This window comes from Flavobacterium aciduliphilum (assembly GCF_003268855.1).
GTDB lineage: Bacteria > Bacteroidota > Bacteroidia > Flavobacteriales > Flavobacteriaceae > Flavobacterium > Flavobacterium aciduliphilum.
Genome location: NZ_QLSZ01000001.1, coordinates 126,711 through 242,053, shown reverse-complemented (window position 1 = coordinate 242,053; position 115,343 = coordinate 126,711). Strand labels below are relative to the sequence as shown.

The following is a 115,343-nucleotide window of genomic DNA, read 5'->3' as shown; positions in this document are numbered from 1 at the left end:
ATCGCTTTTTCTCCCAGGGTTTTATAATAAAGAAATTGCTTCTTTACGCTTTCTAGATAGTAGTTATTGCTCTCCATCAAACAAAGCTTTGACTATGAAATTCAATCCTTTAAAAGCAAGTCCAACAGAGGCTATACACAACCCACATCCAATAATTAATACCAAATAGTACCAAGAAGATTGTTTATTCATAAAAGCATTATAGATGACACTTGGGCCTAAAAACATTAGGGGTAAGGCTCCAAACAAATATTTTATTCCTTTTGCTAAAAGTTCTTTGTCGGTTGCCATCTTAGAAACGTATTTGAAGGCCATAGCCTCTTTGATTCCCAATAAACGACACTTCAACATCGGAATTTATAGTGCTGTTTGATTTCAATCCGTTGTTATATAAATCAATGGCATTCTTTATTTTTTTGTTTTTTCCTGATAGAACAGGAATCGAAATCAATAAGGAACCCGCACCTATATAGGTAGCAGCTGTTGGATAATGCACATCAGAAACCAAGCCTACTACCAAGTCAGTTACGATTAATGCTCCTCCAAAACCCAATAGAAATCCTCCTGTTGATTCTTTACTAATTCCCGATTGCAACATTCGGAATGCTTTGTAATTGGATTGGAGCATTTTTTTTGTATCCCGAGTTGAAATTTGGGCACCATCGACATAAAATTTGCCTTTTGTTAAGGTAATTTCTTGTGCATTTGCATAGGTTCCTAAAACCAGCAGAGCAAGCATAATTAATCTTTTCATACGTTATTATTATTTATGTTGTTTCCAATTCTCGACAGCCTTACGAACGCTGCCGTATTCTTTTAATAAAAGCCCTGCTTTTTCATAAGCGACAGGGATTTCATCCATAATCATTCGGATGCCACGATCGACCAATTTATCATTGCTCAATTGCATATCGACCATTTTGTTGCCTTTTACACGTCCCAATTGAATCATGGTTGTTGTAGAAATCATGTTTAGAACCAATTTCTGAGCCGTACCCGCTTTCATTCGGGAGCTTCCTGTGACGAATTCGGGACCTACGACTACTACAATAGGAAAATCAGCGGTTAATGCTAACGGACTTCCTTCATTGCACGTAATGCAACCCGTAACGATATTATTCTCTTTGCATTTTTTTAAACCTGAAATGACATAAGGAGTGGTGCCAGATGCAGCAATTCCGATGACAACATCATTTTCTCCAATGTTCTGTTCTTGTAAGTCTACCCAAGCTTGAGTCGTACTGTCTTCGGCATTTTCTACCGCACGGCGAATGGCTTTGTCACCACCTGCAATGATTCCGTTTACTAAATCGAAAGGCACTCCAAAAGTTGGAGGACATTCCGAAGCATCTACAATTCCTAAACGTCCTGAAGTTCCTGCACCAATGTAGAAAAGCCTTCCACCAAGTTTCATTTTTTCTACCACTTTAGTAACCAACGCTTCGATTTGTGGCAATGCTTTTTCCACCGCTAAAGGAACGGTTTTGTCTTCGTTATTGATGTTCGTCAACAAAGCGACAACCGACATGTGTTCTAAATGTTCGTATTTGGACGATTGTTCGGTAGTTTTAGTAAAGGTCATGATTTCTATTTTAAAACATGATGTGCCAAAACACTTTGAACATCATAAACATTTACAGATTTATTAAATTGCTTGATAATGCTCGGATTTGTCTCACTCGATACCCAGATTTTAAGTTCTGCATCAAGGTCAAAAGTTCCTGCTGTTTCTACACTAAATCGAGTAATACTTTTATATAAGATAGATTTATATTCCACTTTACTACCAGTGATTCCTTGCTTTTCAATCAAAATCAATCGTTTGTTGGTGAAAATAAAAGTGTCTCTTATTAATTTAAACCCCAATTCAATAGCTTCACCCTCAATTAACAGTTTTCCATAGTCTTTAAGTAAAGTCTCTTGATTAACAGCGCCTGCATTTCCCAATAAGGCAGAAAATAATCCCATGATAATTTATTTTTAATTTGTTTGTCAAATGTAAAAAGAAAACTTCGGAATTACACAAAACAAGCCAGTACAATTCCTAAAATAATCATTGAAATCTTAGCAATATTAAATTTATGTCCTTCGCTACTTTCAAAAATAATAGTGGAAGAGATGTGAAATAAAATTCCAATGACAACAGCTGTTATTTCAGTGTAATAATTATTTAAAAAGGGCAAATAATCTGAAATCAAAGTTCCTAGTGGCGTCATGATGGCAAACGAAAACATAAATAGAAACAAAGCGGTTTTATTCAATTCGGCGTGAATGAAAAAGGTAGTCAGAATAATTGCAATTGGCAAGTGATGAATCGCAATTCCGATTGCTAAATCATGATGATGACCCACAGGAAAACCTTCCAATAACGCATGAATACACAAACTGATAAACAACAACCAAGGCATTTGTGTCAGTTTATCGTGCCCATGTACGTGTCCGTGTTCGGCACCTTTAGAGAAAAATTCTAGGATGATTTGGAACAAAATCCCAACCATAATATAAATTCCGACTTTGGCATTGCCACTTTCATACACCTCTGGCAACAAATGCATCACGGTGAGTGAAAGCAAAAACGAACCACTAAATGCCAATAATAATTTTAGATTCTTTTTGCCTTTAGGTTGGAACCAAAGGGCAGCAGAAAATCCAAGTAACACGGAAAGTAGTGGTAATAAATAATTCATTTGGTAAAGTCTATATTCTATTTTCTCCCCCTATTTAAAAATCATAATCAATCGTTCACTGGTCTTTTTGTAGTATTTTTTTAACTTATAATCGCCAAAAATATCCAATAAATAAATTCCTGCTTCATCCATCATTTTGGTGAAATCCTCTAGGGTTAAGGCTCTTACTTTTTCTTCATAATGAAATTTCTTGCCGTTGTCCTCAAAATCAATTTCTTTGATGATAAAACCGTCTTTTACATAGCGTTTCAAATGAAAATCAATTGCCTCAACCGTTTTCGTTTCTTCGGCGACTAAATTGTCTAATACAAACGGTACGTTCATAAAATCAATCACAGCAAACCCATATTCTGAAAGACTTTCTTTAATGGCTAGTAATGTTTTTAAATTGTCTTCGTCATGATCAAAGTACCCAAAGCTCGTAAATAAATTGAAAATAGCATCAAACTTTTCTTCCAAGGGTTCGCGCATGTCGTGCACTTTGAAATGCAGTTTATCGTTAGCATTTTTAGAAGCAATTTCAATACTGTTTTCAGACAAATCAACGCCCAAAACATTAAATCCTAATTGGTTTAAGTAAATGGAATGACGTCCTTTTCCACAAGCTAAATCCAATACTTTGGCCTCTTCTGGTAAGTTGAGGTAATGCGTCAAATTGTCCATGAAGATTTGTGCTTCACGGTAGTTGCGGTCTTTATATAAGATGTGATAATACGACGTATCAAACCACGACGCGAACCAAGAAGATTGCATATTGTCGTTTGAGGTATGTTGATTTGAGATTTCTGACATGAATTCTTGTACATAAAATTCTTAACGTGCAAATTTAATGTATTTTTGCAGAAGTTATTCCAAGTTTGAAGTTTGATATTTTAGGATTTTAGATTTATTTGGAATTTGTTATTTGAATAGTGGAGTTTATACAGATGGAAAATTTTAAAATGATTGCCAAAACCTTTTTTGGTTTTGAAGAGATATTGGCCAAGGAATTACAACTTTTAGGGGCTCAAGACGTTGAAATAGGGACGAGAATGGTAAGTTTTAAAGGCGATAAAGGATTTATGTATAAAGCCAATTTGTCCTTGCGAACCGCTTTGAAAATCTTGAAACCTATTTATTATTTCAGAGCGACCAATGAAGTGCAGTTGTACAAAAACATTCAAGGTGTGGATTGGAGCACCTATTTGAATGCTAATCAAACTTTTGTCATTGACACGACCATTCATTCGGATCACTTTAAACATTCGCAGTTTGTTTCTCAAAAAGCGAAAGATGCTATTGTCGATCAGTTTCGTGAAAAAACAGGCATGCGTCCGAGTATAGATAAAGATTTTCCCGATTTGCGAATTAACATTCACATAGATAGAGATCAAGTTTCGGTAGCTTTAGATACTTCTGGGGCTTCGTTGCACCATCGTGGGTATCGAACAGCTACGAATATGGCTCCGATTAATGAGGTGTTGGCAGCGGGTATGCTTTTGCTTTCGGGTTGGGAAGGGAAATCCGATTTTCTAGATCCTATGTGTGGTTCGGGAACTATTTTGGTGGAAGCTGCGATGATTGCGTGTAATATTCCAGCGAATATCAATCGCAAGGAGTTTGCTTTTGAGAAATGGAACGATTGGGATAACGATTTGTTTGACCAAATTATTGACGCCTTACTGAAAAGAACACGCGAATTTCATTATACGATTAAAGGCTATGACAAAGCACCAAGTGCGGTAAACAAAGCCAAAGACAATATAAGAAATGCCAATGTAGACGAATTCATTACAGTGGAGCAACACAACTTTTTTGATACTAAAAAAGAAACCGTTGGACCGTTACACATGGTGTTTAATCCACCTTATGGAGAACGTTTGGATATTGACTTAGAGCGTTTTTACAGAGAGATGGGCGATACCATGAAACAGAACTATCCAGGAACTCATGCGTGGTTTATTACAGCCAATTTAGAAGCCTTGAAGTTTGTAGGATTAAAACCTTCAAGAAAAATCAAATTATTCAACGGAAGCTTGGAGGCGAGACTTGTGAAATACGAAATGTATGAAGGAAGTAAACGAACGAAATTTCAGAATAGAGATTAGTTAATATATAGTTTTCAGTCACAGTTTTCAGTCACAGTTTTCAGTCGCACTTTTCCGTTTAATTTAATAAAAGTAATCATGTCTAAAACAACCAAATCATTTTTATATAACTTTTTAAGTTTTGCCGCGTTCTTTTTACCGGCGCAACTTTTATTAAGCAGCTTTACAAGTTTGAAAGGCTTTGCCATGATGGGTGTAGCTTTTGTAATCAGTACCATCTTGGCTCCAAAATTTCAAGCGATTCGCACCAAAGACGGGGAGAAAATTTTTATGAAAATTATTTTTATAAAAGGCGTGAAAGAAATAAATTAATTCAGGTTTAAAATAGTTAGCCACAGATTAACAGATTAATTTAAATAAATCAGTGAATCTGTGGCTGAAAATTATAGTTTATTTATTTTTAGCTTCTTTCTCTTTTGGTTTTAACGTAGTTTTAAAAATAGGAACAAAATACGAAATTGTGTAATTGAAGCCTGCGCCAAACTTTCCCCCATACGTTCTGTTGAATCCAGGGATGTAGAGGTTGTCTAAGTTGTCGGGAGTTTTATTAGTAAGCAGGTTGTTCAATCGTATGCTAAACCCAACATAGAGATTTTGTACAATTTCAGCTTTAAGTCCTGCCACAACTTCGATCCATTGTGCCGATAAGCCATCGAATTTTTCTCCAGAAATAAGTGTAGGCGTCTCCTCAAAATAAGGATGGGTATTGTAGATAGAATAGCTGTTAAGCGTTTGACTAAAAGTACTCACTCCATAACGCAATCCTACATAAATCATGTTGTGCATGCCCCACCAATTGTCGTAAGAGTTGTAATCGAAACCCACTTTAATATAGGTGCCTTTGGTGGTAAAGTTCAATCGGTCGTCATCAACAGTTTTATTTTCATTGCCCAGCTCAGCCGCAAGGTAATGTCTTCGGGTCACTTTAAAATCGCCTACAAGTTCTAATCCTTTGTAGTCTTTTTCGTAAAAAGAACGGGATAGTTTGGCTAAATCAATTCCCACACGCAATCCATAGCGTTCGGTTTTGGGTTTGATGCTGTCCGTTTTTTTTGTTTCTTTAGCCTCTTGTGCTCGCCCTAAAACTGTAGTTAGCAGCACTAAAAAACTAAAACTTAATTTTAATGTGTACTTCATTTTCCGATTCAAGGTTTGCTTTGTAAATAGAAATATCTTTAATCCAATTATCACTGTCTGGAGTGAGAATGTTCGAATTAGTATTGGTCAAATCAAATAAGGTTTTGTAGCCACAAGCTCGAGATACATATACATTATGCTTGTTGTATGTGAAGGTCACATAATCGGTATTTTCACTTCCTACAACACCCGAATTTAGGGTTAAAGCATACGTCGTACTGTTGTCTGTTTCACCCATTCGAAGAGGTAGAAATATTTTTTTATCGTTTGACAAATACCGTGAGGGGTCAGAAGTAGCTAGTGTGCTATTGAAAACCACTCCATCCGTCATGCCATTGGCAACCGCTTTTAGATTTGTTACGGCCTTGGTAGTGGGCAATAGTAAGGCATTGTCGTAAAATTCCACCACGAGTCTAGGGGTTGTAGACGTACTGGCATCACAAATATCGTCTTTCTCACAACCTGAGAAGGAGAACACAAGGACTAATAACAAAACTATTTTTTTCATAAATTTTTTAGTGATTAGTGATTAGCAAATACTATTTACTTTATCTAAGCTCCAAAAGTACAACATTTTCTACATGATGCGTTTGCGGAAACATATCCACAGGTCGCACCCGCGTCACTTTGTATTTTTCATCCATCAAAGACAAATCTCTTGCTTGAGTAGCCGAGTTACAGCTTACATAGACAATCTTAGGAGCGCCTGTTTTCAATACCATTTCTACTACGTCTTTATGCATGCCGTCTCTTGGTGGGTCGGTGATGATCACATCGGGTTTTCCGTGTTGGTTGATGAACTCATCGTTAAAGACATTTTTCATATCCCCTACATAAAACTCACAGTTGGTGATTGCATTGCGTTTGGCGTTTTCTTTAGCATCGGCAATGGCTTCTGGAACGGCTTCTACACCAATTACTTTCTTCGCTTGTTTCGAAACAAATTGCGCAATGGTTCCGGTACCGGTATACAAATCAAACACGACTTCATTACCAGTTAATCCTGCAAACTCACGTGTTATTTTGTACAATTCATACGCTTGGTCGGAATTGGTCTGGTAGAACGATTTGGCATTGATGCTAAAATGCAATCCTTCCATTTCTTCCAATATATAATCTCTTCCTTTATATAATTTAATGTCTTGGTCATACAACGTGTCGTTGGCTTTGCTGTTAATCACATATTGCAACGACGTAATTTGTGGAAATTGTTCATAGATATAATCCAACAACAATTCGCGGTTGGCTTTATCGTCTTCAAAAAATTGAATCAAGACCATGATTTCGCCAGTAGATGCGGTGCGAATCATCAAGGTACGTAACAATCCTTCGTGGTTTCGTGCATTGAAGAAGGTCATTCCGTTTTTATCGGCAAATTCTTTTATTGAATTTCTAATAGCGTTAGAGGGGTCTTCTTGCAACCAACATTTATTGATGTCTAGGATTTTGTCCCACATTTTAGGAACGTGAAAGCCTAGAGCGTTTTTCTTGCTTAGGTTTTCTTCGTTCGATTGAATTTGGGTGTCGGTCAACCAACGCGTATCGGAAAACCCAAATTCCATTTTGTTTCTGTAAAACAATTGTTTTTCTGAGCCTAGGATGGGTTCGAACTCGGGTAACTCAATTTTACCAATGCGTTTTAGGTTATTGAACACTTCATTGTTTTTGTAAAACAACTGTTGTTCGTACTTCATGTTTTGCCATTTGCACCCGCCACAAGCACCGAAATGCTCACATACAGGTTCGATGCGATTTTCGGAATAGCTGTGAAATTTGATGGCTTTTCCTTCAAAATAGGATTTACGCTTTTTAAAGGTTTGTACATCTACAACATCACCAGGTACTACATTAGGTATAAAAAGGACTTGTCCTTCAGGCGCTTTGGCCACAGAAACGCCTTTGGCACCTGCATCGAGCACAGTCACGTTTTCAAATATAATTCGGTCGGTTTTTCTTTTTCCCATGAGGCAAAAATAAGGTTTTGAAATGTTTTTTGAATTGGGTTTGGGAAAAAATTATTGTTTTTTTGCTCCTAATAACGCTGTCGATACTACTACCGTCACTTCGAGTGATTTTCTGATTTAAAAATGCTAGTTTTTGAATTAGAAAATAGTATCGAGAACTACTGAAATAACAGTGTTAATGCAACCATTCCACAACAGAAAAACTCTTTACATGTGTTTAATGTCTTTTTTCATTCCGACAAAAGAGGAATCGTATTAGTAACTCAAAGTATCTTTTACTTTCTTTATAGAACCGCGAAAGGAATAGCGTGGTTAGGGGTATTGTTGCCTCAATGAAAGGGAAAGTACAAACGAGTCTAAAAACCACTTTTTATCTTTTAAAAAGAGCCTTTCTAACCCCTGTAAAATTCACCATTTACAACTTGAACTAAAAAATAAGCCTCTCTAAAATCGCTTCTAAAGAGGTCTTTTTCTGTTAAGATTGATGTTTTTTGCTTTTTAAAAGAGGTTGTGCAACAGTTACCGCTGTTAGCGGTAGTATTTAATCGTCAGTAAACCATTTTTTACTATTAGAAACATAAACTTTTGTGTTCCAAAATCCATCAAAATATTTTATTATGTATCCACTTTGTTCAACTTCAGGAATATAATATTCAAATTCTTCAACATATAATCCATTTCTTGATTTTGGAAATTTTATTTCTGTTTCGTCTTTAGGTAACCTTTTATTAAGTTTTTTGAATTCTTCTATTTCAGTAATAAATTTTTCAGCTTTTTTTGAATTTAGTTTCTCTTGTATTGGAAAAGTTAAGATTCCGCAACCAATTCCCACAAAGCTTACAATCAAAAGTAATAAAGATATTTTGTTAAATTTACTTTCAAGCTTTTTGTCAGTGTAAAAAGAAATGAAATAAATAAGAAATAATGTAATTATATAAACAGTTAATCCGCTAATTACTTCCATTGTATTTGTACAAGCAATTAAAAAAACTATAATAAAAATTGGAACAAATAGAATTAAGTTATTCTTTATTTTTAGGTTTTCAATTTTCATAAAAATGTTCTTTTTTGCAGAGTTTTTCTAATATTACCGCTAACGCCAGACTGTGAAAAAACCTACAATCTTCATAACAAATATAGAAAAAAGTTTGTATACCTCCTTATTTTTTCATATATTTATACATGCAACATATTCAAGGAATTTTCCGCCATCAGCTCCAAATGCGGAGTTTAGAAGAACCATCACTCCAGAGAATCCAGCTCGCAAAGTGTTCTTTTAGCACTCTGCTGCGCAAATGTCTTCTGACATTGCGCTAAATTATTCCTTCAAATATATAAAATTTCTGCTATCCGAAATTTCGTTTTATATTTTTAATATGTGCTTCTTTAATAGCTTCATTGTCTCCATTTAATGAAGCGGATTGTAAAAGATTTACAATTTCTCTTTTACTTTTATATTTAGCGGAATCATTTTGTTCTATAATTTCATTCACTACTTCAATTGCATTATAAGATTTTACCAAAAAAGTTCTATTCGGAACATAATCAAGATTTCTAAAACTACAGTCACCAAAAAACACAATCATAGAATAGAAAGGAATATTTTCAAATTGAGGTAATTGTTTTTTCAAATCTTGTACATGCTTTTTGTTTTGAAGTATTGGATTGTAAAAGCGATATCTCTGTTTACCATAATCTAAAACTTGTGTCCATTGAGTTTGATTCGCCAACCCAAAAATCCAGCCATTGTATTTCTTTATTTCAAAAACAATTATCCCAACTTTAGTAGCAACAACTAAATCGATTTGACAATAATGATTACCAGGTTTTTCTAAATACAGATCATGAAAAATAGTTTCGGGAGGAAATCCAGATTTCAAAAGTTTTAAAACCATTTCTCGCTCTGTTCGAGTACCACGATGTTTTTTTGTAACAGTCTCTAGTAATTTTTGGTCTTGAATATTCCGATATATAATCACAATCAGAATTAAGAACAATAAAATCAATATAAATAATGCGTTGTAACTCATTAATGCTTTTAAAACTATAGTTATGATATACTTACCACCAAACAGCTCATTCTATGAAAAAAACAAATCTAATAAAAAATCCATGTTACTGCGCAAATTCTTTAGTGTGGTTTTCTATATCTTTACCCCATGAAACACCTAGCCCTTCTCCGTGGCATCAACGTCTCGGGACACAACATGATTAAGATGGAAACGCTCAAAAGCCTCTTGGAGGGCATTGGGTTTACCCATGTGGTGACTTATATTCAATCGGGGAATGTGTTTGTAGAGACCGATGAGGAGAGTACGTTTGGGGTGGGTTTCAAAATAAAACAAGAAATCTTCAAGCAATTGGGCTTTGAGGTGCCCACTATTGTGATTGGTAAAAATGATTTGGAGTTGTGTCTGAAAAACAATCCCTTTTTGAACGAAAAAGACCTCGATACCAAAAAATTGTATGTAGCATTTCTCTCTAAAGAGTTGCCTAGTTCGGCTATCCACGAATTAAAGATTAGCCAATTCAAACCTGATGAAGCCGTGATTGATGGAAACAGAATTTTTATCAAGTATCATGTGGGAGCAGGTAAGACCCGTTTGGACCAAAAATACATTGAGAAAAAACTCAACGTAGTAGCCACCATGCGCAATTGGAATACCGTGAATAAACTTTTGGAACTTTATGATGAGCAAGTTTAAGGGTTTACATGTTTAAGTTGTTTAATTTGGTTTAACTTTGTGATTAGTTTTCTTGGTAAACCTTGAAACAATAAATACTTAAACTCATAAAATGAACTCAAAACTCACTTTTAAATCGGCACTATCTGGATTGGAATATCCCATTAATGAACGGGTTTATGGAAAGACAATTCGTATTCCTATTTTAAATTTAATTCAACAAGAGCATCCCGAATTTGATGATCATCAATGTCTTTCGAAAGCAGAATTAAATGTGTATCGAGAGCAATACATTTCTCAATTTTTGCAAAAAGAAGTAGGGGAACTTTCGGATATGCACAAAGAAGTTGTCAAATCTATAGTTCACGATACCTCCTTTGTGTCGCAAGTGGAAGAGGAATCTGACAATCGAACAATTGGGCAATTGGTAGCTGATAAAGTAGCAGCGTTTGGCGGCAGTTGGACGTTTATTATTTCGTTTTTTGTTTTTATATCCATTTGGATTGGTTCCAATGTTTTTATCTACTTGAACAAAGGGTTTGATCCCTATCCGTTTATTTTATTAAATTTAATTTTATCGTGTGTAGCTGCTTTGCAAGCGCCTGTCATCATGATGAGTCAAAACCGTCAAGAAGAAAAAGATCGGGAACGTGCCAAAAAAGATTATATGATTAATCTGAAATCGGAACTTGAAATTAGAATGCTGAACGAAAAGATAGATCACTTAATCATGCACCAACAACAAGAATTGATAGAGATTCAGAACGTGCAAATCGAAATGATGAATGATATTTTAGATCGGATTGGGAAGTAGTTTGTTAAGTTGAGGTACTGAGGTGCTGAGGTACTAAGATAATAAAAACATCAAAAGATAAGAGAGAGGCTCTAAGAGCATAAGAATCTAAAAAGACTCAGTGTCTCAGTACCTTTGAACCTTTGCCCCTTAGAAATAAGAATCTTTTTTATACATTTGCTGCATGATGGATGATTTCTCTCCACAAGAAGGAATTGCGATTTAAAAAATCAATAACAAAAATTTTATGTCAGTTTTAGAAAAAATGAGTTCTGCAGAAGCGATTGCTTTAGAAGATCAATATGGAGCTCACAATTATCATCCGCTACCTGTAGTGTTGAGTAGAGGAGAGGGAGTGTATGTTTGGGATGTTGAAGGGAAAAAGTATTACGATTTTCTTTCCGCATATTCCGCAGTCAATCAAGGACATTGCCATCCCAAGATTGTAGGCGCTATGGTCAACCAAGCGCAAACCTTAACCCTAACATCTCGTGCGTTTTACAATGATAAATTAGGGGTTTATGAAGAATATGTAACTAAGTATTTTGGTTTTGATAAAGTATTGCCCATGAATACGGGGGCTGAAGCGGTAGAAACAGCTTTGAAAATCTGTAGAAAATGGGCGTATGAGAAAAAAGGAATTCATGAAAACGAAGCGCAAATTATTGTTTGTGACGGAAACTTCCATGGAAGAACAACGACCATCATTTCGTTCTCAAACGATGAAAATGCTAGAAAGAATTTCGGACCCTATACGGCTGGATTTATTAAAATTCCTTATAATGACACCGAGGCGTTAGAAAAAGCGCTTCAATCGTCTAAAAACATTGCTGGATTTCTTGTAGAACCTATTCAAGGTGAAGCTGGAGTTTACAAACCCGCAGAAGATTATTTAGCTAAAGCTAAAGCACTTTGTGACGCTCACAATGTCTTGTTTATTGCCGATGAAGTGCAAACGGGTATTGCGCGAACAGGTTCTATTTTGGCCGTATGCGGAAACTGTACCTGTGAAAAGGCTTGTGAAAAGCAAGCCACCTATGTTACCCCAGACATATTAATTCTAGGGAAGGCTTTATCTGGTGGGGCTTATCCCGTTTCAGCGGTTTTAGCCAATGATGCAATTATGAATGTCATCAAACCAGGGCAACACGGTTCTACTTTTGGAGGAAATCCGGTGGCAGCTGCGGTAGCTATTGCTGCTTTGGAAGTAGTTCAAGAAGAACAATTATCTCAAAATGCACGTCGTTTAGGAAACCTCTTTAGAGAAAAAATAGGCGAGTATATTAAGACTTCTACTATAGCCACTTTAGTACGTGGTAAAGGATTGCTAAATGCTATCGTAATCAACGACACGGAAGAAAGCGATACGGCTTGGAATATTTGTATGAAATTGGCTGAAAACGGATTGTTGGCAAAACCTACACACGGAAATATTATTCGTTTCGCTCCGCCTTTAGTGATGAATGAACCCCAATTATTGGATTGTATAGGGATTATTACTCGTACCCTACAAGCCTTTGAAAAGTAACCAAATACATTAAATATGGAAAATCAATCGAAGTTAGAATTAAACGAACAAGCTATAGAAGCTTTAGAGAGTAGTGCCAAATGGTGTACATTTTTAGCGGTTATGGGATTTATTGGTATTGGATTTATGCTGTTGGCTGGACTCATGATGGGTTCTGTGATGTCAGCCTTGCCCATGGGTGATGGTCCTTTTGCCAATATCAAACAATTTATCACTTTTTTCTACGTCATCATGGCTGGAATTTATTTTCCTCCAGTGTACTATTTGTATCGCTATGCGTCAGATATGAAACATGCCTTGCTTAATTCGAGTTCGGATATGGTTTCCACCGCATTACAGTATTTAAAATCACATCATAAATACCTCGGAATTTCAATTATTGTTATTTTGTCTTTGTACATCATCTTAATCATTGGTATTGTAGCCACAGCGGCTTCTCACATTCCGAAGATGTAATGTAACAGAAATATACAAAAAAGGGCTTTCGTGATTATAGAAAGCCCTTTTTGTATTTAAAGTTGGGCGTTTATTTCCCTAGATAATCCTGCATACGCTCACGCATAAGATCTTCGTTTCCTAAAGCGTCCATCCCCACCACATTAATCATCCAAATGATCATAAGAATCATTAATGCACTTAAAACAATACCGATGATGGATAGAATTCTACCCACGTTTAAATTGTTGTAATTGTGAAATCTTTCTGGAGCGTTGCGATATAATTTCAAATCACTCGCGGCTAGAAAAAGGGCAATAACCCCAAAAACGAGGCCTATACCATAACAACAACAAGTTAAAATTGAAAAAATACCTAACACCAAAACGGCAGTCGCATTCGGAAGTTTGTTTTGTTCCATAGTTTATTGTAAATTAAAATAAAAACGCATTTTGTAAATATAAGAAACGAGCATGACCACACTGTTGAGAATCGCTAATGCAACTACCCATTTGTGGGTGTTTCTTTTTTTGGTAAATATAAAGACTCCCAAGGATAAAAAAAATAGTAGCGAGGTAAAAATAGGTGGGTATGTCAGAAAAGCTTTTTGGACGTCACCATGGATTAGAAAATTTAAAGCACGTTGAAAACCACAGCCAATACAATCAAAGCCAAATAGTTTTTTAAACAAACAAGGAAGCATGTATTTTTCCATTCCTAAAATCTTTGGACAATTTTACAAATAAAAAAATAAAGAACGACTATGTACTATAAGTTTTATATTTTTGATTTCTAAAAAATAGACGATGAAAAAGTTTAGAATTCCTATCATGTTGGTGGCACTGTTTGTCGCTTTTTACCAACAAAAAAGTGAACATCCCAACGTTATTGTAACAGTACTATGTGTGGCTGTCTTTATGTTTGGTATGATGAAATTGTCTTCGAAAATACCGCCTAAAAATAATGATGATGACCACGAAGAAATTTGAAATAGGGGATAAGGTATCGGTGTTAGATGATGCTATTGATGGTGTTGTGATTGCTGTCAAAAATAATGAAATAACTATAGAAACTACAGATAAATTTGTGATGACATATTTTGTCAATGAATTAATTAAAATAAACAATACCAATGATTTAAAATCAATTATAGGAAGTAAAACTTTGAATTACAAAACGATTGATGTTTTGCCTCCAAAAAAACAAAACGCACCTGCTTTTAAGTCAGATAAAACAGAAAGAGGGATACCAGAATTTGATTTGCATATTGAAAAATTGGTAAAAAATTACAAAGGCCTTTCTAATTTTGATATCCTTTCAATACAGACAGATACAGCCAAAAGACATATCGAATTTGCTATAAAAAATCGCATCCCAAAAATTGTTTTTATCCATGGTGTGGGTGAAGGGGTTTTGAAGGCTGAATTGGATTTTATGTTGAAGCGGTATGATACTATTTCATTTCAAGATGCCAATTATCAAAAATATGGATTAGGAGCCACCGAAGTATATTTCAAACAAAATGTAAAATAAAAACAGCTTAAAGTTGTAATTTTGTCGTTCAAAAAAGGCTATGAAAAAAATCTATTTAGATAACGCAGCAACTACCCAACTTCGACCAGAAGTTATTTCCGAAATGGTGAATGTTCTTCAAAATGACTTTGGGAATCCTTCGTCAACCCATAGTTTTGGAAGAAGCGCTAAAACCATTTTGGAAACCTCTAGGAAAACCATAGCTAAATGTATGGGGTGTGCTGCACAAGAGCTTATATTTACTTCAAATGCTACCGAGGCAAGCAATTGGATTCTTAAAAACGCGGTAAAGGACCTTAAAATAGAAAGAATCATTACAAGTAAAATCGAACATCATGCTACGTTATATACTGTAAATCATCTTCAACGAGTATATGGGGTTGCGGTTGATTTTGTTACTATTTTGCCAAACGGGACGATAGATTTAGCTCAACTAGAAGCACTGCTTCAAAAAGAAGGAAAGACATTGGTTACTTTAATGCATGTAAATAACGAAATAGGAACGGTTCTAGATATTGAAAAAGTGGGGCGTCTTTGTCATCAATATAATGCGTTATTTCATTGTGATACGGTTCAATCAGTGGGTAAAACAGAATTCAATTTACATGAGCTTTCAGTTGATTTTGTGGTGGCGAGTGCCCACAAATTTCATGGACCAAAAGGTGTGGGTTTTGTATATGTAAGAAAAGGTATTGTTTTACAACCCTTTCTTTTTGGTGGCGAACAAGAAAAAGGGCTTCGTGCTGGAACCGAAGCGGTGCATCAAGTCGCCGGAATGGCAAAGGCTTTAGCGTTGGCCTACGAGCATTTGGATTCTGATCGTGCTTTTATCTCTGAATTAAAGAATTATTGCGAATCTCAGTTAAAGTTGAACTTCCCTGGTTTAAAAGTAAACGGTGGCGATACTTTTTACAATATTTTGAATGTGGTATTGCCTTTTTCAGAAGAAAAAACGGCTATGATTTTGTTTAATCTTGATATGAAAGGAATTGCAGTGTCACGGGGCAGTGCTTGTCAGAGTGGGAGTGTTAAACCCTCACACGTTTTAGCAGAAATTCTTTTGGAAGAGGATTTGAAAAAACCGAGTTTGCGTATTTCTTTCAGTCACTACAACACTAAAGAGGATATTGAGGCATTAATTGAAGGGTTAAGAGGGGTTTAATAGTAGTGTGTCAAATTCGAGATTAACTCGCAAACTTCTAAAAACTCTTTAAGATTTCTTAAGTTAGTTCTAGATTGTGGACTATAAGCTTCTAATGAAACTTTATAATTTTCACTAGAAAAACTCAAGTAATAACTTGAACCGTCAAAGGTATTGAAATCATCAGGTTGCATTTTATTTATCTTAATGGTATTGAGTTTTTTAACAATGGAATCAAAAATTTTAGTATTGAATAAAACGATTTTTTCTTTATCGAGACTCAAAGTGTCAGATGCAACTTCTGAATAGTTGAAATAGTAATAACTTTCTTTATTGTTTTTTCTACAAAGAGTGACACTTATTGGTGTTGTAGTGATTTTAACTTTACCTTCGTTATCAAGAGATGGTTTTGTGTAAATAGCAGAGTGATGTATCTCCAAGACTATTGAGGTTACGACTATTTTTTGATTAATGTTATATTGATTGGCTGTGATATTTTCTTGAGAATGTAAATTCCAACATGTACAACAGCAAAGTATTAAAAATAAAATATTTTTCCTCATTTAGTTTGAATTTAGAAACTCTAAATTTACGTATTTCTTTCAGTCACCACAACACTAAAGAAGATATTGAGGCATTAATTGAAGAGTTAAGAAAGGTTTAGTTATAATTGATGTTGTTTATTGTGTTAGGGGTATAGAATTGTAATCCAGATTTTTAAATCATTTTAATTAGAGTAAAAATTAAAAAGGCTCTTTCTAAATAAAAATTCTATCAATACACCAATATAAAACGATCACGCAGATACCCCAAGAGGCTGGAAAGACAATTTTAGCATGGTAAGTATCCTTTTTTTCCATTTATGAACCAGAAACTGGGCAAGAAAAAGGAGGCTAATTTGTGCCAATTCAACCCAATATTAAAAGAGAATAAGGCAGCAAAGAAATGTTCTTTTGGAAGTCCAATGGTTTGTAGTGCATTGGCAAATCCTAACCCATGAACCAGACCAAAGAAAAATATGATACCAAAATCGAAGGGATGTGGTTTTAGGCTTATTATATTTTCTATTGAAACCGCAACTATTGAAAGTACGATTAGGGGTTCAATGATTGTGCTGTTTGAAATTGTAAAAAAGGCTGCCAGTCCCATAGAAATACTATGCGCTATTGTAAAAAAAAGGCATTGGATTCCAAGTGATTTATAGTTCGAATTTCTTAAAAATAAGGAAAGAATAAAAAGAATATGATCATAGCCCCAAGGCATGGCATGAAGCCAACCCATTGAACTATACTGCCATACAAGCCCTTCCATGTTTAGTTTTTCAATAATTTAAAAACGTCCCTCGTCTCACGATTTTTTAGATAGTAAACTCCTTCTGGAAGCGATGAAAAATCTTGCTCTGTTAGGTTAGTTCCTTCATAAATCAGGACACCATTTGGAGAAATTAATTGAAAATCAGTATTCTTTATATTGTTTTCTAGAACTATTTTGGAATGGAATGGATTAAGTATTGTATTTGAAAAGTTTGTTCCAATTTCATGACTTGACAATGTAGTAGGAATCCCTCGAACGCAAAGAGCATAGTTGGTATTGCTTTTTACATCATAAGTAGTGATGCCATATTGTGTGTTCCAATACCAAGCACTAGATGGGTTGGTAGGATTCGGTTTTAATGTTGTGGAGGACCAATAATTTTTTACACCAATGGAAGGGAAAAAAAAGGTGTTTGTTGAAGGGGCTGTGCGCGATTCATCGTTTAAAGATTGCAATTCTTTTATGTTGGGAAGCCTCCAATCAGTATTGTTGGCGAGTACTAAATTTTCAGCATACGTTAAAGCCTCTTCCCATGTTAAAGCATTTGTATTGGGTGTTTTTTGCCAAATAAGTTGTGTTATTTGATCTGTAACAGTGCCATCAGCATTGTCAATAAAGCGACTGGAAAGTTGTGTGCTTGGGGAACTATTTCGAACCGCTCTCACATGAAAATGATGTGTACCTCCTGCGCTAATGGTCTCTGATTTGGGGTGATTGCCAATTCCTCCACCAGAATTAGTCACCCAAACTTTAGTATTATCTCCGGCTTGATAAGTATTTGTCCACCAGTATTCCGCAGCTGTTGTCGTAAAAAAACTTGTATTTAAAGCGGGGTTGTTATTTTGTAATATCATTAAAGTGTAGGCTTCCATTGGGGTTGGCAGACGCCAATCGTCAAATCCGCCTAGTACTAAATTATCGCAATAAGTAAAGGCATTTTCAATAGTCATTTCTCCACCATCGGTTTGTTGCCACATCAACCCTGTGACTAAATCGGTCACTGTTCCATTGCCATTGTTGGTATAGGCAGGAGGATTAATGGAGTAATCATTGTCTTCTCCAAAAGTGGTTGTATAGCTTGTGGTCTGTCCTGTATCAGGAAGCAAAGCAATCGATTTTGTTACTTGAGCCCAACAAAACGAGCTTAATAAGCATAGCATAAAGGTTTTCATAAGAATAAACTAGCGGACAATTATTTTTTTAGTTACTTCAACATCAGAAAACTGGAATTTGATAAAATACGTTCCTGAAGCTAGTGACCTAACCTCTAGTTCTGTTTTTGCTGAAAGGCTTTTATAGACTAAAGCTCCTTTTATGTTGTAAATGGATATAGTTTGAACGTTTTGAGCCATGTCTTTATCTTGGTAAGCAATAAATATAGTGTCATGAGCCGGATTTGGATATACCGAAATCTGTTGGTCTAATACAAAAACGTCATTCGTCAAGACAGGTACGGTGCATTGGGTAAAACCATTATAATTGGTCGTTGTGGTGCCACTTGGTGTAATATAATTAAAAGTATAGGTGCTCCCATTCCAACCAAATTGGGTGGCATAGCCTGGCGTTCCGTTTAACGTGTAAGAAACCGTATAGCCTGTATTTGGAGTATTTGGAGTACATGAAGTGATTAAGGCTCCGCTTAGAGGCGTCCAATTTTCATTTCTAACGGGATGAGCGGCTGCTTGTGGGATTAGTTGATAAGTGGCATCTTCGGTCACTTGACCTACAAAATTTCCAATCATGTAGGGCGCGGTCATCGTTCCATGATAATGGTATATCCCATTGGTTCCATAATGGCCATGATTTGTGTCAAGTGTTGCCATGGGACTTCCGTCGGGTTCTACACTACCATATACGGCATATCCGTCAAGTGAAAAGGCACAAGGCAAATTGGTTGTTGTTTGTCCTAAACTGTATAAGTGTAAAGGAGCTATATGGTAATGATAATCATCGCCACGACCACAATGTCCGCCATAATTATCCAATTGTCCGTCAAGATATGAATCGACTCCTGTATTGGTGTGATAGTTGAAAATAGGTACTCCATTGGCTGCTATCGCAATCGCTCCTCGGGTAAAGTGAACGTTGTCAATTGCAATAGGAGTGCTGGCTACTACTGGATTTAAAGGAATGCTCCAATGATTTGTTCCGATATAGCACTGCGGAATAGGTACTTGTTGTTGCCATCCATGATTGGATATGCCTACCATCATCGTGTGGTTTGGAATTCCCTTACTTTCTACATAAAAATAGGTATTGTCCCAAGAAGTTGCTACATTAGGAATAAAAGGAGTGAATGCCGCATTAACGAAAGCAGGGTCTGTAATGGTATTCATTTTTTTGGAAAAACTGTACAGCGAAAATAAAGCTCCTAAACCGAAGATAGGATAGAAGTATTTAGCTTTTGCGGCTGATACTTTTTTGTAGGTGCCAATTGTCAAAACGACTAAAATCAATAAAATCATAAATAGCTTTATAACGTTGGATTGATTTTCCTGAAGTCTACTCACTCTAGGCGTATTTAAAGCTTGTATTTGAGCCACTCTTTTTAAAACGTAGGTTTGATCTTTTTTACATAAATTTTTGAAAGGAATACAAATGCTATGGTTTTGAGCATCTTCCAGATATACCTTGCCGTTCTTCATCATTGAGAAAGAAGCCTCAACCATACGCTGGTCTTTAGTAAAGTTCCATTGTTTTAGAATTTGATGGTCGTAATTTAGGATGTGGGCATGCGCTATTAGGTTAAAAAGGCATACGAAGCAAAGAATTATCTTTTTCATCATTTTTTGTTATTTTGTTACTATTATTTTCCCAGTGCTTGAGGCACCATTTTCTCCAATTATTTTGTAAATATAGGTTCCATTTGAAACGGGAATTTCATAATCATCTTTTCCATCCCAAAGTACTTGAAAATTTCCTTCTGACACAGAATTATTGGTGACTAAATTCTTAATCATTTGCCCTAATTCATTATATATATAAATAGAAATGCGATCAGCTTTTTTGAGCGTAAATTCAATCTTTGAACTGGTTGTAAGGGGGTTAGGATAAACGATTTCATCAGCATAATTTGAATTCCATATTACAGCTGTTGGGTTACTTAAGCTATAGCAATTGTTTAGTGGAATGGTATAGCTAGCAGATACATCTTTATTGTGTCTTGTACCATTTTCACTAGCAGGAAGGTAAGCGCGTACATAGTCCACTTGTATTTGTGAAGCTCCTACGGTTATTCTTAAGTGTCCTGAATTTGCCACGATTTGCCCATTCAAATAACCATACGTCGCAGCTTGAGAAGGATAATTGAAATTAGGCAAACTTGGTTGTGGTGTTTCTTGATATACTAAACAATCTTTATCTTGTTTGTCAAAGAAATGGTCATGACCATGAAAGAAAATGGTCACATGATTTTCAGTCAATACATCTTTTATAGGTTTGTACCAACCGGGTCTATTGGTCGTAAATGCTGGAGTTATACCATCAGAATTCATGCCTCCCCATTCATATTTGTTGGCATATTCAATACCTCCACGGCCTTCAGCGTCACCCCCCACAATTTGATGGGCAAAGATAAATTTGAATTTGGCGGTACTGTTTTCAAGTGTTGTTTTTAACCAGTTGTATTGTGTTAAGCCTAGCGACCAATTCCATCCAGTATTTGCGGTAGGTTTCGGATTGGTGTACCAGTAAGGGTCAAGTACTACAAAAAGAGCATCACCCCATGTCCACGAATAATAAGCTTTTCTTTGTCCAGCGGTATTGTTTGGTCCAACATAGTTTTGTATCGTGGAATCTCCCGAATAAAAACTATCAGGCCCTGGATTTAAAAAAAACTTTTGTCGTTCTTGAGTATTCCAAACAGCAATGTTGTTTGCGGTTCCATTTAGATTCCAGCCCGCTTCTCCTTCATGATTTCCAAGAGCTATGAATAAAGGTACTGAATGACAAATGTTCTCATAATAGGAGCGAAGCAAGTTGCAACGATAAGTTATGGTGTCGTGCGGAATTAAGTTGGTCGTTGTGTTTTTTAATTTATCAGTCATTAGAAAATCTCCTAAATCAATCATGAAATCAGGATTGTCTTCGAGTTGGTTCTGTAGACATCTTTGATATAAGGCTGTGTCTGAAGAAGCATCTAGATGTGGGTCGGCTTGGACTACATAAACAAAACTGCTTCCCGCTTGTCTTTGTGTATGGAAACTATGTTCGGTTTTAGTCGTAAAATTGGTATCCCCTGGATTTCTATAGATGACCGCATAAAAGTATTTTGTATCGGGTTGTAATCCATTTATCGTAATTTCTACAGGGTCATTTGCCGCAAAGGTTTGCCAATTCGTTTGCTGACTATAATTTCCACTGGTTGTACCAAATTGAATGGCTACTTCAGCAGAGGTTGAAAAAAACATCTTTAGGGTTACGCTCGTATCGGTTGGTTTTCCTAAAATTTCTTGACGACTAATTGTTTGAGAGTGTACGGTATATTTTGTGAAAAATAAAATTGCCAATAGATATAGATTTTTTCTCATGTTCTTAATGTTTAATGATAATTTTTTTTGTTAAATCTTTGATTTGGTCGATTTGTAAAAAGTAAATTCCGTCAGGAATAGTGCTTGTTTCTAACTCGTTCGTTTCAAATGTAACTAAAGTTTGTCCTAAGATGTTTGTTAATTCATAATGATGATTTGTATAATCATTATCCCAAGCGATATAAAGTTTATCATCGGAAGGATTCGGATATGTAAATACTTTAGATTTTTTAGTACCTGCGTCGTTGGTATTTAAAGCACAAGCTCCAACGGAGTACGTATATCCAATTTCTCCATTCGTATGTCCTGTGGCTCCTGTAGTGCCGGGTATGTATGATTTTACATAACTCACCGTTACACAATTGTCAGAGACATCTACTTTAACATGTCCTGTTCCGTCTAATGTTACATCTGAATAGGCAGAGGCATTGGCGGTATATCCTAGTGTATATGTGGCATCACTGGGCATAGGAACTTCTTGATAGACTACCCCGTTGAGTTGTTCTTTAGCAAATAAATGGTCATGTCCTTGAAAGAAAATATCAACTCCAGTATCTATAAAAACTTGATGAATAGGTTTTCCCCATCCTGGTCTGTATTGGTCAAACTTATATTGATTATTTTGCATCCCTCCCCATTCATACCCCGGAGCCCAAACGATTCCACCTCTTCCTTGACCTCTTGAATGATGAGCAAAAACAAATTTATGCGCTGCGGTACTATTTTCTAAAACATTTCGCATCCATTGATATTGGCTATAGCCCAAAGTCCAATCCCAATTTTGTGGTTTCGAGCCATCTACTGGCGTAGCGCCTGGAAATATCTCTGTTCTGTAGACATCTAAAACTACAAATAACGCATCGCCCCATGTCCACGCATAATAGTTTTCTGGTAAATCCATTCCAAAGCCTTCAGAATTAGTATTCCCAGTATAGAACCCATTAGGAAAAGGATTTGGATAATAATATTTACGCCATTGTGTTCCCCATACCCCAATTCCATTGGGTGCTGCAGGTAAATTGTTGGTAGCGGTTGTGTAAATTCCATTTACATTAAGATAATAATCATTTTCGGCATCATGATTTCCAAGGCAAATATATAAAGGTACTGAATTACAGATTTGTCCTAAATACTGTCTGTAGTTTTTGTGTAATACATCCATATCAGCACTGGTCGTTGTCGTAGGTGAGTGGTCATCTCCAAAAATATCTCCCAGCGAAAGCATAAAATCTGGGTTTTCAGATTTTTCATTGGCTAGTGTTACTTGGTAAATTCCAGCATCAGAATAGCCACTATACAAATGTTCATCGGCTTCAACGGTAAATGTGAAAGGACTTCCTGCAGGGCGTTGTGTGTGAAACTTGTATTCTGAAGTTGGGGTGTAGCTTGTGGCTCCTACTACTTTATATTGCATTCTGTAGTAGTATTGTGTGTTTGGAGCTAAATTAGTTATATCTATTTCATCGGGTACATTGGCTGCGTTAGTGTAGATTACGGTACTATTCGGATAATTCCCGCTTTGTGTACCATATTCAAGATAATAAGTTACATTTTGGTCTAATAAAATGCTGGCCGTTATGGATGTATCTGTGGGTCTTCCTAAGATTATAGATTGTTGTTGTGCAATACTTTGTAATACTGAACATAAAAGCATACAGCAGACAAGATTGCACTTTAGGTTTAGAAAAGGAGCTTTGATTTTCATTTTTTATCTTTTATAGGGTTGGTTATCTGGTCTGAAATAATCTCGAATTTCACGAACCAAGTTTTTAAATTTTTCTTGTTGTTGAGCAGTACAAACCGATTTAAATTCTTGGGCTTGTTGGTAGCGCAACAACTCCATTTTATATTCGTTGGCTGAAATTTGTTTGGCTAATCCTTTGACAATTAGCGAATCGGTAGATTTGTTAAATATATTTTCGTTCATTAAATCTTTATCTTCTCTTATAATTTGCTTCAAAAAGGCTTCTTTTCGAAAATATTTTTCTCTGATGGCTTCAAACTGGCTTTCTTGTTTTTTAGTTAGGTTTAAAGCTTCTTTTAATATTCCCGAGACGTCTTTATAAGCCTCGTTTTTTGGAAACAAAAGAGGTTCTTCTCTTACACTATATTCTCTCCAAAAGAAAAAAAGGATCATAGAAAGATTTAAAAAAACGAGTAAGAAGATTATTCTAGTAGCGATTTGGTGTTTTTTAAAAATATCCATAATATTGATTTGTTGGAAGTAATAATTCGTTAGAAAGCATTTCATAACGTATTTTTTTTACGGGTTGTTTCTCATGATTTCTTGTATATGAAAAGAGAAGTATACTTCCATTAAGGAGCACCAAACCCGTTAAAAAAAGAGTATTACTATTCCATGAAGAGGATTTGGGAAGATGACGCAATTTATAAGCCATTATAGAGTCCCAATTTGATGAAACAGTTCTAGGAGGCATCAACTCAAAAGCGTCTAGTTTTTGAGTGATAGATTCTTGATGTAGTTCTGGATTCATAAAAGGATGTTTTTTAAGTTAGACGATATATTTTTATCATTCTGTCACGATGTTAGTTCTTTTTCAAAATTTCTAATAATCCCTCAGCCGATTTTTTCTTAGCCCGATGCACCAAGCTTTCTACAGCAATAACCGTGGTGTTCATGATTTCGGCAATTTCGGCATTGGAAAAACCTTCCATTTTACTGAGTGTAAAGGCTACACGTTGGTTTTCGGGAAGGGTGTTGAGTATTTTAGCTATTTCTCTATAATTTTCATCAATATGTATGGAGTCATCGGCTTGTGTTCCGCCTGATAGCCAATTAGAAACGCTTTCCAAAGGAAGTAGTTTTCCAAGGGAAGATAACCTCTTTTTTCGATTACGCTTTTTAATTTCGTCTAGACATTTTGAAATCGTAATACGATAAATCCATGTGCTCAGTTTTGAGTTTCCTTTAAAGGTGTGTATGGATTGAAAAATTTCGATAAAAACTTCTTGCGAGACATCTTCGGCATCTTGTTCATTGAGTAAAAAGCGATAGCACGTAGTAAACACACTATTTTTATAGTCTGTTACGAGCGCTTCAAAGGCGTTGTTGTCTCTAGCTTTTAGCTTTTCAATCATGTTGCAAAATACGGTTACATTGGTTTAGACGACGTTTTAGCAATGTCCTTGCATGAGGATTAGAATAAAGATATAAAAATTCTAGAAATAGGATGTTTTTTATGGAACTATAAGTTTTGTTGGAAACGAGAAAGGGTGTATGCACTATTTGAAGGGCTGTAATCGTTCAAAAAAAAACAAAAATATTTTACATTTAGTCACCGATGAATTGTAATGATCATTTCATTTTTTATCTCATTATCTTCATTCTAATGTATTGACATTTGTTGTTGATGTTGCCGTCTTTGTTCCAGTAAACATTGATGTGATTGACCGGACAATACAGGTACCCGTCTTGACTCCAAAAGGTTTTGTTTTCTTCCAAAGTATTCATCCAGTTTTTAAAACTCACGTTGACTACGGGTTTTATTTTTCCGTTTTTAATGGAGTACAAATCCAAATCGGCGGTGTTTTCATACGGATTGGCATAAATGCAAATGATGTGTTTTTTGTCGGGAGCCACATGTGGATAGCTTCCTAAAGCAATTGTTTCGTTGCCCGAAGTTTTGTCAATCAATTTGTAATCCAGAGTTTCCCAATACATACCACCAACAATATATTGGTTCAAAAAAGGAATCTGACCGATATAGGTATATTCGTGTCGGTCTTCTTCATTGTCGGGTTTGTCAACAAATTTCACCTTCTTTTTCAAACAAGGCAAGATAATAACGCCTTTCTTTTTTTTGATTTTATCGATGTCGGTAACATAATTCACCGCAGTTTTCTTCTTGGCGTCGTATTCTTTTTTACTCACCAATTCGATTTTTAAAAAGCGTTTCAGTCGCGTCAAGTCTTCGAAATATTCCACTTGCTCATTCAACGTCATCGAACTCATGACATTCAAATCAGACGGTGTCAAAGAGGTTTTGGTAGAATCGTTACGCTGTTGTTGACCGAAAGCAGTAGTAGCACTCACAAACAAAACCAAAAGCACAGAAGATAGGGGTATTCTCATAATTAAAGGATGTTGTTCAAAGCTAATGATTTTAATTGAAAGGTTTAAAAATAGTTATCTAATGAGTAGGTTACATCATAGCATATTAAAAGAAAAAAAACTGGGGATTAGTTTATGTCTTTGTTTGAGCGGATTGCAAATCCGCTTCATCTGAGTTGTACATTTACTTTATTTTAAGTATTAGTTCATGGGGGTGCAGATTTCAATTAAAAAACCGTCAATGTCTCTAATGTAGGCAACCATTTGTCCCCAAGGTTTTGTTTTAGGATATTCTAAAATTGTTCCACCTGCATTAACGGCTGATGCCAAAGTTTCTTCAACTTGGTCTGTTGTGAAACCTATTTCAATACCAAAAGGTTTTTCTGTCAAACGACTTTCTGTAAAACCGTTCTTCAGATTTGATTTAGCTAATGTTATTGATGCAAATGAAAGAGTGGTTTCGCCAACTAAAAGTTCGCCATAATCATTTGTAGGAGTTATAAATTTTCTTTTAAAACCAAATGCTTTTTCATAGAATTCAATCGACTTTGTTACGTCTTGTACGTAAAGAATAGTGTAAGAAAATTGTATCATTACTTATCAGTTTTTACAATGATTGTTAACAAACTATAATATTAAACCATCAAAAAAAATAGTCCTCTCAACAAAGATAAAAAAATATACTTTCGGGTTTTTGATTTGATTGTTTTTTTGTTCTTGGAAGAAACAGATTGACTATCTACTTTATAGGAGGTATTCTCTTGAAATAATTCAATAGTTTAATGAGATACTTTACCAATAATTCAACACAGATCTTTGTTGTGGTAATAATGTTTTGCATTTTTTTTTAATTCATCAAGAAGAAAAAAACGAATACGCTTGATGAATAAATAAATTCTTCCTGATGATAAAATAAAAAGATATACATCTTTCAGTAAAAAGATAATATCTTTTATGAAAAACATGTATATCTTTTAGTCAATAGATATATATCTTTTATAAAATTTATCAGGAGAAATATATTTTATAAACCGTATCAATTAAAAAACTCCTATTGATAAAAGCAAATAAATGCAGTGCTTGTAAAAAAATCTTATGAGGTTTAAAAGGGATATGATTAATTAATGTGTAGAAATTTTTTGAGAAGGATAAAAAAAAACTCACTCCTTGGAACACAAAGTCACACAAAATTTAGCACGGAGTTTCTCAAGGAGTAAAAATTTTCTTTTGTAATCGATGTCAAGTGAAGCCCCTTTAAAGACAAAAAAACTATGTTTCTATATGATAAAAAGCAATATTAGAAGCACTAGAGCTATTTACACCCAATAAAAAATCCGTTCTGCTTTCACAAAACGGATTAGTCTATATACTAAATCGATATTCTACAAGTGAATTACTTCATCATAAGCTGCAGCAACCGCTTCCATCACTGCCTCACTCATAGTAGGGTGTGGGTGCACTGCTTTTAAAATTTCATGGCCTGTTGTTTCTAGTTTACGAGCAACAACCGCCTCAGCAATCATATCCGTAACACCAGCACCAATCATGTGGCAACCCAACCATTCCCCGTATTTTGCATCAAAGATTACCTTTACAAAACCATCGGCAGCCCCCGCCGCTTTTGCTTTTCCAGAAGCTGAGAATGGGAATTTACCAATTTTCAATTCGTATCCTTTTTCTTTAGCCGCTTTCTCTGTCAATCCTACAGAAGCAATCTCTGGTGTTGCATACGTACAGCCTGGGATGTTGCCATAATCAATGGGCTCTACATGTAATCCTGCAATTTTCTCCACACAGTTAATTCCTTCCGCCGAAGCCACGTGCGCCAAAGCTTGTCCAGGCGTTACGTCTCCAATAGCATAATAACCAGGCACATTCGTTTGATTGTAAGCATTCACTAAGATTTTATCTCTATCTGTAGCGATACCTACTTCTTCTAGACCTATATTTTCAATGTTGGTTTTGATACCTACTGCCGACAATAAAATATCTGCTTCAAGCACTTCTTCACCTTTAGCCGTTTTAACATAGGCTTTCACTCCAGCACCTGATGTATCAATACGCTCTACAGAAGCATTGGTCATGATGTTCACACCTGCTTTCTTCATAGAACGCTCCATTTGTTTCGAGATGTCTTCGTCTTCTACAGGTACGATATTTGGCATAAACTCCACAATAGTCACTTCCGTTCCCATCGAGTTGTAGAAATGCGCAAATTCCACTCCAATCGCTCCCGAACCTACCACAATCATTTTCTTAGGTTGTGTTGGCAACGTCATCGCTTGTCTATACCCAATTACTTTAACACCATCTTGCGGAAGATTAGGCAATTCTCTTGAACGAGCCCCTGTTGCAATGATGATATGATCTGCTGCATATTCAGTTACTTTACCGTCTTTATCGGTAACGTCTACTTTCTTACCAGGCTTGATTTTACCAAAACCATCAATCACGTCAATTTTGTTTTTCTTCATCAAAAATTGAACACCTTTGCTCATGCCGTCGGCTACATCACGCGAACGTTTTACTACAGCAGCAAAATCTTTATCAAATTCTTTTACTGTCAATCCATAATCGGAAGCATGTTTTAGGTAGTCAAAAACTTGAGCCGATTTCAAAAGCGCTTTCGTTGGAATACAACCCCAGTTAAGGCAAATCCCCCCTAAGTTTTCTTTTTCAATAACCGCTACTTTAAAGCCTAATTGTGACGCACGGATGGCTGTAACATATCCTCCAGGGCCACTTCCTAAAACAATAATATCGTATTTCATTTTTCGAGTGTTTATTTATTATTTGTGAAAAATGCAGTCGCTCTCGCTCGTGTCATTTTTTAATGTATTTATTTATTATTTGTAAAAAATGCAGTCGCTTTCGCTCGTGTCATTTTCTGTATGATTTTGTAAGTTTATTGAGTTTGCGAAATTAGTAAAAAAGTTTATAAGTTTATAGGTTTATATAGTTTATGAGGTTTAAAAGTTTATAAATTCTAACAAATCTAATAATCTAATAATTCAATAAACTATTTTAAAAACTATAATTAAACCCAATCGTATAGCCTTTGTCTACTTTATTGAGGGAAACATTAATTTTGTTTTTTTCATAAGGTTTGGTAAACAAATAAGAAGTACCTATTCCGATAGTGGCTCCAGCCAAGACATCCCAACCGTCGTGTTTTTTCGCTTGAATACGTGAATATCCTACAAAAGAGGCTAAGATATAGGAAGGAATTCCATACTTCCAGCCATAACGTCTTTGAATGAAAGCCGCTCCAGAAAAGGCACTTGTGGTATGTCCTGAAGGGAAAGAAAGATTATCAGAACCATCAGGTCTTGGTTTTTGCACAATGTGTTTTAATGCTTGTTCAAGAATGACACTAGAACCATACGCTTTGATAAATTGCCAAGTGGGTTTAGTATGGTCGTCTTTATACAAAAAAGTCGAACCAAATGCTACGGCTGGAAGCGCCATTTGGAGAATATCGCCCGCGCTTGTGATGGTTTTGTCTTGTGCTTTGGAATTTGTAATACACAATAAACACAATGTGATGAGGAGTATTTTTTTCATGGTTTAAAAAGTGATGGTTGCCCCAATAAGGTTCATGTTATTCAAGCGATTGAACGAATAGTTTGTCTTGAAAGTAGTTTTTTTGGTTCCTGTATTGAGTGCGGTTTCTTTTTTAATAATACGACGATTTGCAATGGTTTTTCCCATAACATATCCCATAAAAACAGCAATGGGATAATCGGAAGTCCAATGCACACGTCCACTGACCATGTTGAACGCTAATAGTGTTCCTAAAGAATAGCCAACGGGTTTTATCCATTTAATTTCGGGATAATTTGTAGCAATTACGGTAAGTGTGGCTATATATGTGGCCATGTGTCCCGAGGGCATCGCATCATAATTAGGAGTCGTTTTCTGATAAGCGGTAAAACTAGGAAACGGATTCCATTCGCCACCATCTACACCGCTCTTAATAGCAGCTACAGGACTTTGTCTTCCAGTAATTCTTTTGATGGTTTGAGTCGAAACACCCACAGAAAAAAGCACTTCAATCAATTCGTTGGAAGTGTTTATAGCCCGGTAATCGACTTTTCCTATCTTCCCAATGGCATAAAACATCCCACTAAGAAGTAACGTTGTATTCCCATTTCCTAAATAATAAACACCAGAACTTACACTAGTGGGAAACATCTCTAATCCTAAGACTCTCTTGTATCTAGAATCTTTATCCCAGCCACCAATGTCTGCACCCAATTTATTGGCGTCGTTCATGATTTTTTGATCGTAAGGCATTATAGCAAGCGTTGATCCAAGAGCTAGGGCATCCCATTTTAAATTTTCTTTTTGTACGGCAAAGGTTCCTATACTTGCAATGTCTCGAGGAATGTATCTAAACATGTCCCAGGTAGTTGGTTTGGTAAATCCATAAGTCGTATTTTCGTCAATCTTAAATTGTTGGACGGTATTGTTTATAGAGTCTTTAACTTGTGAAAAAACATTTGAAAAAACGAGAAAAAGTAAAAGAGATACGTATTTTTTTGTCATACCAATGGGATAAAATTGGGTGCGAATATAATTCAAATTAAGAAATTTTTAACTTAAAAAGGACTTAATTGTATAGGTGTCATTGTTTTTCATTTAAAAATTGGGTTTCGTATAGTTTTTTATAATAGCCCTTTTCGATGTTGAGAAGCGCTTGATGCGTTCCTCTTTCAACAATTTCGCCTTTATCCATAACAAGGATACAATTTGCTTTTACGATGGTTGCTAAGCGATGCGCAATGATAATAGAAGTTCTATTTTCTGTTAGAGCATCGGTGGCTTTTTGAATTAATTCTTCCGAATAAGAATCGACAGAGGCGGTGGCCTCATCCAAAATCAAAATGCTTGGGTTGCTCATATAGGCTCTTAAAAACGCAATAAGCTGTCGTTGTCCTGCCGAAAGTGTGGCGCCGCGTTCTTTGACATCATACGAATACTGATTGGGTAAACTCATAATAAAGTCGTGGATTCCTATTTTTTTTGCGGCTGAGACAACGTCTTCTAAAGTAATTTTTGGATTGAACAGGGTGATGTTGTTGTAAATGGTGTCGGCAAAAAGAAAGACGTCTTGCAATACAACTGCAATGTGTTTGCGTAGGCTTTCTATTGTAAAATCGTGAATATTTTGGCTGTCAATAGTAATACTTCCCTCTTGAATGTCGTAAAAGCGATTGAGCAGATTGATAATTGTAGATTTTCCTGCGCCAGTAGCACCAACAATGGCAATGGTTTGCCCTGCCTGGACATTAAAAGAAAGTTTTTTCAAAATGTCTTCCCCTTGCAAGTATCCAAAAGTTACCGTATCAAAGTTAATTTCCCCTTTAAAATGCGGTGCTTCTAGCGTTCCAGAAGGTTGAGGTTCTTCTGTGATATCCAAAAGGTCAAACACCCTATTTGCAGCAATCATGCCCATTTGCATTTCGTTAAACTTATCGGCGATTTGTCTCAATGGATTGAATAGCATTCCGATAAACATAGTGTATGCGGTCATTTGTCCGATAGTTGTAAATGGATTTCCTTGTAAAATTTGAAAACCACCATACAAAACAATGACCCCGAGTGTAAGCGAAGAAATGATATCGGCAATGGGAAAGAAAATAGAATTGTATAAAATGGTCTTAATCCAAGCGTCGTTGTGTTTTTTGTTAATTTCCTTAAATTTTTCAAATTCAGGGGTTTCTCGATTGAAAATTTGAACGATATTCATGCCTGTAACGCGTTCTTGTACAAAGGTATTGAGATTGGCAATTTGGGTACGAACTTCTTCAAAAGCGACTTGCATTTTTCTTTGGAATACTCTAGTGATAAATATCAAAAAAGGCATGGCAAGTAATACAATTAGTGATAGGCGCCAGTTCATGAAAAACATAATTCCCATACACACCACCATTTTTAATAAATCACTGATAATCATAAACAATCCTTGACTAAAAATTCGTGCGATTTGTTCAATATCGGCTACGGTTCGCGTTACGAGTTGTCCTACGGGGGTTCCATCAAAGTACTTAATCCTAAAAGAAAGAATGTGTTGAAAAAGTTGAGTTCGAATATCTTTAATGATGTCTTGCCCAAGGATGTTGGCCCACAAAACGAAATAGTATTGGAATACGCCTTCTAAAATCAGCGCTATCCCCATAAAAAGTGTATACTGTTGGAGTCCCGATAATTTGCCTGGTTTTATAAAAGCATCTACAATAATTTGCAAAAACATAGGTCTCAAAGCGGCAAAAATTGAAAGCAAAATAGCAAACCAAACTACTCCAGTAAAGCGATTGCGGTAAGGCTGTGTATAGGTCAATATTCTTCTGAATAATCGGATGTCAAATGCTTTAGCTTTCATGAAAGGGGAGTGAAATTAAAGATAAGGATAAATAACTTGAGTCAGGTACAAGCCGTGAGCAGGCACAGAAAAGCCAGCTTGGTTACGATCTTTATTTTCAATAATGGTTCGAAATTGTTCTAAGGTAATTTTTTTTCGTCCCACGTCAATCATCGTGCCTACTATAGCGCGCACCATATTTCGTAAAAATCGATCGGCAGAGATGGTAAAGACGAATCTATTATGCTGCTCGCGCCAATGGGCTTCATAAATCTTACAATTAAACGTATTGACATCGGTATGCGTCTTTGAAAAACATTCGAAATCATGATATTCAAACAAAATTTGACAAGCCTCATTCATGATTTTAAGGTCTAAGGGGTAATGATAATGCCAAGAATTGGAACAATCAAAAGCGTCTTTTTGTTGGTGAATGTGGTATTCATAAGTACGTTTTATAGCGTCAAAACGGGCATGAGCCTCCTCTGGAACTCGGTAAATGGCATGAATCGCAATATCTTTAGGTAAATAAGAATTTAATTTTTGTATAAGCTCCGGAATTGAGTCTAGGGCATTTGTTTCGAAGTGTGCATACATTTGTTTGGCATGTACTCCTGCATCCGTTCGTCCCGCTCCAACCAATTCCATAGGCGCTTTGAGCATTAATGATAATGCTTTGCTAAGAGTTTCTTGAACCGAGTTGGCATTGGGTTGGTATTGCCAGCCATGATACTTCGTTCCTTTGTATGAAAATTCTATAAAATATTTCAAGTAATAGGGTGCTTTGATTTGAGTACAAATTTACAAAGGTTTTTATTAATGCCGTTTATTCAATATAAAATCATTTTTTAAGTACCTTTACCCCAATGATTATCGTTAAAAACAGCCGATAGTGAAAAAAATTCTTTTGCTTTCTGATAGCCACAGTTTTATTGATGAAAAAATTTTGAAATACGTACATCAGTCCGATGAGGTATGGCATGCAGGCGATATTGGCGACCTGATGGTAACGGATACCCTTCAGAAAATAAAACCGTTGCGCGCCGTTTATGGTAACATTGATGATCACAAAGCGCGGTTAGAATTTTCTGAATATTTATCATTTGAATGTGAAGGAGTATCGGTACTCATGACACACATAGGAGGGTATCCTGGAAAATATGCGCCTAAAGTAAAAGAAAAGATACTACGGGAAACACCAAAATTATTTATTTGTGGTCATTCCCATATTTTGAAAGTTCAATTCGATCAAACATTACAGATGCTCCACATGAACCCGGGTGCTTGTGGTATTCATGGGTTTCATCAAGTACGAACGATGTTGCGTTTTGAAATTGAGGCAGGAAAAATCCAAAAATTGGAAGTCATTGAATTAGGGAAAAAATAAAAAAAACGCTCATGTGTATGAGCGTTTTCATGATATTTGTGACCTCGACAGGATTCAAACCTGTAACCTTCTGAGCCGTAATCAGATGCGCTATTCAGTTGCGCCACGAGGCCTTTTTTGTGGGTGCAAATATAGCTAATAATATATAATATGCAAACAGAATATGAATTTAAAATAAAAAAAATGGATTTAAAAAAATACATCCGTGATATTCAAGATTTTCCAAAGCCAGGCATTGTGTTTAAAGACATCACGCCTTTATTGTTGGATGTTGATGCAAGAGACTATGCCCTTCAACAAATGCTTTCCGCTGTAAAAGACAAACCGATTGACAAAGTTGTAGGGGTAGAAAGTCGGGGGTTTTTCTTCGGAATGTTATTGGCTCAAGCTTTAAATGTTGGGTTTGTTCCCGTTCGTAAACCCAAAAAATTACCCTATAAAACGATAGCTGCAACTTATGAATTGGAATATGGTACGGACTCATTAGAAATTCATGTTGATGCTATTAGTAAAGGGGATAAGGTGTTGATTCATGATGATGTTTTAGCTACAGGAGGAACCAGTAAAGCAGTAACCGAATTGGTAGAAGAATTAGGTGGAACGGTTGTACAATGTAATTTCTTAATGGAATTGACCTTTTTAAAAGGAAGTGATCGTTTAAAAGGAAACGAAATCTATGCTGCTGTAACCTATTGATAAAAAAAACCCGAACATTGTTCGGGTTTTTCTTCGCACTAATAAACTAAGTTTATAGGTTTACCTCAATCGATCGACAGATTTTACAAGATCTTCGTCCTTCTTGATAGCTTTGTTGGCCAAAACTAAAAAAACGATAGAAAGAATAGGAAGAAACATCCCAATACCCTTCTCAGAAACTTTTTCAGTTTCTCCGGATAGATTTAGCGAGCGATATACAAATAATCCTAATAAAATTAAATTTAAAATAATGTTGATTCTATTTAAAACAAATTGATGTTGTCTTTTTTTGAATGAGATGATACTCATGGCTGTCAAGGCAGTGCTTAGTCCGAAGAAAACGACATAAAGAATGGTTTTGTTGAACATAGTGTCTTTACCTTCCAATTTCCAGAGAGGAAAAAAATAAGGAAGCACAGCGACTGACACGAGTACGATAGTGAGATATACTGTTTGAATTCTTTGTAACATTTTATGCTATTGTTGCGCAAAAATATAGTTTCTTTTTTGAAAAAACTATTGCTTAAAAGAAATTTATTCGTAATATTGCACTACAATTCCGTAAGTACTTCAATTACACGGACATCCTTTTTAGAAAAAAAATCACCCCTTTGTATAGTTATCCAACCTATTAAAATATTTATTAAAAACATTTATGTTTGATCATACCGCTTTGAAAGCAATGAAGTTGTCTGAACTTCAAGAAATTGCAAAATTATCACAGTCAATCAAATTTAACGGAGTAAAAAAAGAGGTGCTCATTGAACAAATATTAGCTCATCAAGAAGCTACAAGTCGTGAAAGTGAAGCACCATCAGTTGAAACGCCAAAAGAAAGTAAAACAAAGCGCACCAGAATGACAAAGTCAGATGCTTATTCTGAAGTTGTAGTTCCTTCGCAAGATTTGTTTTCAGAAACGCCAAACAGTGAAGCCTCTGAAATCACTCCAGTATCAAAAGATACAGTCTCTAGTGCTAAAAAACCTGAAAAATTCAAGAAAAAAGCAAAATCGAACGACTCAAATGTTTCCAAAGAGAACCATGTTTCTGAATCTGTTTCAACCCCAAAAGAACTAGAAACAACCTCCGAAACTTCCTCTGAGGTTCCTACAGAAAGTAATACTAACCCTACTCAAAATCACCATCCTAAATTTAAAGGTCAGCATCAAAACCAAAACGGGAATGGAAATCCTAATTTTAAGAATAAGAAGAATCCAAATTTCCGTGACGCCGACTATGAATTTGACGGAATTATTGAAAGTGAGGGAGTTCTTGAAATGATTGAAGGGCAAAACGGCGGATATGGATTTTTGAGATCTTCAGATTATAATTATTTAGCTTCTCCAGATGATATTTATTTATCTAATTCACAAATCAGACTTTTCGGATTAAAAACAGGAGATACCGTAAAAGGCGTGGTGCGCCCCCCAAAAGAAGGAGAGAAGTTTTTCCCTTTAGTAAAAGTATTAAAAATAAATGGACACGACCCACAAGTTGTTCGTGATCGGGTTTCGTTTGAGCATTTGACGCCTGTTTTTCCTCAAGAAAAATTCAAAATCGCTGAGAGACAATCCAGTATCTCTACTCGAATCATAGATTTGTTCTCGCCAATAGGAAAAGGACAACGCGGAATGATTGTTGCCCAACCCAAAACGGGAAAAACGATGCTGTTAAAAGACATAGCCAATGCCATAGCAGCCAATCATCCAGAGGTATATTTAATTGTTTTACTCATTGATGAACGTCCTGAAGAGGTGACCGATATGCAACGCAGCGTTCGAGGGGAAGTTATTGCCTCAACCTTTGATAGAGAGCCTTCCGAACACGTGAAAATCGCCAATATCGTACTAGAAAAATCAAAACGATTGGTTGAATGTGGTCATGATGTAGTGATTCTCTTGGATTCGATTACGCGTTTGGCGCGCGCCTACAATACGGTGCAACCTGCATCAGGTAAGGTATTGAGTGGTGGAGTCGATGCTAACGCCTTGCAAAAGCCCAAACGTTTCTTTGGAGCGGCTCGTAATGTAGAAAATGGCGGGTCCCTAAGCATCATTGCAACAGCATTGACCGAAACGGGTTCTAAAATGGATGAAGTTATCTTTGAGGAATTCAAAGGAACAGGTAATATGGAGTTGCAATTAGACAGAAAAATTGCCAACCGTAGAATCTTCCCTGCTATTGATTTGACCTCTTCTAGCACTCGTAGAGACGATTTGTTATTAGACGACAGTACCTTAAAACGCATGTGGATTCTACGTAAATTCCTTGCCGATATGAATCCGGTGGAAGCCATGGATACCATTAATGATAAGATTAAAAAGACTCGAAATAATGAAGAATTCTTGATTTCGATGAATGAATAAATTTTTTAAAAAGGACAGCAAACCGAGCAGCAATGTTCGGTTTTTTGTTTTTAGGAGCGAGTCACTTGGCCATTTTTGTAATCCTTTTTCCTGCTTTCCGTTTTATTTTTATCCCTGTGGGTTTTACAACCCCGACAGAGATAAAAGATATCACTTCAATCAGGGCTAGGAGATAATCTTTAAACAAGAACTATTTCTTGTTAATAGAATAATTGTTTCAAAAAAAAGCCATTCCCAAAGGAACAGCTTTAAAATTTTTTTAGGAATAAGTATTAAAATTACTCTTTGCTAGCCAAATAACGTTCGGCATCCAACGCAGCCATACAACCAGTACCTGCAGCAGTTATAGCTTGTCTGTATACATGATCGGCAGCATCACCTCCTACGAATACGCCGGGAACATTGGTTTTAGCAGTCCCAGGAACATTCACAATATATCCAGTTTCATCGAGTGTAAGGTACTCTTTAAAAATATCTGTATTGGGTTTGTGTCCAATTGCCACAAAAAAACCAGTAGCTGGAATTTCAGTAGTTTCACCTGTTATTCTGTTTTTTACTCGTACGCCTGTAACTACTTGACCGTCGCCAAGAACTTCATCGGTTTCAGTATTGAGTAAAATAGCAATATTTTCTGTTTTTCTGACACGTTCCGCCATAATTTTTGAAGCTCTAAACTGTTCACTTCGTACCAACATTGTTACCTTTTTACAAAGTTTGGAGAGGTAATGCGCCTCTTCACAAGCAGAATCCCCTGCACCCACAATGACAACTTCTTGATTTCTGTAGAAGAACCCATCGCAAACCGCACAAGCAGAAACCCCCCCGCCCATATTGAGGTAATGTTGCTCTGAAGGTAATCCTAAATATTTGGCAGAAGCACCAGTAGAAATGATGACGGTTTCGCAGTGAATTTCTTTAGTATCCTGAACCCAAACTTTGTGAATAGGTCCGGAAAAATCAACTTTTGTAATCCAACCGTCTCGAACATCGGTACCAAATCGTTGGGCTTGTTCTTGTAGGTTCATCATCATTTGTGGTCCTGTAATTCCTTCAGGATTTCCTGGAAAGTTTTCCACCTCGTTTGTTGTGGTTAGTTGTCCTCCTGGTTGAGTTCCTTGGTACAATACCGGATTCATGTTGGCTCTAGAAGCATAAATAGCAGCGGTATATCCCGCAGGACCAGAACCTATAATTAAGCATTTTACTTTTTCTATCGTATCAGACATAATGTTTAGAAATTAATGAATGCAAATTTATATTTTTATTCTATTGAAATGAATAAATCTCATTAATAATAACTATTGCGAAATAATATTGAATTATTCTGCTAAAACATTTTGTTTGCAAAATATTAATTCTATATTTGCCGTCGCATTCGGGGTGTAGCGTAGCCCGGTTATCGCGCCTGCTTTGGGAGCAGGAGGTCGCAGGTTCGAATCCTGCCACCCCGACAAAAAAACCTTATCTGTTTTAGATAAGGTTTTTTTTATTTTTTTACTTGGTTGGTTTCTTTCTTAAAATAGCATTGTCAACAAATCGGCGCAGGTCTATTTTTTGATCTCCATATAGTTCGATTTCTGCTTTTCCAGAAGCTTCAATCGCTAGCGTTTTTTTTACATGAATGCTTGCATTAGAATAAGCCTCGCATATGATTTCTGCATTTTGAACTAAACAATTTTTAGCATCAAGTTGGGTGTTATTGTCCATTCTAAATTTGCAGTTTTCTATGGCACCATTAAGCACTACATCACTTTTTTGATACATATCAAGGGTCATCGTAGCGGTATTGTTTACCAAAGCTTTTAAGCTTGCATTTTTTACAAGGCTGATAATGAGATTGTCACCAGCTGTATTTAGTTCTCCTTTTGATTTATCGTCCATTAAAATAGACAAATTCTTCGATTTTGAATTTAAATATAATTTAGATTCATCATAACTTTTGAACGTAATATTTTCCAATTCTATATCTGCTAGGGCTGTTACACTAGACTCATTATGGGTAACAACCAAATTAAAATCGTCGGTATATGTCACGCGAATGCTTAATTTTTTATATCCAAAAGCCTCTTTCAAAGTACTTAATTTTAAATTGGAACCCGAAATTACTGCATCAATGGTTTCGTGAAGGTTATCGTCTGCTTCGATTTCCAAACCACATTGAGTCCCTTTAATAATGAAAACTTCTAAATTATCGTTTACTTCCAAGGATTTGAAGCTTTCAATTTTTTTTATTTCCGTAGTTACAATTTTAGATCCTTTTACTCTTTCTTTTTTTTGTGAATACGAAAGCGTTGTGACAAACAGCAACGAGAGTAGGAGAAGTGTTTTTTTCATTGTTATAAGATTTGTTTGTCAAATATATAAAAAAAATGCAAACTAAGATTTCAAGCGAAGACTCCATTCAAATTCCATTTTGCATACTTGATCACCCTGAGCATCAATGCCAATAGAAGTAAGACACAAAGAAACACCTTCTCCAGTCATACACGTTTTTTGAATAGCAGCTGTAATAAGTGGTCCTTGGATACAAGAAAAGGTAATACGCCCACGGGCCTTTTTTGAAAAAGTACTTGATTGATTGGTAACAAGCATCGAAATGTTTTTCCCACTTTTTTTAATATGTAATAGCACTAGGGCTCCAGTGGTAAGTTCTGCTGCCATCGCCTGAACCGCAAAATACATAGATTGAAATGGATTTTGATTGATCCATTTGTGTTTGACAGTTGTGGTGCATTGGTTTGGTGTTATGGATGCCACACGTACCCCGCACAGAAAGGCAGATGGTAATTTAAAAAATAAATAACTATTTAATTTGAGGGGAGAGATTTCCATAAACAACTCGGTTTAGCTGTAAAAATACAAAAATTTAATGGTACGCTCAGAAATCAGCATATGTTAAATAAATGTTAATATTTAGTACTTTGTAATGCATAATACCTTTTTTTGGTTGTATCTTTGCATAAGAAATTAATAAGCAATCTATAGTATTGTATAATTTAAGAGTGTTATGATTACAACAAACGAAAGAACTTGGGCTACAGTAATGCATTTAAGTGTATTGTCGCAATATTTTATTCCATTCGGAAATTTTATTATTCCAATTTTGATTTGGAGTACAAAAAAAAGCGAATCTGAATTTATAGATTTTAACGGAAAGCAAGTGGTTAATTTTCAATTAAGTATTTTTTTGTATTCGCTGCTATTCGCTCTCATTGCTATACCAATTTGTATCTATTTAATGTGGACAAATGTGTCGTTTAGGTCTGCAATTAGTCATTGGGATTTTGAGACACACCAGTTCACGATATGTCATTTCTCGGGAATGATATGGGTGGCTTTGGGAGCAACGGTTTTCTTTGTAATATTAAAAGTAATTGAAATACTAATGGTATTAAATGCAGCGGTACAAGCCAATCAAGACGAATATTACAAATATCCCTTTACGATTCCCTTTTTTAAATAAGCATTACAATCAATCATCAATAGATTTTTCATTAAGAAGAATCAAAAAATCAAAAAGGAACAGTTTAATTAAAAAATCAAAAAATGAACATTGAAAACACAAAAGCACAAATGCGAAAAGGTGTTTTAGAATTTTGTATCTTGTCGGTTTTAAAAGAAAAAGAGGCTTATACATCAGAAATTTTAGATACCTTAAAAAATGCTAGACTGCTGGTTGTTGAAGGAACGGTTTATCCGTTGTTGACGAGACTTAAAAACGATGGATTACTCAATTACCGTTGGGAAGAATCTACTTCAGGACCGCCAAGAAAATATTATGAGTTGACCGAATTAGGAAAAACTTTTTTAAACGAACTCAATGGTACTTGGACAGAATTGTCTGACGCCGTAAACATCATAACGAATCAAAAATAACAATCATGAACAAAACAGTAAATATTAATATAGGAGGATTATTTTTTCATATTGATGAAGATGCATATCAAAAGATATCGAAATATTTTGATGCCATACAAAAATCACTTTCCAATACGTCAGGAAAAGAAGAGGTAATGAAAGATATCGAAATGCGTGTGGCTGAAATTTTTTCTGAAAGACAAAAAAGCGACAAACATGTGATTAATATCAAAGATGTTGACGAGGTAGTTGCCGTTATGGGACAACCAGAAGACTATCGAATTGATGGAAATGACAACGAACCAGAAACGTCTTCTACTCAAGCAACTGCCCAAGCGCCTAAAAAATTATATCGAGATAGAGAAAATGGCTTAATTGGAGGGGTTTGTACTGGATTATCGCACTATTTTGGGATTGATGCGGTATGGATTAAAATTATTTTTATCTTGCTGATTTGGGCTGGAGGTGCAGGAATTATTGGTTATTTGGTGTTTTGGATTGCCACACCAGAAGCCATAACCACTGCTGAAAAATTAGAAATGAGAGGGGAACCTGTGACGATTTCCAACATCGAAAAGAAAGTGAGAGAAGAATTTGAAAACGTTTCAGAAAAATTCAAAAATGTAAATTACGACGCATTAGGGAATCGTGTTAAAACAGGTGCGGAATCTGTAGGAACAAAAATTGGAGTTATTTTTTCAAATATTTTTAGTGCTTTTGCCAAAGTTTTAGGCGCTTTTATTCTTATTCTATCCTCAGTGATGTTGTTTGGAGTCACTTTAGTGTCATTAGTAGCAATTTTTTCTACATCCTTACCTCAAAATACCTTGATCAATCATTTTAGAACCCCACTCGGACTTGAAACCCCGCTGTGGATTCAGGGAGTTTTATTCTTACTTTCGGCTGGAATTCCATTGTTTTTAATGATTATGGTTGGATTAAAATTAATGATAAATCGAACAAGAACTATTGGAACTATAGCAAAATATGCACTTTTAGGTATTTGGGTTCTCGCAATTGGGGTTTTATTTACATTAGGAATTAACGAGTTTACACAAATTTCATCAGAATCAAAAGTAGTAACAAAACAAACTATTGGAATAGCTCCAACCGATACCTTGTTGGTTAAATTTAAAAACAATGATTTTTATTCAAAAGAGGTTGAAAAAGAAAATGATTTTAGACTTACTCAAGATGAGCAAAATCATGATATAATTTATTCTAATAATGTAAGTATTAAAGTCATGAAAACAGATGATAAAATACCTTATTTGCAAGTTGAAAAACTCGCTGTTGGAAAGTCATCAAGTGAAGCTAAAAAAAGAGCTGAACAAATTAAATACGCCTTTAGAATAGAAAAAAACATGTTAATCTTAGATAATTATTTATTGACCGAAGTCGCTAATAAATTTAGAGATCAAAGAGTCGAGTTATTTTTGTATTTGCCTAAAGGGACCTTATTTAAAATGGATAAATCTGTAATTGATTTCGACGATTCAAACAATGAGTTTTTCAACCTACATCATAGTTCGGAGGATTATATTTATAGAGTAGATGACGCTCAAGTAAAATGCTTGAATTGCCCCTCAGACGAAGATGAATACAATGATGTTGAAACAGAAGATGTACATGTGATTCATGAGAATGATTCTGTAAAAACAGTATCTGTTCGAATCAATGGAAAAGAAGTGATTGAAACAACAACAGGTAAGAATAAAGCAAGCAAATTGATTATTAATAATGATGGTATCATCGTAAAAACAAAATAGTTATGATAAAGTTTATCGTTTATTTTATTAGAATTACAGCAATAGCTATAGTAACGTTGCTATTTGCGTCATGTGGAGGAACCTTTTTTAATGGCATCAAAGGAAATGGTATCGTTCAAACGGAAAAAAGAACTCCAAAAGAAAAATTTACGAAAATTTCGGTAAGTCGTGGTATCGAAGTACTTGTTGAACAGGCTGACGTCGTTTCAATTGAAGTGGAAGCTGATGGGAATTTAGTAAAGCATATTACTACACAAGTAGAAAATGGTACTTTAATGGTGTCTTCAGATGAAAATATTTACAGCGCTACCGCAGAGAAAGTTCATGTTAAAATGCCAGTTGTAGAAGGGTTGGAAGCCACAAGCGGTTCGCAACTTAAAACAAGTGGTACTTTAAAAAGTGCTTTAAATAGTACTGAAATCCACCTTGAAACGACAAGTGGTGCCGAAATTGAGGCAGACTTAGAGTATGATGTTATTTATGCAGAATCAACGAGCGGAAGTTCGATGAAGTTGTCAGGAAAAACATTAAAAGTTCGAACAGCTTCTACGAGTGGTGCCGAGATTCATGCGGAAGATTTACTTGCAAATGAGGTCACAGCCGAGGCTTCAAGTGGCAGCGCTACGGAAGTTCATCCGATATTAAACTTCATCGCAAAAGCAAATTCGGGCGCTTCTATCGATTACGCCGGAAGTCCCAAAAACATATCTAAAGAAGAATCCTCAGGAGGATCTATTTCGAGTTTTTAGATTTATTTATTTTTAGTTGTAGGAAATCCCAATGTTTTAGTTGGGATTTTTTTATCAAAATTAATGTAACTTGCACTCACTAATAAAAAAACATGAGAGTATTACTTACAGGTGCCACAGGACTCATTGGTAAAAAGTTGATCGAACAGCTTGTACAACATCAGTATGAAGTCCTTTTTTTGACCACATCACGTCAAAAAATAAAACATTTTGAAAAAGCTCAAGGGTATTATTGGAATCCTAAAGAAGGAATTTTAGATGAGGCTTGTATTGAGGGAGTTGATGCAATCATTCATTTGGCAGGCGCTTCAATTTCAAAACGTTGGACAAAAAAATACCGACAAGAAATAGTAGAAAGTCGTGTACATTCGTTAAGCCTACTCTTTGAATTGCTTCAAAAGAAACCCAATCAAGTAAAACATCTCATTTCAGCATCAGGAATAGCTTGTTATCCTAATAGTTTAGTGGCGGTTTATGATGAAGAAAGTCCTGAACGATCCAATGATTTTTTAGGGAATGTCGTTCAGCAATGGGAACATGCAGCGCTTCAATTTCAATCGTTGTCACTTTCAGTAACATTGGTTCGAACAGGCGTGGTGTTGTCAAAAGAAGGGGGTGTTTTAGAGGCGATGACAGCTCCAATTAAAAAGTATGTCGGTGCTTGTTTTGGTTCGGGAAAACAAATTCAATCGTGGATTCATATTGAGGATTTAGTAAACTTATATCGTTTTGTTTTAGAAAAAAAAATACAAGGGGTTGTTCATGCAGTAGCGCCTCAATCGAACACAAATGCCGAGATGACCCGCATGATATCTAACATTCTAAAAAAAACAATTATGTTGCCAAATATTCCTCAATTTGTAATGCAGGCAGTGCTTGGAGAGATGTCTAGCTTGTTGTTTGACAGTAAAAAGGTGCTTCCAAAACGCGCCTTAACAAATGGATTCCTTTTTCAATTTGATACTTTAGAAAAAGCATTGCAAGATGTTTTGTAACGTTCTGGAACAGCAGTAGCCCATAATTTTACATGTTCTAAGCAATGTTTAGCTTTGAAAATATCTTTGTTTTGAAAGTGTAGGAAAATAAATAAATGACAATTTGACATTTTTAAAGAAATGGCAGTACTTTTGCACACTGATGTGTGTTGTAAAATAGGAATGAAATTCAATAAATTTTTTAAAAATAAAAACATGAGTACTGAAAATTCAGAAAAAGAGGTCTTGGATAATGAAGTGGTAACTCCAAATGAGGAGGCAGTGGTTGGAGAGGTTGAAACCGCCGAAGAATTGACAGCAGAACAAAAATTAGAAGAAGAATTAGCGAAAGAAAAAGATAAGTTTTTACGCCTTTTTGCTGAGTTTGAAAATTACAAAAAACGCACCGCTAAAGAACGAATAGACTTATTCAAAACGGCCAATCAAGAAGTGTTACAAGCCATGTTGCCAGTATTGGATGATTTTGATAGAGCCTTGGCTCAAATTTCAAAATCAGAGGATGAAGTGCTTTTGAAGGGGGTTGAATTGATTCATGAAAAGCTAAAAACCACCTTAGTTTCTAAAGGGTTGGAAGAAGTTGACGTTAAAAGTGGAGATTCATTTGATGCTGATTTTGCAGAAGCAATCACTCAAATTCCTGCTCCATCAGACGATTTGAAAGGGAAAATCGTTGATGTGATTGAAAAAGGGTACAAATTGGGAGACAAAATTATTCGTTTCCCGAAAGTTGTAATTGGACAATAATATCTTTTAGGACAGGTTGTTACTTGTCTATGTTTTATAAATACGAATAATGAAAAAAGATTTTTACGAAATATTAGGTATCACAAAAAGTGCGACACCAGAAGAAATTAAAAAAGCCTATCGTAAGAAAGCGATAGAGTTCCATCCTGATAAGAATCCAGGCAATAAAGAAGCGGAAGAAAATTTCAAATTGGCTGCTGAAGCATACGAAGTGTTAAGTGACCCCGATAAAAAAGCCCGTTACGATCAATATGGGCACCAAGCTTTCGATGGAGCTGGTGGTTTTGGCGGTGGACATCACATGAATATGGATGATATCTTCAGTCAATTTGGTGATATCTTTGGAAGTGCCTTTGGAGGAGGTGGTTTCGGTGGATTTGGAGGCTCTTCAGGGGGGCAACGAAGAGTGAAAGGAAGCAATTTGAGAATTAAGGTTAAATTAACCTTAGAGGAAATTGCTAATGGTGTGGAGAAAAAAGTTAAGGTAAAACGTAAAATACAAGCGCCAGGCGTAAAATATAAAACATGTCCTACATGTAACGGTCAGGGTCAGGTGTTGAAAGTAACCAATACCATTCTGGGACGTATGCAAACGGCTACAACTTGTCATGTTTGTGGAGGTGCGGGACAAACCATAGAAAGCAAACCTAACAATGCAGATGCCTACGGAATGATTCTTGAGGACGAAACAGTTTCCATAAAAATTCCTGCTGGAGTCGTTGATGGAATGCAATTAAAAGTTACAGGAAAAGGAAATGATGCACCAGGCAATGGTGTTGCGGGAGATTTAATTGTGGCCGTTGAGGAACTCGAACATGACTTTCTAAAAAGAGAAGGTGAAAATCTTCACTTTGATTTGTATATTAGTTTTGCAGAAGCTGCTCTAGGAGTGTCAAAAGAAATAGATACTGTGAACGGTAAAGTTAGAATCAAATTGGAAGAGGGAATTCAGTCGGGTAAAATTTTACGTTTAAAAGGGAAGGGAATCCCTAGTTTAAACAGTTATGGAAGTGGGGATTTATTAGTTCATGTTAATGTTTGGACTCCAAAAACATTGACAAAAGAACAACGTCAGTTTTTTGAAAAATCTTTAAATGACGCTAACTTTATCCCTAATCCTGAAAAAAGTGACAAATCTTTTTTTGAAAAAGTTAAAGATATGTTTTCATAATAAAAATATTTTTCTTACATTTGATTATTACTTGGAAACAAGTAATTTCTTTTTCATAGCAATTTTTCCCATCCTTGTTTTTAATAAGGGTGGGTTTTTTGTAACAAATCCTTTGTAATTAGTACTAATTCTTTACTTTTACCAATTCAATGTTACTAGCAATGGCAAGTTCAAAAATCAATTTAAATAATTGGAAATTGCATTTTAAAAAATTTGGAATTTAAATGAAGAATATACTTGAAGTAAACAAAGTCCTCAAACAATATGGAGATTATACGGCACTCAACGAAGTTTCTCTCTCTGTTCCGCATGGGAGCATCTACGGACTATTAGGTCCAAATGGTGCGGGTAAAACCTCTCTAATTAGAATTATCAATCAAATAACAATGCCCGATAGTGGTGAAGTTATTCTTGATGGTGAGCCACTTAAACCAGAACATGTTGCCTATATTGGCTATATGCCAGAAGAAAGAGGTTTGTATAAAACCATGAAAGTAGGCGAACAGTGTTTGTATTTGGCTCAATTGAAAGGATTGTCCAAACAAGAAGCCAAAGTACAATTGGATTATTGGTTTGAACGACTCGAAATCAAAGGCTGGTGGAACAAAAAAATTCAGGAATTGTCCAAAGGAATGGCTCAGAAAATCCAGTTTGTAGTAACGGTTTTGCATAAACCTAAATTATTAATTCTAGACGAACCTTTTTCTGGATTTGACCCAGTAAATGCCAATTTGATTAAAGACGAAATCATTGAGTTGAATCGTCAGGGAACTTCAGTAATATTCTCTACACATCGCATGGAAAGCGTAGAAGAAATGTGTGATTATATCGCATTGATTCATAAGTCCAACAAACTAATTGAAGGAAAAGTAATCGATGTAAAGAAACAATTCAGAACCAATAGCTATGAAGTTGGTATTTTGAGCGATAATATTGAAGGGTTGATGTATGATTTATCTCAGAAATTTACACTCTCTCAAACAGATTTTAAATCGTTAAATGACGAGTTGAAACTTGAAATCAATTTAGGAACAGCCACGCCAAACGAATTATTAAACATATTAATTGCTCGTGGTCAAGTAACTCATTTTATGGAGAAAATTCCGAGTGTAAATGATATTTTTATTCAAACAGTAACCCAATAGATGGGTAGAAAAGACGGTTAAGTTTTTACATGTAACCTCGTAAAAATCGAGAAGTCTTTATCCAATAATCTAATAATCTTAAAAATGAGCAAACTACTTCTAATCATAAAAAGGGAATTTATTGCCAAAGTACGAAACAAATCGTTTATTGTCATGACATTTTTGAGTCCGCTTCTTTTTGTTGGAATTGGCGTTTTTGTCGGTTATTTAAGTCAAATGAAAGCCGACATGAAAACCATAGCCATTCATGATGAAACAGGGAGATTTGTAAATGAATTTAAGAGCGATGAGGAATACAAATATGTTGATTTTTCAAAAGTTGATTTAAAAATCCTAAAAGACAGTATCGTTAGTAAAAGCTATGAAGGACTTTTAGTCATTCCAAACGATACTAATAATGTGTCGCTAGAGAAAAAGATTCAATACATATCTAATGATAGCCCGAGTGTCATGTTTATTGAAGATTTGGAAGACATTATTGCAAAGAAAATAACGGCAGAAAATTTTCAAAGAGTAGGTTTGGATACTTTGAAAATAAATAATGCCAAAGCTGAAGTGGATATTAATCTTGAAAAAGCTTCGGGAGAAGAAGCTTTAAAAGGATTGAATGAAATTAAAATTGGAATAGGCGGTGCTTTTGGATATTTAATAATGATGTTCATCGTGATTTATGGCAATATGGTAATGCGAAGTGTCATTGAAGAAAAAACATCGCGCATTATTGAAGTCATTATTTCCTCTGTGAAACCTTTCCAATTGATGATGGGAAAAATTATAGGGACTTCTTTAGCAGGAATACTTCAATTCTTAATTTGGGCTATCTTGGGAATCTCTGCCATGGTTATCCTATCCTCGGTATTTGGAATTCAAGTAGGGGGCGGAAGTGCTGCTCAGGCACATCAAGCTATGGAAATGGCTCAAAAAGGAATGAATGTCGATATTCAAATGTATCTTAAAGAGATATGGAACTTACCCATCGCAACAATTTTAATCTCATTTATTATTTATTTCATAGGAGGTTATTTCCTTTACAGCTCGTTTTATGCCTCTATTGGAGCGGCAGTTGATAATGAAACCGATTCACAACAATTTTTATTACCTATCATCATGCCTTTAATTCTGGGCGTTTACATTGGGTTTTTTACAGTAATGAACGATCCTCACGGAACAGTTGCTACAGTATTTTCTATGATTCCGCTCACCTCACCAATTGTCATGTTGATGCGAATTCCATTTGGGGTGCCTTGGTGGCAAATAGTTTTATCGATGACGATTCTTTTTGGTACGTTTCTTGGTGTGGTATGGTTTGCATCCAAAATCTATCGTGTAGGGATTCTCATGTACGGAAAGAAACCAACATGGAAAGAACTTTATAAATGGTTGAAATATTAATGAGCGAAAGGGTAGGGCTTTATCAGTAATCCTTATTCCTGCTTTCATTCCAAAAATCCCGATAAAAAATCGGGATGTTTTTCCCTTCAATCAGGGCTAATAGAATAACAATTTTGGATTTTTGCGAACTTTGTGAAAAACTTTGCGAACTTTGCGGTTAAATAAAAAACTATGTCAAAAATACTTATCATAGAAGACGAAGCGTCTATTAGAAGGGTTTTAGTGAAGATACTTTCTGAAGAAAATGAAGCTTACCAAGTAGAAGAGGCAGAAGACGGCGTTCAAGGTTTAGAAAAAATTAAAAATGCCGACTATGATTTGGTTTTGTGTGACATCAAAATGCCCAAAATGGACGGTGAAGAACTTTTAGAAGCCGTAAAAAAAATCAAACCTGAAATTCCTATTGTAATGATTTCAGGTCATGGTGATATGGAAACCGCTATCAATACCATGCGTTTAGGAGCCTTTGATTATATCTCAAAACCACCCGATTTAAATCGTTTATTGAATACCGTTCGCAACGCTTTAGACAAAAAGCAATTGGTTGTTGAAAATAAAATTCTTAAGAAAAAAGTCAGTAAGAATTATGAGATGATTGGAAATTCAGAACCAATTAATCACATCAAGCAAATGATTGAGAAGGTGGCTCAAACGGATGCTAGAGTTTTAATTACAGGCCCCAATGGAACCGGAAAAGAATTGGTAGCACACCAATTACACCAAAAAAGTGAGCGTGCCGATGCACCAATTATTGAAGTCAATTGTGCGGCAATCCCTTCTGAATTGATTGAAAGCGAATTGTTTGGACATATCAAAGGCGCTTTTACCTCGGCAGTGAAAGACCGTGCTGGAAAATTTGAAGCCGCCGATGGAGGCACTTTATTTCTGGATGAAATTGGCGACATGAGTTTGGCAGCTCAAGCAAAAGTGCTTCGTGCTTTGCAAGAAAACCTGATTCAAAGAGTGGGTGCTGAAAAAGATATTAAAGTTAATGTACGAGTAATTGCCGCTACCAATAAAGATTTGAAAAAGGAAATTGAAGAAGGACGTTTTCGTGAAGATTTGTACCACAGATTAGCTGTAATATTAATTAATGTTCCAGCTTTGAATGACCGCCGAGATGACATTCCTTTGCTCGTCGAACATTTTGCCTCAAAAATTGCCGAAGAACAAGGAAATGCGCAAAAATCATTTTCTAAAGAAGCCATCAAGTTATTACAAGAATACGATTGGACAGGAAACATACGTGAATTAAGAAATGTAGTAGAACGCTTGATTATATTGGGTGGAACCGAAATTTCTGAATTGGATGTGAAGTTGTTCGCAAGCAAATAATTTAAGTGATTAGTGAAAAGTTATTAGTAAAAAGTCTTTGCTAATCACTTTTCACCAATTACTATTTACTAGAAAAAATGCAATTAAAAAAAATAAATCCAAAATTACAGCAAGCGCTTATTGAGAGCGGATTAACTGAAGCGAATGACATGCAACAGGAAACGTTTTCAACCATAAAAAGTGGGGCAGATGCCGTGATTCAATCGCCAGAAGGAACAGGAAAAACCACAACAATAGTTCTCAATGTCATCCAACGTTTGGAAAAAACAGTAGGAGAAAGTACGCGTGCTCTTATCATTGTAGAAAACAAAGAAAAGGTGCTCGAAATGGAAGATCTTTTTTTGAAATACGGTACCTATACCGATTTAAGTGTTTTCGGAGTACATGATAAAGGCGATACCGATTATGATAAAAACGTCATCTCGATGGGATTAGACATATTAATAGGAACGCCCAACAAAATCAATCATTTGTTTTCCTCTGCGGGTTTCAATATGAATACGGTAAAAATGTTCATCGTTGATGATGCCGATATACTTTTCAAACAACGTATGGATGCCGTGATTTTAAGACTTTCTGCAAGTATAGAAAAAACGCAACGTTTGTTTTTTTGTTCTCAAATCACCGAGCGTATAGAAGCTGTAGCGGATAAAATCATGATTGAACCCCTTTTCTTCGAAAGGGAAGATGAGGAATAGTTTGGTTTTCAGTCACAGTTTTCAGTTTGTCATTCCGTAGGAATCACATCAAGTAAATTACAATATACAACAATACAATATACAAAAAATGGGCTTAATCAAAATATTTTCAGGAGAAGAACTACTCGCAGTAACATTAAAAGAAAGACTAGAAGCCTCTAACATTAATGTAGTTCTTAGAAACAACAATCAAGCCAATGTGTTGCCAAGTATTGCCACGCCCAAAGCGGTTGAGTTGTTCATTCAAGAAGTCGATTTTGGAAAAGCTAATCCTGTCATTGAGGCGTTTAGGTTGAGTTTGTAGTTTTTTTCTCGTAATCGAAAAAAATATAATCTTAAACGCAACCTTTTTTCATTTTTCGTGTCTTTATAAAAAACGATTATCATGAAATATATTTTTTTATTACTTGTCGTATTGTCTCAAATTTCTTGTGATTCAAGATCTAACGATAATTTAAATAATCAAGCTCAGCAAAATAAGATTTTGTTATTGAAAGTTGATTATCAAACAAATACATTTGAAGGAGGAAATGAGTTCATTTTTCCAAATCAAACGAGTACATTTACAGTTAGTAATCAATATAGTCCACCTGCGGATTTCGGTAATATCAAATTGTTTTATAGTGAGTTAAATACGAAATTATTCGATGGTGACATCATTTGGATGGGTGAAGGTCAAATTCATTTTCCAACCTCTTTTTTACCAGCTAACCAATACAATTATATCAATACATTTGTTGCAGTACCAGATCCGGTGTTTGAAAATGTATTTAATCCATCTGGAACCTCTTACAATTATTCACAAATTTTTGATGCTATAAGATATTTAGAAATTGTAAATAACTACAGAGCAAATAATCCATCTGCTACTGCAAAATTGTTCTTATATACACCTGGTGTTGGTATTGGAGATCCAAGTAAATGGAAATGGATTTTCATATTAAAAAACTAATTTTAGTTTACATTACGCTAACATTAGTGTAGTTATTAGAAACAACAATCAAGCCAATGTGTTGCCAAGTATTGCCACGCCCAAAGCGGTTGAGTTGTTCATTCAAGAAGTCGATTTTGGGAAAGCCAATCCTGTCATTGAAGCGTTTAGGTTGAGTTTGTAGTGTTTGCTCATATTGGTTCTCGATACATTTTTTGCTTCATTTCATTACACAAAAAACACTCGAACGGACGTATTTGACAATTTCCCCTCACGAATTAAAATTTACAAGAAGGCAAAAAAACAAAATCGTTCGACTTTGAGGTAAAGTCGTATAGTTTTGGACCGCCGCCGTATGGTTTTGAGTCAAATCCGTTTGGTTTTGAAGCGTGGCACTAGTGCCATGCACCAAAGTCGTATTCCCGTGACCCACAGCTGTAAGGTTTTGCTCCAAAGCCGTATGGACTTACGCCAAAACCTAACGGTTTTACCTCACGGGAATACAGGTTGACGCCAAAGCCTAACGGATTTGACTCAAAACCCAACGGAATAGCTTTAAAACTGTTGGGATTTGTATAAAAAACGAACGGATGATATCAATTACCCCAATGCACCCTCTCGAAAACGTACTGATTTACCATCACAAATTAAAGCGTGATGGATTTTCTATTAATAAATGAATTGCAGATATAGATAAAATATTATTTTTTATACCTTTGCAAGGTGCTCATTATTAGGAGTACACCATTTTATCGAAAAATAATATTAGCGTTTGCTAATCTACCTGTAGCTGAAAAGTCGAAATTTCATTATACAACAGGGAAGGTTAAGTTTTCGCTCACGAAAAACGTGAGCGTTGCTTTACTTTGTTTTATAGGGCTTCGACTCCCTCAGCTACGAGTACAAGCAACTGTCTCACGCTGATTTTTTTATATAAATACTGCAACGGGACATTGCGGTTTTATTAAATAAAAATGAAATTAAATTTTAAAAGGAATTTAAAGTGGTTTAAAAAGAAGATTAGTTGGAATTATAAGTATAGTATAGGAAAGTGGGACTTTATGGATGAAGAGAATTTAAGATATTCTAAAATTGTAGATTTAATAAAAGGTTGTGAATTTAAAAATTTGAAGATTTTAGATTTAGGCTGTGGATACGGATCTTTAAATAAATATTTAAAAGGTGTTAACTATGAATTTATTTTAGGAGTTGATTTATCATCTAATGCAATTTCTAGGGCTAAAAAAGAAAGTTTCATTAATTCAAAATTTATAGTTTCAGATATTCAGCAATTTACTCCAGAAGAAAAATTTGATATAATAATTTTTAATGAAGTGCTTTATTATTTAGACGATCAAATGAAAATATTAAGGCGATATTCAAAATACTTAAATGATGGAGGATATTTTATTTTTTCATTTTATGGAATTCGAGAAGATTTAATTCAAGAAATAAGTGAAGAATATCAATTGAAAAGAAAAGAAGTAGTCAAACAATCTGAAAAAGTTTTTTGGGGAATTACTTTGTTTAAAGTTGACAGCCCAGCTCTTCGAAGTCTCCCGACTTCGTAGTAGTAATAGATATAAAACTACTTGCTGGTGCACGAAACGAAGTTCAGCGTAGCTCATCCTTTCGTGTGCCATTTTCAGATAAAGTTATACTCAAAAAGAAATCACAACAAAGCTACACTAGTAAAAGGTGTAGCTTTTTTAGCATCTACTTAATGGGATAGATGGTATAGGTAAATCCAAGCCAATAGAAATTAGTTGTTCAGATCCTATAAATATAGATACTTTCTAAACAATTCATCTATCTTTGCACCTTTCAAAAAATCTGATTATCTAACAATCTAACAGTCTAAAATGATTACAGTAAACGATATAGCTGTCGAATTTGGTGGCACCACGCTTTTTAGTGAAGTAACTTTTGCGATCAATGAAACCGACAAAATTGCCTTGATGGGTAAAAATGGTGCGGGTAAATCAACCTTATTGAAAATAGTGGCTGGGGTAAATAAACCCACTCGTGGAAGTATTTCAGCGCCAGGGGATGCTGTGATTGCCTACTTGCCGCAACATTTATTGACCGAAGACCATTGCACCGTGATGGAAGAAACCTCTAAAGCTTTTGCTGCGGTGTTGAATATGAAAAAAGAAATCGACGAAATCAACGAACAATTGACCATTCGTACCGATTATGAAAGTGACGATTACATGAAATTGATTGAGAAAGTTTCGGAATTGTCTGAAAAATATTATTCCATAGAAGAAGTCAATTACGAAGCCGAAGTTGAAAAAATTCTAAAAGGTCTTGGCTTTGAGAGAGAAGATTTCAATCGTCCTACCAAAGAATTTTCGGGAGGATGGCGAATGCGTATTGAATTGGCAAAAATCCTTTTAACCAAACCCGATTTGATTTTATTAGATGAGCCAACCAACCACTTAGATATGGACAGTATCGAATGGTTAGAGGAGTTTTTGATTAATCAAGCCAAAGCAGTCATGGTGATTTCGCACGATAGAGCTTTTGTAGATAACATCACCAATAGAACGATTGAAGTGACTATGGGTAGAATTTACGATTACAAAGCCAAATATTCGCATTATTTAGAATTGCGAAAAGACAGAAGAATCCATCAGCAAAAAGCGTATGAAGAACAACAAAAATTTATAGCCGATAATCAAGCGTTTATCGAACGATTTAGAGGCACCTTTTCTAAAACGGAGCAAGTGCAATCGCGTGTTAGAATGTTAGAAAAAATTGTCCCTATTGAAGTCGATGAAATTGATAACTCGGCATTGAAGTTAAAATTTCCACCCTCGGTTCGATCGGGTCAGTATCCTGTCATTGTAAAAGATTTAGAAAAATCGTATGGGGATAAACTCATTTTCAAAGACGCTAATTTGGTTATCGAGCGCGGACAAAAAGTAGCTTTTGTGGGTAAAAATGGTGAAGGAAAATCGACCATGATTAAAGCCATCATGAAAGAAATCGAAATCAATGGGGGTTCTGTTGAAATTGGACATAACGCTCAAATTGGTTATTTTGCTCAAAATCAAGCGGCTCAATTAGATGAAAATGCGACCATTTTTGAAACGATTGACCGAATTGCGGTTGGCGATGTTCGTACACAAATTAAAAATATTCTCGGAGCGTTCATGTTCCAAGGCGAAGATATTCAGAAAAAAGTGAAAGTGCTGTCGGGTGGTGAAAAAACACGTTTGGCCATGATTAAATTGTTGTTGGAACCAGTGAATTTATTAATTTTGGATGAGCCTTCCAACCACTTAGACATGAAAACCAAAGATATTATTAAAGACGCCTTACGGGATTTTGATGGGACGTTGATTTTAGTTTCTCACGACAGGGATTTCTTAGATGGATTGGCTGAGAAAGTGTTTGAATTTGGAAACAAACGCGTCAAAGAGCATTTTGAAGATATCAAAGGATTTTTGGCTCACAAGAAAATGGATTCTTTGAAAGAAATCGAAAAGTAATCAGAATAAAAAAAAACAGAACCCGATGAAGTTAGGAGAACGCATCGGGTTTTTTTATGAAAATTATTTTTTATCCAATGGTTTTCCATTCTTTGTTGTAATAATAACAATCCCCTTTTTTCCTTTTTCACCATAAATTTTCACGGCTTCTTCAGGTTGTAAAACCGAAATCGTTTCAATTTTTTGCTTGTTTAATGGCGCATAAGGACTTGTAGGATTTGGACCAAATAATTCTTTTTCGGTGTAATACACACTATTAATGATGTATAAAGGTTCTGGTAATTCTAAAATCGACTCAATCTCATCTTCGTCAAGATTTTCTAATTGTTTTTTAGAGATTTCCCCGTTCAAAATCAGCAAAGGATCTATTTTTTTTGCATCTTCCTTAACGGTTTTGTCGGTTTGTTTATGTTGTGGTTCTTCTTCTTGATGTACCACACTTCTTGATTCAAATTTTCGGTTTCCATACCAATTTGACGGGACAGGTTGTAAGAATGTATTTTTATGGATCGTCTCTTTTTTAGTGGAAAGAACAGAATCTGATTCTATATCGCCTCTATCTGCAAATGCATCAGGAGTATCATGAGAAGCAACTTCGTTTTGGGAAGTAATTTGTTTTTTCAAAATGTCATGCGCATTGGGTTTAATGGATGGATTTTGTATCGCAACAGCAGTAGTGTCAGCGTTTAATTCGTTTTTTGAATGACTAGTTTCTGTTGATTTTACTATAGCATTTTGTGGTATGTCAACGCTTTTATCAGCCTTTAAAAAGTGATACCCAATGGAAACGAACAGCAAAACAGACGCAGCCAGTATAAGGATTCTCCAATAGTTTTTATTTTTCTTTTCTACTCTTGTGTCGAGTTTGGCGTCAATACGAGACCAAACTCTTTCCATTCCAGGGAAATCTTGAGATTCAGCTTTTTCAGCAGCCGATTTTATATTATTAAATAAATGATCTTGATGGTCCATGTTTAGTTTGTTTTTTTGTAAAAATGTGTGTTCACAAGTTCCTTCAACTTGCTTTTGGCAACGTTCAACTGCGATTTTGAAGTTCCCTCAGAAATATGTAGCATTACTGCAATCTCTTTGTGTCCATAGCCTTCAATAGCAAATAAATTAAAAACCGTTTTACAACCCTGTGGCAAAAGGTCTAGCAATTTTAATAAGTCTTCTTCTTCAAGCTGGGTGTCGGGCACACTTTCGGGTTGTATTTTATAATGAGTATCTTCAAGATAGAGGTTGAAATTTACTTGGTTTTTAATACATCGTAAACAATTATTCACCGTAATTTTTCGAGACCACGCTTCAAATGCATAAAGTTCTTTCAATTGGTCCATTTTGGTAAAAATAGTATAAAAGGAATCGGCCAACACTTCTTCGATTTCTTCTTCTTTTTTGAGATAGCGTTTGCAGGTGTGATACAATTTGGGCGACATATATTCGTACACTTGCCGCTGTGCATCACGTTGCATTTTTTTACACGCTAATAAGATTTCGTCTGGTATCACAATAAAGGTTTTCGATATAGAGTGTTTTTTTTGAAAAAAGGTTGGAATCCCGTTTAAAAAATTTTTATAAAAATACGATTTTAGATGATGTAATTACTCAAGTCTTATAAAATTCAAATAAACATAAGGGGATTTACGTTACATTTGCACAAAAAAAAGTGAATCTCACACAATACACCAAAGAATTTAAATACAATATTAGATTGGCCTATCCCGTAATTTTAGGGATGTTAGGGCACACTCTCATTGGTATTGTAGATAACATCATGGTGGGAAAGTTGGGAGCTACTGAACTTGCGGCTGTTTCACTTGGCAACAGCATGATATTTATTGCGCTATCTTTAGGAATTGGTTTTTCAACGGCTATTACTCCAATAGTGGGAGAGGCAGATGCTGAAAAGAATACTCAAAAAATTCGAGCCGCTTTTCATAATGGTCTGCTGCTTTGCATTATTCTTGGTTTTATGCTCTTCGGTTTGATTGTTTTAGGAAAACCTTTAATGGAATTATTACATCAACCTAAAGAAGTGATTGCTTTGGCAAAACCCTATTTAGACTGGGTTGGATTTTCGTTGGTACCCCTAATTATTTATCAAGGCTATAAGCAATTTGCCGATGGTCTTTCCATGACAAAGTATTCAATGTATGCTATCGTTATGGCAAATGTAGTCCATGTGATTATTAATTATTGTTTGATATATGGGGTATGGTTTTTTCCAAAAATGGGAATACTAGGAGCCGCACTGGGGACTGTTATTTCACGAATCGCCATGTTGGTTTTTATGCACGTCATTTTGTCAAGACAAGCACAACTCAAAACGTACTTTCATAATTTTAGTTTGGATGAAATCCGAAAAGAAACACTGAGTAAAATCGTTAATTTAGGTGTGCCTTCAGCTTTACAAATGCTGTTTGAAGTCGTGTTGTTTACAGCCGGAATTTGGCTTTGTGGCAATATCGGTAAAACGAGTCAGGCGGCCAATCAAATTGCGCTGAGTTTGGCTTCTATGACTTTTATGTTTGCCATGGGGTTAAACGTGGTTTCAATGATTCGAGTGAGTAATCATAAAGGATTGCAAGATTATAAAAAATTGGTGGTAGTGGCACGTTCTATTTTTTTGCTAACCATCATTGTCGAAATACTGTTTGCTATTTTATTTGTCATTTTTCATCAAATAGTACCGCCTCTGTTTTTAGATATGGATAATCCAATGCAATTGGTCGATAATCAAGAAGTGGTAGTCATTGCGGCAAACTTACTGTTAATTGCGGCTATTTTTCAGATTTCAGATGGCATACAAGTGGTTGTTATTGGAGCTTTACGTGGATTACAAGATGTAAAAGTTCCTATGTATATTACTTTTTTTGCGTACTGGATTGTTGGTTTTCCTATTTCATACTATTTAGGAATTTATACCGATTTAAAAGCTGTTGGTGTCTGGATTGGCTTGTTAGCAGGTTTGACAGCCGCTGCTTTATTTTTGTATCTTCGCTTCCATTACCTGACACAAATAATGATTAAAAATTAAAAACTTTACCCTATGCAATTACCTAAGTTCGTTCTAGCAGACAATTCTGATTTTCCGGATGATATCTTTGTGATTCATCTTGATTTTCCTAGATTTATTATTAACCTTAAAGATGATGAGGTCGAATTTTTGGACGATATTGAAGAAGAAGACCAAACGGAATTAGAGTCTGAAATGGAGCATTTGATTGTTTTGGCTGGAGAATTCTACGACAAAGAAATGGAAGCGTTTGAAGAGGATTAATCTTTAAAATAGCGTTGTAATAAATTCATTGCTGCTGCAAAGGGTGAGATTTCATTGTTTTGTACCGCTTTTTTATTTTCCTCCAACAATCTAACAATTTCAGGATGGTTGTAAAAACTCGATTTTAAGTGTTCATTTATCGTTTCCATCATCCAAAATTGGTTTTGTTCTTGACGTTTTTCTTCAAAATAATGATTGTTTTTTACCAATTCAAAATACGCTGAAATAGTATTCCAAACGTCTTCTATACCTGCTTTGGTATAAGCACTACACGTTGATGCCATTGGAGTCCAGCCCGATTTTTTAGCTGGAAATAAGTGTAAGGCTCTGTTGAATTCGGTTTTGGCTAGTTTCGCTTTGGCAATATTGTCTCCATCGGCTTTGTTTATCACGATGGCATCGGCCATTTCCATAATCCCTCTTTTAATTCCTTGTAATTCATCGCCTGCCCCCGAAATTTTAAGTAATAAGAAGAAGTCCACCATGCTATGAACGGCAGTTTCACTTTGTCCCACGCCCACAGTTTCAACAATAATAGTGTCAAATCCACATGCTTCACATAATATTATGGATTCACGGGTTTTTCGCGCAACACCTCCTAGACTTTCCCCAGAAGCACTTGGACGAATGTAGGCATTTTCATCTTTTACGAGTTCTTCCATTCGGGTTTTATCACCCAGAATACTTCCGTGACTTAGCGTCGAACTTGGGTCGACTGCCAACACGGCAACTTTTTTTCCAATAGAAGTCAAATGTTTTCCGAATGCCTCAATAAAGGTACTTTTTCCTACACCAGGTACTCCAGTTATACCAATTCGAACGGAAGCGTTGGCATAGGGTAAGCATCCTTTAATGACCTCGTTCGCTTTAGCTAAATGATTAGGGTGCGTACTTTCAATCAAAGTAATCGCCCTACTTAATGTTACGGTATCTCCTTGTACGATTTTGGAAACCATTTCTTCTGACGATAGCTGTTTTTTCCGACTTACTTTATATTGGTTTACTACAGCTTGATTCAAAATATTAGGTGGTTCAATGCCTTGAATTTCAGTTAACGCCGATGGAGTAGGAGGTGTTTTCAATGAAAAAGTGTTTTTGTAAAATTACAAAAAAATGAAAAAATAGCTAAAATTCTTTTTTACAACTTAAATTTGTTCATTAATCGTTCGATATGGAGAATATTATTCTTTTGTTTGTTTGCTTGTTTTTGGGGTTTTTATTTCAAAAAATACCACAATTTCCTAAAAATTCTCATCATATTTTAAATCAATATGTTATCCATATTTCTATCCCAGCATTGGCGTTATATTATATCCCAAAAATTGAACTTTCTGTAGCGCTTTTATATCCTTTAGGCGTGGCTTGGATTGGGTTTTTGCTTTCTTTTCTGTTTTTTTACACCCTTGGAAACTATTTTAAGTGGTCTAAAAAATTAACAGGATGTTTGATTTTAACTGCTGGATTGGGAAACACTTCTTTCGTTGGATTTCCTCTAATTGAGGCTATGTTTGGAGAAAAAGGATTAAAAACCGCCATCATAGTTGACCAACCAAGCTCTTTTGTGGTTGTAGCTACGTTAGGTATTTTAGTAGCGACACTTTTTTCATCAAGCACAACTAGTGTAAAAGCAATAGCCAGCAAAGTGTTTTATTTTCCTCCGTTTATTTTCTTTATGCTTGCCTTGTTATGCGCTCTGATTCGCTTTGATTTTCCACCCATGCTTCAACACGTTTTTTTTAGATTGGGTAATACGGTTACTCCAATAGCTCTTGTGGCGGTCGGACTGCAATTATAAATAGATAAAAGAAGCAAACATTGGGGATTTCTAGCGTTGGGGTTGCTTTTTAAATTGGTACTTACTCCCTTATTCTTTTTTGTTTTGTATCGCATCCTTTTAAAACAAGAAGGATTGGAACATAACGTTTCTATAGTAGAATCGGCTATGGCACCGATGATTACTTCCGCGATTGTAGCAAGTAGTTATGGGTTAAAACCAAAATTAAGTAGTATGATGGTTGCGGTTGGCATTCCGATATCGTTGGTAACCACTTGGCTATGGTATTATTTTCTTACCTAGGGAATGTTTGTGAATCCATTTAAAAAACCTATTTTTACATTAAATTTTTTAGAAGATGCAATTAAGTCCTGAGATTATTCAAAAACTTGAAGCTATTGTAGGGGAACAATATGTTTTTACCGATATTGATACGCGAAAACACTACGGACATGATGAAACTGAGGATTATGTTTTTCCTCCGAATGTAGTTGTAAAACCAGCCTGTGTTGAAGAAATAGCTCAAATTATAAAACTTGCCAATACGTATAAAATTCCTACAACTCCCATTGGGGCACGAACGGGCTTAAGTGGAGGAGCCTTATCTGTTTATCAAGGAATTGGTTTGTCAATGGAACGCCTAAACAGCATCTTGGACATTGACGAAAAAAATCTTCAAGTTATAGTAGAACCCGCAGTGATTACTCAAGTTTTGAGGGAAGCGGTCGCTGAAAAAGGATTGTTTTATCCTGTTGATCCCAGTAGTCAAGGAAGTTGTTGGATTGGAGGCAATGTTGCCGAAAACTCGGGAGGTGCAAGAGCTGTAAAGTATGGGGTAACCAAAGATTACGTGCTTAATTTAGAAGTCGTATTACCCAATGGGGAAATCATTTGGACAGGTGCCAATACCCTAAAAAATTCAACAGGGTACAATCTAACTCAATTAATGGTGGGAAGTGAAGGTACACTAGGAGTGATTACTAAAATCGTTTTAAAAGTATTGCCACAAAACACTCATAATATTTTAATGCTTGTCCCATTTTTTCAAGTTCATCAAGCGTGTGAGGCAGTCTCTGCTATTTTTAGAGCGGGAATTATTCCAAGTGCTTTAGAGTTTATGGAACGAGATGCCATTGATTGGACATTAAAATTTGTTGACGGATTGAATGTTCAAGTAAAGGATGCTATTCAGGCGCATTTGTTGATAGAAGTTGATGGCAATTATCCAGATGTTTTGATGCAAGAAGCAGAGAAAATCATGGAAGTGCTAGAATCGTTCGAAATAGACGAAGTATTGTTTGCCGACACCGAAGATCAAAAAAAGGCACTCTGGAAAATGCGACGTTCTGTTGCTGAAGCTGTCAAATCCAATTCGATTTATAAAGAAGAAGACACCGTAGTGCCTAGATATGCGTTACCCGAATTGTTGCAAGGGATAAAAAAAATTGGCTCGGAATATGGATTCAAGTCTGTTTGTTATGGACATGCTGGCGATGGAAATTTGCATGTTAATATTATTAAAGGAGACATGACCGATGAAAGTTGGCATACAGAAGTACCGAAAGGAATTCGTAAGATATTTGAATTGACAAAGGATTTAAAAGGAACGCTTTCGGGTGAACATGGCATCGGATATGTACAAAAAAACTATATGGATATTGTTTTTACAAGAACTCATTTAGAGCTTATGGAAAGTATCAAACGGGTGTTCGATCCCAATAATATTTTAAATCCGGGAAAAATTTTTCCTGACGAGAGATAGTGTATTCATTTTGTATTGAGAATTTGAAACCAAAAGCATTTCTTTTTCTGGTAGGACATGAGAAGAAAATTAGCAATGAGAGGTCAAGTTTTCAAGGTCACAGTATCTTCTAAACTAACATTTTTTAATTACTTTAGCCCATAAAAATAAATTATGATTTCAGAAGCCCAATTTCAAAACGAACTCCAAATAATAATACAAAATGCCATTCGAGAAGATGTAGGCGATGGCGATCATTCTTCTTTAGCTTGTATTCCGACAACTGCACAAGGGAATGCAAAGCTATTGGTTAAAGACACTGGAATTATTGCTGGCGTAGCTTTTGCTAAAATGGTTTTTCAGTATGTAGACCCCCAACTAAAAGTAGAGACTTTCATAGAAGATGGCAGTCCAGTAAACCACGGCGATGTCGTTTTTCATGTGTCGGGCAGTTCCCAGTCGATTTTAAAAGCCGAGCGTTTGGTATTGAATGCCATGCAACGTATGAGTGCTATTGCCACCAAAACTAAGAAATATGTTGACTTATTAGAAGGGACACCAACAAAAGTGCTCGATACTCGAAAAACAACCCCTGGATTCCGCGCTTGCGAAAAATGGGCTGTAACCATTGGTGGCGGAGAAAATCATAGATTTGCTTTGTATGATATGATTATGCTAAAAGACAATCATATTGATTTTGCTGGAGGAATTACCAAAGCGATTGCACTTACAAAGGACTATTTAAAAGATCATCAGAAAGACTTGAAAATTATTGTCGAAGCCCGAAATCTCGTAGAAATTCAAGAAATTCTTCAATCGGATGGGATTCATAGAATTCTGATTGATAATTTTAATTTTGAGGATACTAAAAAAGCTGTAGCGATGATTGGTACACAATGTCAAACAGAATCTTCGGGAAATATCAATGAAAATACAATTCGTCACTATGCCGACTGTGGCGTGACTTATATTTCATCGGGAGCCTTGACTCATTCGGTGTACAATATGGATTTAAGTCTAAAAGCATTTTAATCAATGTCTATAGAAATTGAAGATAAATTGTTGAAGATTCCCGTCGTTAAACCATTAATTTTGTTTGGGAAATCAATTAAATTGCCTTGGCTTCACGGATTGTCGCTCTATGATTTGTTGGAGTTGTATGTTTTAGGAATAGTCGAGGGTGCCGTTTCTTATCGAGCCACAGCTATTGCATTTAGTTTTTTTATGGCGTTGTTTCCTTTCGCCTTATTTATTCTGAATTTAATTCCATTCATTCCGTTGCAAGGATTTCAAGAAGATTTTATGCAATTTGTACAGCAAAGTTTGCCACCCACTACATTTGATGCTGTAGCAAAAATTCTAAATGACATTCTTCACAACAGTCATTCGGGGTTGTTGTCGTCTGGTTTTTTTATGGCTATTTTTCTTATGGCTAATGGGGTAAATGCTATTTTAGGTGGATTTGAAAATTCGAAGCATGTAACCCTTAAACGAAAGTATATTAGGCAGTATATCGTAGCGTTAGGTTTGTCAATTTTGTTATCGTTTATTTTAATCATTACGGTTGCAGCTATCGTTATTTTTGAAGTGATTATTCAAAAAACTAAGCTTCAAGATGTTCTTTCAGATGATATTCCGCTGATACAAATGGGACGCTTCGTTTTTGTGATTGTCATGTTATTGCTCACAACATCGATACTTTTTAAATTTGGAACCAAACACGATAGAAAACGTCCGTTTTTTTCGATAGGTTCGGTTTTTACAACCATATTAACTGTTATGACCTCTTATTTTTTTGGGATTTGGGTGTTGAAATTCTCAAAATATAATGAGTTGTATGGTTCCATAGGAACGTTGTTGATTGTGATGTTTTTTATATGGATTAATAGTATGATTTTACTGTTGGGTTTCGAATTAAATCAAACCATTTCCAGATTAAAGCATAAACATGAAAAAGAATTGGAACAAATCAATATGCTTCATTAATATTTTAAAATTATGTTTTTTATTGATGTAATTGTGCCGCTTTCTTTGCCAAGAACGTTTACCTATAGCGTTTCAGAAGCCGAGTTTCATTATGTTGAAATAGGTATGCGTGTGGCTGTTCCTGTCAAAAACAAAATGTATACATCGATTGTCGTTTCATTGCATCAAACACCTCCAACCTTGTATGAAGCTAGGGAAATTCATGAAATTTTAGATGACAAACCGATAGTCAATTCTTTTCAAATTGAACATTGGAAATGGGTAGCATCCTATTATATGTGTACGCTTGGAGAAGTGTATCGAACAGCTATGCCTTCTGCATTTATATTAGAGAGTGAAACAATCATCTCTCAAAAAAAGGACATCGTTGTTGATGAAAAAAGTTTGACCGATGATGAGTTTTTGATTTTTGAAGCCCTTCAACATCAGAGTTCTCTTAAGGTTCAAGATGTTATGGCTATCCTAAATAAAAAGAATGTTTTTCCAATTATTCAAAAATTATTAGCTAAAAATGTCCTTTCGCTTCAAGAGGAACTTCAAGAAGAATACAAACCCAAGTTACTTCGTTATATTCGTTTACATGAAACCTTTTCTTCAGACGAAAGTTTAATGAACTTGTTGGATTCACTCAAAGGCGCCAAGCAAAAAGAGACGATATTGGCTTATTTTCAATTAAAAGCACAAGAACAAAAACCAATATCTGTAAAACAAGTACTCGCACAGGCACAAGTTTCAACCGCTGTAATTAAAGCGTTAATTGATAAAGATATTTTTGAAGAATATTATATCCAAGAAGATAGAGTTACTTTTCACAAGAATAAAAAAGCGATTGAGTTGATGTTGAGTGAGATACAACAAGAGGCTTATGATGAAATTGAGACTCTTTTTAAAACGAAAGATGTAACCTTATTACATGGGGTAACAGCTTCGGGCAAAACAGAAATTTACATCAAATTAATAGAGTCGTTTATTGCAACTGGAAAACAAGTATTGTATTTGTTACCTGAAATTGCATTAACCACACAATTAGTTTCCCGTTTGACGGCTTATTTTGGAAATCAAGTGGCGGTTTTTCATTCGAAATTTTCCAATAACGAACGAGTAGAAGTTTGGCATCAAGTTCTCGAAAAATCAGACAAAGCAAAAATTGTAATAGGTGCTCGGTCAGCGTTATTTTTGCCTTTTTCTAATCTAGGATTAATTCTTATAGATGAGGAACATGAACAAACCTTTAAGCAACAAGACCCAGCACCGCGATACCATGCACGGGATGCCGCAATTGTATTGGCTAAAGCACACAAAGCTAAAGTAGTTTTAGGGTCCGCTACTCCAAGTTTAGAAACCTATTTTAATGCCGAGACAAAAAAATACGGTTTGGTGACCCTAGCAGAACGTTTTGGAAAAACGCCATTACCAGAGGTTATTTTAGTAGATTTAAAAGAAAACTACTTCAAAAAAAGAATGAAAGGGCATTTCAGTCAGACGTTAATTGAAAATATTACTGAAGCATTAAATCTGCGCGAGCAAGTGATTTTATTTCAAAACAGAAGAGGTTTTTCTCCCATTTTAGAATGTATTACTTGTGGCCATATTCCTCAATGTACCAGTTGCAATGTGAGTCTGACCTATCATAAATTTAAAAACCAATTACGATGTCATTATTGTGGGTATGCTATAGCCAAACCTACTCATTGTCACGCTTGTTCAAGTGTTGATATTTATACAAAAGGATTTGGAACAGAACAAATAGAGTTAGAGTTGGCTGCCTTATTTCCAACAAAAAACATCAAGCGAATGGATCAAGATACCACGCGAGGAAAGTTTAGTTTTGAAAAATTGATAGATAGCTTTAAAAATCGTGAAATTGATATTTTGGTCGGAACACAAATGTTGGCCAAAGGGTTGGATTTTGACAACGTTTCTTTGGTGGGGATAATGAATGCCGATAATATGTTGTATCATCCCGATTTTAGGGCCTTTGAGCGAAGTTTTCAAATGATGACTCAAGTGGCTGGGCGTGCCGGACGTGCTGACAAAAGAGGGAAAGTAATTATACAAACGTACTCGGTTAATCATAATATTATTCAACAAGTGACTCACAATGATTTTTTGGGGATGTACAAAGAACAATTGTATGAGCGTCGCATCTTTCAATATCCCCCTTTCTTTAGGCTGATAAAAATTACACTAAAGCATCAAGATTATGAAAAATTAAAATCAGGTGCTATGTGGATGTATCAAGTAATGCAACAACAACTTCAAATACCTGTTCTTGGTCCAGAAGAACCCGGAATTAATAGAATTCGTAATGAATACATCCGTACCATTATGATAAAAATTCCTCAAGAGGTGTCGATTCAAACTACAAAAAATACCATTCAAAAAATTAGGAATAGTTTTGAGTCCATATCGAATTATCGTGCGATTAAAGTGGTTGTAAATGTAGATTTTTATTAAAGAGAAGCCAATGCTTTGATTAGATTTTCTTTTTTAGTTCTACTCAGAGGGATATTGAACACACCTATTTCAGCCGATTTACTACTATACCGTTCTACTTTTTCAATATTAATAATGTAAGATTTATGAACTCGTATGAATTTCTTGTTAGGTAATTCATTTTCAAAAGCTTTCATGGTAGATAGTACAAGGTTTGTTTCATCTTCCGTGACTACTTTTACATAATCACCATATGCTTCAATCCACTTGATCTTATTAAGATATACTTTGAGTTTTTTTAAATTACTTTTTATAAAAATGAATTCTCCATCTTCTTCATTATTTTCTCTACGAAAATTATATAATTCGATTGCTTTTTTAATTGCAACGTTAAATCGGTTTACATTTATAGGTTTTTGTATATAATCAGTAACATTATATTCAAATGCTTTTAAGGCATAATCTGCTTTAGAAGAGGTAATAATGATTTGAGGTTTTATTTTTAGACTGTCTATAAAATCGAAACCACTAATTATTGGCATTTCAATATCTAAAAACATAATATCAATCAGGGCTGTTTCAATACAATTCTTAGCTTCAATAGGATTTTCAAAATCCCCAAGTAAATTTAAAAAGGAATGATTGTTTATTAATTTAACTAAAACAGCTCTCTGTATGGTGCTATCGTCTACAACAATACAATTAAGTTTCATGTAAAAATATTTGGGTATTACAAATATATAAAGTAAAAGCAATAAAATATAGTTTTGTCGATTTTTTTTGTACTTAAACGTCTAATTCGAATTACTATAATTTTTTTGTGTTCTCTATTGTGGATTGTGGTATTTATTTGTACATTTGCACCCAATTTTGAATAATTAAAATCAAATTTTATGAAACATTATGAAACTGTTTTCATCTTGAATCCCGTTTTATCTGAAACTCAGATAAAGGAAACAGTAAGCAAATTTGAAGATTTTCTTACAAGCAAAGGGGCTAAGATGGTATCCAAAGAGGATTGGGGCTTAAAAAAATTAGCGTATGAAATCCAAAACAAAAAAAGTGGTTTTTATCACTTATTTGAATTCCAAGTAGCACCTGAAGTGCTTATTGCTTTCGAAACAGAATTTAGACGTGATGAGAGAGTGATGCGTTTTCTAACTGTGAGTTTAGATAAAGAAGCTATTTCTTGGGCTGAAAGAAGAAGAGAAAAATTAAAACAAAAAGCGTAATTAGTATGTCTACAATAGAGCAATCTGCAAAAGGAAAAAAAGACGGAGATATTAGATATTTAACGCCTTTAAACATTGAAACAAACAAGACAAAAAAATATTGTCGTTTCAAAAAATCAGGAATCAAATATATTGATTATAAAGATCCAGATTTCTTATTGAAATTTGTTAATGAGCAAGGTAAAATCTTACCTCGTAGATTAACAGGAACTTCATTGAAATTTCAAAGAAAAGTGTCTGTTGCTGTAAAAAGAGCACGTCACTTAGCATTAATGCCATATGTGGCTGATTTACTAAAATAATAAAGAGGCAAGATTATGGAACTTATATTAAAAAAAGACGTACAGAATTTAGGTTTTAAAGACGATGTGGTTACAGTAAAAGCTGGTTACGGTCGTAATTATTTAATTCCTCAAGGGTTTGCTGCTTTAGCGACTCCTTCTGCTAAAAAAGTATTGGCAGAAAACTTAAAACAAAAAGCACACAAAGAAGCTAAAATCATTGATGATGCTAAGAAATTAGCTGAAGCGTTGAAAGCTTTAGAGATCAAAATTTCTTCAAAAGCAGGTGGTGAAAAATTATTTGGATCTGTTACAAATATTGATATTGCTGCTGCTTTAGAAGCTGCTGGTCAGCCAGTTGATCGTAAATTTATCACTAGTGGTACTGTTAAAAGAACAGGTAAATACACAGCATCTGTAAGATTACACAGAGATGTTGTTGTTGAGTTAGCTTACGAAATCGTAGCTGAAGCTTAATTTGCATGTTTTACACTCATAAATCCCGATTTCTATCGGGATTTTTTTTTATAGCTCAATTTGAAATAAATATTGTTTAAAATAAACATGAAATACAAAAGACTAACCAAAGAACAGTTTGAGTCCTTACACCAAGAGTTTGCTAATTTTTTGGCAACACAATCAATTGATAAAAAAGAATGGGATGCATTAAAAGAGGAACAGTCAACGGTCGCAGAACAAGAATTGGATGTTTTTTCTGATTTAATTTGGGAGGGAGTTCTAACAAATGCGAGATATTTAGAACATTTTTCAAAAAATCATGTGTTTTTATTTTTTTGTGAAGAAAAAAGTATTCACTCCATTGTGTTAAAAACGAATGATACCAGTGTGGATTTTCTTGCTAAAGAAGGATTACAGTGGTTGAGTGACCATTTATTTACGGATGCTATCGAAATTCATATTGGAAAAAAGGAATATACAATGGATAGAAATCAAGAATTATTTAATTATATTCTAGAAGGTGCTATTCTTAGTGACGGTCAATTATTCAGTCAAATCCAAACGATTTTACAATCATAATTTTTTTATTTCAAATTATTAATTACTTTAGTGCTGCCACAAGTAAGTAGACTATTGTATGGAAATTAAAGCATTGATTCAGAATTTAAGAGAGGAATTGCATCGTCATAATTATAATTATTATGCACTAGATGCTCCAACAATTTCAGATTTTGAATTTGATACCAAATTAAAACAACTTCAAGAGTTAGAGTTACAACATCCTGAGTTTTTTGATGAAAATTCTCCCACGCAACGGGTTGGCGGTACCATTACAAAAAACTTTCAAACTCTTGTACACGAGCATAGAATGTACTCGTTGGATAACTCCTATTCTAAAGAAGACTTACTGGATTGGGAAGTTAAAATTCAAAAATTTTTAGGTTCAGATTCCTTACAATATACCTGTGAATTAAAATATGATGGAGCTTCCATTTCTATTACTTATGAGAATGGCATCTTAGTTAAGGCCGTTACTCGAGGTGATGGAATTCAGGGAGATGATGTTACTAATAATGTTAAGACTATTAAATCAATACCATTAAAAGTAACTGGGAACTTTCCTAAAAAGTTTGATATTCGAGGTGAAATTATTCTTCCTATAGAAGGCTTTGAAAAAATGAATCAGGAACTTCTTGACAAAGGAGAACAGCCTTATTCAAATCCAAGAAATACAGCTTCTGGAAGTTTGAAGTTGCAAGACAGCAGCGAAGTAGCCAAACGCCCTTTGGATTGTTTATTGTATTTTATTATTGGTGAAGATTTGCCTTTTACAACTCAGTTTGAAGGATTACAAGCTGCTCGAAATTGGGGTTTTAAAGTTCCCACCCAATCTCGATTGGCAAATAATATTGAAGAAGTACTCGAATTTATTGCGTATTGGGATGTACACCGTCATGATTTGCCTTATGAAACAGATGGAGTCGTAATTAAGGTAAACGACTTCAATCAACAAAATGAGTTAGGATATACAGCAAAATCACCACGTTGGGCTATAGCCTATAAATTTAAATCGGAACAAGCGCGTACAATATTAAAATCTATCGATTATCAAGTAGGAAGAACGGGGGCTATCACACCCGTGGCTAATCTAGAACCAGTGCAACTGGCAGGAACTATTGTAAAAAGAGCTTCCTTGCATAATGCTGATCAAATAGCAAAATTGGATGTAAGAATTGGGGATGAGGTTTTTGTTGAAAAAGGGGGTGAGATTATTCCTAAAATTGTTGGAATTGCTCAAAGAAATACGCATTCAACTCCTACAGAATATATCTCACATTGTCCTGAATGTCATACAGAATTGATTCGGAAAGAAGGGGAAGCCCAACATTATTGCCCTAATTTTTATGGTTGCCCTCCTCAAATTATCGGGAGAATTCAGCACTATATTTCTCGAAAAGCCATGGATATTGAAGGTTTAGGTGGTGAAACCGTTGCCTTATTGTTTAAAAACGAATTGGTAAAAGATTATTCTGACTTATATGAATTAAAGATAGAGCAATTGATTCCTTTGGAGCGTATGGCTCAAAAAAGTGCTGAAAATTTGGTTAATGGGATTCAAAAATCAAAAGAGGTTCCTTTTGAAAGGGTGTTATTTGCATTAGGGATCCGATATGTTGGAGAAACCGTTGCCAAAAAACTTGCTCATCATTATAAGAATATTGATGCTTTGGCTCAGGCTTCTATGATGGATTTAATTTTAGTTGATGAAATTGGCGAGCGAATTGCACAAAGTGTTCTTGAATTTTTTGAAAATGAAAATAATATAAAGATTATAGAACGATTAAAAGGTTTTGGAATTCAATTTGAACGGGTTGAAATTTATAATCCCAATGCAACGACCTTGTTACAAGATAAAATATTTGTAGTATCAGGAGTTTTTGAACAATTTTCTCGTGACGAATTAAAGAAAGCAATTGAGGAAAATGGCGGTAAAGTAGCAAGTTCTATTTCTTCTAAAACAGATTTTGTTCTAGCAGGTGACAATATGGGACCTGCCAAACTAGAAAAAGCAACCAAACTAGGCATTAAGATAATCTCTGAAAATGATTTTTGCACGATGATAGCAAAGTCTCATCTACACAATGATTGATTTTCCTTTTGCAGCTACTTGATTATCGGATGTTAGATAAAAATCAATACGTCCTAAATTTAAGCCATAGCATCCCACTTGATTGATTAATACATCGTTACCTACAAGATTTTTTTCAATTACAGGCTTGTCTAAAAATGTATGCGTATGTCCCCCAATAATCAGGTCGATGTCTTTAGTTTTTCGGGCTAGATGCAAATCACATACTTTATTGGGTTCCTCTTTGTAGCTATAGCCAATATGTGATAGACAAATAACAAGATCACATTTTTTTTCAACTTTTAAGATTCGAGCCATATCCGTTGCAACTTCAATAGGGTCGTTGTATTTAGTTTCTTTGCAATTTTTTTTGTCTACCAAACCTTCGAGTTCGACACCCAATCCGAAAACGCCAATTTTTACTCCAGCTACATGTGTTATTTTGTAGGGTTTTACATGTCCGTCTAATACGGTATTCTTAAAATCGTAATTAGCGGAAACAAAATCAAAGTTTGCATTGGGTAATTGGGCTAATAGTCCGTCAATCCCATTGTCAAAATCATGATTTCCAATTGTAGCAATTTCATACCCCATCATATTCATCAACTTAAATTCCAACTCACCCCCATAATAATTAAAATAAGGAGTTCCTTGAAAAATATCTCCTGCGTCTAGCAAAAGAACATTAGGATTTTCTTTTCGGATGGTTTCTATTAAGGCTGCTCTACGTGCCACACCTCCCATATTTGGGTTCTTAGGATGGTTTGGAGGAAAGGGATCTATGTAACTGTGAACGTCGTTAGTATGAAGTATTGTAATATGCTTGCTATTTTCTGATTTAAAACTGCTTAGGGATAATCCTGCTAAGGAATAAAATGCCGAACTCACTACACTTTTTTTGATAAAATCTCTTCTTTTCATTTTTGTATACGTTTAAAATCCCTATTCTTTTGTAATTCTTATCGTTTTATTTACTCTCAAGGTATCCACATCTTTGAAATAATCTATGATGATATTTCGCAATTTATAATCCAAATCGACCCGTGAAGTTCCTTTTTTAAAGAATGTCATGTTGTCACCACCGTTAGATAAATAATCTGAAGTTACCACATAATACGTCCGATTTGCCTCAAGTGGTTTTCCTTGAACTAACAAGTCCTTTACCGTATTGTCTTTGGCTATGGTAAATGTTAAACCTGCAAGAGGATGTGGCTTCTTTTCGTTCACAATGTAGTTGGCAATTTCGGTGATTTGTTCAGAAGGTAATCCGATAACTACAGCACTGTTTTCAAATGGCATAACTTCATAAGCATTACGAGCTGTTACGGGCCCTTTTGGAATAATGGTTCGAATTCCGCCATGATTTAGTAAACAAATATCAATTTTTTTTGAGGTTCTTTTTTCAAATATTGGATTTGATTTTTCAAAAGTAATGTCGGCTAAAAAGCAACCAATATTGGTTTGCCACTCTCCCGATTTATCCAAATTTTCTGGGGAATAGGCAAGAACTTCATTCAAATCAGCATCTATTTTGTCTCTATAAGGTTTGATGTAATTTTCTATTTCAGATTTTCCCACTTGAGATTCAGTAATCCCGATTTTTTTGCCTTCGATTTTTGTAACGGCATATTTAGGACTAGTACACGAAAGCGTTGCTGTAAATGTTAATAATAAAACAAAATATTTCATTACAACGTTATAGTTTTTTAGATTTACCATCTGAATAATATACTAAAATTGATTAAATTTGTAAACAAGTAAAAATACAATGTTTTTGATTAAAATAAAGAACTTTTGGACAAAAAAAATAGTTAAAAAGCGTTTGAATAACTCAACGCTTTTAAATTCAGAAAGTTCTGTAGTCAATGTGGGGATTATTTTGGACGAAACATACTTTTTTGAACGAGAAAAATTTGTTGAAGAGTTGCTTAATAATGGAATAAATAGAGGGAATATTCAACTATTAGTATTCAAAGACAAGCTAAAAAAAAATGAAAGTTTTAAGTATCCTGTTTTTAGTTATAAAAATTTGAGTTGGACATCATCAGTTTCAGGAGAAGCGTACAAGTGTTTTGTTGCACAAAATTTTGATATGTTAATAAGTTATTATGATGTAGAAAAAACGCCACTTTTACTTGCTACTTATGAATCTAAAGCTAAATTTAAAGTGGGTTTTACTTCTGTTGATAAAAGACTCAATCACTTTATGATTCATTCCAATGCTGAAAATTACGCGGTTTTTTTAGAAGAATTATTTAAATATTTGAAAATACTTAACAAAATATAATATGCAAGCATTAATAGGGACAGGAGTAGCGCTTGTCACTCCGTTCAAAAAGGATTTCTCTGTAGATACTGAGGCACTAGTAAAAATAGTAAATTATCAAATTGATAATGGAATTGATTATCTCGTAGTTTTGGGTACTACAGCGGAGAGTGCTACTTTGACTAAATCTGAAAAAGAATTGGTGATTCGAACGGTTGTAGATGCAAATCGAGGAAGATTACCTCTTGTACTTGGAGTTGGAGGCAACAATACAAATGAAGTTATTGAGGAATTACAATCGAGAGATTTTTCTGATTTTGTTGCGATACTATCGGTTTCTCCTTACTATAATAAGCCTACTCAAGAAGGGATTTACCAACATTTTAAAGCTATTGCAACGATGAGTCCAAAACCAATTATTTTGTATAATGTGCCTGGTAGGACGGGAAGCAATATGTTGCCAGCTACCGTTCATCGATTAGCGAAAGAATTTGATTCCATTGTAGCAATCAAAGAAGCGGCTGGTGATCTTGTTCAAGCGATGAAGTTGTTGCAAAATAAACCGGATAATTTTCTTGTGATTTCAGGAGATGATATGATTACGTTGCCTATGATTTTAGCAGGAGGAAGTGGTGTAATATCTGTAATAGGAGAGGGGTTTCCCAAGCAGTTTTCTCAAATGGTTCGATTAGGTTTAGAGCGAAAAGTAGATCAAGCTTATGAGTTACATTATGCCTTGGCAGATGCAATAGATATGATATTTGAACAAGGGAATCCTGCAGGAATTAAAGAAGTTTTTAAGATTCTGGGGTTGTCTGAAAATACAGTTCGTTTGCCTCTTGTAAATGTAAATCAAGGGCTAGCTGATAAGCTTTGTGAGTTTACAAAAACACTGAATGAAAAATAAAAAAAATATTTCGTAATCTCTAATTAATTAACTAATTTTGCAGTTCGGTTTTTTTGAAAGCTAAATCTTTGGTAAACCGAGCAATTATAAAATAAAAAATGAATAAAATAGTTTCACTAATTGTTGTTGTTGTCTTTTTTTCATCGTGTAGTGAATATCAGAAAGCGCTAAAATCGGATGATATTGCTGTTAAGTATGAGGTTTCTACTAAAATGTATGACAAAGGGAAGTACCAAAGAGCTATTAGACTCTTTGAACAAATTACACCCTCCTACAAAGGCAAGCCTCAAGCAGAGAAATTGTTTTATATGTTTTCTCAGTCATATTACAAAACCGAGCAATATTATTTAGCAGGGTATCAATTTGAAAATTTTGCTTCTAGTTATCCTAAAAGTGAAAAACATGAAGAAGCTGCATTTTTGGGTGCAAAGTGTTATTCAAAATTATCACCTGTCTACAGCTTAGATCAAGCTGATACTGAAAAAGCATTAGATAAATTGCAGAATTTCATTGATGCTTTTCCTAATTCAACCTACATGACTGAAGCAAATGGTCTTGTAAAAGAATTGAAATTTAAGTTAGAAAAGAAAGCCTTTGAAAACGCAAAGCAATACAACACGATTTCTGATTTTAAAGCCGCTCAAATCGCATTCGACAATTTTATTTCGGATTTCCCAGGAACCGTTTTTAAAGAAGATGCTTTGTATTACAAATTTGATTCGGCATATCAATTGGCTATAAATAGCGTGCCTAGTAAGATGCAAGAACGTTTAAATGTTGCAAAGACAGCATACAATAGTTTGATGAAATTTAAAGCAGACACCAAGTACAAAGCGAAAGCGGATGATATGCTTGCTAAAATAGATAAAGAATTACAACAATTTTCAAAATAATAAACAGTTATGGATTTAAAGAAAACCAATGCACCAGTAAATACAATAACTTACAATAAACGAGCTATTGAAGAGCCTACTGGGAATGTTTACGAAGCAATCACAATCATGGCAAAACGAGCTAACCAAATCAATACCGAAATTAAAAGAGAATTGATTGATAAGCTAGAGGAATTTGCTACATACAATGATAGTTTGGAAGAAATTTTTGAAAATAAAGAACAAATAGAAGTATCTAAATTTTATGAAAAATTGCCTAAGCCTCATGCATTAGCGGTTCAAGAATGGCTAGAAGGTAAAATTTATTACAAAGATACTAATAAATAATAGTAATAATGTCTGTTTTAAGCGGTAAGAAAATAGTACTAGGCATTTCTGGTGGTATTGCTGCATATAAAACAGCTAATTTAGTACGACTATTCATAAAAGCAGGTGCTCAGGTTCAAGTAATCATGACACCTGCTTCTTTAGATTTTGTTACTCCTCTTACGCTGTCAACATTGTCAAAAAACCCGGTTTTATCTTCGTTTACAAATGAAGAGTCAGACCAAGTTCAGTGGAATAATCATGTAGAATTAGGTTTGTGGGCCGATTTTATGGTGATTGCTCCAGCAACGGCCAATACGCTTGCTAAAATGGCTAATGGGAACTCTGATAATTTATTGGTAGCAACCTATTTGTCTGCTAAATGTCCAGTTTATTTTGCACCTGCAATGGACTTAGACATGTACAAACATCCTTCCACTATCGCGTCTCTTGAGCTACTGCAACAATATGGGAATATCATGATTCCGGCAGAATCAGGAGAGTTAGCTAGTGGTTTGATAGGAGAAGGAAGAATGGCAGAACCTGAAAATATTATTTCCTTTATTGAGGCGCATATTGCCAATCAGTTACCTTTACGAAATAAAAAAATATTGGTTACTGCTGGTCCGACATACGAATCGATAGATCCTGTACGTTTTATAGGAAATCATTCCTCAGGAAAAATGGGATTTGATATTGCAAATCATGCCGCAAGTCTGGGAGCAAAAGTGATTTTAGTAACAGGTCCAACGCATTTGCAAACCAAAAATGAATTGATTGAACGAGTTGATGTAGTTTCTGCGGCTCAAATGTATGAAGCATGTCATCGTTTTTATGATGAAGTAGATGTTGCTATTGCTGCAGCTGCTGTTGCCGATTACAGACCCAAGCAAAAGGCAGAACAGAAGATTAAAAAAAACGATGCAAATTTTACGATCGAATTAGAGAAAACTCAAGATATTTTAGCATCTTTGGGTCAATCTAAAAAGAATCAATTTCTAATAGGATTTGCCCTTGAAACAGAAAATGAAGTTGAGAATGCTAAGGCAAAAATTCAGAAAAAAAACTTAGATATGATTGTCTTAAATTCGTTACAAGATACAGGAGCGGGATTTGGAACATCAACCAATAAAGTAACGTTTATTGATAAACATTTTTTTATGGAATCATTTGAATTAAAAACAAAAGAGGCCGTAGCTATTGATATTTTAAACAAAGTAATTTTGCATTATGAAACAAATAATATATAGTGTCTTTTTAACGTTTTTTGCCATTACAATACAGGCTCAAGAATTAAATTGTAAGGTGGTGGTTAATTATGATAAAATTACAAATGCTAATACTCAAATATTTAAAACGTTAGAATCTTCACTTACGGAGTTTATTAATAAAACGGCTTGGACTGAGAAAACATATAAGGACAATGAGAAAATAAACTGTTCTATGTTTATTACCCTCAACTCCTATGATTCTAACAATTTTGAAGCAAGTATTCAAGTACAAGCCTCAAGACCCATTTACAATTCAAATTTTTCAGCTCCCATCTTGAATATTAATGATAAAGATTTTAATTTTCAATACATTGAATTTCAAAATTTATACTACAATCCAAATAATTTTGATTCTAATTTGATTTCAACAATAGCTTATTATTGTTACATCATTATTGGGGTTGACGCGGAGACATTTAAATTGGATAGTGGTGCGGATTATTTTCAATCGGCTCAATCTATTGTTGTGTTAGCAGCTCCTTCTGGAATTAAAGGCTGGTCACAAACGGACAAAACTCAAAATCGATATTATCTTGTTAACGATATGCTTTCTCCAACGTTCAGACCATACAGAGAAGCGATGTTTCAGTACCATTTTGAGGGTTTAGACATGATGGCAAAAAATAGTAAAACAGCAAAAGCGTCCATTGTAAAGGCAATAAATACATTGGCGTTATTATACGATTCAAGACCTAATTCTTACTTATCTCGCGTCTTTTTTGATTCTAAAGCCGATGAAATTGTGTCTATATTTACTGGAGGTCCAAATGTTTCTGCAGAAGGTTTAGTTGATCAGTTAACAAAGATTTCTCCTTTAAATGCAGCAAAATGGGCTACAATTAAGAACTAATTTAACTGTCTCATGATTACGTATCTAGGAATTGAGAATTTTGCTCTAATTGAAAAGTTATCAGTAAAATTTTCAGATGGCTTTTCTGTTATTACTGGTGAAACAGGTGCGGGTAAATCAATTTTACTTGGCGCACTTGGATTAGTATTGGGAAAAAGAGCCGATTTAAGTTCTTTGAAAAATAAAGATGAAAAATGTGTTATTGAAGCTCATTTTAATATTAAAAATTATGGGTTACAGACTTTTTTTGATGAGAATGATATTGATTATGATGACGATACCATAATTCGTAGAGAGATTTTACCTTCAGGAAAAACTAGAGCATTCATTAATGATACACCGGTAAATCTTAACACTCTTCAAGATTTAAGTCAAGTTTTAGTTGATATTCATTCACAACATCAAACCCAAGAATTATTTTCAGAGGGGATGCAATTTCGAGTGATTGATAAAATTGCTGGGCATGAGGATTTGATTCAGAACTTTTCCGTTCAATTAAAATTATTTAAAAAATGTCATTCAGAATTATTAGATAAGCAAAACAGGCTCCATCAAAATCAAAAAGAGCAAGAATATAATGCTTTTATACTGAATGAATTAAAAGAAGCTAATTTAAAAACAGGAGAGCAAGAAGATTTAGAACGTATCGTTGAGAAATTAACCCATGTAGAATTTATAAAAGAAAGTATTGGGCGATCATTACAACTCGTTTCAGACGAGAATTTTGGGATTCTGCAAAATTTGAAAGAAATAAAAAGTGTTTTCCAAAAAATGACACCTATTTCTCAAGAATTTCAGGACATGTTTGAACGTATCAATAGCTTGTTGATCGAGTGTGATGACATGGAGCGTGAGCTTATTAAAATAGCGGATTCTGCCTCTTCTGATCCTGAACTTTTACAGAAAAGTAGCGATAAATTACAAGTTATTTACAGTCTGCAAAAGAAACATCAAGTAGCCACAGTGGACGAGTTGTTGAGAATACAACTAGAGCTTGATGAAAAAATGATTTCAGTTTCGTCACTTCAGGAAGAAATAGCAGCTCTACAAGAATCTATCAACATTCAAAATCAAAAGTTAGATGAATTGGCTAAAATAATTCATGCGAACCGAAATAAGATTGTCCCAATCCTTCAAAATCAATTAACCGATGTTTTAAATAAACTCGGAATGGAAAATGCTCGATTTAATATTCTTATTGAAGAGAAAAATGAGTTTTTTTATAATGGGAAAGACGAAATTGAATTTTTATTTTCAGCCAATAAAGGGTCGAATTTTGGATTACTAAAAAAAATTGCATCGGGAGGAGAATTGTCTAGAATTATGTTGGCTATAAAATCTATCATTTCTAAATATTTGAATTTACCGACCATAATTTTTGATGAGATTGATACGGGGGTTTCCGGAGAAATTGCTTCCAAAATGGCTGATGTGATGAAGGATATGAGTGCTAATATTCAGGTTTTTGCAATTACTCATTTGCCTCAAATTGCGTCTAAAGGCGCTGAACATTTCAAAGTTTTTAAAGTAATTCATGAGCACCATACACAATCAGAAATTAAGGTTTTAAATTCGGAAGAACGAGTAGTGGAAATAGCCCAAATGCTCTCGGGATCTAAAATTTCAGAAGCAGCATTAATGCATGCAAAAGAATTGCTTAACTAAAAAAATGAATTATCTTTGCTCATAACATACAAACAAAAATAAATTAGATATGATTATAGAACCAAGAATGCGGGGTTTTATCTGTTTAACAGCTCATCCTAAAGGGTGTGAGCAAAATGTGAAAAATCAGATTAATTATGTAAAATCTAAAGGGAAAATAGAAGGAGCAAAAAAAGTATTAGTGATAGGGGCATCCACTGGTTTCGGATTGGCTTCAAGGATAACAAGTGCTTTTGGATGTGACGCAGCAACTATTGGAGTATTTTTTGAAAAACCAGCTTCAGAAGGGAAAACGGCCACCCCAGGATGGTATAACTCAGCGGCTTTTGAAAAAGAAGCACATAATGAAGGATTGTATGCTAAAAGTATTAATGGAGATGCTTTTTCAAATGAAGTTAAAGAACAGGTAATAGATTTGATTAAGAATGATTTAGGTCAGGTTGATTTAGTGATATACAGTTTAGCATCCCCAGTACGATTACATCCAATGACAGGGGTTTTACATCGTTCAACTCTAAAACCTATTGGCTCAACGTTTACCAATAGTACTGTTGATTTTCATACAGGAAAAGTGAGTCAGGTGACCATAGAACCTGCTAATCAAGATGATATTGACAATACTGTAGTTGTAATGGGAGGAGAAGATTGGTCAATGTGGATGGATGCCTTAATAGAAGCGAATGTTTTAGCTACAGGAGCGATGACGTTAGCCTACTCATACATAGGTCCAGAGGTTACCGAGGCCGTATATCGTAAAGGGACTATTGGTAGAGCCAAAGATCATTTGGAAGCTACAGCTTTTGAAATTTCAAAAAAGATGGAAGGAGTAGGAGGTAAAGCTTATGTATCGGTCAATAAAGCTCTAGTAACTCAAGCAAGCTCCGCAATTCCTGTTATACCGCTTTATATTTCGTTATTATACAAAACGATGAAAGAAAAAGGAATTCATGAGGGGTGTATAGAGCAAATGCAACGATTGTATAGCCAAAGATTATACTCTGGGCAAGAAATACCTACGGATTCAAAGGGAAGAATTAGAATTGATGATTGGGAAATGCGTGAGGATGTTCAAGATCAAGTCGCAGCACTTTGGAAAGAAGCTTCAACCGAAACTTTACCCGCTATAGGAGATTTAGCAGGCTACAAACAAGATTTTCTTAATTTATTTGGTTTTGGTTTTGAAGGAGTAGATTATCAAGCGGATACTAATGAACTAGTAGACATTTCAAGTATAAAATAAATTATAAAAGAAATAACAAAAAAACTCGAAATTTTATATTTCGAGTTTTTTTATGTACTTTTAACCCATTAATACTTAAAAAGTTTTTATATGAAAAAAATTACTTTATTATTTATGTTGATGTTTGGATTCTCATCCTTACTTTCAGCTCAATGTTTAACGTCTGACAATGGACAGTGGCCATCAAGTACTTATACTATTGCTACTTGTGACGGGTTGACACAAAATAATATTACTACTTGTGGATATGCAAGTGAGTATTCGGTAGTAACTGTTACGCAAGGAGAAACCTATACTTTTGGGAGTTCTGTTACGACAGATATTGTAACATTAAGTACAGATTCTGGAGCAACTGCAGAAACAACCGGGACAGGTTCTGTTACATGGGTAGCTACTGTTTCTGGGGATATTTATTTTTACACTCACTTAGATGATGGAGCATGTGGTGGAGAGCAAGTTTGTAGAACTAGATATGTTATTTGTGGAACACCGCCCACATGTATCGCACCTACTGGTGTGGTTGTGTCTAATATAACGACTACATCAGCAACAATTTCATGGAATACTTCAGTAACAGATCCTGGTAATGGTTATGAATATTATTTATCAACTACTAACACTGCACCGTTGACTACTGATACAGCGACTGGAGCTGTTGGAGCAGGTACTACAACCGTTGATTTGCCTTTATTGACTACGGCAACTACCTATTATGTTTGGGTACGTTCTGTTTGTAGTAGTACAGATTCTTCTGCATGGAGTAGTATGGCTACTTTTGCAACATTGTGTAATGCTGTGACTGATTTTTCTGAAAATTTTGATGCGGCAGTTGAATTTCCAGTTTGTTGGGCTAGAGTAGGAACAGGAGGAAATACTTATGTTCAAGCATCAGCTTCTGCACCTTCACAACCCAATAACTTGTATTTGTATGGGTCAAGTGCTACAAGTCAGGGAATTGTTTCAATGATTCCAGTTTCAAACGCAGGAGATAATACGCATAGATTACGTTTTAAAGCTAGAGGAAACTTTACTTTAGGAGGTAATATTGAAGTAGGGTATTTAACAAACCCATCAGATGCCACTTCTTTCGTAGCAGTTCAAACTTTTACAACTACTTCAACTACTGTTTATGATCAATTTGTTGCTTATTTAGGAACTGCACCAGGAACTAATCAAGTACTTGCTTTTAGACATACAGGTGTTCCTGGATATAGTGTGTTGATTGATGATGTAATTTGGGAACCATCACCAGCGTGTGTGGAACCTGTAAATGTAGCATATTCGGCATTAACAGATTCTACTGTAACATTGTCATGGGGTGTGCCTCCTGTAGCGCCTGTAAGTTATGAATATGTGTTAGATACTAATGCTTCCGATCCAACTACTTCGGGGACAGTTACAAATGCACTTTCATATGATGCTAATTCATTGACTCCGTTGACAACGTATTATTTTCATGTAAGATCAAATTGTGGTTCGGGTTCTGATAGCGTTTGGGTAACTATTTCATTTACTACATTTGCTACGCCTCCAGCTAATGATTTATGTTCTAATGCTATTACTTTAACACCAGGAGGTGTTTTTGCAGATAATGCAGTCTCTGGAACATTATATGGAGCAACTACTACTGCAGGAATTACACCTTCTTGCCAGTCATTGTCTAATTCTGATGTTTGGTATACTGTTCAAGTTCCTGCATCAGGAAGTTTAACTATTGAGACACAAGTTGCTTCTTCTAACTCAATATCAGATTCTATTGTAGCAGCATTTACTGGAACGTGTGGTTCGTTGACTCAAATTGGTTGTGATGATGATGGAGGTCCAGCAGGAGCTAACAATTTGATGTCGTTATTAAGTTTAACAGGATTAACACCAAATGATACAATCTATATTGGGGTTTGGAAATATAGCTCAGTTCCAACAACTAGTGCAAGAGATTTTATGATTTCAGCATATGATGCTTCATTAAGTTCTAATGTGTTTTCTAGCGAAGGATTTACATTCTATCCTAATCCAGTGAAAGATGTCTTAACTATTTCTAATAATACATCTATAACTAAAATACAAGTTATTAACTTATTAGGTCAAGAAATGATAGTTAAAGCAAATAATGATGTTCAAGGTCAAGTTGATATGTCTTCTTTAGCGGCTGGAACTTATCTAGTTAAAGTAACTGCTAATGATCAAATCAAAACAATAAAAGTTGTAAAAGAATAATTTTTACAAAATCGAATTGAAAAAAAGTCCTGCTATTGCAGGACTTTTTGTTTGTTATTAAAGTATATTTGTTTCAAAATAAATAGAACATGTTTTTTTCAATAATTATTCCAGTTTATAATAGACCTGATGAAATTGATGAATTATTAGAAAGTTTAGTAAAAACATCATATAGCAAAGAATTTGAAATAGTTATCGTTGAGGATGGGTCAGAAACAACGTGTCAAAATATTGTAGAGAAATACAAAAACATGTTGTTAATATCCTATTATTATAAACCGAATTCTGGACCAGGTGATTCTAGAAATTTTGGAATGAAAAATGCAAAAGGGGATTATTTTATCATTTTCGATTCCGATTGTATTATTCCTAAGGATTATTTAAATGAAGTTGAAAATGCTCTGGATGAAAAGTTTGTCGATTGTTTTGGAGGACCAGATAAAGCATTAAAGTCATTTTCTACGATTCAAAAAGCTATAAATTTTGCCATGACTTCTTTTATCACTACGGGAGGAATAAGAGGAGGTTCAGAGAAGATAGATAAATTTCAACCTAGAAGTTTTAATATGGGGATTTCAAAGAAAGCTTTTGAAATGTCTAAAGGTTTTGGTAATATTCACCCAGGAGAAGATCCAGATTTGTCGATAAGGTTATGGAAGTTAGGATTTGATACAAGATTATTTCCAAAAGCATTTGTATATCATAAACGAAGAATTGATTGGGAGAAATTTAGTATACAGGTATCAAAATTTGGTAAGGCAAGACCTATATTAAACAGCTGGTATCCAGAATATAAAAAAATAACCTATTGGTTTCCTTCTTTATTTGTAATAGGTTTAGTACTTTCTTTTCTTTCAGTATTCCTTCTTTTTGATTGGGGATTGAAACTTTATTTTGTCTATTTTGTTTGTGTTTTTCTATTAGCATCTATTCAAAATAAAAGTGTTATAATAGGAGGACTCTCGGTTATTGCGGTTTGGAAGCAGTTTTTTGGGTATGGTGTCAGTTTTTTAGAATCACATTTTTTTATTTCAATTTTAAAAAGAGATCCTAAAAAAAAATATCCAAAATTGTTTTTTAAAATTTCAGAAGAAAATCATTTTGAAGAAAAAGGAAGTTTTGTTACTGAAAAAAAAATCGTAGAAAATACGGATGATAAAATTTTAAGAATCCCAAAAATTATTGGCTTGACAGGAGGAATTGGTAGCGGAAAAACAACCATAGCGCAATACCTTCAATCAAAGGGTGTTCCTGTATATATCTCAGATGTAGAAGCCAAAAAAGTAATGGAACAGCCTGAAATTATTTCCAAAATAGCTGTTGTTTTTGGAAATGATATTCTTAATTCAGACAGAACAATTAACAGAGATAAATTAGCTGCTTTAGTTTTTAAAGACTCAGAACAACTAAAAAAATTAAATAGTATTGTACATCCTGCTGTAAAAAAACACTTTAAGAATTGGGTTCTGGAACATAAGAATGCTCCCTTTATTTTTAAAGAGACGGCTATATTATTTGAAAGTGGTGGTTACAAAGATTGTGATATGATAGTTACTGTTACTGCGCCTACTGAGAATCGAATTGAAAGAGTTTTAAAAAGAGATAATACCACAAGAGATAAAATTATTCAACGAATGAACAATCAACTATCGGATGAAGAACGGAAAGAACGAAGTCAATTCGTAATAAATAATGAAAATTTTGAAAATACTAAAAAAGAAATCGACCAACTACTTAGTGTTTTGCTAAAAACGCAATAATAACTTGAGTTGTTAATGTTTGGTTAATCTATTAACAAAATTATTGTTAAAATACTAATTTTGTTATGATGAATAAATTTGTATTTCGACTCTTAGTTTTGTTAATGAGTATTTCCCTTATTGGGATTATTTTAGTCCAAGTATATTGGTTTGAAACCTCATTAGAAAAAAGCGAAGAACAATTTACATTTCATATTAAACAAGTCTTGGGGAATGTAGCCGACAAACTTCAAGCACAAGAGGAATATTCGTTTTACAATAAATACGAAAAATTAAAACAGACAAAGGGAATAACTCCCCAAAAAAATGATTTTCTTGAATATGGCTATTATCAAAGAAATGCCAAGACAAACGAAACTATAATTTATTCGAATAGTATTATTGCTGAAGATTATGATATATTTTCGACGCTCTTTGACAAAAAAGCAGAGAATGCAAAATTAAAAAGTTATGCTGCTAAAAGAAAAACGGAGATTTTTAGCGGTAATTCTTTTGATAATTCTGAACTAAAAAATAAAATCACTCCTGATATAACTATTGAAAAATCAGGAAAATTAGAAATATTAGAACGCGCCGGATTTGAAATTCAATATAAAGATGTTGCGGCTAATTATCCTATTCAAGATAGAGTTTCAAAAGAAAATCTACAAAAATTATTAGCTAATGAGTTAGACGTTTACGGAGTAAAAACTCCTTTTGAATTTAATGTATACAGCAACGGACTTGCTACAAAAATACGTTCAGAGCATTTTGTATTTGATAAAAGTAATACGTTTTCAATTCCCATTTTCTTAGATAATGAAGGGAGATCTAAGTATTCGTTGTTGATTTCATTCCCACAAAAGAAGAAGTTCTTATTTTCAGATGTACTTGCGATTACGTTACTCTCTATAATTTTTACATTAATCATCATCATTGCCTACTCGAACGCATTGCATCAATTGATAAAACAACGTCAAATTTCTGAAATTAAGACTGATTTTATTAATAATATGACACACGAATTTAAAACACCTATTGCTACTATAAATTTAGCTTTAGATGCTATTAAAAATCCTAAGGTTATAGAAGATAAAGAGAAGATATTTAGGTATTTGCAAATGATTCGAGATGAAAACAAACGCATGCATGCTCAAGTTGAGAATGTACTTCGAATTTCAAAACTCGAGAGAAAAGAACTTGAAATTACAAAAGAGCCTCTCAATATTCATGATATTATTGAAGATGCCATTGAACACGTTCATTTGATTATTGAAGATAGACAAGGTAAAATCACTGCTCATCTTGATGCAGAAAGAAGTACGGTTTTGTTAAATGATGTGCATTTTACGAATGTTATTGTTAATATTTTAGATAATGCGATAAAATATTCTCCAAATTCTCCCGTTATTACTGTTTACACTGAAAACATAAAAGACTTTATTGTTGTTAAAGTTAAAGACGAAGGAGCGGGTATGAGTAAAACGGCTCAAAAAAGAATCTTCGAAAAATTTTATAGAGAGCATACAGGCGATTTGCATAATGTGAAAGGTCATGGATTAGGATTAGCCTATGTAAAGCGGATTGTTGAAGATCATAATGGTCAGATTTTTGTCGAAAGTGAAAAAGGAAAAGGAAGTACATTTATTATAAAAGTTCCACTAATAAATTAAAAAAATATGGAAAAAGAAAACAAAAAAATATTGTTGGTAGAAGATGATCAAAATTTTGGTGCCATCTTGAAAGACTACCTCATGCTGAACGACTTTGAAGTTACTTTGGCTAAAAATGGTATGGAAGGTTTCGAAAAGTTTAAAAAAGACACCTTCGATTTGTGCATTCTGGATGTCATGATGCCCTACAAAGACGGTTTCACTTTAGCTAAAGAAATTAGAGAAAAAAATAAAGAAGTGCCTCTCGTTTTTTTAACTGCCAAAACCATGAAAGAAGACGTATTAAAGGGATATAAAGTTGGAGCCGATGATTATCTCAATAAACCCTTCGATTCTGAAGTTTTATTGATGAAAATAAAAGCCATCATGCAACGTAAATCTTCCGAGACAAAGACAGACTCGGCACAATTTGAATTTCAAATCGGTAAATTCCACCTAAACTCTAAATTACGTTTTTTAACATTTCCAGGAAAAGAACCTATCAAACTTTCTCCAAAAGAAAATGAATTGTTGAAAATGCTAACGCTTTATGTAGAAGATTTAATGCCCCGTGAATTAGCGCTTACAAAGATTTGGAGAGACGATAATTACTTCACCTCGCGAAGCATGGATGTCTACATCGCCAAATTAAGAAAATATCTTAAAGATGATCCTAATGTGGAAATTTTAAATATTCATGGCGAAGGATTTCGATTAGTAATTAAGAAATAAATCTATAGCTCCAAGAAATTGGAGCTTTTTTATGAGCTATTCCTGCTGTTCACTGTATCTTTTCCTTGTTAAAGAAACAAGAAAAAGGATGCCGTTTCCATCAGGGCTACTTAATTTGTAGAATATAGAAGTCTAGGGTTTCATTTCAAGCTGTAACCCAAAACAGACTTTTCCTGCTTTAGTTATAACAAAAGTATTTTTATTTTGAGCTAAAGTCACAGATTCATGGAGTGACACTTCCTTGATATAATTCATGTCAAAAGAAGTAAGCTCTTGTTGTACTAGTGCTTTAGGATCTATATAATTCAAACACCATTCCAAATATTTTACGCTATTTACATGATTTACAATGTCTAAATCGGATAGCAATACAGTATATCTCGTGATTTCATCATAAGTAGAAGGGAAGTCAATTTTTGAAAAACTAAGGGTTGTAGCATGATTGTTTGAGAATTTCTCAAAATGATCATGTGGCAATGCTAATGACTCTGGACGCCGTGTTTGGGTATTGAAAACTGCCCAATACGTCTCACAACCGGCTAGCTTTTCATCATTCAAATACAACTCTAAACAACGTATTGAACGAGAGTTTTCTAAAGATTGTATCCAAGTTTTGACAGTAACAGTATCGTTCCATTTGGGCAATCGTTTGACTTCAACTCGCATCCTACTCAACACCCAAGCTTGATGAAAGGCTTGCATGTCTCTAAAACTAATGCCTCCCAATTCAGCATGTAATGCCGCTGTTAGTTGAAATAAATTGCATAATTCGGTATGTTTTAATAAACCGTTTGGATAACATTGTAAAAAATTGATTTCCCAATCTTTGGTGAGAATAGATGTGAAGTTTGGAGCTATAGGCATTTTTAATTATGTTTTTTTACATAGTCTAAAAAAAATATTTAAATTTCTCTAAGTACTTGAATTTGTATTCCTAATTTGACCATCTATAAAATGAATTATCTTTTTTCTATCCATTAAATAATCAAACCAAGTAGCATTTTCAGTACGTTTAAACCATGTTAATTGACGTTTGGCAAATCGGCGGGTGTTTTTCTTGATTTCTTCAATGGCAAAATTCAACGTAATGGTTCCATCAAAGTAGTCAAACAATTCTCTATAGCCAACAGTCTGCAAGGCATTTAACTGCCTGTAAGGATACAATTTTTCGGCTTCTGCCAATAAACCTTCACCTATCATACTATCGACGCGTTGGTTGATTCTATCATATAGCACGTCTCTATCGGCTTCCAAACCAATAATAATAGGAATAAAGGTTCTATTGTTTTTTTTCTGATTAATAAAGGAAGAATAAGGTTTTCCAGTTCCAAGACAGATTTCTACAAAGCGTTTCATGCGCTGTGGGTTTTGCAACGTTTGTGGGTTTTCAGAAAGCAATTTGTTGTAATAATCAGGATCTAATTCTTGCAAAGTCTTTTGTAAATTTTCGATTCCTGAGGTATCATATTTCGAATGGATTTCAGTTCTAATTTTCGAATCAATTTCTGGAAAATCATCAAATCCTTTCAATACGGCATCTACATACAATCCGGAACCACCTACCATAATCTGAACGTTGCTTTTCAAAAACAATTCGTCCAATTTGGCAAGCGCTTCTTTTTCAAAATCTCCGACAGAATAGCGTTCGAATACCGATTTATTTTGAATAAAATGATGTGTTGCACTAGATAGTTCTATATGGTTTGGAACAGCTGTTCCAATACTCATTTCCTTGAAAAATTGACGGCTGTCACAAGAAAGAATAGCACAATTATAATGTTGGGCCAAAGCAATGCTTAAGGAAGTTTTTCCAATAGCAGTTGGGCCAATGATAGTGATTAAATAATTTTCCAAAGTGTGGTTCTAATTTACAAATACTAAAATTTCATTATTTTTAATACCTTATTTTTTCTCAAATAACTTTGAATAATAGTTCTTGTATCTCGATTATTATGCATTGGAATTAGAATGTTTTTTAAAACATCAATATTTGTAATTTGATAATTCAAATCATAAAAACAATACCCTTTGTACAATCCGTTTTCAATAAGAATAGCACTTCGCTCATCAACTCTTCTTCCTTTATCCATAATAATCATGTTGTTGTTTTCAAAAGACATATCATGAATAAACGCCTCGACACGTTCGTTATAGGTTGTTGAAGGTTCTTTGCCAAGACAAGCACCATTACATTCTTTTATTTTATGCTGAAAACACCCTTTTTGAGTTTCATATAAACCGTTCAATTTTTGACATAGACGGTATTTTTCTGTAATTCTAAACAAGGCATTTTTTCCTTCCTGAATGGATGTAAAAGCTGTGATTTCTTTTTTTCTACCATCTGCTTTTTGAAGTCGCAAATTTAAGTATCCATTTTCGTCCAACGATTCATACAAAGCCCATTGAAAAATACTTTTGCGTTGTGCCCGATTGTAAATGGGTTTGTTGATTTTAATCTCTTCACTTTCCTTTAGTAAGGCAATGAGTTCGCTTCCTGTTTCTTCATAAGTAACAGCGAAAACTTCTAATTGTATTTTTTTACACTTATTTGTTTTTCCTGTAAAATGTTGGTTTACTCTTTTTTTGATATTCTTGCTTTTTCCAATATAAATAAGCGTTCCTTTTTCATTATGGATATAGTAAATTCCGGTTCTAGATGGTAAACTTTCTACAATATCGAGCAATTTTGGCGATAAACCACTCTTGATGTCGGCTTTAACCAATTGGTTTAAAATTACTTTTTCCGTATCTTTTGTGAGTAATAATTTGAATAATTTTACTGTCGCAAGGGCATCTCCATTGGCTCGATGTCTATCCGAGACTGGAATTCCTAGTGCACGAACTAATTTTCCCAAACTATACGAATCCATTCCTGGAATTAATTTTTTAGATAATTCCACAGTACAAAGTGTGGGACGAATATAACTATATCCGAGTCGATTAAATTCTGTTCGCAATATTCGATAATCAAATGATGAATTGTGGGCCACAACAATACAGCCTTCTGTAATTTCAATAATGCGTTTCGCAATTTCATAAAACTTTGGCGCAGAACGTAGCATGGCATTATTGATTCCCGTCAATTTTACTACGAAAGGTTGGATTTCTTTTTCAGGATTCACCAAACTAATAAATTGATCCACAACCTCATGACCATCAAATTTATAAATGGCTATTTCGGTAATTCCTTCTTCATTGAATTGACCTCCAGTGGTTTCTATGTCGAGTATTGCGTACAAGTGAGTGATTAGTGATTAGTAAAAAGTTTTTTCTCTTTATTTTATTTTCTTTTTTCCATTATCTCGTTCCAAAGATACTGCTTCCAATGCGAACCATCGTGCTCCCACATTCAATAGCGGTCTGGTAGTCGCCAGACATTCCCATGGATAACGTTTTAAGTTGACAGTTTTCTGTTTTTAGTTGACTGTAAGTATCAAAAAGGGTTTTTAAATGTTGAAATTCTCTTTTTATTTGATTTTGATTGTCAGTAAAAGTAGCCATTCCCATTAATCCAACCACACGAATATTGTCAAAAGTTTTAAATTCTTCAGATGCTAATAATTCTTTTAATTCCTTTTCGTCCAATCCAAATTTGGTTTCTTCCTCCGCAATATGAATTTGCAACAAGCAATCTATTTTTTTACGCCATTTTAGAGCCAAACGATTGATTTCTTTCAGCAATTTTAAACTATCCACACCGTGAATTAACTTCACATAGGGAATCATGTATTTTACTTTGTTGGATTGTACATGACCAATCATGTGCCATTGAATGTCTTTGGGCATTTGTTCCCATTTTTCAGTCATCTCTTGGATTTTGTTTTCCCCAAAAATGCGTTGCCCAGCATGATAAGCTTCCATCAAGTCTGCAACAGGTTTGGTTTTAGAAACGGCCACCAGCGTTACAGATTCAGGAAGTTGAGATTTTATGTTGAGAAGGTTTTGTGCTATTGACATTTCATTAATGCTATTTTATTTTGGAACTCAGATTTTATAAATTTCTCCAATTTCTGTTCTGGAAAATGTATCTATTTCTTTTCTCTTTATTCTATTCCATTAGAACTTACAACTCATATACCATCAATCCACTTCGAAATTTTGGTTCGATATACGTAGTTTTTGGAGGCATTATTAAATTGTTATCAGCTAAAGCTTTAATTTCTGAAATATCACTTGGAAAAAGCATGAATCCTACTTCAAATTCGCCCTCGTCTACTAGCTCTTTAAGGGTTAAAATAGATTGTTTACCCGGAATATATTCGATGCGTTCGTCGTTTCGTAAATCTTCAATGCCTAAAATGGGTTGCAGTACTTTGTCATACAAAATTTGTGCATCCAAATTTTCTAAAAGTGACGAATTGTTATTTTCCAATTTATAGAAAAGAGCATAAAAATTTCCGTCCAAATACATGCCAAATTCAAACTTGCCCTGCGGTTTCCACAATTCTTGTTCTTTCGATTTGATGATAAAATGCTCTGACAATAGTTTTAAAAATGTTTCTTTCGAATGACCATTCAAATCGCGAATGATTCGATTGAATTCATAAATTTTAACGTTGCTTTCAGCGATTAAAAAACTCATAAAATAGTCTAAATTCGCGTTGCCCAAATGACAATCTTGATCGTATAAAAGTTCTGCCGAAGCCGAACGGTGGTGACCATCGGCGATATACAATTCGGGAATATTCTCAAATTGTTGTTCTAGCCATTGTAACTCATTCAAGTCGTCAACCTTCCAAAGGGTGTGTTTTTCTTTATTGGTGGTTGAAAAATGATATAGAGGTTGTTCGTTTTTCTTTTTCGAAATCCAAGTATTAATTTCTGCTTTATCAGGATATGTTATTAAAACAGGTTCCGTGTTAAACTCGGTTTGATGCAAATAATCCTTAAACAATTCGACACGATATTGCAGCGTGTCTTCATGCTTTTTGATACTATTATTTTTATAATCTTCAATGGATGTTCCTGCAACAATTCCGGTAAATGTCTGTACTTTGGTTTGAATTTCATATACAAAAAAAGAAGCTATTTCATCGGCTATAAAAATGCCCTCGTTTTTAAAATCCTGATACTTATGAGCCACACCTTTAAAACGTTTGTCTAAGGTGATTTTTTGCGCATGTACATAGGCAGGATTGATCACGTGCAAAAACGAATACGGATTGAAGTTCAACCAAGCCGCTAGTTCAGCAGGAGAATAATCGTCATAGTTTCTGCAAGTCACTAAAGCTACTTTATCAGGCGTTGGACGAACGGCTTTGAAAGGGATTATTTTGCTCATATTTTAGTCGAAAGTCGAAAGTCGAAAGCATTTACTTTAAGACTTTCGACATTTGACTTGATGATTATTTAAATTGTTTAGAAACTTTTTCAGCTTTTTTACTTTCAGCATAATCATAAAAGCCTTCACCCGATTTTACGCCTAGTTTTCCAGCCATGACCATATTAACTAAAAGCGGACATGGAGCGTATTTTGGGTTTTTGAATCCGTCGTACATCACGTTTAATATTGAAAGACAAACGTCTAATCCAATAAAATCTGCCAATTGCAAGGGGCCCATAGGATGAGCCATTCCGAGTTTCATTACGGTATCAATTTCTTGAACACCAGCAACGCCATTGTATAACGTTTCTATACTTTCGTTAATCATGGGCATCAGAATTCTATTGGCTACAAATCCAGGATAATCATTAACTTCTGTTGGCGTTTTACCTAACTTTACGGATAAATCCATAATAATTTTAGTCACCTCATCCGAAGTATTGTAACCGCGAATGATTTCTACCAATTTCATAATCGGCACCGGATTCATAAAGTGCATTCCGATTACGCGTTCAGGATGCACTACTTGCGCTGCAATTTGGGTAATCGAAATGGATGACGTATTGGTAGCCAAAATTACATTGTGGTCACAAATCTCACTCAATTGTTTGAAAATATTGAGTTTCAATGTCACATTTTCAGTAGCTGCTTCAACCACTAAATCGGTTCCCACTACACCATCTTTGATGTCAGTATACGTAATGATGTTTCCAATGGTTTTGTGTTTGTCGTCTTCAGAAATCGTTCCTTTGGAAACCATGCGATCCAGATTGGAAGCTATAGTTGCCATACCTTTTTCTAAAGATTTTTCTGAAATATCGATTAATTTTACGGTAAAACCGCTTTGTGCAAACGTGTGAGCTATTCCGTTGCCCATGGTTCCTGCGCCAATTACTGCTATTGTTTTCATTATGTTTGTTTAGTTTGTTTTAAATTATTTTAGTTCAAATTCTAATTTTTTTTTAATTTATGAATTTGAGGTCAATATTATTTTTTATTCATCGAATCAATAATCATATACGCCACTCTTAAAGCTTCGGTTCCATCTTCTAAAGTTACGATTGGAGTAGTATTATTTAGAATTGCATCGGCAAAAGTTTCTAATTCATCAAGAATAGCATTGTTGGGTGCTACTTCGGGATTGTTAAAATAAATCTGTTTTTTTTCGCCTTCTGCATTTTGCAAAATCATATCAAAATCGCCAGGAACTTCGGGGGCCTCTTTCATTTTTACCACTTCACAAATCTTATCTAAATAATCTACTGAAATGTAGGCGTCTTTTTGAAAAAAACGTGATTTACGCATGTTTTTCATCGAAATTCTACTCGATGTGATGTTTGCCACACAACCGTTTTCAAATTCAATACGAGCATTAGCAATATCGGGCGACTGACTCAAAACAGAAACGCCACTAGCATGGACGGCTTTTACTTTTGATTTTACAACACTCAAAATGGCATCGATATCATGAATCATTAAATCCAATACGACAGGAACATCAGTACCACGCGGATTGAATTCGGCCAAGCGATGGGTTTCGATAAACATGGGGTTCTCGATTTGATTCTTCACAGCAATGAAGGCAGGATTGAATCGCTCTACATGACCTACTTGACCTTTTACATTATATTCATTAGCTAAGGCAATGATTTCTTCAGCTTCTTCAATGGTAGTTGCAATGGGCTTTTCAATGAAAACATGTTTACCACTTTTGATAGCCACTTTAGCACATTTATAATGCGAAAGGGTAGGAGTCACAATGTCTATAACATCTACAGCATGAATTAACTTTGCGATGGTGTCAAATCGTTTGTAACCAAATTCGCTTGCAATTTTTTCAGCATAAACAGCATCTTCATCATAAAATCCAACTAATTCATATTTTTCAGATTGTTGTAACAATCGGAGGTGTATTTTTCCGAGGTGGCCCGCACCTAAAACGCCAATTTTAAGCATACAATAAAAATTTATCAAAAGTACTAAATATTAAGTAAAATCCAATAGGAATACCCAAATTCAACTCCTTGTAAAATAAAACAATTTGGGATCTAGAATTTGCTTTTTGATATTTTTCAATCTATTTTTACCAAAATAAATACTTGCCACAATTGAAAGATACAAACAAACATCAGGGACTTAGAAATCAGTTAGCTAAACAATTGGAAGAAAAAGGAATAAAAGATAAAAATGTTTTAGAAGCGATAAAAAAAATTCCAAGACACTTGTTTTTAAATTCTAGTTTTGAAGATTTTGCTTATCAAGACAAAGCGTTTCCTATTGCAGCAGGACAAACTATTTCACAACCTTATACGGTTGCTTTTCAAAGCCAGTTACTTGAGGTAAAAAAAGACCAGAAAATTTTAGAAATAGGTACAGGGAGTGGCTATCAAACAGCCGTTTTGTGTTTTTTAGGCGCAAAAGTTTATTCTGTAGAACGTCAAAATGAATTGTTTAAACAAACGTCTTTATTGTTGCCAAAATTAGGGATTCGTCCTAAGTATTTGTCATTTGGTGATGGGTATAAAGGCTTGCCCAATCATGCTCCTTTTGATAGTATTATTGTAACTGCCGGTGCACCAGAAATCCCAAAAGCCTTGATGGCTCAATTGAAAATTGGAGGAAGACTAGTCATTCCCGTTGGTGAGCAAGAACAAATTATGACGATGTTGATTCGTAAAAATGAAACTCAATTTGAAAAACACGAGTTGGGAGATTTTAAGTTCGTCCCTTTGTTGAAAAATAAAAGTTAGCGACTGTATTTTGTACAATTAAAAAGTTCAAAATTTTACTTTTTACAGAGTGCTCAATTTGTTTTTCAAAGTATCGATTTCTGATAAAATAGCGGCTATTTGAACTTCTTTTTGAGATTGCGTTAAAGTTATTCCTTTTTCATTTAGTATTTCTGTAATAGCTTGTATGGATTGAGGATTAAAATCAATACGGTTTAATAGTTTTTGTTTGTACCAAGCTACTAATAGCGTATTAAGGTCTATTTCTAATATGGAAGCTAATACTTTTATTTGAAGTTCTGTTGGAATTCTTTGACCGTTTTCAAACTTACTAATTAATGCTTGATCAATTTTAGTTAGTAAAGCAAGTTCACGAGTAGTTATTTTTTTATTCTCTCTTCCGTTTTTTAAAAGGTCTTTCATAAAAAGGGTTTAAAACATTTTCTTTATTCGATCCAAATCCCTTTTAGTGTCATTTTCCTTGAGTGTCTCTCGCTTGTCATAAGTTTTTTTTCCTTTGCACAAAGCAATTTCAAGTTTGGCAATCCCTTTTTCATTAGTAAATAACCGTAGCGGAATAATGGTTAATCCTTTCGTTTCAATGCTTCGCTCTAAAGATTTTAATTCTCTTTTATTTAAGAGTAATTTTCGTTCACTTCTCGATTTATGGTTGAATTGATTTCCATAAAGGTATTCTTCAATATAGGTATTAATTACAAAAAGTTCGCCATTGTGAAATTCACAAAAACTTTCTGCTATTTGAGCTTTTCCTAATCGAATGGATTTTATTTCAGTACCAGTTAAAACGATTCCAGCCGTATATACGTCTAGTATTTCATAATCGAAACGGGCTCTTTTGTTTTGTATGTTTACAACTTTATTCATCGGGAACAAATGTAGTAACAAAAATAGTAAACGTAAAGAAAATAAATTGATTTCAAAAAAAATGAAAAGTATGATATATATCAGTTTTTATGTGCGATGTAGCCTATAAATTTGTCCTATAATTTTAAAACTAAAACAAAATAAAAAAAATTTTATTAGTTGCAGCTATAGCTTTATCAACATTAACTGCAAATGCACAAGACAAAAAAGAAAGTAAAGGATTACAAGGAGCGTGGTTTGCAACTGCTCAAGTTGGTTATTTACAATCAAAAACAGGTGATTTAAAAAATACTAATACGACAATCTTACCAATTGTTGGAACTTTTGTTTCGCCATCTGTAGCTTTAGGAGTTGGTGTAGGTAATATTTCAATGAAATCTGAAGCTGTAACGAAAACTACTGATGCAAGTTTATTAGTTGTTCAACCTTTAGCAAGAAAGTATTATAATGTAGCAGGAGGTTTGTATTTCTTTGGACAGGCTGCATTACCAATAATTTCAGGTAAAGAAAAAGTTTCTGATTTAAAAGTTAATCAATTTGGAGTTGCTATATCAAGTGGATTTGACTATTTTGTAACGAAAAGTTTATCTGTTGAGTTTTCTTATAATTTAGTTAATTTCAGTCAAACAACTCTAACTCCAAAAACAGGTGATAAAACTACAACTACAGATTTTTCTCTTGCTCACGTTGCAACTGTTGATTCAAGTTACAATCTTTCAGGTGCAGGAGTTTCATTGACGACTCCATTATCTTTTGGATTTAAATTCATATTCTAATTTTACAATTAGGATTATTTAGAGTTATTGGTTAGTTCCGATTCACGTCGGACGGAAAGGTCACCATTTTTTAGTGGTGACTTTTTTTATCTATATATTTGCACTATGCATAATCAAAAGAAAACCAACCCGCTGCATGGAGTTACACTTCAGAAAATGATAGAGCAATTAGTAGATTATTATGGATTTGACACTTTAGGGGAACTCATAAAAATAAGATGTTTTAATGACAATCCAAGTGTTAAATCAAGTTTGACCTTTTTGCGAAAAACCGATTGGGCACGTAAGAAAGTGGAAGAATTATATATTAAAACATTACCAAAGTTCTCTAATTAGCTTTTATTTAATAAAATTCTTTTTTAATAAAGAATAAATTACGGTATCCCAAAATTTGCCATTCCATAATTCATTTTCTAAAATATGGGCTTCTTTTACAAAGCCATTTTTTTGCAATACTCGTTCTGAGGCAATATTATCTGGGTCGATGACAGCTTCAATAGAATGCATTTGTAAATCATGAAAGCCATATTCTAAAACTACTCGGATTGCTTCAGTAGTATACCCCTTCCCACTATATTGTGGTAAAATCATGTAGCCAATTTCACACCGATGGTTTTCAGGTTGTATTCGATAATGACCAATAATACCAATTAATTTGGGTTCTCCTTTTATTGTGATGGCCCAGTTGATGCCTTCATTTGCTTCAATTTTTTCATCAAGCATTTTAAAATGTTCCATCGCTTGTTCCTTTGAGGTAACAAGAGGCCTTGGAATAAACTTCATAGTTTCGGGATTACTACGCAGTTCCATGATTTCGTCCACATCAGCTCTAGTAATCCTACGGAGAAACAGTCGCTCAGTTTCCAAATTTTTAAAGGGATGAAAATTAATTTCTAACACGGTGTCTATTTTTATAAAATTTCAATACTAAACTGAGCTTCAAACGTTTCATTTTTATTTAATATCAATATGCCCTCTTTTTCAAAAAGATTTCCTGTAGCATCAACCGAATCAGCATAACCAAGCCAAGGTTCAACACATATAAATGGAGCACTCACTTTTGTCCAAACACCTAGATTGTTAAAATCCTCGAAAGTAATTCTTACATAAGGATAATTTTCTTTCAAAATAGTAATCTCTCGAGAGTGTATTGTTTTGAAAACCAAAGCATCGTTTTCAAATAGTGAATAATGTAAAGGGAGTATTTTGTTTTGTAATTCAATTTCTAAACTCCGGTTTGAAATTAAATCATTTTCTAAAATGGAACACGCTAAGGTTTCTTGCCGATTAAATGCTAGACTATAATTTTCAAAGGGTACATTTAAAGCAAAGGCAGGATGAGCTCCTATAGAAAAAGGAATCGATTGTGAGTCGCAATTTATGACTTGATAGCTTAATAGTATTTTATTTTCTATTAAAGTATACATTAATTGTAATTCAAAATCAAAAGGATATCGGTTTCGAGTTTCATCATTTGATTTTAATATAAAAATCACTTTCGTCTTGGAACAATGAGCCACTTCAAAATTCATGTCTCTTGCAAATCCATGTCGTAATAAGTGGTATTCTTTTTCATTATGATAGTACGTGTTGTTTTTCAATGTTCCTACTATTGGAAAAAGAATAGGCGCATGCTTAGCCCAATAGTCTGGATTTCCATCCCATATATATTCTTGGTCGTTTTGAAAAGCCTTAAATGAAAATAATTCAGCGCCATGACTGTTAATTTTTGCAGAATATTTAGAATTGGTTAGGGTTATTGTCATCAATTAATTGAAATTTAAGTTAAAATAGTAATGAAAGGTAAATATATTTTATTAATTTTAAACTACCAATAATTATAATCATTAATTAAAATTCAAAGATCATGACAACAGAATTCGAAATCATTGAAAAAGAAAAGATTGCGAGTCTATCTTTTCCTCACGAAGAAGTATTACATGAGCATACTGCAATTAAACAAAGAGGTTCTGATTTGAATCGTGCGCTATCTCTAGGTAATTTGGAACACGCCAAAATAAAAATTTATTTCGAAGATGATCATTCAAAGAAAGTTGTCGAAACCACGGTTTGGGGAGTTACAGATTCTAGAGTCATTTTAAAACAAGGGAATGGCATTCCAATTAATAGAATTATTAAATTGGAGTAACAAAATTATAAATATACATACTAATTAAATGCTTTTGAGTTTTCAGAAGCATTTTTTTATTTACTTTGCTTATTAATTAACCCTTTCAATTTATGAAAAATACTCTTTTTAATGCATTACATTTGAGTGTACTACTTTTGGCTGGTTTTACAAGTGTAGCACAAGAGACAAAACCTGTTTCTAACTACAATTATAACGAAACATTCGCAAATAATTTTTACACAAAGAATGGAACAGAAACCAGATCTGCTAGTGGACAACCTGGCGCCAAATATTGGCAAAATAGAGCGGATTATTCGCTTACAGCTACATTAAACGATCAGAATAAAGAAATTTCAGGTTCTGAAATACTAACTTATACCAATAACAGTCCTGACAAGCTAGGATTTTTATGGATGAATGTAGATCAAAACTTATTTAAAAAAGACTCTCGTGGTAACGCAATTATTCCCTTAAAAGGAAGTAGAAATGGCGCTAAAGGACAAGATTTTGATGGAGGATTTAAAATAAAATCGGTAAAAATCATCACTTCAAATGCAGGAAAAATTCAAGAAAAGGAAACAACATTCACCATTACCGATACTAGAATGCAAGTAGATTTGCCACAGGCGGTTGGTGCAAATGGAGGTGTGGTAAAAGTCAAAATAGATTTTTCTTTTATTTCTCCTGATTATGGCTCCGATCGTATGGGGGTTGTAGAAACTAAAAATGGTAAAATTTTTACAGTGGCTCAGTGGTATCCAAGAATGTGCGTTTATGATGATGTATTAGGTTGGAATACAAGACCTTATTTAGGAGCTGGTGAGTTTTATTTAGAATATGGTGATTTCGATGTAAGCATTACAGCTCCAGCCAATCACATAGTTGTATGTTCGGGTGATTTGCAAAATCCATCGGAAGTGTATACTGCTGAACAACAAAAGCGATGGGCATCTGCCAAAAATAGTGACAAAACCGTGATGATTCGAACTGCTGATGAAGTGACAAATACCAATTCTAGACCCTCAGGTAAGTCTTCTCTAACATGGCGATTTAAAACAAAAAATGCACGTGATGTATCATGGGCTTCTTCTGCTGCCTTTATCATTGATGCCGCTCGAATTAATTTACCAAGTGGAAAGAAAGCACTTGCCGTTTCTGCTTACCCAGTAGAATCTGAAGGGCAAAGTGCATGGGGAAGAGCTACAGAATATACCAAAACATCAATTGAAAACTATTCAAAAAGATGGTTTGAATTCCCTTATACTGTAGCTACAAATGTAGCTGGAAATGAAGGGGGTATGGAATATCCTGGAATTGTATTTTGTGATTTGAAATCAAAAGGAGAAGAGTTGTGGGGTGTTACGGATCATGAATTTGGGCACGGTTGGTTTCCTATGATAGTTGGGTCTAACGAAAGATTATTTGCTTGGATGGATGAGGGATTTAATACTTTTATCAACGGATTAAGTTCGCAAGATTTTAACAATGGCGAATACAAACAACGTAATCCAAACATGCATCAAATGGCCGGTATGTTAACAAATCCAGACATGGAACCTGTTATGGCAGCTCCAGATAATTTAAAAGAAGCTAATTTGGGGTTCTTGGCTTATTACAAACCAGGTTCTGGATTGGATATGTTGCGTAATAATATATTAGGTGTAGATCGTTTTGATAAAGCTTTTAGAACTTATGTAGAACGATGGGCTTTTAAACACCCGATGCCAGATGATTTTTTCAGAACTATAGAAAATGTTGCAGGTGAAGATTTAGGATGGTTTTGGAGAGGATGGTTTCTTAATAATTGGAGTCTCGATCAAGGAATTTCAAAAGTAAAGTATGTCAAAGGAGATGCTAAAAATGGGGCTCAAATTACAATTGATAATTATGATAAAATGGTCATGCCTGTTGTTTTGGACATCAAAACAAAAAGTGGAACCGTGATGCGAAAAAATTTACCTGTAGAAATTTGGCAACGTAATAAATCATGGACTTTTAAAGTGGATACGAAAGAAGAACTTGAATCGATTACACTAGATCCAGATAATGTCTTCCCAGATAGAAATGACGAAAATAATATATGGACAGAGGCTAAAAATGGTGTAGATAAAGCCCCTAGATTAGACGCATATGTGGGGGATTATACAAGTGTTAAAATTCCAATAAAAATAAACTTCTCTGAAGAGGATGATAGTTTAGTAATCAATTCTCCTGGTCAACCCTCTTCTCCATTAGAGGATAAAGGAAACGGAAAATTTACTATTGATCAAGCGGGATTAGTCATTCAATTTAATGCAACTAAAGATGGTTTTACACTATTAATTAGTGGACAAAATTTTGAGTTTACAAAAGTAAAAAAATAATAAAAAAGAGAATTTATAAGTAAAGCCGTTTCAATTGAAACGGCTTTTTTAGTTTACGAATTTTTTAGAAAGTACCATTTAGTAGTGCACCTCCAATAGTTGATTTTGCTTCAATTCCGAGTTTTTTCATCATTTCATAAGTGGTGCATACAGCAGCAGATGTAACGGGAATGCCACATTCCGCTTGAATCAAATCAATAGCTTCTAGAGAAGGCATTTGCACACAAGCAGAAGCGACTAAGATGTCTACATCGGTTAAATCGAGCTGTTTGTAAATTTCTAACAAATTCATTGGATTTTGAGCGGCTACTTCTAGATTGTCTGGGATTTCAAGCGCAATACTTTCTTTGACCTTGATGCCTTGATGTTCAATATAATCGACAACTTTATCGGTGAGCGGACGCATATAAGGTGTTATGATTGAAATTTGTTTCGCACCTAAAACGTTTAAACCATTAATCAATGCGCCAGCAGAAGTTACAATAGGAGTAGGGAACTCGTTGGCAATAGTTTCTTGATGTAAATTAACTTCCGAAACGCAATGATACCCACGCCCCATACTCATAATAGCTACTAAACACGCATAGCCCATTACGTCTACATGTGCATCGGAAAGTTCTTGAGCACACTTTAAACTCATGGCATCCATGGCTTTGAGTTCTTCCTGGGTTACTTTTTTCATGCGCATTCTACTCGAATGGAACGTAAAACGTTCGGGTAAAATGGTTTCGCGTGCACGAAAAATGGCAGGTATTTCCGTTTCCATCGTTACATTTGATGATGGAACTATTTGTCCTATTCTGTATTTCATTATGCTCAATTTACAGTCTCAGTCACAGTAAGCAGTCTGAAAACAGAATACTGAGGCTGAATACTAATTTTATATTTCCTTAACTGTATTTACTATTGTTCCAATTCCTTCCACTGTGGCTTCTACAACATCGCCATCGTACAACCATTCTTGAGGATCTCTTCCAGCTCCAACTCCTGATGGTGTTCCTGTTGCTATAATATCACCAGGTTCTAAAGTGAAAACCGTACTTAAATCCTCTATCAAATCATTAATATTAAATAAGAGAAATTTGGTATTTGAATTTTGTTTTTCAACGCCATTTACTTTTAGCGATAAATCTAAGTTGTGTGGATTTTCGATTTCGTCTTTAGTTACTAGAATTGGCCCCATAGGTGCAAATGTATCTTGTCCTTTGGAGACAATCCATTGGCCTTCTCTTCGACAGTCACGAGCGGAAATGTCGTTGATTACTGTATAGCCAAAAACATAGTCCATTGCATCTGTTTTTGAAACGTATTTTCCTTTTTTACCAATCACAACAGCCAATTCCACTTCCCAATCTAGTTGTTGAGTTAGTTTGGTATTCTTAATAATTTCAGTATTTGTTGCAGTAACTGTTGTTGGTGGTTTTGAAAATATGATTGGTTTTTGAGGTAATTTTCCAGTGGTATCCAAAGTTCGAGCACTTTCGGCAACATGTTCGGTATAGTTTAAACCAATTCCAATGATGTTTTTTCTTGGTTTTTCAATGGGAGCGAGAAGGGTAACTTCATCCATTTCATACGAAATCTCTTCAAAAAAATTCGCAGGCGTTTCCTGAATCATTTCTGTAATTTCTTCGATAATTTCAAATCCCATATCGATTAAATCCAACATATCGTTGGGAAGCGGAAAATTGGAAATTTCACCAAAATCCTCCATGTCTATAATGTGATTATTGTGAATAAATCCTAGTCGTGATTCAAAATTTTCTTTTAGCGTATACGTGAGTAGTTTCATTGTATTTATTTTTTTTCTTCGTTTTCTTCTGAAATATTTAAATTATACCAATCAATTTTTCTTGAAAAATACATTACAAGACCTAATATGATAAATATTCCAATACTACCAATTAGTAAAGCAAAATCCTCTAGTTGTATGATTACAAAAATAAAAGTATATAATATTAATAATATTCCACTTATGAGGTACATTAAGGGAGTAGATTTTAATATTGCCTTTACATATCCCGCTATTAGCAGCAGTGTTGCTAAGGCCGAAATAATAAATGAAACATCAAATTTTAAATGTTCTGACAGAGATAATAATAAACTGTAAAATACTATTAAAGCGATACCAACTAATATATATTGGATAGGATGGATGAAAATCTTATTTAATATCTCAATAAAGAAAAAAACTATAAATGTAAACACAATAAACAAAATCGCATATCTAATGGAACGATAGGTTTTTTGATAATTTCCAACGGGTAAAATCAAATCAATTCCAAAACTAGAGTTCGATATGTTATAGGTATTATTGGTCCATGTTTGTGGATAGTTTCTATTTAAATGTAAAATATTCCAATTGGCTTTAAATCCAGAGTCTGTTACTTTTCTCGAATCAGGAAGAAAAGCGCCATTAAAACTTGGTGTCTTCCATGAAGATTCAATTGTAACGTCAGTTGTTTTTCCAACAGGTGTAAAATATAAAATTTGACTTCCTTTTAAATCTATTTCAAATGAAAAAGAGCTATAGCTATTATCTGTGGGATTGATTTCAATTTGAGCATTCATTCCACTTTTTACTATATCATCAGAAATAACACCAGGATTAAAAGAATAAGATTTGTCGTTCCAATTTAAATTAATCTGTTTTTCAATACCTCGCAAGTCATTAATTCCAAGTGTAAATTGTGCTTTGTTGAATATAATATCTTTTTCAGGAATATCGTATTCACTGCTGTTGAAATTTTTAAATTTTCCAGAAATAGTAATTTTAGAATTATAAACCACTATCTGATAAATCCCCCTGTTTCGTTGTTCAGGGTTTATTTTTCCAGTAATTTTTAATTCATTGGGTAGAATGTGTATGAATTCTTTTACTTTAACAACTTTAGTAGTTGAATCTTTTTTTGAATACTCTTTTATGTATTTGTCATAAGGTATTGAAATAAATGGACCTGAAAGTGTTTGTTCATTTGCCCACTTTGAGCTTACTTCGTTAATAGCCTCTTTTTGAGTTGATTCTCTCTCATAAATTAGATTTTCAATCATTGAGGTTGGAATGAGTAATAACAATCCTATGAAAAAAATTGTTCCAACTTTAAAGTATATATTTGTCTTTAGAGATTTCATATATTTAATACATTTGATGTCCGTTATTTTCTTCTAATTCTTTTCCTTGAAATAACCCTAATCCTTCAATTACAGGTAAATCATTAAAATTGAATAGAAAAGCATCTTCTGTTTCAGATAGATTATGATGTTCGTGCCAAGCCCAAGAGGGCACACAAAAAATATCACGTTCCTTCCAATCCAAACGTGTACCGTTTATAATTGTATAGCCTTCTCCTTTAGCACATTGATATACAAAAGAACCGGTATGTTTGTGTGCTTTACCTTTAAAACCAGGAGGAAGTAATTGCATAGCAGCACCCATAGTTTGCATCACATGACCTCCAGTCAATGGATTGGAATAGTGCATCAAAATCCCATCAAAAGGATTAATTTCATTGACTTTAGCTACTTCCAATAAAGTTGGATATACGGTTGACCAAGAGTATTTGAATAAAGGAGAATAAGGCTTATCCCATTGTCTATCAGCAGGAAGTAAACCAGCCCCACCAAAGGTGATAGGGGAGTGATTGATGGGGTTTATCAAAGGTTGTTTTCCATCGTATACAGCATAATCATTGGCTTCTAGAGCATTTACTAACGGAATATCAAGTCCATCTTGCCAAATACATGTCTCTCCGTCTTCTTCTACACCGTGTTCGTGCCAAGCCGAATTTGGAGTGATAACAAAGTCGTTTACTTCCAGCATGATTTTATTTCCATCTACAACTGTATACCCTTTGTTACCTTCCATGATAAAGCGTAAAGCAGACGCGCGATGGCGATGAGCCGATGTAAATTCGCCAGGTCGTGTTACTTGAATTCCTGTGTAGAGCCAACCCACCGCTGCCGAAACATCTTTTCGTTTGTCATTTACTAAATAAACCACACGACGACCTGCTTGTTCCGGAGTAACCAATTCAGATGATTTTAATACTAATTCTCGTAAATCATCATACTTCCAGAGCATGGGAACTGAGTTTGATTTGGGCTCCCAAGGTTCAATATCATTAGCAACAGTCCATAAAGCACCTGCGCCCAATTTTTCGAGTTCTTGGTAATAAGCATCGAGTTCGGGAGTGTTTTTAACTCGTGCTCTTCCGTAAACATCGTCTGAATAGTGGTTTTCTTCCATATTTTATAGTAAGTAATCGTTAGATTCAAGTCTATAAAAGTATGGAAAATTCTCTTACTATTTTTTGAATAGATTAATTTTTAGGTTGTTTTATGGAAGCATCCCAAGTTTTGAGAGTTTCTTTGATTTTTGAAGTTACTTTTTTATCATCTTTAATATACCAGTTCACCGATTTATCAGTTGTAGTTTTATCACCCGAATAGTGGAAAAAAACAATGGAATTTACCAAAGGATAATTTTTTTGAAAATTTCGAAGCGCATCGCCAAACCATTTTGCTCGATCTCCACCAGGTTTTAAACAGCCAAACTCGGCAATCATCATAGGCTTTTTGTAAGAAGCCAATTCTTTGTAATGACTTCCAAAAATTTCAGCAAAGGTCCACCATTTACTCCAATTAGTACTGGTACCAAAATTTAAAATACCAGTAGAAACCATATCAACATATTCATTCCCAGGATAGTAATCATCAAAATAGCCATAAGCGGTATGAGGACTCCAAACCCAAATGATGTTTTTGGCTCCAATCTTGTTAAAAAGATCATGTACGTGCTTCCACCCCGCAACAAATTCTTGCGGTGTTACGTTTTGAGGTCCCCATGGATAACGATAAGGCTCATTCATTTCGTGACCTAATCTTAAGTAAATAGGGTGACCATAGTCTTTGGCACTTTGCGCCCATTTGGAAAGAAAGGCATCATAAAGACCGTTGGCAACTTGTGTAAAAGCGCCCTTGTCTCGTTGTTCTACGGCTGGAATTCCTGGAAAATCTTCAACATTAAAATCACTTACCCATGGCTCCCAAGTGATCATAGGAACAGATCCAATTTCGTCTATTGCATTAACTTCTTTTATGGGAAATTGTTGCTCATCTTTTTCTCCCCAAGCTTGATAAATATGAATAATTGGAAACGTTAAAGCTAGTGAATCTTCCAAATTGATGATATTTTCATACGATTCTTTCTTGCTATCATCGGAAGCTCCAAAAAGAATGATTTTAGAATGTACAAGTTTTTCCTTTTGGTAGCGAATGTTTTTAAACCAAGCCAATTTATCTTCACGAGTTCCTTCTCTTTGATCTAAAATGATGGTTTTTTCAACTTCCTGTACAGTCGATCCTGCTTTAGTGAGGACGGTTTCTATTGGTCCTTTCGATTTTTCACTAACCATAGAAAGACCATAGACTACAAAAAAGCCTAGTGATAAGGCTAGAATCACATAGATATATCGAGAAAATCTTTTAAATAAGTTCATTACAAATTGTTTATAGTTCTTTTGATGCCATTATCAAGCGTAACTTGTGGCAAAAATCCTAATTTTTCTTTAATCTTAGTGTTTGACCCAATCATTTCCCATACTTCATTAGCTCTGTAGGGGAGCGCTCCCAAAACAATTCGAGCCTTACTTGAAATTTGAGTGTTGATTTCTTCAGCAAGGTCGCATAATTTTGTGCCAATACCACTGCAAACATTCATTGTTTCATAATATGAATTCCTGTTTTTGGCTGTTAAAAGTAAGGCTTGTACAACATCATCTACATGTAAAAAATCACGCATTTGTTCTCCTTTAGTCATCAAAAAATCTTCATTTCTTTTCAACGAATGAATCATTTGCGGAATAAAAAAATCTTCAGGCATATTAGCCCCATAGAAGTTGAAAATACGCAAGTTAGTGAATTTTTTTGAGGTATTCGCACAAAAAGTAACAATTAAATTTTCTGCATTAACTTTAGTTAATGAGTAGGGTGAAACAGGTTGAGGAATTTGGTGTTCATGAAAAGGTGAAACGTTATTTCCGTATATTTCACTTGAAGAGGCAAAAATAAAATGACTGTCTATATTTTCTATAGCTTGGAGTAAATGTAATGTTCCTAAGACATTCACTTGGTTCATACGTTCAAAAATTGAAAAATCTCTTGTTCTACTGATATCAGCAGCCAAATGATAGACGATTTCAGGGTTGATTTTTTGCATACATATTTTAAGAGTTTCAGAATCTAAAATATCAACTTTATGATGAAAAGCATCATCTGAAGATGTTCTGGAAAGAGTATGTACAATAGCACCTTCTTCTCGTAAGGCTTTTACAAGAAAAGAACCCAAGTAACCATGTCCGCCAGTAACAAGGATGGTTTTATTTTTAAGCGCTATTGTGCCCATACTATTTTTGCATGCTTTGCTTCTGAAACATAAGACTCTAAGTCGGAAATCGAATTCACTTTAGAATTGATGTAATAATCGTGATACCAGCCAATTGTTTTTTCCATTGTTTTTTCAATACCCCAAACGGCTTTCCATTTTAATTGTTTAGTAGCTTTTGAACAATCTAACATTAACAAATTAGCTTCATGATGGTCGTTTGGATCTTTACTATACTCAATTGAAATTGCATCCCATTGGTTTACAGAAAGTCTAATAATATCTTCTACGGGCAAGTTGCTTGACAAGTCGGGACCGAAATTCCAACCTTCAGCTGTTGCCACATCTTGTTCTAATAATTTCCAACCTAATGTAAGATAGCCACTTAGAGGTTCTAATACGTGTTGCCAAGGACGAGTGGCTCTTGGGTTTCGTATTTTTACAGCTTCATGGTTTGCAGTCGCTCTCACTATATCTGGGATGAGTCTATCTGCTGCCCAATCGCCACCTCCAATAACATTGCCTGCTCGTCCACTTGCCAATAAAACTTGATGTTTTACTCCAAAATAATCGGTATTGAAATACGAATTTCTATAGGAAGAGGTTAACAACTCGGCACAACCTTTTGATGCGCTATAAGGGTCATATCCACCCATCGGTTCGTTTTCCCGATACCCCCACTGCCATTCTTTATTTTCGTAACATTTATCGCTGGTCACATTAACAATAGCTTTTACAGAAGGCGTTTTTCTACAAGCCTCAAACACATGTAAGGTGCCCATCACATTTGAAGAAAAAGTATCTATTGGATCGTTATAAGAAGCTCTTACAAGCGCTTGAGCGGCTAAATGAAAGACGATATCGGGTTGCACTTCATGAAAGTAATTTTGAAGTGCCTTAAGATTTCTTAAATCATCTATTTTTTGAGTAATATTTAAAGACAACAAATCTAAATGATTTAAATCCTCATTTTTTAACGCATAGCCATATACTTCAGCTCCCATTTTTTCTAACCACAAGGCCAACCAAGATCCTTTGAAGCCTGTATGACCCGTAAGTAATACTTTTTTTCCTTTATAGATGCCTCCAAATAGCGTTTCAAAATTTACCATGTTTTCCATAAGGCTTTATTGTTTTTCCACATTTCATTTAATTGGATATTGTCTCTCAATGTATCCATTGGTTTCCAAAATCCGTAATGTTTGAACGCAAAAAGTTCACCGTCTTTTGCTAAATTTTCCAAAGGTTCTTTCTCCCAAATTGTCTGAATCCCATTCGTAATATAATCAAACGCTTTTGGTTCACAAACAAAGAATCCAGCGTTAATCCATCCGCCATCACCAACTGGTTTTTCTATAAAATTACTCACATGACCGCTCTCTCCATCAAACGAAACCCCTCCAAAGCGTCCTTCAGGTTGAACGGTAGTCATGGTAACGGCTTTACCATGATTTTTATGAAAAGCAACCAATTCTTGGATATCAATATTTCCTACACCATCTCCATAGGTTAGCATAAATGGTTCATCACCTACTACATCCTTAGCTTGTAAAATTCTACCACCTGTCATTGCATCTAGTCCAGTATCTAGTAGCGTTATTTTCCAAGGCTCCGATTTGTTATTTAATATTTTAACTTCATTATTTGATAAATCAATTGTGACATCACTGTTGTGTAAAAAATAATTTACAAAATATTCTTTGATGACATAGCCTTTATAGCCTAGTAGTACTACAAAATCATTGTAGCCATATTGTGAATAAATTTTCATAATGTGCCACAAAATAGGTTGGGCTCCAATTTGAATCATTGGTTTTGGAATTAAATCAGTGGCTTCACTAAATCGGGTTCCAAATCCACCAGCTAACAATAAGGTTTTCATAATACAGTTTTTTTAGTTAATAATTATTTTATTTCAATAGTTGTATCCTCTTTGATGAATATTCTGCTCCAAGCATCTTCCGCTTTGAGATGCATGGCTTCATAGGCGGCTAAAATACCTCCGATCGATTGGATGAATGCAATAAACGAGAATCCAATCATTCCCCATGTGCGTTGCGCTGTGAAAATTAATTCACTTTCTGGCGTAAAATAGCGGCGTTCAATCAATACACCTGCAACTGAAATCACAAACACAAAAGAATAGGCAATTAAGGGTTTGACAAACGGATTAATAAATCCTTTTACAGCGGTTTTTGCAGTAGGAAGGTAAGGGATTTTTTTTCTTTTAAGTGTTAGAATAAAAGCATATAAAAACACAGGCCAACACGAATATTTCAAAATCATTCCACGCCAATGAAACCCACTTTCTGTTTTGCGGTCACATAAAAACTTCTGAGCATAGATGTAGATAAAAATAGCTATAAACAAAATGATGGAACCTCGTGCAATAAATTCTGTAAAATCCATTCTACCGGGTATAATCTTTGTGAAGAAATAGAGTAGGGGGACAAAAATGAAAAAAGCAGTTATTGTTCCAAAAAGGTAATATGTTCCAATAGAAAGATAGGATACTTTTTGCCAAAAGGTGAGTTTTTTCATCAAATATGGCATTTCGTCAAATAGCAATTCAAAAACTCCTCGCGCCCATTTTAATTGTTGTTTACAAAAAGAGGCAAAGTCTTCAGGCACTAAACCACGACTCACAATCACTGGATTATAGATTGATTTCCAGCCTTCAGCATGAATACGCATGGATGTTTGTAAATCTTCTGCCAAACCTTGAGCGTGTCCGCCAATACTTTCTAGGGCTTTTCTTCTGAACGTACAATTGGCGCCAATAGCCACAGCACCTCCATAGCCGTACAGTCCCATTTGCGTAGGACCATAGAAGGTATAGGTTTGTTCGGCAGCCCCTTTTGCAGTAAAGGAACGATACATATTGTAATAGCCTTGACTTACTTGAACAAATCCAACGGATTCGTCTTTAAAAAAGCCTAGTGTTTGGTCTAAAAAATTCGGAAAAACAATATGGTCTGGATCTAGAATTAAGATAAATTCTTCGTTCGTTCTTCTTAGGGCTTCGTTTACTTTTCCCGCTTTTGCTCCTGGTAAATTGGCTAAATCCAACCAAACGACATCGTACTGTTCGGCAAGAGCTCTAAAATCAGGGTCTTCAGTACTGTCTAGTAAATATGTGGTATGGGGATAGTTTAAATTTTTTAATGCTTTAAACGTATTTTCAAACATTGAAATCGGTTCGCCAGGTGCTGATGTTGTGAAAACAGCCACACTAAGTCCTTCACAAGGTGTGGGTACTTCTTTGGGCTTTTTTAAACGCAAATAATTTATCCAAATCAAAACAATTCGCAAGATGCCATACCAGAAAAACATACTGAGCAATACAAACAAAAAGAGATTACTAATATGATCTTCACGAAACCACCATTCAGCTAGGTTAATGACACTCAGAATTCCAGCTAAAATGAACACCAATAGGATAAACTGATCAATATGTGTGACTTTTTTGGCTGCTTTGAATTTGAATAAGTGATTTCGAAGTTTTGTATTCATTTATAATTTAATATTCAACCCAAGTCCTAAAAGACTTCTAGTATAGAAAAAGGTTTGTTGTTGTGTGAATGATATTTTTGCTTGAATGTTTTTTGAGACACCAATATTTAAATTGCTGTTGATTTCATAGGGAGAAAAGGTAGTTTTTTCAGAATTTTTGCTAAAAAAAGTGGTTCCAGTTGTATCAGTATCAAGATAGATATATGGATTTTCACATGATGCATACACTCCAATATTGGCTTTTGTATCCCACTCAATAGTTTTAGAAACTTTATAATTAAATAAGACTAAAACAGAATGAGTAATTTGATTTTTTGGAGTGAAATAAGGATTATAGTACCCTTCTATTGTGCTATTTGGTGAAAATTGTGCGATAGCATCTGCTAACGATTCTTTTGCAGTAAACAAATTTTTATCCGCATTCGAATAACTGTAACCATATCCGAAGCAAAGTTTTATTTTAGAAAAAGTAATGGGTTTAGAAATAATCCAAGAACTAAACGAATTTACAGGATTTGAATCATTAAAGAATTGTTGGTTATAGCCTGCATGAATAGAAAAAAGTGATGAATTATTATATTCAATGGCACCGAAAATATTGTTTTGTACCAAGGTAAATGACGTGCTTTCGAGAGTACCTAGGTAAGGTTTTCTGTTGTATCCCATATTAATTGAGGTATGCTTCCACACCTTGAGTGTCGCATCAAGACTTCCAATACAAGCCACTTTATCACTAAAGTTTTTATATACTCCAAGGGAATAATTTGTTGTAAGTCCGATTGACAGAATAAACAATTGGTTGGATAATTTTCCAGATATTACTTGATGATTTGGAGTAAAATTATAATTTTTTACTTCAAAAGTTGGGTTCAAAAAATAAGAGCTATATTGTCCCACTTCAATAGCTTCAGCATAAAAATCTACAGGTTGGTTGTCGTGCTGATATTCAAATAGGGTTTTAATATAAGGGGTTGTCGCTTCGTTTATAGAACGAGTGAGAGCATCAGCAATGTGGCTATCAGGATAAAGGGTTTTAATTTTTGCAATACGATTTTTGGCCTCCTTAACACGACCATTCCAAAAAGCAATGTTTGCCTCCATTAATAACGCTTCAGCTTGTGTGTCTGGAAACTCTTCGAGTTTTGGTAATAGTGAGTTTACTTTTTGCAATTGCCCATTTTCATAAAGAGTACGAGCATAATCCATTTCAATTTCATGAACATCAGGAGCTAGTGCAATGGCTTTTAGAAACAATTGTTCCGATAGCGTTGCGTTGCCGTTCCAATGAGCTACTTGAGCGTAGAGCCAATTCGTTTCTAAATCCTCAGAATGATTTTTGTAATAATTTTCTAAAATAGAAACCGCTTTTTTGTAATCTTTCTGTTGGATGTATGTTCTTGCTGTAGTAAGTGGTTCTTCTATTGATTTATACTGAGAAAAAACAGAAATCGTAAAGAAACTCCAAATAAAAATGCTAATCGATTTTACTTTCATTAGATACGTTTTTAGTTTAGAGGACAATTATTTTTTTTCTTGCTCTCACAAAACGAAATTATGAAAATATTGAATTTTTAAGAGTTAGTCTGTGTTTTTTAAGACTATTTTAAGAAACAAATTACACTATAACGATATAGTTCCTATTTTTATTAAAAATCATCTTTAGATTCAATAAAAGTAATTTTTTTTGTTGGGGCAACATTGACACGCAAATCAAAAATATCAAAACGATTGTAATGTCCTAATATATCGTGCATTTGTTTGGGTTGGATGCATTTTGCCAAATCAATTTCAGCATAAATCATTCCTTCTTCATCAATTAGAGGATTTCCAATAACAGCCCCATTTGGACCTATAAAACCTGAAAAAGCAGAATTTTTTCTAGTTAATAAGTCATCCACATTAGGAACATCATCTCGTAATGCCTCTTTAATTTCTTGCGAAATCGTCGAACACGACACAATGGTAAATAATTTGCCTTCAAAGGAATGTGCCGCGGCTCGTATTTTTATTGCTTCAGCCATATCGTAGTCAGGAGGAGCTACTGGTAAGGAGATGTAATTGGCAATATGAACCAATTCTCCCTGAGCAAGTAGCGTAAATCGTGCCAGAGTATTTGTGTTTTCTCCACAAGCTAATGTGCCAACAGGTCCCACTTCAGTTGGGTACACTTTTAACGATGAGCCATCACCCGAAGTCCAAGTGAGTTTTTCAGCCCAAGTTGGAACGAGTTTTCGATGTCTACCAATTAGATTTCCATTGTTGTCAATGATTAAATTAGTGTTGTATATTTCACCATAACTATCGCCACGTTCGTTAATTCCAATGACAACATTAATATTGTTTTCTTTTGCTGCTTGAAATAACGGTAGCATAGCATCGTCAGTCACGGCAACCGAATTTTTATACAATTCTTCATACCATTTGCTGCCTTGAACGGGCGTCATGATCCAATTCCAATACGGATAACCTGCCACAAAAACTTCGGGAAAAGCGATTAATTGCGCTCCATTAGCGTGAGCTTCCTTGATGAATGAGATGGCTTTTTCAATCGTTTTTTCCACATTTAAAAAAACGGGTGATGTTTGAACAGTGGCTGCTTTGAATTTTTTGAAGTCCATTTATATTTGTTTTTGGAACATAGCTTGAAGAAATTCAAGAAAATTTTATCTGTGAAAATTCCTTTGGTTTCTCTAATCTGCGTTGTTTTACTCTAATTCGTATTTTTTAATTCTTGCTTTCATTTCTTCGTTAAAAGCTTCGGCTTTAATGCTTTGTCTATCTTGTTGAATTTTGACATTGACTAAAGTCACTTCGCCTTCTAAAATAATTTTTTCTTGTTCCTTTTCAAATAAGAATCCACAAATTATAGAAGAAGTTTTTAGTTCTTTAACCCAAATTTTTTTTGTCAGCGTTTCACCAATTCGAGCCGCATTTTTGAATTGTACTTTCAAATCTACTGTAGGAATCCCATTAGTTTCGTGCATTTTTGAAAATGGTCTTTCTAAAGCTTCGTCAAACCAATCTTCCACCAAATCGTTGAGCATTTCTAAAAAACGCGGATAAAACACTATTCCGGCGTAGTCAATGTGTTTGAAACGGATTTTTTCTTGTTTTATAAAAGGTTGTTTCATCTTACTTCAATTTAAATCGTTGAATTTTTCCGGTTTCGGTTTTGGGTAAAGCATCTGTAAAATGAATGATTCTAGGATATTTATATGGTGCCGCAACTTCCTTGAACCAATGTTGAATACGATTTTTCATGGCGTCGGTAGCTTTTGATTGGTCTTTAAGAACAATATGTGCACAAACTAACATGCCTCGTTCATCATCGGGTACGCCAACTACGGCACATTCCAGAATATCTTCATGGGTTAAAAGTACGCTTTCTACTTCGATAGCGCCAATATTATAACCAGAAGAAATAATCATGTCGTCGCCTCGTGCTACAAACCACAAATACCCATCTTCATCTTTACGGAATATATCGCCCGTAATGTTCCAACCCTTTTCTACATATTCGCGTTGTTTTTCTTCACGATTTAAATATTTACAACCTGTAATACCTCGTACCGCCAATCTTCCGGGTTCGTTTATAGGTAATTCATTTCCATTAGTATCTATAATTTTGGCTTCATATCCTGTTACAGGGACTCCCGTTGCACCAGGTTTCATATTTTCTTCGTTAGAGGATATAAAAATATGTAGAATTTCTGTAGATCCAATTCCGTCAATAATTTTTAATCCCGTCGCGTCATACCAATCTTGCCATACTTTTAAGGGTAAATTTTCCCCAGCTGAGACACATTTGCGTAAACTCGAAATATCGTAATCATTCACTTTTGTAGTAATCACCCGCCAAGCAGTTGGCGCAGTAAAACAAATCGTGATTTTAAAATCGGAAATGGCTTTCAATAATAAATCGGGACTTGGTTTCTCTATCAAAAATGTAGAAGCACCATAATACATTGGAAACAAGACTAGCCCACCCAATCCAAAGGTGAATCCGAGCGGTGGACTCCCAGTAAAAATATCGTTTACCGTTGGTTGTAACGAATAAGGAGGAAAACATTCGCAAATATTCAGAATATCTTTGTGATAATGGGAGGTCATTTTGGGTAAACCCGTAGTACCTGATGTAAAACCAATCAAGGCTATACTATCCGATTTGCTATGGTAATTTGAAAAGGTCTTCGGTTTGGATTGTATCCATTCTTCCAATTGTGAATTACCATAGAAACAGGTATGTTTTAGAAAATTGGATTTTACTAAATGCAATTCTTCTTCCAATTCTTTATCGCAAAGAGCATGCGAAATTTCGGCACAATCGACAATGGTTGTCAATTCTTTAGAACGTAAAAGAGGCATAGTTGCCACTACAATTCCACCAGCTTTTAAAACGGCAAACCAACACGCCACCATCATCGGATTATTGGCCGAGCGAATCAATACTCGATTGCCTGATTTTAAACCCAAATCTTCCACTAAAACATGAGCTATCTGATTCGCTTTGTCATACAAATCTTGATATGTCCATGTTTCTTCAAAGGTTCGGATGCAACTATTGTTACCACGACCTTCCTTGATATGATTGTCTAATAATTTCTCAACACAATTCAATATTTCAGGATGCTGAAATTGTGGCAAATCAGTAAAGTGATATTCTGGTTGCAAATCTAAGCTTG

Annotated in this window: 118 protein-coding genes, 2 tRNA genes and 3 pseudogenes (2 of these 123 cut by a window edge); 58 read left to right on the top strand and 65 right to left on the bottom strand. The window is 34.7% G+C overall.

Going from position 1 to position 115,343, the window contains the following annotated elements; genetic code table 11:
• The 7 genes and pseudogenes from CLV55_RS01145 to CLV55_RS01115 all read right to left on the bottom strand — a co-directional run.
• Positions 1-77 (bottom strand): annotated as a pseudogene (locus tag CLV55_RS01145) (DUF1572 family protein) (it extends 500 nt beyond the left edge of the window).
• Entirely contained in the window at positions 64-291 is a 228-nt protein-coding gene (locus CLV55_RS01140; protein WP_112111901.1) for a DUF6095 family protein, read from the bottom strand. The pseudogene CLV55_RS01145 and the gene CLV55_RS01140 overlap by 14 nt, the downstream one beginning before the upstream one ends.
• A 1-nt stretch (position 292) precedes the next feature.
• On the bottom strand, positions 293-754 hold the full coding sequence (locus tag CLV55_RS01135; RefSeq protein ID WP_112111900.1) for a hypothetical protein: 462 nt from the start codon (positions 752-754) through the stop codon (positions 293-295).
• Positions 755-763: 9 nt separating this feature from the next.
• Entirely contained in the window at positions 764-1,582 is an 819-nt protein-coding gene (gene murQ / locus CLV55_RS01130; protein ID WP_112111899.1) for an N-acetylmuramic acid 6-phosphate etherase, read from the bottom strand.
• 5 nt (positions 1,583-1,587) lie between these two features.
• Complete coding sequence (locus tag CLV55_RS01125) at positions 1,588-1,968, bottom strand: PH domain-containing protein (RefSeq protein WP_112111898.1); 381 nt, start codon at positions 1,966-1,968, stop codon at positions 1,588-1,590.
• A gap of 50 nt (positions 1,969-2,018) precedes the next feature.
• Positions 2,019-2,687, bottom strand: a complete 669-nt coding sequence (locus CLV55_RS01120; protein WP_112111897.1) for a ZIP family metal transporter — start codon at positions 2,685-2,687, stop codon at positions 2,019-2,021.
• A 30-nt stretch (positions 2,688-2,717) separates the two neighbouring features.
• Entirely contained in the window at positions 2,718-3,479 is a 762-nt protein-coding gene (locus tag CLV55_RS01115; RefSeq protein WP_112111896.1) for a class I SAM-dependent methyltransferase, read from the bottom strand.
• A 134-nt stretch (positions 3,480-3,613) separates the two neighbouring features.
• Between CLV55_RS01115 and CLV55_RS01110 the strand changes: the two genes are divergently transcribed.
• Positions 3,614-4,774 carry a THUMP domain-containing class I SAM-dependent RNA methyltransferase gene (locus CLV55_RS01110; protein ID WP_112111895.1) on the top strand — a complete coding sequence of 387 codons (1,161 nt, stop codon included), beginning with the start codon at positions 3,614-3,616 and terminating at the stop codon, positions 4,772-4,774.
• A gap of 78 nt (positions 4,775-4,852) precedes the next feature.
• Complete coding sequence (locus tag CLV55_RS01105; RefSeq protein WP_112111894.1) at positions 4,853-5,086, top strand: hypothetical protein; 234 nt, start codon at positions 4,853-4,855, stop codon at positions 5,084-5,086.
• Positions 5,087-5,164: 78 nt separating this feature from the next.
• On the opposite strand, the gene CLV55_RS01100 is transcribed toward CLV55_RS01105, so the two are convergent.
• From CLV55_RS01100 to CLV55_RS01080, 5 genes are all read right to left on the bottom strand, one after another.
• Positions 5,165-5,911: a DUF6048 family protein gene (locus CLV55_RS01100; RefSeq protein ID WP_112111893.1), complete on the bottom strand. Its 747-nt coding sequence runs from the start codon at positions 5,909-5,911 to the stop codon at positions 5,165-5,167.
• Positions 5,883-6,419, bottom strand: a complete 537-nt coding sequence (locus tag CLV55_RS01095; RefSeq protein ID WP_112111892.1) for a DUF6452 family protein — start codon at positions 6,417-6,419, stop codon at positions 5,883-5,885. Before CLV55_RS01095 ends, CLV55_RS01100 begins: the two co-directional genes overlap by 29 nt.
• Before the next feature lie 40 nt (positions 6,420-6,459).
• Entirely contained in the window at positions 6,460-7,875 is a 1,416-nt protein-coding gene (rlmD, locus tag CLV55_RS01090; protein ID WP_112111891.1) for a 23S rRNA (uracil(1939)-C(5))-methyltransferase RlmD, read from the bottom strand.
• 541 nt (positions 7,876-8,416) lie between these two features.
• The gene (locus tag CLV55_RS01085) at positions 8,417-8,929 is read right to left on the bottom strand and encodes a hypothetical protein (protein ID WP_112111890.1); all 513 of its coding nucleotides are present in this window, start codon (positions 8,927-8,929) and stop codon (positions 8,417-8,419) included.
• Between the two features lie 292 nt (positions 8,930-9,221).
• Entirely contained in the window at positions 9,222-9,905 is a 684-nt protein-coding gene (locus CLV55_RS01080; protein ID WP_112111889.1) for a nuclease-related domain-containing protein, read from the bottom strand.
• A gap of 129 nt (positions 9,906-10,034) precedes the next feature.
• Here CLV55_RS01080 and CLV55_RS01075 point away from each other — a divergent pair, with 129 nt between their 5' ends.
• The 4 genes from CLV55_RS01075 to CLV55_RS01060 all read left to right on the top strand — a co-directional run bounded on the left by CLV55_RS01075 (position 10,035) and on the right by CLV55_RS01060 (position 13,336).
• The gene (locus CLV55_RS01075) at positions 10,035-10,580 is read left to right on the top strand and encodes a DUF1697 domain-containing protein (RefSeq protein ID WP_112111888.1); all 546 of its coding nucleotides are present in this window, start codon (positions 10,035-10,037) and stop codon (positions 10,578-10,580) included.
• 91 nt (positions 10,581-10,671) lie between these two features.
• Positions 10,672-11,373: a DUF1003 domain-containing protein gene (locus CLV55_RS01070; RefSeq protein WP_112111887.1), complete on the top strand. Its 702-nt coding sequence runs from the start codon at positions 10,672-10,674 to the stop codon at positions 11,371-11,373.
• Positions 11,374-11,599: 226 nt separating this feature from the next.
• The gene (gene rocD, locus CLV55_RS01065) at positions 11,600-12,880 is read left to right on the top strand and encodes an ornithine--oxo-acid transaminase (protein WP_112111886.1); all 1,281 of its coding nucleotides are present in this window, start codon (positions 11,600-11,602) and stop codon (positions 12,878-12,880) included.
• Between the two features lie 15 nt (positions 12,881-12,895).
• Positions 12,896-13,336 carry a hypothetical protein gene (locus CLV55_RS01060; protein WP_112111885.1) on the top strand — a complete coding sequence of 147 codons (441 nt, stop codon included), beginning with the start codon at positions 12,896-12,898 and terminating at the stop codon, positions 13,334-13,336.
• Between the two features lie 70 nt (positions 13,337-13,406).
• Here CLV55_RS01060 and CLV55_RS01055 read toward each other — a convergent pair whose 3' ends face one another.
• Positions 13,407-13,736, bottom strand: a complete 330-nt coding sequence (locus tag CLV55_RS01055) for a CCC motif membrane protein (protein ID WP_112111884.1) — start codon at positions 13,734-13,736, stop codon at positions 13,407-13,409.
• A gap of 3 nt (positions 13,737-13,739) precedes the next feature.
• Complete coding sequence (locus tag CLV55_RS01050; protein ID WP_245902669.1) at positions 13,740-14,018, bottom strand: DUF2752 domain-containing protein; 279 nt, start codon at positions 14,016-14,018, stop codon at positions 13,740-13,742.
• Between the two features lie 103 nt (positions 14,019-14,121).
• Here CLV55_RS01050 and CLV55_RS01045 point away from each other — a divergent pair, with 103 nt between their 5' ends.
• The 3 genes from CLV55_RS01045 to CLV55_RS01035 are packed head-to-tail and all read left to right on the top strand — an operon-like array spanning position 14,122 to position 16,010.
• Positions 14,122-14,304 carry a hypothetical protein gene (locus CLV55_RS01045; protein WP_112111882.1) on the top strand — a complete coding sequence of 61 codons (183 nt, stop codon included), beginning with the start codon at positions 14,122-14,124 and terminating at the stop codon, positions 14,302-14,304.
• Positions 14,279-14,848 carry a Smr/MutS family protein gene (locus CLV55_RS01040; protein ID WP_394338217.1) on the top strand — a complete coding sequence of 190 codons (570 nt, stop codon included), beginning with the start codon at positions 14,279-14,281 and terminating at the stop codon, positions 14,846-14,848. The genes CLV55_RS01045 and CLV55_RS01040 overlap by 26 nt, the downstream gene beginning before the upstream one ends.
• A 40-nt stretch (positions 14,849-14,888) precedes the next feature.
• Positions 14,889-16,010, top strand: coding sequence for a cysteine desulfurase family protein (locus CLV55_RS01035; protein WP_112111880.1), 1,122 nt, complete (start codon positions 14,889-14,891; stop codon positions 16,008-16,010).
• On the opposite strand, the gene CLV55_RS01030 is transcribed toward CLV55_RS01035, so the two are convergent.
• The 16 genes from CLV55_RS01030 to truA all read right to left on the bottom strand — a co-directional run bounded on the left by CLV55_RS01030 (position 16,007) and on the right by truA (position 33,039).
• Positions 16,007-16,552, bottom strand: a complete 546-nt coding sequence (locus tag CLV55_RS01030) for a hypothetical protein (RefSeq protein ID WP_112111879.1) — start codon at positions 16,550-16,552, stop codon at positions 16,007-16,009. The genes CLV55_RS01035 and CLV55_RS01030 overlap by 4 nt on opposite strands.
• A gap of 268 nt (positions 16,553-16,820) precedes the next feature.
• Positions 16,821-17,300: a HupE/UreJ family protein gene (locus CLV55_RS01025; protein ID WP_112111878.1), complete on the bottom strand. Its 480-nt coding sequence runs from the start codon at positions 17,298-17,300 to the stop codon at positions 16,821-16,823.
• A 2-nt stretch (positions 17,301-17,302) separates the two neighbouring features.
• Positions 17,303-18,463, bottom strand: coding sequence for an Lcl C-terminal domain-containing protein (locus CLV55_RS01020; protein ID WP_158527009.1), 1,161 nt, complete (start codon positions 18,461-18,463; stop codon positions 17,303-17,305).
• A 21-nt stretch (positions 18,464-18,484) separates the two neighbouring features.
• Positions 18,485-20,089 (bottom strand): T9SS type A sorting domain-containing protein, encoded by a 1,605-nt coding sequence (locus tag CLV55_RS01015; protein WP_112111876.1) that lies wholly within the window; start codon positions 20,087-20,089, stop codon positions 18,485-18,487.
• A 6-nt stretch (positions 20,090-20,095) separates the two neighbouring features.
• On the bottom strand, positions 20,096-21,832 hold the full coding sequence (locus CLV55_RS01010) for a T9SS type A sorting domain-containing protein (protein ID WP_112111875.1): 1,737 nt from the start codon (positions 21,830-21,832) through the stop codon (positions 20,096-20,098).
• A 4-nt stretch (positions 21,833-21,836) separates the two neighbouring features.
• Positions 21,837-23,486, bottom strand: coding sequence for a T9SS type A sorting domain-containing protein (locus CLV55_RS01005; protein ID WP_158527008.1), 1,650 nt, complete (start codon positions 23,484-23,486; stop codon positions 21,837-21,839).
• 54 nt (positions 23,487-23,540) lie between these two features.
• Complete coding sequence (locus tag CLV55_RS01000) at positions 23,541-24,038, bottom strand: Spy/CpxP family protein refolding chaperone (protein ID WP_112111873.1); 498 nt, start codon at positions 24,036-24,038, stop codon at positions 23,541-23,543.
• Positions 24,025-24,327, bottom strand: a complete 303-nt coding sequence (locus CLV55_RS00995) for a hypothetical protein (protein WP_112111872.1) — start codon at positions 24,325-24,327, stop codon at positions 24,025-24,027. Before CLV55_RS00995 ends, CLV55_RS01000 begins: the two co-directional genes overlap by 14 nt.
• A 52-nt stretch (positions 24,328-24,379) precedes the next feature.
• A complete protein-coding gene (locus CLV55_RS00990) occupies positions 24,380-24,931 on the bottom strand; it encodes an RNA polymerase sigma factor (protein ID WP_112111871.1) in 552 nt (183 codons plus the stop codon).
• A 229-nt stretch (positions 24,932-25,160) separates the two neighbouring features.
• Positions 25,161-25,925 (bottom strand): hypothetical protein, encoded by a 765-nt coding sequence (locus tag CLV55_RS00985; protein WP_112111870.1) that lies wholly within the window; start codon positions 25,923-25,925, stop codon positions 25,161-25,163.
• Between the two features lie 180 nt (positions 25,926-26,105).
• Positions 26,106-26,498 carry a VOC family protein gene (locus tag CLV55_RS00980; protein WP_112111869.1) on the bottom strand — a complete coding sequence of 131 codons (393 nt, stop codon included), beginning with the start codon at positions 26,496-26,498 and terminating at the stop codon, positions 26,106-26,108.
• Positions 26,499-27,286: 788 nt separating this feature from the next.
• The gene (gene lpdA, locus CLV55_RS00975; protein ID WP_112111868.1) at positions 27,287-28,675 is read right to left on the bottom strand and encodes a dihydrolipoyl dehydrogenase; all 1,389 of its coding nucleotides are present in this window, start codon (positions 28,673-28,675) and stop codon (positions 27,287-27,289) included.
• Positions 28,676-28,928: 253 nt separating this feature from the next.
• Positions 28,929-29,468, bottom strand: a complete 540-nt coding sequence (locus CLV55_RS00970) for a phosphatase PAP2 family protein (protein WP_112111867.1) — start codon at positions 29,466-29,468, stop codon at positions 28,929-28,931.
• Between the two features lie 3 nt (positions 29,469-29,471).
• A complete protein-coding gene (locus CLV55_RS00965) occupies positions 29,472-30,452 on the bottom strand; it encodes a phosphatase PAP2 family protein (RefSeq protein ID WP_112111866.1) in 981 nt (326 codons plus the stop codon).
• A gap of 79 nt (positions 30,453-30,531) precedes the next feature.
• Positions 30,532-32,289 (bottom strand): ABC transporter ATP-binding protein, encoded by a 1,758-nt coding sequence (locus CLV55_RS00960; protein WP_112111865.1) that lies wholly within the window; start codon positions 32,287-32,289, stop codon positions 30,532-30,534.
• A 15-nt stretch (positions 32,290-32,304) separates the two neighbouring features.
• Positions 32,305-33,039, bottom strand: a complete 735-nt coding sequence (gene truA, locus CLV55_RS00955) for a tRNA pseudouridine(38-40) synthase TruA (protein WP_112111864.1) — start codon at positions 33,037-33,039, stop codon at positions 32,305-32,307.
• 121 nt (positions 33,040-33,160) lie between these two features.
• On the opposite strand from truA, the gene CLV55_RS00950 reads away from it, so the two are divergent.
• Entirely contained in the window at positions 33,161-33,655 is a 495-nt protein-coding gene (locus CLV55_RS00950) for a metallophosphoesterase family protein (protein ID WP_112111863.1), read from the top strand.
• Between the two features lie 39 nt (positions 33,656-33,694).
• On the opposite strand, the gene CLV55_RS00945 is transcribed toward CLV55_RS00950, so the two are convergent.
• A tRNA-Arg gene (locus CLV55_RS00945) sits at positions 33,695-33,768 on the bottom strand.
• Between the two features lie 70 nt (positions 33,769-33,838).
• Here CLV55_RS00945 and CLV55_RS00940 point away from each other — a divergent pair.
• Entirely contained in the window at positions 33,839-34,351 is a 513-nt protein-coding gene (locus CLV55_RS00940) for an adenine phosphoribosyltransferase (RefSeq protein ID WP_112112204.1), read from the top strand.
• Between the two features lie 60 nt (positions 34,352-34,411).
• Here CLV55_RS00940 and CLV55_RS00935 read toward each other — a convergent pair whose 3' ends face one another.
• Complete coding sequence (locus tag CLV55_RS00935) at positions 34,412-34,822, bottom strand: DUF4293 domain-containing protein (protein ID WP_112111862.1); 411 nt, start codon at positions 34,820-34,822, stop codon at positions 34,412-34,414.
• Positions 34,823-35,006: 184 nt separating this feature from the next.
• Between CLV55_RS00935 and rho the strand changes: the two genes are divergently transcribed.
• Positions 35,007-36,716, top strand: coding sequence for a transcription termination factor Rho (gene rho, locus CLV55_RS00930; protein ID WP_112111861.1), 1,710 nt, complete (start codon positions 35,007-35,009; stop codon positions 36,714-36,716).
• Between the two features lie 278 nt (positions 36,717-36,994).
• Here rho and trxB read toward each other — a convergent pair whose 3' ends face one another.
• A complete protein-coding gene (gene trxB / locus CLV55_RS00925; protein WP_112111860.1) occupies positions 36,995-37,942 on the bottom strand; it encodes a thioredoxin-disulfide reductase in 948 nt (315 codons plus the stop codon).
• A gap of 150 nt (positions 37,943-38,092) precedes the next feature.
• On the opposite strand from trxB, the gene CLV55_RS00920 reads away from it, so the two are divergent.
• Positions 38,093-38,167: transfer RNA gene (locus tag CLV55_RS00920), tRNA-Pro, on the top strand.
• A gap of 43 nt (positions 38,168-38,210) precedes the next feature.
• Here CLV55_RS00920 and CLV55_RS00915 read toward each other — a convergent pair.
• Positions 38,211-39,050, bottom strand: a complete 840-nt coding sequence (locus CLV55_RS00915) for a GIN domain-containing protein (protein ID WP_112111859.1) — start codon at positions 39,048-39,050, stop codon at positions 38,211-38,213.
• Positions 39,051-39,092: 42 nt separating this feature from the next.
• A complete protein-coding gene (locus tag CLV55_RS00910) occupies positions 39,093-39,548 on the bottom strand; it encodes a DUF4442 domain-containing protein (protein WP_112111858.1) in 456 nt (151 codons plus the stop codon).
• Positions 39,549-39,723: 175 nt separating this feature from the next.
• Here CLV55_RS00910 and CLV55_RS00905 point away from each other — a divergent pair, with 175 nt between their 5' ends.
• From CLV55_RS00905 to CLV55_RS00825, 15 genes are all read left to right on the top strand, one after another.
• Entirely contained in the window at positions 39,724-40,179 is a 456-nt protein-coding gene (locus tag CLV55_RS00905) for a DUF4870 domain-containing protein (protein WP_112111857.1), read from the top strand.
• 83 nt (positions 40,180-40,262) lie between these two features.
• On the top strand, positions 40,263-40,592 hold the full coding sequence (locus CLV55_RS00900; protein ID WP_112111856.1) for a PadR family transcriptional regulator: 330 nt from the start codon (positions 40,263-40,265) through the stop codon (positions 40,590-40,592).
• Positions 40,593-40,597: 5 nt separating this feature from the next.
• Positions 40,598-42,343 (top strand): PspC domain-containing protein, encoded by a 1,746-nt coding sequence (locus CLV55_RS00895; RefSeq protein ID WP_112111855.1) that lies wholly within the window; start codon positions 40,598-40,600, stop codon positions 42,341-42,343.
• 2 nt (positions 42,344-42,345) lie between these two features.
• Positions 42,346-43,092: a head GIN domain-containing protein gene (locus CLV55_RS00890; RefSeq protein ID WP_112111854.1), complete on the top strand. Its 747-nt coding sequence runs from the start codon at positions 42,346-42,348 to the stop codon at positions 43,090-43,092.
• Between the two features lie 92 nt (positions 43,093-43,184).
• Positions 43,185-44,087: a TIGR01777 family oxidoreductase gene (locus CLV55_RS00885; RefSeq protein WP_112111853.1), complete on the top strand. Its 903-nt coding sequence runs from the start codon at positions 43,185-43,187 to the stop codon at positions 44,085-44,087.
• A gap of 162 nt (positions 44,088-44,249) precedes the next feature.
• A complete protein-coding gene (locus tag CLV55_RS00875) occupies positions 44,250-44,831 on the top strand; it encodes a nucleotide exchange factor GrpE (RefSeq protein ID WP_112111851.1) in 582 nt (193 codons plus the stop codon).
• A gap of 49 nt (positions 44,832-44,880) precedes the next feature.
• Positions 44,881-46,002 (top strand): molecular chaperone DnaJ, encoded by a 1,122-nt coding sequence (dnaJ, locus tag CLV55_RS00870; RefSeq protein WP_112111850.1) that lies wholly within the window; start codon positions 44,881-44,883, stop codon positions 46,000-46,002.
• Positions 46,003-46,226: 224 nt separating this feature from the next.
• Positions 46,227-47,147: an ABC transporter ATP-binding protein gene (locus CLV55_RS00865; protein ID WP_112111849.1), complete on the top strand. Its 921-nt coding sequence runs from the start codon at positions 46,227-46,229 to the stop codon at positions 47,145-47,147.
• Between the two features lie 84 nt (positions 47,148-47,231).
• Entirely contained in the window at positions 47,232-48,539 is a 1,308-nt protein-coding gene (locus CLV55_RS00860) for an ABC transporter permease (RefSeq protein ID WP_112111848.1), read from the top strand.
• A gap of 171 nt (positions 48,540-48,710) precedes the next feature.
• The gene (locus CLV55_RS00855) at positions 48,711-49,874 is read left to right on the top strand and encodes a sigma-54-dependent transcriptional regulator (protein WP_112111847.1); all 1,164 of its coding nucleotides are present in this window, start codon (positions 48,711-48,713) and stop codon (positions 49,872-49,874) included.
• Positions 49,875-49,951: 77 nt separating this feature from the next.
• Positions 49,952-50,572: a DEAD/DEAH box helicase gene (locus CLV55_RS00850; RefSeq protein ID WP_112111846.1), complete on the top strand. Its 621-nt coding sequence runs from the start codon at positions 49,952-49,954 to the stop codon at positions 50,570-50,572.
• Between the two features lie 88 nt (positions 50,573-50,660).
• Entirely contained in the window at positions 50,661-50,876 is a 216-nt protein-coding gene (locus CLV55_RS00845) for a putative signal transducing protein (RefSeq protein WP_112111845.1), read from the top strand.
• 81 nt (positions 50,877-50,957) lie between these two features.
• Complete coding sequence (locus CLV55_RS00840; RefSeq protein WP_112111844.1) at positions 50,958-51,524, top strand: hypothetical protein; 567 nt, start codon at positions 50,958-50,960, stop codon at positions 51,522-51,524.
• Between the two features lie 953 nt (positions 51,525-52,477).
• Complete coding sequence (locus CLV55_RS00830) at positions 52,478-53,074, top strand: class I SAM-dependent methyltransferase (protein ID WP_112111842.1); 597 nt, start codon at positions 52,478-52,480, stop codon at positions 53,072-53,074.
• 291 nt (positions 53,075-53,365) lie between these two features.
• Positions 53,366-55,000 carry an ABC-F family ATP-binding cassette domain-containing protein gene (locus CLV55_RS00825; protein ID WP_112111841.1) on the top strand — a complete coding sequence of 545 codons (1,635 nt, stop codon included), beginning with the start codon at positions 53,366-53,368 and terminating at the stop codon, positions 54,998-55,000.
• Positions 55,001-55,063: 63 nt separating this feature from the next.
• Here the strand turns inward: CLV55_RS00825 and CLV55_RS00820 are convergent, their stop codons facing one another.
• Together CLV55_RS00820 and CLV55_RS00815 are read right to left on the bottom strand one after the other, a co-directional pair.
• Positions 55,064-55,972, bottom strand: a complete 909-nt coding sequence (locus CLV55_RS00820) for a hypothetical protein (protein WP_112111840.1) — start codon at positions 55,970-55,972, stop codon at positions 55,064-55,066.
• 2 nt (positions 55,973-55,974) lie between these two features.
• Positions 55,975-56,475 (bottom strand): RNA polymerase sigma factor, encoded by a 501-nt coding sequence (locus CLV55_RS00815; protein WP_170122232.1) that lies wholly within the window; start codon positions 56,473-56,475, stop codon positions 55,975-55,977.
• A 194-nt stretch (positions 56,476-56,669) separates the two neighbouring features.
• Here CLV55_RS00815 and CLV55_RS00810 point away from each other — a divergent pair, with 194 nt between their 5' ends.
• On the top strand, positions 56,670-58,040 hold the full coding sequence (locus CLV55_RS00810; RefSeq protein ID WP_112111838.1) for an MATE family efflux transporter: 1,371 nt from the start codon (positions 56,670-56,672) through the stop codon (positions 58,038-58,040).
• Between the two features lie 12 nt (positions 58,041-58,052).
• Positions 58,053-58,283, top strand: coding sequence for a hypothetical protein (locus CLV55_RS00805; RefSeq protein ID WP_112111837.1), 231 nt, complete (start codon positions 58,053-58,055; stop codon positions 58,281-58,283).
• Here CLV55_RS00805 and meaB read toward each other — a convergent pair.
• Positions 58,280-59,365: a methylmalonyl Co-A mutase-associated GTPase MeaB gene (gene meaB, locus CLV55_RS00800; protein WP_112111836.1), complete on the bottom strand. Its 1,086-nt coding sequence runs from the start codon at positions 59,363-59,365 to the stop codon at positions 58,280-58,282. The genes CLV55_RS00805 and meaB overlap by 4 nt on opposite strands.
• A gap of 89 nt (positions 59,366-59,454) precedes the next feature.
• On the opposite strand from meaB, the pseudogene CLV55_RS00795 reads away from it, so the two are divergent.
• The 5 genes and pseudogenes from CLV55_RS00795 to priA all read left to right on the top strand — a co-directional run bounded on the left by CLV55_RS00795 (position 59,455) and on the right by priA (position 66,241).
• A pseudogene (locus tag CLV55_RS00795) lies at positions 59,455-60,360 on the top strand (AEC family transporter).
• Between the two features lie 55 nt (positions 60,361-60,415).
• A complete protein-coding gene (locus CLV55_RS00790) occupies positions 60,416-61,819 on the top strand; it encodes an FAD-binding oxidoreductase (protein ID WP_112111835.1) in 1,404 nt (467 codons plus the stop codon).
• A gap of 153 nt (positions 61,820-61,972) precedes the next feature.
• Positions 61,973-62,830: a carboxylating nicotinate-nucleotide diphosphorylase gene (gene nadC, locus CLV55_RS00785; protein ID WP_112111834.1), complete on the top strand. Its 858-nt coding sequence runs from the start codon at positions 61,973-61,975 to the stop codon at positions 62,828-62,830.
• A 3-nt stretch (positions 62,831-62,833) separates the two neighbouring features.
• Positions 62,834-63,784: a YihY/virulence factor BrkB family protein gene (locus CLV55_RS00780; RefSeq protein ID WP_112111833.1), complete on the top strand. Its 951-nt coding sequence runs from the start codon at positions 62,834-62,836 to the stop codon at positions 63,782-63,784.
• Between the two features lie 12 nt (positions 63,785-63,796).
• A complete protein-coding gene (gene priA / locus CLV55_RS00775; protein WP_112111832.1) occupies positions 63,797-66,241 on the top strand; it encodes a replication restart helicase PriA in 2,445 nt (814 codons plus the stop codon).
• Here priA and CLV55_RS00770 read toward each other — a convergent pair.
• Positions 66,238-66,933, bottom strand: a complete 696-nt coding sequence (locus CLV55_RS00770; protein WP_112111831.1) for a LytR/AlgR family response regulator transcription factor — start codon at positions 66,931-66,933, stop codon at positions 66,238-66,240. The two genes, priA and CLV55_RS00770, sit on opposite strands and share 4 nt — an antisense overlap.
• 180 nt (positions 66,934-67,113) lie before the next feature.
• Between CLV55_RS00770 and rpsF the strand changes: the two genes are divergently transcribed.
• The 5 genes from rpsF to ligA all read left to right on the top strand — a co-directional run bounded on the left by rpsF (position 67,114) and on the right by ligA (position 70,842).
• Positions 67,114-67,452, top strand: coding sequence for a 30S ribosomal protein S6 (rpsF, locus tag CLV55_RS00765; RefSeq protein ID WP_112111830.1), 339 nt, complete (start codon positions 67,114-67,116; stop codon positions 67,450-67,452).
• A gap of 5 nt (positions 67,453-67,457) precedes the next feature.
• On the top strand, positions 67,458-67,754 hold the full coding sequence (gene rpsR, locus CLV55_RS00760; RefSeq protein WP_112111829.1) for a 30S ribosomal protein S18: 297 nt from the start codon (positions 67,458-67,460) through the stop codon (positions 67,752-67,754).
• Positions 67,755-67,769: 15 nt separating this feature from the next.
• Positions 67,770-68,210, top strand: a complete 441-nt coding sequence (rplI, locus tag CLV55_RS00755) for a 50S ribosomal protein L9 (RefSeq protein WP_112111828.1) — start codon at positions 67,770-67,772, stop codon at positions 68,208-68,210.
• Positions 68,211-68,297: 87 nt separating this feature from the next.
• Positions 68,298-68,771 carry a DUF6495 family protein gene (locus CLV55_RS00750; protein ID WP_112111827.1) on the top strand — a complete coding sequence of 158 codons (474 nt, stop codon included), beginning with the start codon at positions 68,298-68,300 and terminating at the stop codon, positions 68,769-68,771.
• A 58-nt stretch (positions 68,772-68,829) separates the two neighbouring features.
• Positions 68,830-70,842 (top strand): NAD-dependent DNA ligase LigA, encoded by a 2,013-nt coding sequence (gene ligA, locus CLV55_RS00745; protein WP_112111826.1) that lies wholly within the window; start codon positions 68,830-68,832, stop codon positions 70,840-70,842.
• On the opposite strand, the gene CLV55_RS00740 is transcribed toward ligA, so the two are convergent.
• Positions 70,828-71,742 carry a bifunctional metallophosphatase/5'-nucleotidase gene (locus CLV55_RS00740; RefSeq protein ID WP_112111825.1) on the bottom strand — a complete coding sequence of 305 codons (915 nt, stop codon included), beginning with the start codon at positions 71,740-71,742 and terminating at the stop codon, positions 70,828-70,830. The two genes, ligA and CLV55_RS00740, sit on opposite strands and share 15 nt — an antisense overlap.
• Before the next feature lie 21 nt (positions 71,743-71,763).
• A complete protein-coding gene (locus CLV55_RS00735) occupies positions 71,764-72,510 on the bottom strand; it encodes a 5'-nucleotidase C-terminal domain-containing protein (RefSeq protein WP_317048358.1) in 747 nt (248 codons plus the stop codon).
• A gap of 79 nt (positions 72,511-72,589) precedes the next feature.
• Between CLV55_RS00735 and CLV55_RS00730 the strand changes: the two genes are divergently transcribed.
• From CLV55_RS00730 to CLV55_RS00675, 13 genes and pseudogenes are all read left to right on the top strand, one after another.
• Positions 72,590-73,108, top strand: coding sequence for a DUF6913 domain-containing protein (locus tag CLV55_RS00730; RefSeq protein ID WP_112111823.1), 519 nt, complete (start codon positions 72,590-72,592; stop codon positions 73,106-73,108).
• 1 nt (position 73,109) lies between these two features.
• Positions 73,110-73,994, top strand: coding sequence for a 4-hydroxy-tetrahydrodipicolinate synthase (dapA, locus tag CLV55_RS00725; RefSeq protein WP_112111822.1), 885 nt, complete (start codon positions 73,110-73,112; stop codon positions 73,992-73,994).
• A gap of 98 nt (positions 73,995-74,092) precedes the next feature.
• Complete coding sequence (locus CLV55_RS00720) at positions 74,093-74,887, top strand: outer membrane protein assembly factor BamD (RefSeq protein ID WP_112111821.1); 795 nt, start codon at positions 74,093-74,095, stop codon at positions 74,885-74,887.
• Between the two features lie 9 nt (positions 74,888-74,896).
• Positions 74,897-75,214, top strand: a complete 318-nt coding sequence (locus tag CLV55_RS00715; protein WP_112111820.1) for a DNA-directed RNA polymerase subunit omega — start codon at positions 74,897-74,899, stop codon at positions 75,212-75,214.
• Positions 75,215-75,222: 8 nt separating this feature from the next.
• Positions 75,223-76,443: a bifunctional phosphopantothenoylcysteine decarboxylase/phosphopantothenate--cysteine ligase CoaBC gene (gene coaBC, locus CLV55_RS00710; RefSeq protein WP_112111819.1), complete on the top strand. Its 1,221-nt coding sequence runs from the start codon at positions 75,223-75,225 to the stop codon at positions 76,441-76,443.
• The gene (porD, locus tag CLV55_RS00705) at positions 76,424-77,314 is read left to right on the top strand and encodes a type IX secretion system protein PorD (RefSeq protein ID WP_112111818.1); all 891 of its coding nucleotides are present in this window, start codon (positions 76,424-76,426) and stop codon (positions 77,312-77,314) included. The genes coaBC and porD overlap by 20 nt, the downstream gene beginning before the upstream one ends.
• A gap of 12 nt (positions 77,315-77,326) precedes the next feature.
• The gene (gene recN, locus CLV55_RS00700) at positions 77,327-78,979 is read left to right on the top strand and encodes a DNA repair protein RecN (RefSeq protein ID WP_112111817.1); all 1,653 of its coding nucleotides are present in this window, start codon (positions 77,327-77,329) and stop codon (positions 78,977-78,979) included.
• A 49-nt stretch (positions 78,980-79,028) separates the two neighbouring features.
• Entirely contained in the window at positions 79,029-80,219 is a 1,191-nt protein-coding gene (gene fabV, locus CLV55_RS00695; RefSeq protein ID WP_112111816.1) for an enoyl-ACP reductase FabV, read from the top strand.
• Positions 80,220-80,309: 90 nt separating this feature from the next.
• On the top strand, positions 80,310-82,436 hold the full coding sequence (locus CLV55_RS00690) for a T9SS type A sorting domain-containing protein (RefSeq protein WP_112111815.1): 2,127 nt from the start codon (positions 80,310-80,312) through the stop codon (positions 82,434-82,436).
• 89 nt (positions 82,437-82,525) lie between these two features.
• Positions 82,526-83,521, top strand: a pseudogene (locus tag CLV55_RS12975) (glycosyltransferase); the annotation flags it as partial.
• Complete coding sequence (gene coaE / locus CLV55_RS12970) at positions 83,507-84,196, top strand: dephospho-CoA kinase (RefSeq protein WP_245902668.1); 690 nt, start codon at positions 83,507-83,509, stop codon at positions 84,194-84,196. The pseudogene CLV55_RS12975 and the gene coaE, both read left to right, overlap by 15 nt.
• Positions 84,197-84,264: 68 nt before the next feature.
• A complete protein-coding gene (locus CLV55_RS00680) occupies positions 84,265-85,848 on the top strand; it encodes a sensor histidine kinase (RefSeq protein ID WP_112111813.1) in 1,584 nt (527 codons plus the stop codon).
• A gap of 6 nt (positions 85,849-85,854) precedes the next feature.
• Positions 85,855-86,559, top strand: a complete 705-nt coding sequence (locus CLV55_RS00675) for a response regulator transcription factor (protein WP_112111812.1) — start codon at positions 85,855-85,857, stop codon at positions 86,557-86,559.
• A 132-nt stretch (positions 86,560-86,691) separates the two neighbouring features.
• Here CLV55_RS00675 and CLV55_RS00670 read toward each other — a convergent pair whose 3' ends face one another.
• The 7 genes from CLV55_RS00670 to CLV55_RS00640 form a co-directional block, all read right to left on the bottom strand.
• On the bottom strand, positions 86,692-87,423 hold the full coding sequence (locus CLV55_RS00670) for an acyl-[acyl-carrier-protein] thioesterase (protein WP_112111811.1): 732 nt from the start codon (positions 87,421-87,423) through the stop codon (positions 86,692-86,694).
• A gap of 48 nt (positions 87,424-87,471) precedes the next feature.
• Entirely contained in the window at positions 87,472-88,413 is a 942-nt protein-coding gene (gene miaA / locus CLV55_RS00665; protein ID WP_112111810.1) for a tRNA (adenosine(37)-N6)-dimethylallyltransferase MiaA, read from the bottom strand.
• Positions 88,414-88,436: 23 nt separating this feature from the next.
• Positions 88,437-89,798 (bottom strand): exonuclease domain-containing protein, encoded by a 1,362-nt coding sequence (locus CLV55_RS00660; RefSeq protein WP_112111809.1) that lies wholly within the window; start codon positions 89,796-89,798, stop codon positions 88,437-88,439.
• A gap of 58 nt (positions 89,799-89,856) precedes the next feature.
• Positions 89,857-90,516 carry a YggS family pyridoxal phosphate-dependent enzyme gene (locus CLV55_RS00655; protein ID WP_112111808.1) on the bottom strand — a complete coding sequence of 220 codons (660 nt, stop codon included), beginning with the start codon at positions 90,514-90,516 and terminating at the stop codon, positions 89,857-89,859.
• A 106-nt stretch (positions 90,517-90,622) separates the two neighbouring features.
• Complete coding sequence (locus CLV55_RS00650; RefSeq protein ID WP_112111807.1) at positions 90,623-91,840, bottom strand: DUF1015 domain-containing protein; 1,218 nt, start codon at positions 91,838-91,840, stop codon at positions 90,623-90,625.
• Between the two features lie 64 nt (positions 91,841-91,904).
• A complete protein-coding gene (locus CLV55_RS00645; RefSeq protein ID WP_112111806.1) occupies positions 91,905-92,792 on the bottom strand; it encodes a 3-hydroxyacyl-CoA dehydrogenase family protein in 888 nt (295 codons plus the stop codon).
• A 77-nt stretch (positions 92,793-92,869) separates the two neighbouring features.
• Positions 92,870-93,838, bottom strand: a complete 969-nt coding sequence (locus tag CLV55_RS00640; RefSeq protein WP_112111805.1) for a Gfo/Idh/MocA family protein — start codon at positions 93,836-93,838, stop codon at positions 92,870-92,872.
• 152 nt (positions 93,839-93,990) lie between these two features.
• On the opposite strand from CLV55_RS00640, the gene CLV55_RS00635 reads away from it, so the two are divergent.
• Positions 93,991-94,632: a protein-L-isoaspartate(D-aspartate) O-methyltransferase gene (locus CLV55_RS00635; protein WP_112112203.1), complete on the top strand. Its 642-nt coding sequence runs from the start codon at positions 93,991-93,993 to the stop codon at positions 94,630-94,632.
• A 42-nt stretch (positions 94,633-94,674) separates the two neighbouring features.
• Here the strand turns inward: CLV55_RS00635 and CLV55_RS00630 are convergent, their stop codons facing one another.
• Both CLV55_RS00630 and smpB read right to left on the bottom strand, forming a co-directional pair.
• Positions 94,675-95,034 carry a helix-turn-helix domain-containing protein gene (locus CLV55_RS00630; RefSeq protein ID WP_112111804.1) on the bottom strand — a complete coding sequence of 120 codons (360 nt, stop codon included), beginning with the start codon at positions 95,032-95,034 and terminating at the stop codon, positions 94,675-94,677.
• A 9-nt stretch (positions 95,035-95,043) separates the two neighbouring features.
• Complete coding sequence (gene smpB, locus CLV55_RS00625; protein WP_112111803.1) at positions 95,044-95,496, bottom strand: SsrA-binding protein SmpB; 453 nt, start codon at positions 95,494-95,496, stop codon at positions 95,044-95,046.
• 140 nt (positions 95,497-95,636) lie between these two features.
• Between smpB and CLV55_RS13050 the strand changes: the two genes are divergently transcribed.
• Complete coding sequence (locus tag CLV55_RS13050) at positions 95,637-96,272, top strand: outer membrane beta-barrel protein (RefSeq protein WP_112111802.1); 636 nt, start codon at positions 95,637-95,639, stop codon at positions 96,270-96,272.
• Between the two features lie 105 nt (positions 96,273-96,377).
• Positions 96,378-96,608 carry a VF530 family protein gene (locus tag CLV55_RS00615; RefSeq protein WP_112111801.1) on the top strand — a complete coding sequence of 77 codons (231 nt, stop codon included), beginning with the start codon at positions 96,378-96,380 and terminating at the stop codon, positions 96,606-96,608.
• 3 nt (positions 96,609-96,611) lie between these two features.
• Here CLV55_RS00615 and CLV55_RS00610 read toward each other — a convergent pair whose 3' ends face one another.
• Both CLV55_RS00610 and CLV55_RS00605 read right to left on the bottom strand, forming a co-directional pair.
• The gene (locus CLV55_RS00610; RefSeq protein ID WP_112111800.1) at positions 96,612-97,172 is read right to left on the bottom strand and encodes a GNAT family N-acetyltransferase; all 561 of its coding nucleotides are present in this window, start codon (positions 97,170-97,172) and stop codon (positions 96,612-96,614) included.
• Positions 97,173-97,183: 11 nt separating this feature from the next.
• Positions 97,184-98,038, bottom strand: coding sequence for an aldose 1-epimerase family protein (locus CLV55_RS00605; RefSeq protein ID WP_112111799.1), 855 nt, complete (start codon positions 98,036-98,038; stop codon positions 97,184-97,186).
• A 101-nt stretch (positions 98,039-98,139) separates the two neighbouring features.
• Between CLV55_RS00605 and CLV55_RS00600 the strand changes: the two genes are divergently transcribed.
• Positions 98,140-98,421 (top strand): hypothetical protein, encoded by a 282-nt coding sequence (locus tag CLV55_RS00600; protein ID WP_112111798.1) that lies wholly within the window; start codon positions 98,140-98,142, stop codon positions 98,419-98,421.
• A gap of 92 nt (positions 98,422-98,513) precedes the next feature.
• Entirely contained in the window at positions 98,514-100,766 is a 2,253-nt protein-coding gene (locus CLV55_RS00595; RefSeq protein ID WP_112111797.1) for a M1 family metallopeptidase, read from the top strand.
• 64 nt (positions 100,767-100,830) lie between these two features.
• Here CLV55_RS00595 and CLV55_RS00590 read toward each other — a convergent pair whose 3' ends face one another.
• The 13 genes from CLV55_RS00590 to CLV55_RS00530 form a co-directional block, all read right to left on the bottom strand.
• Positions 100,831-101,577, bottom strand: a complete 747-nt coding sequence (locus tag CLV55_RS00590; protein ID WP_317048357.1) for a maleate cis-trans isomerase family protein — start codon at positions 101,575-101,577, stop codon at positions 100,831-100,833.
• Positions 101,578-101,646: 69 nt separating this feature from the next.
• Positions 101,647-102,558 carry a fumarylacetoacetate hydrolase family protein gene (locus CLV55_RS00585; RefSeq protein ID WP_112111796.1) on the bottom strand — a complete coding sequence of 304 codons (912 nt, stop codon included), beginning with the start codon at positions 102,556-102,558 and terminating at the stop codon, positions 101,647-101,649.
• Positions 102,559-102,563: 5 nt separating this feature from the next.
• Positions 102,564-103,898, bottom strand: a complete 1,335-nt coding sequence (gene creD / locus CLV55_RS00580; protein ID WP_112111795.1) for a cell envelope integrity protein CreD — start codon at positions 103,896-103,898, stop codon at positions 102,564-102,566.
• Positions 103,899-103,902: 4 nt separating this feature from the next.
• Entirely contained in the window at positions 103,903-105,012 is a 1,110-nt protein-coding gene (locus CLV55_RS00575) for a cupin domain-containing protein (protein WP_112111794.1), read from the bottom strand.
• Between the two features lie 73 nt (positions 105,013-105,085).
• Positions 105,086-106,264 carry a glycoside hydrolase family 26 protein gene (locus CLV55_RS00570; protein ID WP_112111793.1) on the bottom strand — a complete coding sequence of 393 codons (1,179 nt, stop codon included), beginning with the start codon at positions 106,262-106,264 and terminating at the stop codon, positions 105,086-105,088.
• The gene (locus CLV55_RS00565) at positions 106,264-107,169 is read right to left on the bottom strand and encodes an NAD-dependent epimerase/dehydratase family protein (protein ID WP_112111792.1); all 906 of its coding nucleotides are present in this window, start codon (positions 107,167-107,169) and stop codon (positions 106,264-106,266) included. Before CLV55_RS00565 ends, CLV55_RS00570 begins: the two co-directional genes overlap by 1 nt.
• On the bottom strand, positions 107,157-108,269 hold the full coding sequence (rfbG, locus tag CLV55_RS00560) for a CDP-glucose 4,6-dehydratase (protein WP_112111791.1): 1,113 nt from the start codon (positions 108,267-108,269) through the stop codon (positions 107,157-107,159). The genes CLV55_RS00565 and rfbG overlap by 13 nt, the downstream gene beginning before the upstream one ends.
• A complete protein-coding gene (gene rfbF, locus CLV55_RS00555) occupies positions 108,254-109,030 on the bottom strand; it encodes a glucose-1-phosphate cytidylyltransferase (RefSeq protein ID WP_112111790.1) in 777 nt (258 codons plus the stop codon). Before rfbF ends, rfbG begins: the two co-directional genes overlap by 16 nt.
• Before the next feature lie 23 nt (positions 109,031-109,053).
• On the bottom strand, positions 109,054-110,661 hold the full coding sequence (locus CLV55_RS00550; RefSeq protein ID WP_112111789.1) for a glycosyltransferase family 2 protein: 1,608 nt from the start codon (positions 110,659-110,661) through the stop codon (positions 109,054-109,056).
• Entirely contained in the window at positions 110,662-112,155 is a 1,494-nt protein-coding gene (locus CLV55_RS00545) for a tetratricopeptide repeat protein (protein WP_112111788.1), read from the bottom strand.
• A 152-nt stretch (positions 112,156-112,307) separates the two neighbouring features.
• Entirely contained in the window at positions 112,308-113,279 is a 972-nt protein-coding gene (locus tag CLV55_RS00540; RefSeq protein ID WP_112111787.1) for a carbon-nitrogen hydrolase family protein, read from the bottom strand.
• Between the two features lie 87 nt (positions 113,280-113,366).
• Positions 113,367-113,792 (bottom strand): acyl-CoA thioesterase, encoded by a 426-nt coding sequence (locus CLV55_RS00535; RefSeq protein WP_112111786.1) that lies wholly within the window; start codon positions 113,790-113,792, stop codon positions 113,367-113,369.
• A gap of 1 nt (position 113,793) precedes the next feature.
• A protein-coding gene (locus CLV55_RS00530) for an AMP-binding protein (RefSeq protein ID WP_112111785.1) crosses the window boundary here: on the bottom strand, positions 113,794-115,343 show its 3' portion. It continues 40 nt past the right edge of the window; the window shows 1,550 of its 1,590 coding nt (coding positions 41-1,590); its start codon lies beyond the right edge, outside the window; the stop codon is at positions 113,794-113,796.

What these genes read in the sequence shown, in the direction of transcription:
- CLV55_RS01140 (WP_112111901.1), bottom strand. Translation starts at nt 291, where the DNA reads ATGGCAACCGACAAAGAACTTTTAGCAAAAGGAATAAAATATTTGTTT.
- CLV55_RS01135 (WP_112111900.1), bottom strand. Translation starts at nt 754, where the DNA reads ATGAAAAGATTAATTATGCTTGCTCTGCTGGTTTTAGGAACCTATGCA.
- murQ (WP_112111899.1), bottom strand. Translation starts at nt 1,582, where the DNA reads ATGACCTTTACTAAAACTACCGAACAATCGTCCAAATACGAACATTTA.
- CLV55_RS01125 (WP_112111898.1), bottom strand. Translation starts at nt 1,968, where the DNA reads ATGGGATTATTTTCTGCCTTATTGGGAAATGCAGGCGCTGTTAATCAA.
- CLV55_RS01120 (WP_112111897.1), bottom strand. Translation starts at nt 2,687, where the DNA reads ATGAATTATTTATTACCACTACTTTCCGTGTTACTTGGATTTTCTGCT.
- CLV55_RS01115 (WP_112111896.1), bottom strand. Translation starts at nt 3,479, where the DNA reads ATGTCAGAAATCTCAAATCAACATACCTCAAACGACAATATGCAATCT.
- CLV55_RS01110 (WP_112111895.1), top strand. Translation starts at nt 3,614, where the DNA reads ATGGAAAATTTTAAAATGATTGCCAAAACCTTTTTTGGTTTTGAAGAG.
- CLV55_RS01105 (WP_112111894.1), top strand. Translation starts at nt 4,853, where the DNA reads ATGTCTAAAACAACCAAATCATTTTTATATAACTTTTTAAGTTTTGCC.
- CLV55_RS01100 (WP_112111893.1), bottom strand. Translation starts at nt 5,911, where the DNA reads ATGAAGTACACATTAAAATTAAGTTTTAGTTTTTTAGTGCTGCTAACT.
- CLV55_RS01095 (WP_112111892.1), bottom strand. Translation starts at nt 6,419, where the DNA reads ATGAAAAAAATAGTTTTGTTATTAGTCCTTGTGTTCTCCTTCTCAGGT.
- rlmD (WP_112111891.1), bottom strand. Translation starts at nt 7,875, where the DNA reads ATGGGAAAAAGAAAAACCGACCGAATTATATTTGAAAACGTGACTGTG.
- CLV55_RS01085 (WP_112111890.1), bottom strand. Translation starts at nt 8,929, where the DNA reads ATGAAAATTGAAAACCTAAAAATAAAGAATAACTTAATTCTATTTGTT.
- CLV55_RS01080 (WP_112111889.1), bottom strand. Translation starts at nt 9,905, where the DNA reads ATGAGTTACAACGCATTATTTATATTGATTTTATTGTTCTTAATTCTG.
- CLV55_RS01075 (WP_112111888.1), top strand. Translation starts at nt 10,035, where the DNA reads ATGAAACACCTAGCCCTTCTCCGTGGCATCAACGTCTCGGGACACAAC.
- CLV55_RS01070 (WP_112111887.1), top strand. Translation starts at nt 10,672, where the DNA reads ATGAACTCAAAACTCACTTTTAAATCGGCACTATCTGGATTGGAATAT.
- rocD (WP_112111886.1), top strand. Translation starts at nt 11,600, where the DNA reads ATGTCAGTTTTAGAAAAAATGAGTTCTGCAGAAGCGATTGCTTTAGAA.
- CLV55_RS01060 (WP_112111885.1), top strand. Translation starts at nt 12,896, where the DNA reads ATGGAAAATCAATCGAAGTTAGAATTAAACGAACAAGCTATAGAAGCT.
- CLV55_RS01055 (WP_112111884.1), bottom strand. Translation starts at nt 13,736, where the DNA reads ATGGAACAAAACAAACTTCCGAATGCGACTGCCGTTTTGGTGTTAGGT.
- CLV55_RS01050 (WP_245902669.1), bottom strand. Translation starts at nt 14,018, where the DNA reads ATGCTTCCTTGTTTGTTTAAAAAACTATTTGGCTTTGATTGTATTGGC.
- CLV55_RS01045 (WP_112111882.1), top strand. Translation starts at nt 14,122, where the DNA reads ATGAAAAAGTTTAGAATTCCTATCATGTTGGTGGCACTGTTTGTCGCT.
- CLV55_RS01040 (WP_394338217.1), top strand. Translation starts at nt 14,279, where the DNA reads ATGATGATGACCACGAAGAAATTTGAAATAGGGGATAAGGTATCGGTG.
- CLV55_RS01035 (WP_112111880.1), top strand. Translation starts at nt 14,889, where the DNA reads ATGAAAAAAATCTATTTAGATAACGCAGCAACTACCCAACTTCGACCA.
- CLV55_RS01030 (WP_112111879.1), bottom strand. Translation starts at nt 16,552, where the DNA reads ATGAGGAAAAATATTTTATTTTTAATACTTTGCTGTTGTACATGTTGG.
- CLV55_RS01025 (WP_112111878.1), bottom strand. Translation starts at nt 17,300, where the DNA reads ATGGAAGGGCTTGTATGGCAGTATAGTTCAATGGGTTGGCTTCATGCC.
- CLV55_RS01020 (WP_158527009.1), bottom strand. Translation starts at nt 18,463, where the DNA reads ATGCTATGCTTATTAAGCTCGTTTTGTTGGGCTCAAGTAACAAAATCG.
- CLV55_RS01015 (WP_112111876.1), bottom strand. Translation starts at nt 20,089, where the DNA reads ATGATGAAAAAGATAATTCTTTGCTTCGTATGCCTTTTTAACCTAATA.
- CLV55_RS01010 (WP_112111875.1), bottom strand. Translation starts at nt 21,832, where the DNA reads ATGAGAAAAAATCTATATCTATTGGCAATTTTATTTTTCACAAAATAT.
- CLV55_RS01005 (WP_158527008.1), bottom strand. Translation starts at nt 23,486, where the DNA reads ATGCTTTTATGTTCAGTATTACAAAGTATTGCACAACAACAATCTATA.
- CLV55_RS01000 (WP_112111873.1), bottom strand. Translation starts at nt 24,038, where the DNA reads ATGGATATTTTTAAAAAACACCAAATCGCTACTAGAATAATCTTCTTA.
- CLV55_RS00995 (WP_112111872.1), bottom strand. Translation starts at nt 24,327, where the DNA reads ATGAATCCAGAACTACATCAAGAATCTATCACTCAAAAACTAGACGCT.
- CLV55_RS00990 (WP_112111871.1), bottom strand. Translation starts at nt 24,931, where the DNA reads ATGATTGAAAAGCTAAAAGCTAGAGACAACAACGCCTTTGAAGCGCTC.
- CLV55_RS00985 (WP_112111870.1), bottom strand. Translation starts at nt 25,925, where the DNA reads ATGAGAATACCCCTATCTTCTGTGCTTTTGGTTTTGTTTGTGAGTGCT.
- CLV55_RS00980 (WP_112111869.1), bottom strand. Translation starts at nt 26,498, where the DNA reads ATGATACAATTTTCTTACACTATTCTTTACGTACAAGACGTAACAAAG.
- lpdA (WP_112111868.1), bottom strand. Translation starts at nt 28,675, where the DNA reads ATGAAATACGATATTATTGTTTTAGGAAGTGGCCCTGGAGGATATGTT.
- CLV55_RS00970 (WP_112111867.1), bottom strand. Translation starts at nt 29,468, where the DNA reads ATGAAAAAAATACTCCTCATCACATTGTGTTTATTGTGTATTACAAAT.
- CLV55_RS00965 (WP_112111866.1), bottom strand. Translation starts at nt 30,452, where the DNA reads ATGACAAAAAAATACGTATCTCTTTTACTTTTTCTCGTTTTTTCAAAT.
- CLV55_RS00960 (WP_112111865.1), bottom strand. Translation starts at nt 32,289, where the DNA reads ATGAAAGCTAAAGCATTTGACATCCGATTATTCAGAAGAATATTGACC.
- CLV55_RS00940 (WP_112112204.1), top strand. Translation starts at nt 33,839, where the DNA reads ATGGATTTAAAAAAATACATCCGTGATATTCAAGATTTTCCAAAGCCA.
- CLV55_RS00935 (WP_112111862.1), bottom strand. Translation starts at nt 34,822, where the DNA reads ATGTTACAAAGAATTCAAACAGTATATCTCACTATCGTACTCGTGTCA.
- rho (WP_112111861.1), top strand. Translation starts at nt 35,007, where the DNA reads ATGTTTGATCATACCGCTTTGAAAGCAATGAAGTTGTCTGAACTTCAA.
- trxB (WP_112111860.1), bottom strand. Translation starts at nt 37,942, where the DNA reads ATGTCTGATACGATAGAAAAAGTAAAATGCTTAATTATAGGTTCTGGT.
- CLV55_RS00915 (WP_112111859.1), bottom strand. Translation starts at nt 39,050, where the DNA reads ATGAAAAAAACACTTCTCCTACTCTCGTTGCTGTTTGTCACAACGCTT.
- CLV55_RS00910 (WP_112111858.1), bottom strand. Translation starts at nt 39,548, where the DNA reads ATGGAAATCTCTCCCCTCAAATTAAATAGTTATTTATTTTTTAAATTA.
- CLV55_RS00905 (WP_112111857.1), top strand. Translation starts at nt 39,724, where the DNA reads ATGATTACAACAAACGAAAGAACTTGGGCTACAGTAATGCATTTAAGT.
- CLV55_RS00900 (WP_112111856.1), top strand. Translation starts at nt 40,263, where the DNA reads ATGAACATTGAAAACACAAAAGCACAAATGCGAAAAGGTGTTTTAGAA.
- CLV55_RS00895 (WP_112111855.1), top strand. Translation starts at nt 40,598, where the DNA reads ATGAACAAAACAGTAAATATTAATATAGGAGGATTATTTTTTCATATT.
- CLV55_RS00890 (WP_112111854.1), top strand. Translation starts at nt 42,346, where the DNA reads ATGATAAAGTTTATCGTTTATTTTATTAGAATTACAGCAATAGCTATA.
- CLV55_RS00885 (WP_112111853.1), top strand. Translation starts at nt 43,185, where the DNA reads ATGAGAGTATTACTTACAGGTGCCACAGGACTCATTGGTAAAAAGTTG.
- CLV55_RS00875 (WP_112111851.1), top strand. Translation starts at nt 44,250, where the DNA reads ATGAAATTCAATAAATTTTTTAAAAATAAAAACATGAGTACTGAAAAT.
- dnaJ (WP_112111850.1), top strand. Translation starts at nt 44,881, where the DNA reads ATGAAAAAAGATTTTTACGAAATATTAGGTATCACAAAAAGTGCGACA.
- CLV55_RS00865 (WP_112111849.1), top strand. Translation starts at nt 46,227, where the DNA reads ATGAAGAATATACTTGAAGTAAACAAAGTCCTCAAACAATATGGAGAT.
- CLV55_RS00860 (WP_112111848.1), top strand. Translation starts at nt 47,232, where the DNA reads ATGAGCAAACTACTTCTAATCATAAAAAGGGAATTTATTGCCAAAGTA.
- CLV55_RS00855 (WP_112111847.1), top strand. Translation starts at nt 48,711, where the DNA reads ATGTCAAAAATACTTATCATAGAAGACGAAGCGTCTATTAGAAGGGTT.
- CLV55_RS00850 (WP_112111846.1), top strand. Translation starts at nt 49,952, where the DNA reads ATGCAATTAAAAAAAATAAATCCAAAATTACAGCAAGCGCTTATTGAG.
- CLV55_RS00845 (WP_112111845.1), top strand. Translation starts at nt 50,661, where the DNA reads ATGGGCTTAATCAAAATATTTTCAGGAGAAGAACTACTCGCAGTAACA.
- CLV55_RS00840 (WP_112111844.1), top strand. Translation starts at nt 50,958, where the DNA reads ATGAAATATATTTTTTTATTACTTGTCGTATTGTCTCAAATTTCTTGT.
- CLV55_RS00830 (WP_112111842.1), top strand. Translation starts at nt 52,478, where the DNA reads ATGAAATTAAATTTTAAAAGGAATTTAAAGTGGTTTAAAAAGAAGATT.
- CLV55_RS00825 (WP_112111841.1), top strand. Translation starts at nt 53,366, where the DNA reads ATGATTACAGTAAACGATATAGCTGTCGAATTTGGTGGCACCACGCTT.
- CLV55_RS00820 (WP_112111840.1), bottom strand. Translation starts at nt 55,972, where the DNA reads ATGGACCATCAAGATCATTTATTTAATAATATAAAATCGGCTGCTGAA.
- CLV55_RS00815 (WP_170122232.1), bottom strand. Translation starts at nt 56,475, where the DNA reads ATGCAACGTGATGCACAGCGGCAAGTGTACGAATATATGTCGCCCAAA.
- CLV55_RS00805 (WP_112111837.1), top strand. Translation starts at nt 58,053, where the DNA reads ATGCAATTACCTAAGTTCGTTCTAGCAGACAATTCTGATTTTCCGGAT.
- CLV55_RS00790 (WP_112111835.1), top strand. Translation starts at nt 60,416, where the DNA reads ATGCAATTAAGTCCTGAGATTATTCAAAAACTTGAAGCTATTGTAGGG.
- nadC (WP_112111834.1), top strand. Translation starts at nt 61,973, where the DNA reads ATGATTTCAGAAGCCCAATTTCAAAACGAACTCCAAATAATAATACAA.
- CLV55_RS00780 (WP_112111833.1), top strand. Translation starts at nt 62,834, where the DNA reads ATGTCTATAGAAATTGAAGATAAATTGTTGAAGATTCCCGTCGTTAAA.
- priA (WP_112111832.1), top strand. Translation starts at nt 63,797, where the DNA reads ATGTTTTTTATTGATGTAATTGTGCCGCTTTCTTTGCCAAGAACGTTT.
- CLV55_RS00770 (WP_112111831.1), bottom strand. Translation starts at nt 66,933, where the DNA reads ATGAAACTTAATTGTATTGTTGTAGACGATAGCACCATACAGAGAGCT.
- rpsF (WP_112111830.1), top strand. Translation starts at nt 67,114, where the DNA reads ATGAAACATTATGAAACTGTTTTCATCTTGAATCCCGTTTTATCTGAA.
- rpsR (WP_112111829.1), top strand. Translation starts at nt 67,458, where the DNA reads ATGTCTACAATAGAGCAATCTGCAAAAGGAAAAAAAGACGGAGATATT.
- rplI (WP_112111828.1), top strand. Translation starts at nt 67,770, where the DNA reads ATGGAACTTATATTAAAAAAAGACGTACAGAATTTAGGTTTTAAAGAC.
- CLV55_RS00750 (WP_112111827.1), top strand. Translation starts at nt 68,298, where the DNA reads ATGAAATACAAAAGACTAACCAAAGAACAGTTTGAGTCCTTACACCAA.
- ligA (WP_112111826.1), top strand. Translation starts at nt 68,830, where the DNA reads ATGGAAATTAAAGCATTGATTCAGAATTTAAGAGAGGAATTGCATCGT.
- CLV55_RS00740 (WP_112111825.1), bottom strand. Translation starts at nt 71,742, where the DNA reads ATGAAAAGAAGAGATTTTATCAAAAAAAGTGTAGTGAGTTCGGCATTT.
- CLV55_RS00735 (WP_317048358.1), bottom strand. Translation starts at nt 72,510, where the DNA reads ATGAAATATTTTGTTTTATTATTAACATTTACAGCAACGCTTTCGTGT.
- CLV55_RS00730 (WP_112111823.1), top strand. Translation starts at nt 72,590, where the DNA reads ATGTTTTTGATTAAAATAAAGAACTTTTGGACAAAAAAAATAGTTAAA.
- dapA (WP_112111822.1), top strand. Translation starts at nt 73,110, where the DNA reads ATGCAAGCATTAATAGGGACAGGAGTAGCGCTTGTCACTCCGTTCAAA.
- CLV55_RS00720 (WP_112111821.1), top strand. Translation starts at nt 74,093, where the DNA reads ATGAATAAAATAGTTTCACTAATTGTTGTTGTTGTCTTTTTTTCATCG.
- CLV55_RS00715 (WP_112111820.1), top strand. Translation starts at nt 74,897, where the DNA reads ATGGATTTAAAGAAAACCAATGCACCAGTAAATACAATAACTTACAAT.
- coaBC (WP_112111819.1), top strand. Translation starts at nt 75,223, where the DNA reads ATGTCTGTTTTAAGCGGTAAGAAAATAGTACTAGGCATTTCTGGTGGT.
- porD (WP_112111818.1), top strand. Translation starts at nt 76,424, where the DNA reads ATGAAACAAATAATATATAGTGTCTTTTTAACGTTTTTTGCCATTACA.
- recN (WP_112111817.1), top strand. Translation starts at nt 77,327, where the DNA reads ATGATTACGTATCTAGGAATTGAGAATTTTGCTCTAATTGAAAAGTTA.
- fabV (WP_112111816.1), top strand. Translation starts at nt 79,029, where the DNA reads ATGATTATAGAACCAAGAATGCGGGGTTTTATCTGTTTAACAGCTCAT.
- CLV55_RS00690 (WP_112111815.1), top strand. Translation starts at nt 80,310, where the DNA reads ATGAAAAAAATTACTTTATTATTTATGTTGATGTTTGGATTCTCATCC.
- CLV55_RS00680 (WP_112111813.1), top strand. Translation starts at nt 84,265, where the DNA reads ATGAATAAATTTGTATTTCGACTCTTAGTTTTGTTAATGAGTATTTCC.
- CLV55_RS00675 (WP_112111812.1), top strand. Translation starts at nt 85,855, where the DNA reads ATGGAAAAAGAAAACAAAAAAATATTGTTGGTAGAAGATGATCAAAAT.
- CLV55_RS00670 (WP_112111811.1), bottom strand. Translation starts at nt 87,423, where the DNA reads ATGCCTATAGCTCCAAACTTCACATCTATTCTCACCAAAGATTGGGAA.
- CLV55_RS00655 (WP_112111808.1), bottom strand. Translation starts at nt 90,516, where the DNA reads ATGTCAATAGCACAAAACCTTCTCAACATAAAATCTCAACTTCCTGAA.
- CLV55_RS00650 (WP_112111807.1), bottom strand. Translation starts at nt 91,840, where the DNA reads ATGAGCAAAATAATCCCTTTCAAAGCCGTTCGTCCAACGCCTGATAAA.
- CLV55_RS00645 (WP_112111806.1), bottom strand. Translation starts at nt 92,792, where the DNA reads ATGAAAACAATAGCAGTAATTGGCGCAGGAACCATGGGCAACGGAATA.
- CLV55_RS00640 (WP_112111805.1), bottom strand. Translation starts at nt 93,838, where the DNA reads ATGCTTAAAATTGGCGTTTTAGGTGCGGGCCACCTCGGAAAAATACAC.
- CLV55_RS00630 (WP_112111804.1), bottom strand. Translation starts at nt 95,034, where the DNA reads ATGAAAGACCTTTTAAAAAACGGAAGAGAGAATAAAAAAATAACTACT.
- smpB (WP_112111803.1), bottom strand. Translation starts at nt 95,496, where the DNA reads ATGAATAAAGTTGTAAACATACAAAACAAAAGAGCCCGTTTCGATTAT.
- CLV55_RS00615 (WP_112111801.1), top strand. Translation starts at nt 96,378, where the DNA reads ATGCATAATCAAAAGAAAACCAACCCGCTGCATGGAGTTACACTTCAG.
- CLV55_RS00605 (WP_112111799.1), bottom strand. Translation starts at nt 98,038, where the DNA reads ATGACAATAACCCTAACCAATTCTAAATATTCTGCAAAAATTAACAGT.
- CLV55_RS00600 (WP_112111798.1), top strand. Translation starts at nt 98,140, where the DNA reads ATGACAACAGAATTCGAAATCATTGAAAAAGAAAAGATTGCGAGTCTA.
- CLV55_RS00595 (WP_112111797.1), top strand. Translation starts at nt 98,514, where the DNA reads ATGAAAAATACTCTTTTTAATGCATTACATTTGAGTGTACTACTTTTG.
- CLV55_RS00590 (WP_317048357.1), bottom strand. Translation starts at nt 101,577, where the DNA reads ATGAAATACAGAATAGGACAAATAGTTCCATCATCAAATGTAACGATG.
- CLV55_RS00585 (WP_112111796.1), bottom strand. Translation starts at nt 102,558, where the DNA reads ATGAAACTACTCACGTATACGCTAAAAGAAAATTTTGAATCACGACTA.
- creD (WP_112111795.1), bottom strand. Translation starts at nt 103,898, where the DNA reads ATGAAATCTCTAAAGACAAATATATACTTTAAAGTTGGAACAATTTTT.
- CLV55_RS00575 (WP_112111794.1), bottom strand. Translation starts at nt 105,012, where the DNA reads ATGGAAGAAAACCACTATTCAGACGATGTTTACGGAAGAGCACGAGTT.
- CLV55_RS00570 (WP_112111793.1), bottom strand. Translation starts at nt 106,264, where the DNA reads ATGAACTTATTTAAAAGATTTTCTCGATATATCTATGTGATTCTAGCC.
- CLV55_RS00565 (WP_112111792.1), bottom strand. Translation starts at nt 107,169, where the DNA reads ATGGGCACAATAGCGCTTAAAAATAAAACCATCCTTGTTACTGGCGGA.
- rfbG (WP_112111791.1), bottom strand. Translation starts at nt 108,269, where the DNA reads ATGGAAAACATGGTAAATTTTGAAACGCTATTTGGAGGCATCTATAAA.
- rfbF (WP_112111790.1), bottom strand. Translation starts at nt 109,030, where the DNA reads ATGAAAACCTTATTGTTAGCTGGTGGATTTGGAACCCGATTTAGTGAA.
- CLV55_RS00550 (WP_112111789.1), bottom strand. Translation starts at nt 110,661, where the DNA reads ATGAATACAAAACTTCGAAATCACTTATTCAAATTCAAAGCAGCCAAA.
- CLV55_RS00545 (WP_112111788.1), bottom strand. Translation starts at nt 112,155, where the DNA reads ATGAAAGTAAAATCGATTAGCATTTTTATTTGGAGTTTCTTTACGATT.
- CLV55_RS00540 (WP_112111787.1), bottom strand. Translation starts at nt 113,279, where the DNA reads ATGGACTTCAAAAAATTCAAAGCAGCCACTGTTCAAACATCACCCGTT.
- CLV55_RS00535 (WP_112111786.1), bottom strand. Translation starts at nt 113,792, where the DNA reads ATGAAACAACCTTTTATAAAACAAGAAAAAATCCGTTTCAAACACATT.